The 114,628-nt window shown below is 55.4% G+C and carries 113 protein-coding genes and 1 pseudogene (1 of these 114 running past the window's edge); 50 read left to right on the plus strand and 64 right to left on the minus strand.

Going from position 1 to position 114,628, the window contains the following annotated elements:
• The first annotated feature begins 3 nt into the window (after window positions 1-3).
• The 24 genes from ACOCF6_RS08970 (at window position 4) to ACOCF6_RS09085 (ending at window position 27,158) form a co-directional block, all read left to right on the plus strand.
• Window positions 4-282 carry an endonuclease domain-containing protein gene (locus tag ACOCF6_RS08970; RefSeq protein WP_482460043.1) on the plus strand — a complete coding sequence of 93 codons (279 nt, stop codon included), beginning with the start codon at window positions 4-6 and terminating at the stop codon, window positions 280-282.
• 127 nt (window positions 283-409) lie between these two features.
• Window positions 410-1,291, plus strand: coding sequence for an ABC transporter substrate-binding protein (locus tag ACOCF6_RS08975; protein ID WP_482460044.1), 882 nt, complete (start codon window positions 410-412; stop codon window positions 1,289-1,291).
• The gene (locus ACOCF6_RS08980; RefSeq protein ID WP_482460045.1) at window positions 1,288-3,045 is read left to right on the plus strand and encodes a sensor histidine kinase; all 1,758 of its coding nucleotides are present in this window, start codon (window positions 1,288-1,290) and stop codon (window positions 3,043-3,045) included. Before ACOCF6_RS08975 ends, ACOCF6_RS08980 begins: the two co-directional genes overlap by 4 nt.
• Window positions 3,038-3,493 carry a response regulator gene (locus ACOCF6_RS08985; protein ID WP_482460046.1) on the plus strand — a complete coding sequence of 152 codons (456 nt, stop codon included), beginning with the start codon at window positions 3,038-3,040 and terminating at the stop codon, window positions 3,491-3,493. The genes ACOCF6_RS08980 and ACOCF6_RS08985 overlap by 8 nt, the downstream gene beginning before the upstream one ends.
• Window positions 3,483-4,469: a PAS domain-containing protein gene (locus tag ACOCF6_RS08990; RefSeq protein ID WP_482460047.1), complete on the plus strand. Its 987-nt coding sequence runs from the start codon at window positions 3,483-3,485 to the stop codon at window positions 4,467-4,469. Before ACOCF6_RS08985 ends, ACOCF6_RS08990 begins: the two co-directional genes overlap by 11 nt.
• Entirely contained in the window at window positions 4,459-6,426 is a 1,968-nt protein-coding gene (locus ACOCF6_RS08995; RefSeq protein WP_482460048.1) for a PAS domain S-box protein, read from the plus strand. Before ACOCF6_RS08990 ends, ACOCF6_RS08995 begins: the two co-directional genes overlap by 11 nt.
• Window positions 6,423-7,730, plus strand: coding sequence for a SpoIIE family protein phosphatase (locus tag ACOCF6_RS09000; RefSeq protein WP_482460049.1), 1,308 nt, complete (start codon window positions 6,423-6,425; stop codon window positions 7,728-7,730). The genes ACOCF6_RS08995 and ACOCF6_RS09000 overlap by 4 nt, the downstream gene beginning before the upstream one ends.
• Window positions 7,727-8,830, plus strand: coding sequence for a PAS domain-containing sensor histidine kinase (locus tag ACOCF6_RS09005; RefSeq protein WP_482460050.1), 1,104 nt, complete (start codon window positions 7,727-7,729; stop codon window positions 8,828-8,830). Before ACOCF6_RS09000 ends, ACOCF6_RS09005 begins: the two co-directional genes overlap by 4 nt.
• A 43-nt stretch (window positions 8,831-8,873) precedes the next feature.
• A complete protein-coding gene (locus ACOCF6_RS09010) occupies window positions 8,874-9,794 on the plus strand; it encodes a response regulator (protein WP_482460051.1) in 921 nt (306 codons plus the stop codon).
• A 253-nt stretch (window positions 9,795-10,047) separates the two neighbouring features.
• Window positions 10,048-10,371 carry an STAS domain-containing protein gene (locus tag ACOCF6_RS09015; protein ID WP_482460052.1) on the plus strand — a complete coding sequence of 108 codons (324 nt, stop codon included), beginning with the start codon at window positions 10,048-10,050 and terminating at the stop codon, window positions 10,369-10,371.
• 91 nt (window positions 10,372-10,462) lie between these two features.
• On the plus strand, window positions 10,463-10,642 hold the full coding sequence (locus ACOCF6_RS09020) for an SAP domain-containing protein (protein ID WP_482460053.1): 180 nt from the start codon (window positions 10,463-10,465) through the stop codon (window positions 10,640-10,642).
• 394 nt (window positions 10,643-11,036) lie between these two features.
• The gene (locus ACOCF6_RS09025; RefSeq protein WP_482460054.1) at window positions 11,037-12,728 is read left to right on the plus strand and encodes a methyl-accepting chemotaxis protein; all 1,692 of its coding nucleotides are present in this window, start codon (window positions 11,037-11,039) and stop codon (window positions 12,726-12,728) included.
• An 87-nt stretch (window positions 12,729-12,815) separates the two neighbouring features.
• On the plus strand, window positions 12,816-13,664 hold the full coding sequence (locus tag ACOCF6_RS09030; protein WP_482460055.1) for a CZB domain-containing protein: 849 nt from the start codon (window positions 12,816-12,818) through the stop codon (window positions 13,662-13,664).
• Between the two features lie 417 nt (window positions 13,665-14,081).
• The gene (locus ACOCF6_RS09035; protein WP_482460056.1) at window positions 14,082-14,747 is read left to right on the plus strand and encodes a cobalamin B12-binding domain-containing protein; all 666 of its coding nucleotides are present in this window, start codon (window positions 14,082-14,084) and stop codon (window positions 14,745-14,747) included.
• Entirely contained in the window at window positions 14,744-15,781 is a 1,038-nt protein-coding gene (locus ACOCF6_RS09040) for a uroporphyrinogen decarboxylase family protein (RefSeq protein WP_482460057.1), read from the plus strand. Before ACOCF6_RS09035 ends, ACOCF6_RS09040 begins: the two co-directional genes overlap by 4 nt.
• Window positions 15,778-16,386 (plus strand): DUF1638 domain-containing protein, encoded by a 609-nt coding sequence (locus ACOCF6_RS09045; RefSeq protein WP_482460058.1) that lies wholly within the window; start codon window positions 15,778-15,780, stop codon window positions 16,384-16,386. The genes ACOCF6_RS09040 and ACOCF6_RS09045 overlap by 4 nt, the downstream gene beginning before the upstream one ends.
• Complete coding sequence (locus tag ACOCF6_RS09050) at window positions 16,374-18,344, plus strand: ATP-binding protein (RefSeq protein WP_482460059.1); 1,971 nt, start codon at window positions 16,374-16,376, stop codon at window positions 18,342-18,344. Before ACOCF6_RS09045 ends, ACOCF6_RS09050 begins: the two co-directional genes overlap by 13 nt.
• On the plus strand, window positions 18,341-20,710 hold the full coding sequence (locus ACOCF6_RS09055; protein ID WP_482460060.1) for a sensor histidine kinase: 2,370 nt from the start codon (window positions 18,341-18,343) through the stop codon (window positions 20,708-20,710). Before ACOCF6_RS09050 ends, ACOCF6_RS09055 begins: the two co-directional genes overlap by 4 nt.
• Complete coding sequence (locus tag ACOCF6_RS09060) at window positions 20,682-21,071, plus strand: response regulator (RefSeq protein WP_482460061.1); 390 nt, start codon at window positions 20,682-20,684, stop codon at window positions 21,069-21,071. The genes ACOCF6_RS09055 and ACOCF6_RS09060 overlap by 29 nt, the downstream gene beginning before the upstream one ends.
• 43 nt (window positions 21,072-21,114) lie before the next feature.
• A complete protein-coding gene (locus ACOCF6_RS09065; RefSeq protein WP_482460062.1) occupies window positions 21,115-23,220 on the plus strand; it encodes an ATP-binding response regulator in 2,106 nt (701 codons plus the stop codon).
• Window positions 23,221-23,327: 107 nt separating this feature from the next.
• On the plus strand, window positions 23,328-24,164 hold the full coding sequence (locus tag ACOCF6_RS09070) for a substrate-binding domain-containing protein (protein ID WP_482460063.1): 837 nt from the start codon (window positions 23,328-23,330) through the stop codon (window positions 24,162-24,164).
• 11 nt (window positions 24,165-24,175) lie between these two features.
• On the plus strand, window positions 24,176-25,300 hold the full coding sequence (locus tag ACOCF6_RS09075) for a PAS domain-containing protein (RefSeq protein WP_482460064.1): 1,125 nt from the start codon (window positions 24,176-24,178) through the stop codon (window positions 25,298-25,300).
• A 107-nt stretch (window positions 25,301-25,407) separates the two neighbouring features.
• Window positions 25,408-25,944, plus strand: coding sequence for a V4R domain-containing protein (locus tag ACOCF6_RS09080; protein WP_482460065.1), 537 nt, complete (start codon window positions 25,408-25,410; stop codon window positions 25,942-25,944).
• Window positions 25,941-27,158, plus strand: a complete 1,218-nt coding sequence (locus ACOCF6_RS09085; RefSeq protein WP_482460066.1) for a sensor histidine kinase — start codon at window positions 25,941-25,943, stop codon at window positions 27,156-27,158. The genes ACOCF6_RS09080 and ACOCF6_RS09085 overlap by 4 nt, the downstream gene beginning before the upstream one ends.
• A 154-nt stretch (window positions 27,159-27,312) precedes the next feature.
• On the opposite strand, the gene ACOCF6_RS09090 is transcribed toward ACOCF6_RS09085, so the two are convergent.
• From ACOCF6_RS09090 to ACOCF6_RS09125, 8 genes are all read right to left on the minus strand, one after another.
• Complete coding sequence (locus ACOCF6_RS09090) at window positions 27,313-30,072, minus strand: bifunctional nitrogenase iron-molybdenum cofactor biosynthesis protein NifEN (protein ID WP_482460067.1); 2,760 nt, start codon at window positions 30,070-30,072, stop codon at window positions 27,313-27,315.
• 517 nt (window positions 30,073-30,589) lie between these two features.
• On the minus strand, window positions 30,590-32,059 hold the full coding sequence (gene nifK, locus ACOCF6_RS09095) for a nitrogenase molybdenum-iron protein subunit beta (RefSeq protein WP_482460068.1): 1,470 nt from the start codon (window positions 32,057-32,059) through the stop codon (window positions 30,590-30,592).
• A 193-nt stretch (window positions 32,060-32,252) separates the two neighbouring features.
• Complete coding sequence (nifD, locus tag ACOCF6_RS09100; RefSeq protein ID WP_482460069.1) at window positions 32,253-33,698, minus strand: nitrogenase molybdenum-iron protein alpha chain; 1,446 nt, start codon at window positions 33,696-33,698, stop codon at window positions 32,253-32,255.
• A gap of 115 nt (window positions 33,699-33,813) precedes the next feature.
• The gene (nifH, locus tag ACOCF6_RS09105) at window positions 33,814-34,683 is read right to left on the minus strand and encodes a nitrogenase iron protein (RefSeq protein ID WP_482460070.1); all 870 of its coding nucleotides are present in this window, start codon (window positions 34,681-34,683) and stop codon (window positions 33,814-33,816) included.
• Window positions 34,684-35,034: 351 nt separating this feature from the next.
• Window positions 35,035-36,093: a molybdenum ABC transporter ATP-binding protein gene (gene modC, locus ACOCF6_RS09110; protein WP_482460071.1), complete on the minus strand. Its 1,059-nt coding sequence runs from the start codon at window positions 36,091-36,093 to the stop codon at window positions 35,035-35,037.
• Window position 36,094: 1 nt separating this feature from the next.
• Complete coding sequence (gene modB, locus ACOCF6_RS09115; RefSeq protein ID WP_482460072.1) at window positions 36,095-36,775, minus strand: molybdate ABC transporter permease subunit; 681 nt, start codon at window positions 36,773-36,775, stop codon at window positions 36,095-36,097.
• A gap of 11 nt (window positions 36,776-36,786) precedes the next feature.
• On the minus strand, window positions 36,787-37,536 hold the full coding sequence (gene modA / locus ACOCF6_RS09120) for a molybdate ABC transporter substrate-binding protein (RefSeq protein ID WP_482460073.1): 750 nt from the start codon (window positions 37,534-37,536) through the stop codon (window positions 36,787-36,789).
• Between the two features lie 26 nt (window positions 37,537-37,562).
• Window positions 37,563-38,372, minus strand: coding sequence for a TOBE domain-containing protein (locus ACOCF6_RS09125; protein ID WP_482460074.1), 810 nt, complete (start codon window positions 38,370-38,372; stop codon window positions 37,563-37,565).
• 522 nt (window positions 38,373-38,894) lie between these two features.
• Between ACOCF6_RS09125 and ACOCF6_RS09130 the strand changes: the two genes are divergently transcribed.
• From ACOCF6_RS09130 to ACOCF6_RS09145, 4 genes are all read left to right on the plus strand, one after another.
• On the plus strand, window positions 38,895-40,343 hold the full coding sequence (locus tag ACOCF6_RS09130; protein WP_482460075.1) for a sigma-54-dependent transcriptional regulator: 1,449 nt from the start codon (window positions 38,895-38,897) through the stop codon (window positions 40,341-40,343).
• A gap of 186 nt (window positions 40,344-40,529) precedes the next feature.
• Window positions 40,530-40,736 (plus strand): Os1348 family NHLP clan protein, encoded by a 207-nt coding sequence (locus ACOCF6_RS09135; protein ID WP_482460076.1) that lies wholly within the window; start codon window positions 40,530-40,532, stop codon window positions 40,734-40,736.
• An 18-nt stretch (window positions 40,737-40,754) separates the two neighbouring features.
• Complete coding sequence (locus ACOCF6_RS09140; RefSeq protein ID WP_482460077.1) at window positions 40,755-42,380, plus strand: methyl-accepting chemotaxis protein; 1,626 nt, start codon at window positions 40,755-40,757, stop codon at window positions 42,378-42,380.
• 203 nt (window positions 42,381-42,583) lie between these two features.
• A complete protein-coding gene (locus ACOCF6_RS09145; protein ID WP_482460078.1) occupies window positions 42,584-43,012 on the plus strand; it encodes an FKBP-type peptidyl-prolyl cis-trans isomerase in 429 nt (142 codons plus the stop codon).
• Window positions 43,013-43,033: 21 nt separating this feature from the next.
• Here ACOCF6_RS09145 and ACOCF6_RS09150 read toward each other — a convergent pair whose 3' ends face one another.
• The 7 genes from ACOCF6_RS09150 to ACOCF6_RS09180 are packed head-to-tail and all read right to left on the minus strand — an operon-like array spanning window position 43,034 to window position 47,616.
• Window positions 43,034-43,720 carry a type 1 glutamine amidotransferase gene (locus ACOCF6_RS09150; protein ID WP_482460079.1) on the minus strand — a complete coding sequence of 229 codons (687 nt, stop codon included), beginning with the start codon at window positions 43,718-43,720 and terminating at the stop codon, window positions 43,034-43,036.
• Window positions 43,721-43,743: 23 nt separating this feature from the next.
• The gene (locus ACOCF6_RS09155; RefSeq protein WP_482460080.1) at window positions 43,744-44,184 is read right to left on the minus strand and encodes a macro domain-containing protein; all 441 of its coding nucleotides are present in this window, start codon (window positions 44,182-44,184) and stop codon (window positions 43,744-43,746) included.
• Window positions 44,169-44,459 carry a hypothetical protein gene (locus ACOCF6_RS09160; protein ID WP_482460081.1) on the minus strand — a complete coding sequence of 97 codons (291 nt, stop codon included), beginning with the start codon at window positions 44,457-44,459 and terminating at the stop codon, window positions 44,169-44,171. The genes ACOCF6_RS09155 and ACOCF6_RS09160 overlap by 16 nt, the downstream gene beginning before the upstream one ends.
• A 49-nt stretch (window positions 44,460-44,508) precedes the next feature.
• Window positions 44,509-44,742 carry a hypothetical protein gene (locus ACOCF6_RS09165; RefSeq protein WP_482460082.1) on the minus strand — a complete coding sequence of 78 codons (234 nt, stop codon included), beginning with the start codon at window positions 44,740-44,742 and terminating at the stop codon, window positions 44,509-44,511.
• A 12-nt stretch (window positions 44,743-44,754) separates the two neighbouring features.
• On the minus strand, window positions 44,755-45,900 hold the full coding sequence (nifV, locus tag ACOCF6_RS09170; protein WP_482460083.1) for a homocitrate synthase: 1,146 nt from the start codon (window positions 45,898-45,900) through the stop codon (window positions 44,755-44,757).
• Window positions 45,901-45,925: 25 nt separating this feature from the next.
• The gene (locus tag ACOCF6_RS09175; RefSeq protein ID WP_482460084.1) at window positions 45,926-46,762 is read right to left on the minus strand and encodes a GNAT family N-acetyltransferase; all 837 of its coding nucleotides are present in this window, start codon (window positions 46,760-46,762) and stop codon (window positions 45,926-45,928) included.
• On the minus strand, window positions 46,747-47,616 hold the full coding sequence (locus ACOCF6_RS09180; protein ID WP_482460085.1) for a radical SAM protein: 870 nt from the start codon (window positions 47,614-47,616) through the stop codon (window positions 46,747-46,749). Before ACOCF6_RS09180 ends, ACOCF6_RS09175 begins: the two co-directional genes overlap by 16 nt.
• 297 nt (window positions 47,617-47,913) lie before the next feature.
• On the opposite strand from ACOCF6_RS09180, the gene draG reads away from it, so the two are divergent.
• Window positions 47,914-48,819, plus strand: coding sequence for an ADP-ribosyl-[dinitrogen reductase] hydrolase (gene draG, locus ACOCF6_RS09185; RefSeq protein WP_482460086.1), 906 nt, complete (start codon window positions 47,914-47,916; stop codon window positions 48,817-48,819).
• Here draG and ACOCF6_RS09190 read toward each other — a convergent pair.
• Together ACOCF6_RS09190 and ACOCF6_RS09195 are read right to left on the minus strand one after the other, a co-directional pair.
• A complete protein-coding gene (locus ACOCF6_RS09190) occupies window positions 48,816-49,775 on the minus strand; it encodes a rhomboid family intramembrane serine protease (RefSeq protein WP_482460087.1) in 960 nt (319 codons plus the stop codon). The genes draG and ACOCF6_RS09190 overlap by 4 nt on opposite strands.
• Before the next feature lie 86 nt (window positions 49,776-49,861).
• On the minus strand, window positions 49,862-50,230 hold the full coding sequence (locus ACOCF6_RS09195; RefSeq protein ID WP_482460088.1) for a response regulator: 369 nt from the start codon (window positions 50,228-50,230) through the stop codon (window positions 49,862-49,864).
• A 224-nt stretch (window positions 50,231-50,454) separates the two neighbouring features.
• Between ACOCF6_RS09195 and rbr the strand changes: the two genes are divergently transcribed.
• From rbr to ACOCF6_RS09220, 5 genes are all read left to right on the plus strand, one after another.
• The gene (gene rbr / locus ACOCF6_RS09200; protein ID WP_482460089.1) at window positions 50,455-50,979 is read left to right on the plus strand and encodes a rubrerythrin; all 525 of its coding nucleotides are present in this window, start codon (window positions 50,455-50,457) and stop codon (window positions 50,977-50,979) included.
• Window positions 50,980-51,188: 209 nt separating this feature from the next.
• A complete protein-coding gene (locus tag ACOCF6_RS09205; protein ID WP_482460090.1) occupies window positions 51,189-55,652 on the plus strand; it encodes a PAS domain S-box protein in 4,464 nt (1,487 codons plus the stop codon).
• Window positions 55,649-56,263 carry a response regulator transcription factor gene (locus ACOCF6_RS09210; RefSeq protein ID WP_482460091.1) on the plus strand — a complete coding sequence of 205 codons (615 nt, stop codon included), beginning with the start codon at window positions 55,649-55,651 and terminating at the stop codon, window positions 56,261-56,263. The genes ACOCF6_RS09205 and ACOCF6_RS09210 overlap by 4 nt, the downstream gene beginning before the upstream one ends.
• Before the next feature lie 2 nt (window positions 56,264-56,265).
• Window positions 56,266-57,555 carry a diguanylate cyclase domain-containing protein gene (locus ACOCF6_RS09215; protein WP_482460092.1) on the plus strand — a complete coding sequence of 430 codons (1,290 nt, stop codon included), beginning with the start codon at window positions 56,266-56,268 and terminating at the stop codon, window positions 57,553-57,555.
• On the plus strand, window positions 57,552-58,148 hold the full coding sequence (locus tag ACOCF6_RS09220; protein WP_482460093.1) for a chemotaxis protein CheD: 597 nt from the start codon (window positions 57,552-57,554) through the stop codon (window positions 58,146-58,148). The genes ACOCF6_RS09215 and ACOCF6_RS09220 overlap by 4 nt, the downstream gene beginning before the upstream one ends.
• On the opposite strand, the gene ACOCF6_RS09225 is transcribed toward ACOCF6_RS09220, so the two are convergent.
• A complete protein-coding gene (locus ACOCF6_RS09225) occupies window positions 58,149-58,712 on the minus strand; it encodes an ANTAR domain-containing response regulator (RefSeq protein ID WP_482460094.1) in 564 nt (187 codons plus the stop codon).
• Window positions 58,713-58,860: 148 nt separating this feature from the next.
• On the opposite strand from ACOCF6_RS09225, the gene ACOCF6_RS09230 reads away from it, so the two are divergent.
• On the plus strand, window positions 58,861-61,068 hold the full coding sequence (locus ACOCF6_RS09230; RefSeq protein ID WP_482460095.1) for an ATP-dependent helicase: 2,208 nt from the start codon (window positions 58,861-58,863) through the stop codon (window positions 61,066-61,068).
• Between the two features lie 108 nt (window positions 61,069-61,176).
• Window positions 61,177-61,677 carry a DUF3124 domain-containing protein gene (locus ACOCF6_RS09235; protein ID WP_482460096.1) on the plus strand — a complete coding sequence of 167 codons (501 nt, stop codon included), beginning with the start codon at window positions 61,177-61,179 and terminating at the stop codon, window positions 61,675-61,677.
• Between the two features lie 97 nt (window positions 61,678-61,774).
• On the opposite strand, the gene ACOCF6_RS09240 is transcribed toward ACOCF6_RS09235, so the two are convergent.
• From ACOCF6_RS09240 to ACOCF6_RS09435, 40 genes are all read right to left on the minus strand, one after another.
• On the minus strand, window positions 61,775-63,127 hold the full coding sequence (locus ACOCF6_RS09240) for an MATE family efflux transporter (protein WP_482460097.1): 1,353 nt from the start codon (window positions 63,125-63,127) through the stop codon (window positions 61,775-61,777).
• A 101-nt stretch (window positions 63,128-63,228) separates the two neighbouring features.
• On the minus strand, window positions 63,229-64,140 hold the full coding sequence (flgL, locus tag ACOCF6_RS09245; protein ID WP_482460098.1) for a flagellar hook-associated protein FlgL: 912 nt from the start codon (window positions 64,138-64,140) through the stop codon (window positions 63,229-63,231).
• Between the two features lie 72 nt (window positions 64,141-64,212).
• Window positions 64,213-65,658: a flagellar hook-associated protein FlgK gene (flgK, locus tag ACOCF6_RS09250; protein WP_482460099.1), complete on the minus strand. Its 1,446-nt coding sequence runs from the start codon at window positions 65,656-65,658 to the stop codon at window positions 64,213-64,215.
• A gap of 1 nt (window position 65,659) precedes the next feature.
• A complete protein-coding gene (locus ACOCF6_RS09255) occupies window positions 65,660-66,145 on the minus strand; it encodes a flagellar protein FlgN (RefSeq protein WP_482460100.1) in 486 nt (161 codons plus the stop codon).
• A gap of 35 nt (window positions 66,146-66,180) precedes the next feature.
• Entirely contained in the window at window positions 66,181-66,576 is a 396-nt protein-coding gene (locus ACOCF6_RS09260; protein ID WP_482460101.1) for a rod-binding protein, read from the minus strand.
• A 138-nt stretch (window positions 66,577-66,714) separates the two neighbouring features.
• Window positions 66,715-67,809: a flagellar basal body P-ring protein FlgI gene (locus tag ACOCF6_RS09265; RefSeq protein ID WP_482460102.1), complete on the minus strand. Its 1,095-nt coding sequence runs from the start codon at window positions 67,807-67,809 to the stop codon at window positions 66,715-66,717.
• 13 nt (window positions 67,810-67,822) lie between these two features.
• Window positions 67,823-68,497 (minus strand): flagellar basal body L-ring protein FlgH, encoded by a 675-nt coding sequence (locus ACOCF6_RS09270; RefSeq protein ID WP_482460103.1) that lies wholly within the window; start codon window positions 68,495-68,497, stop codon window positions 67,823-67,825.
• A 289-nt stretch (window positions 68,498-68,786) separates the two neighbouring features.
• Entirely contained in the window at window positions 68,787-69,500 is a 714-nt protein-coding gene (gene flgA / locus ACOCF6_RS09275; RefSeq protein WP_482460104.1) for a flagellar basal body P-ring formation chaperone FlgA, read from the minus strand.
• A gap of 15 nt (window positions 69,501-69,515) precedes the next feature.
• On the minus strand, window positions 69,516-70,304 hold the full coding sequence (flgG, locus tag ACOCF6_RS09280; RefSeq protein WP_482460105.1) for a flagellar basal-body rod protein FlgG: 789 nt from the start codon (window positions 70,302-70,304) through the stop codon (window positions 69,516-69,518).
• A gap of 28 nt (window positions 70,305-70,332) precedes the next feature.
• On the minus strand, window positions 70,333-71,067 hold the full coding sequence (flgF, locus tag ACOCF6_RS09285) for a flagellar basal-body rod protein FlgF (RefSeq protein ID WP_482460106.1): 735 nt from the start codon (window positions 71,065-71,067) through the stop codon (window positions 70,333-70,335).
• 13 nt (window positions 71,068-71,080) lie between these two features.
• Window positions 71,081-71,860, minus strand: coding sequence for a FliA/WhiG family RNA polymerase sigma factor (locus tag ACOCF6_RS09290; protein ID WP_482460107.1), 780 nt, complete (start codon window positions 71,858-71,860; stop codon window positions 71,081-71,083).
• A 5-nt stretch (window positions 71,861-71,865) separates the two neighbouring features.
• Window positions 71,866-72,789 carry a MinD/ParA family protein gene (locus ACOCF6_RS09295; RefSeq protein ID WP_482460108.1) on the minus strand — a complete coding sequence of 308 codons (924 nt, stop codon included), beginning with the start codon at window positions 72,787-72,789 and terminating at the stop codon, window positions 71,866-71,868.
• Window positions 72,786-74,120 (minus strand): flagellar biosynthesis GTPase FlhF, encoded by a 1,335-nt coding sequence (gene flhF / locus ACOCF6_RS09300; protein ID WP_482460109.1) that lies wholly within the window; start codon window positions 74,118-74,120, stop codon window positions 72,786-72,788. The genes ACOCF6_RS09295 and flhF overlap by 4 nt, the downstream gene beginning before the upstream one ends.
• Window positions 74,110-76,194: a flagellar biosynthesis protein FlhA gene (gene flhA / locus ACOCF6_RS09305; RefSeq protein ID WP_482460110.1), complete on the minus strand. Its 2,085-nt coding sequence runs from the start codon at window positions 76,192-76,194 to the stop codon at window positions 74,110-74,112. Before flhA ends, flhF begins: the two co-directional genes overlap by 11 nt.
• Window positions 76,195-76,404: 210 nt before the next feature.
• On the minus strand, window positions 76,405-77,475 hold the full coding sequence (gene flhB / locus ACOCF6_RS09310) for a flagellar biosynthesis protein FlhB (protein ID WP_482463310.1): 1,071 nt from the start codon (window positions 77,473-77,475) through the stop codon (window positions 76,405-76,407).
• A 3-nt stretch (window positions 77,476-77,478) separates the two neighbouring features.
• The gene (gene fliR, locus ACOCF6_RS09315; protein WP_482460111.1) at window positions 77,479-78,273 is read right to left on the minus strand and encodes a flagellar biosynthetic protein FliR; all 795 of its coding nucleotides are present in this window, start codon (window positions 78,271-78,273) and stop codon (window positions 77,479-77,481) included.
• Between the two features lie 4 nt (window positions 78,274-78,277).
• Window positions 78,278-78,547: a flagellar biosynthesis protein FliQ gene (gene fliQ / locus ACOCF6_RS09320; RefSeq protein WP_482460112.1), complete on the minus strand. Its 270-nt coding sequence runs from the start codon at window positions 78,545-78,547 to the stop codon at window positions 78,278-78,280.
• A gap of 16 nt (window positions 78,548-78,563) precedes the next feature.
• Window positions 78,564-79,328 carry a flagellar type III secretion system pore protein FliP gene (fliP, locus tag ACOCF6_RS09325; RefSeq protein WP_482460113.1) on the minus strand — a complete coding sequence of 255 codons (765 nt, stop codon included), beginning with the start codon at window positions 79,326-79,328 and terminating at the stop codon, window positions 78,564-78,566.
• 23 nt (window positions 79,329-79,351) lie between these two features.
• Complete coding sequence (locus ACOCF6_RS09330) at window positions 79,352-79,756, minus strand: FliO/MopB family protein (protein WP_482460114.1); 405 nt, start codon at window positions 79,754-79,756, stop codon at window positions 79,352-79,354.
• A complete protein-coding gene (gene fliN, locus ACOCF6_RS09335; protein ID WP_482463312.1) occupies window positions 79,753-80,034 on the minus strand; it encodes a flagellar motor switch protein FliN in 282 nt (93 codons plus the stop codon). Before fliN ends, ACOCF6_RS09330 begins: the two co-directional genes overlap by 4 nt.
• A gap of 10 nt (window positions 80,035-80,044) precedes the next feature.
• Window positions 80,045-81,031, minus strand: coding sequence for a flagellar motor switch protein FliM (gene fliM / locus ACOCF6_RS09340; RefSeq protein WP_482460115.1), 987 nt, complete (start codon window positions 81,029-81,031; stop codon window positions 80,045-80,047).
• Window positions 81,032-81,051: 20 nt separating this feature from the next.
• Window positions 81,052-81,612 (minus strand): flagellar basal body-associated FliL family protein, encoded by a 561-nt coding sequence (locus tag ACOCF6_RS09345; protein WP_482460116.1) that lies wholly within the window; start codon window positions 81,610-81,612, stop codon window positions 81,052-81,054.
• A gap of 154 nt (window positions 81,613-81,766) precedes the next feature.
• The gene (locus tag ACOCF6_RS09350) at window positions 81,767-82,654 is read right to left on the minus strand and encodes a flagellar hook-basal body protein (protein ID WP_482460117.1); all 888 of its coding nucleotides are present in this window, start codon (window positions 82,652-82,654) and stop codon (window positions 81,767-81,769) included.
• Window positions 82,655-82,754: 100 nt separating this feature from the next.
• Window positions 82,755-83,141: a TIGR02530 family flagellar biosynthesis protein gene (locus tag ACOCF6_RS09355; protein WP_482460118.1), complete on the minus strand. Its 387-nt coding sequence runs from the start codon at window positions 83,139-83,141 to the stop codon at window positions 82,755-82,757.
• Window positions 83,142-83,144: 3 nt separating this feature from the next.
• Window positions 83,145-83,810: a flagellar hook assembly protein FlgD gene (locus tag ACOCF6_RS09360; protein WP_482460119.1), complete on the minus strand. Its 666-nt coding sequence runs from the start codon at window positions 83,808-83,810 to the stop codon at window positions 83,145-83,147.
• A 16-nt stretch (window positions 83,811-83,826) separates the two neighbouring features.
• Complete coding sequence (locus ACOCF6_RS09365; RefSeq protein WP_482460120.1) at window positions 83,827-85,623, minus strand: flagellar hook-length control protein FliK; 1,797 nt, start codon at window positions 85,621-85,623, stop codon at window positions 83,827-83,829.
• A gap of 61 nt (window positions 85,624-85,684) precedes the next feature.
• Complete coding sequence (locus ACOCF6_RS09370) at window positions 85,685-86,245, minus strand: MotE family protein (protein WP_482460121.1); 561 nt, start codon at window positions 86,243-86,245, stop codon at window positions 85,685-85,687.
• Window positions 86,245-86,688 (minus strand): flagellar export protein FliJ, encoded by a 444-nt coding sequence (gene fliJ / locus ACOCF6_RS09375; protein ID WP_482460122.1) that lies wholly within the window; start codon window positions 86,686-86,688, stop codon window positions 86,245-86,247. Before fliJ ends, ACOCF6_RS09370 begins: the two co-directional genes overlap by 1 nt.
• A 31-nt stretch (window positions 86,689-86,719) precedes the next feature.
• Entirely contained in the window at window positions 86,720-88,039 is a 1,320-nt protein-coding gene (gene fliI / locus ACOCF6_RS09380) for a flagellar protein export ATPase FliI (protein ID WP_482460123.1), read from the minus strand.
• An 18-nt stretch (window positions 88,040-88,057) separates the two neighbouring features.
• On the minus strand, window positions 88,058-88,792 hold the full coding sequence (locus ACOCF6_RS09385; RefSeq protein ID WP_482460124.1) for a FliH/SctL family protein: 735 nt from the start codon (window positions 88,790-88,792) through the stop codon (window positions 88,058-88,060).
• On the minus strand, window positions 88,779-89,771 hold the full coding sequence (gene fliG / locus ACOCF6_RS09390; RefSeq protein WP_482460125.1) for a flagellar motor switch protein FliG: 993 nt from the start codon (window positions 89,769-89,771) through the stop codon (window positions 88,779-88,781). Before fliG ends, ACOCF6_RS09385 begins: the two co-directional genes overlap by 14 nt.
• Window positions 89,772-89,809: 38 nt before the next feature.
• Window positions 89,810-91,390 (minus strand): flagellar basal-body MS-ring/collar protein FliF, encoded by a 1,581-nt coding sequence (gene fliF / locus ACOCF6_RS09395; protein ID WP_482460126.1) that lies wholly within the window; start codon window positions 91,388-91,390, stop codon window positions 89,810-89,812.
• Window positions 91,391-91,491: 101 nt separating this feature from the next.
• On the minus strand, window positions 91,492-91,794 hold the full coding sequence (gene fliE, locus ACOCF6_RS09400) for a flagellar hook-basal body complex protein FliE (RefSeq protein WP_482460127.1): 303 nt from the start codon (window positions 91,792-91,794) through the stop codon (window positions 91,492-91,494).
• Between the two features lie 44 nt (window positions 91,795-91,838).
• Complete coding sequence (gene flgC, locus ACOCF6_RS09405; RefSeq protein ID WP_482460128.1) at window positions 91,839-92,276, minus strand: flagellar basal body rod protein FlgC; 438 nt, start codon at window positions 92,274-92,276, stop codon at window positions 91,839-91,841.
• Window positions 92,276-92,698: a flagellar basal body rod protein FlgB gene (gene flgB, locus ACOCF6_RS09410; RefSeq protein ID WP_482460129.1), complete on the minus strand. Its 423-nt coding sequence runs from the start codon at window positions 92,696-92,698 to the stop codon at window positions 92,276-92,278. The genes flgC and flgB overlap by 1 nt, the downstream gene beginning before the upstream one ends.
• 191 nt (window positions 92,699-92,889) lie before the next feature.
• Complete coding sequence (locus ACOCF6_RS09415) at window positions 92,890-95,004, minus strand: tetratricopeptide repeat protein (protein ID WP_482460130.1); 2,115 nt, start codon at window positions 95,002-95,004, stop codon at window positions 92,890-92,892.
• A 28-nt stretch (window positions 95,005-95,032) separates the two neighbouring features.
• Complete coding sequence (locus tag ACOCF6_RS09420) at window positions 95,033-96,112, minus strand: response regulator (protein WP_482460131.1); 1,080 nt, start codon at window positions 96,110-96,112, stop codon at window positions 95,033-95,035.
• Between the two features lie 73 nt (window positions 96,113-96,185).
• The gene (locus ACOCF6_RS09425; RefSeq protein ID WP_482460132.1) at window positions 96,186-96,692 is read right to left on the minus strand and encodes a chemotaxis protein CheX; all 507 of its coding nucleotides are present in this window, start codon (window positions 96,690-96,692) and stop codon (window positions 96,186-96,188) included.
• A complete protein-coding gene (locus ACOCF6_RS09430) occupies window positions 96,689-97,054 on the minus strand; it encodes a response regulator (protein WP_482460133.1) in 366 nt (121 codons plus the stop codon). The genes ACOCF6_RS09425 and ACOCF6_RS09430 overlap by 4 nt, the downstream gene beginning before the upstream one ends.
• 174 nt (window positions 97,055-97,228) lie before the next feature.
• On the minus strand, window positions 97,229-98,638 hold the full coding sequence (locus tag ACOCF6_RS09435; protein WP_482460134.1) for a phosphoglucomutase/phosphomannomutase family protein: 1,410 nt from the start codon (window positions 98,636-98,638) through the stop codon (window positions 97,229-97,231).
• A gap of 140 nt (window positions 98,639-98,778) precedes the next feature.
• On the opposite strand from ACOCF6_RS09435, the gene ACOCF6_RS09440 reads away from it, so the two are divergent.
• The 7 genes and pseudogenes from ACOCF6_RS09440 (at window position 98,779) to ACOCF6_RS09470 (ending at window position 103,994) form a co-directional block, all read left to right on the plus strand.
• Window positions 98,779-100,182 carry an aspartate ammonia-lyase gene (locus tag ACOCF6_RS09440; RefSeq protein ID WP_482460135.1) on the plus strand — a complete coding sequence of 468 codons (1,404 nt, stop codon included), beginning with the start codon at window positions 98,779-98,781 and terminating at the stop codon, window positions 100,180-100,182.
• Between the two features lie 73 nt (window positions 100,183-100,255).
• Window positions 100,256-100,477, plus strand: coding sequence for a NifU family protein (locus tag ACOCF6_RS09445; RefSeq protein WP_482460136.1), 222 nt, complete (start codon window positions 100,256-100,258; stop codon window positions 100,475-100,477).
• A gap of 94 nt (window positions 100,478-100,571) precedes the next feature.
• The gene (locus ACOCF6_RS09450) at window positions 100,572-101,030 is read left to right on the plus strand and encodes a YaiI/YqxD family protein (protein ID WP_482460137.1); all 459 of its coding nucleotides are present in this window, start codon (window positions 100,572-100,574) and stop codon (window positions 101,028-101,030) included.
• A gap of 3 nt (window positions 101,031-101,033) precedes the next feature.
• Entirely contained in the window at window positions 101,034-101,204 is a 171-nt protein-coding gene (locus tag ACOCF6_RS09455; RefSeq protein ID WP_482460138.1) for a hypothetical protein, read from the plus strand.
• Window positions 101,205-101,366: 162 nt separating this feature from the next.
• Window positions 101,367-101,684: pseudogene (locus ACOCF6_RS09460) on the plus strand (peptide chain release factor-like protein); the annotation flags it as partial.
• 1 nt (window position 101,685) lies between these two features.
• Window positions 101,686-102,144 (plus strand): hypothetical protein, encoded by a 459-nt coding sequence (locus ACOCF6_RS09465; RefSeq protein WP_482460139.1) that lies wholly within the window; start codon window positions 101,686-101,688, stop codon window positions 102,142-102,144.
• Window positions 102,135-103,994, plus strand: a complete 1,860-nt coding sequence (locus ACOCF6_RS09470) for a B12-binding domain-containing radical SAM protein (RefSeq protein WP_482460140.1) — start codon at window positions 102,135-102,137, stop codon at window positions 103,992-103,994. The genes ACOCF6_RS09465 and ACOCF6_RS09470 overlap by 10 nt, the downstream gene beginning before the upstream one ends.
• A 64-nt stretch (window positions 103,995-104,058) precedes the next feature.
• Here the strand turns inward: ACOCF6_RS09470 and ACOCF6_RS09475 are convergent, their stop codons facing one another.
• Complete coding sequence (locus ACOCF6_RS09475) at window positions 104,059-104,673, minus strand: hypothetical protein (protein ID WP_482460141.1); 615 nt, start codon at window positions 104,671-104,673, stop codon at window positions 104,059-104,061.
• Between the two features lie 332 nt (window positions 104,674-105,005).
• Between ACOCF6_RS09475 and ACOCF6_RS09480 the strand changes: the two genes are divergently transcribed.
• Window positions 105,006-106,643 (plus strand): ABC-F family ATP-binding cassette domain-containing protein, encoded by a 1,638-nt coding sequence (locus ACOCF6_RS09480; protein ID WP_482460142.1) that lies wholly within the window; start codon window positions 105,006-105,008, stop codon window positions 106,641-106,643.
• 62 nt (window positions 106,644-106,705) lie between these two features.
• Here ACOCF6_RS09480 and ACOCF6_RS09485 read toward each other — a convergent pair whose 3' ends face one another.
• The 4 genes from ACOCF6_RS09485 to ACOCF6_RS09500 form a co-directional block, all read right to left on the minus strand.
• Window positions 106,706-107,176, minus strand: a complete 471-nt coding sequence (locus ACOCF6_RS09485) for a GreA/GreB family elongation factor (RefSeq protein ID WP_482460143.1) — start codon at window positions 107,174-107,176, stop codon at window positions 106,706-106,708.
• The gene (locus ACOCF6_RS09490; RefSeq protein ID WP_482460144.1) at window positions 107,173-107,721 is read right to left on the minus strand and encodes a YaeQ family protein; all 549 of its coding nucleotides are present in this window, start codon (window positions 107,719-107,721) and stop codon (window positions 107,173-107,175) included. Before ACOCF6_RS09490 ends, ACOCF6_RS09485 begins: the two co-directional genes overlap by 4 nt.
• Window positions 107,722-107,808: 87 nt before the next feature.
• Entirely contained in the window at window positions 107,809-108,009 is a 201-nt protein-coding gene (locus ACOCF6_RS09495) for a cold-shock protein (RefSeq protein WP_482460145.1), read from the minus strand.
• Window positions 108,010-108,143: 134 nt separating this feature from the next.
• Window positions 108,144-109,781: an ABC-F family ATP-binding cassette domain-containing protein gene (locus ACOCF6_RS09500; protein WP_482460146.1), complete on the minus strand. Its 1,638-nt coding sequence runs from the start codon at window positions 109,779-109,781 to the stop codon at window positions 108,144-108,146.
• A 148-nt stretch (window positions 109,782-109,929) separates the two neighbouring features.
• Between ACOCF6_RS09500 and ACOCF6_RS09505 the strand changes: the two genes are divergently transcribed.
• Window positions 109,930-110,202 carry a DUF1653 domain-containing protein gene (locus ACOCF6_RS09505; RefSeq protein WP_482460147.1) on the plus strand — a complete coding sequence of 91 codons (273 nt, stop codon included), beginning with the start codon at window positions 109,930-109,932 and terminating at the stop codon, window positions 110,200-110,202.
• Window positions 110,203-110,317: 115 nt separating this feature from the next.
• Window positions 110,318-112,213: an ATP-binding cassette domain-containing protein gene (locus ACOCF6_RS09510; RefSeq protein WP_482460148.1), complete on the plus strand. Its 1,896-nt coding sequence runs from the start codon at window positions 110,318-110,320 to the stop codon at window positions 112,211-112,213.
• Here ACOCF6_RS09510 and ACOCF6_RS09515 read toward each other — a convergent pair.
• Complete coding sequence (locus ACOCF6_RS09515; protein ID WP_482460149.1) at window positions 112,210-112,614, minus strand: CoA-binding protein; 405 nt, start codon at window positions 112,612-112,614, stop codon at window positions 112,210-112,212. The two genes, ACOCF6_RS09510 and ACOCF6_RS09515, sit on opposite strands and share 4 nt — an antisense overlap.
• Window positions 112,615-112,772: 158 nt before the next feature.
• Here ACOCF6_RS09515 and ACOCF6_RS09520 point away from each other — a divergent pair, with 158 nt between their 5' ends.
• The 4 genes from ACOCF6_RS09520 to ACOCF6_RS09535 all read left to right on the plus strand — a co-directional run.
• On the plus strand, window positions 112,773-113,546 hold the full coding sequence (locus ACOCF6_RS09520) for a DUF3553 domain-containing protein (RefSeq protein WP_482460150.1): 774 nt from the start codon (window positions 112,773-112,775) through the stop codon (window positions 113,544-113,546).
• Window positions 113,547-113,638: 92 nt separating this feature from the next.
• Window positions 113,639-114,340 (plus strand): lysophospholipid acyltransferase family protein, encoded by a 702-nt coding sequence (locus ACOCF6_RS09525; protein WP_482460151.1) that lies wholly within the window; start codon window positions 113,639-113,641, stop codon window positions 114,338-114,340.
• A gap of 1 nt (window position 114,341) precedes the next feature.
• Entirely contained in the window at window positions 114,342-114,527 is a 186-nt protein-coding gene (locus tag ACOCF6_RS09530; RefSeq protein WP_482460152.1) for a hypothetical protein, read from the plus strand.
• 2 nt (window positions 114,528-114,529) lie between these two features.
• Window positions 114,530-114,628, plus strand: the beginning of a protein-coding gene (locus tag ACOCF6_RS09535; protein ID WP_482460153.1) for a tetratricopeptide repeat protein. Its footprint extends 303 nt past the window's final position; 99 of the gene's 402 nt are visible here — the first part of the coding sequence; the start codon lies at window positions 114,530-114,532; its stop codon lies beyond the right edge, outside the window.

A 114,628-nucleotide genomic window follows, 5' to 3' on the forward strand; every position in this document is an offset into this window, starting at 1 on the left:
GCCATGAAACCACAACATTCTCTTCAAACATTTGCCAGAGATTTGCGCAATAACAGCACTGACGCAGAACGTCTGCTATGGCGGTCTTTGAGAAGCAGCCAGCTTGAAGGAGTCAAGTTTCGCAGGCAGCAACCTATTGAGTCATACATCGTTGACTTTGTCTATTTCTCACCCAAAATAATCATAGAACTTGACGGTGGCCAGCATGCGGAAAATCAGCAGTACGACGAACAGAGAGATGCTTGTCTGCGAAGAAAAGGTTTTACGATACTGCGATTCTGAAACAATGAGGTTTTTGAAAACATCGATGGGGTGCTTGAAGTCATCAGGCAGTGTTGCCTTGAAGTGACTTCCCCCACCCCCCAACCCCCTCCCGCGAGGGGAGGGGGCGTTTAAACCCGAGGTTATTGTGCCTAAAACAGCTCACCTCATATCGATCCTGTTCCTGATCCTCGTGACCCTCGGTCTGTTTGTCACACAGACCGAGGCGTCAGAGGTCGTTATTATCGGAGATGCCCAACTCAAGCTGGTTGCGGAGGTCGTTTCCGGCATCAGAAAAACGTTGCGAAGCTCGATCAGCATCTACTCTCCAGCAGAAGTAAAAGGGACTCTCCAACGCGTTGTCAGGAATGAACAGCCCAGAGTCGTGATCGCACTTGGGAGGGAAGCTCTCGGCGAAGCGCAGAATCTGCCTGCCGACATTCCGGTTATATACGGCTTTGTTCTTACCCCCCCCGTCAACAGGGCAAACACAACCGGTATCTACATGGCCACACCGGCCAGGGAATACGCCGAACTTCTAGGCAAGCACCTCCATTCCATCAAGAATGTCGCAATTATCGGCAGCAGCGACCAGTTGCGCATCCTGAACGGAAACGTCCTGCCACGCTGGGACGGGTACAGCGTAAAGAACAGTACCGAATTGATCGACCGACTGAAACAGCTCAACAACAAGGATGCAGTCCTGCTCCTGCCGAATGCCTCTCTCCTGACTCCCGCCGCCATAACAGAAACCTATCTCCTCTCATTCAGAAGGGGCATCCCGCTCCTGGGGATTTCGGAAAAGCAGGTGAGAGACGGCGCATTGCTCGCCCTGGTGGCCGATCTGGGCGAAATGGGGAGGCAGATCGGCGAATATGCAACAATCGTTAACAGCGGCACGGGGATCGAGCACCTCCCCCCCGCGCCGGCCAAAAAATTCGAGCTGTACCTGAACAGGGAGACCGCCAGAAAAATGGGCATCCCGATTCCGGATGGGCTGATGAAAGCGGCCAAGAGGGTCTACCCATGAAAATATCCGTCAAGATCAAAGCGCTCATTTTCCTGATCGCGGTCATTGTCTCCGCCTCGCTCGTTTATACCTTTGAATCCATCAGGACCGAGAAGAGAATCATCCGGCAAGAGATCGTCAAAAGAGCGGAAGCGATTACATCGATGGCGACCAAGAACGGCGAATTGCCGATCCTTTCCGGAAGCCCGCATTTGCTGAAGGATATCGTTTCGTTCCTGAAGGCCAGGTCAGATATCTCCTCCGTCACTTTCTACGACAGCAGAATGAAGGAACTGATCCACGATGGCCCTCCGCACTCCGGACCGCAGTCCGGCCTGACACCGAACGTACCGGTTGCCATCGCCGAGGAAAGAGATTTCTTTGTCTTTTATGCCCCCATCTTTGCAGAAAGGTTGTCGAAAGATACGGATATCATTCATGAGTCCGATAGCGACAAGACTATCAGAGAGCATATCGGCTGGGTCAGGCTGGTTTTTTCCAAAGCCTCCATGCGGGATGCCGAGAAACGGATCGTCGAACGGGGTCTGCTGCTGCTCCTCCTCTTTACCACCAGCAGCAGCATAATTGTCTACTTCCTGGTCACCCTGGCGATCCGGCCGCTCACGAGGATCGTGCATGTAGCCAACGGCATCGCCGAAGGAGACTTCAGCCAGGAGCTGGACAAACAGAGACACGATGAAATCGGAGTACTGGCCAATGCCTTTCAGCGGATGAAAGCTACCATTCAGCAGGTGCTGCATGAAACCGACTCGCTTGTGCTGGCGGTCAAGGAAGGGAGACTTGAAAGCCGCGGCAATGCCGAGCTGTTCGATGGGGAATGGCGCAACCTGGTGAACGGCGTCAACATGCTGACCGATGCCTTTGCCACGGGGGCCAAGGAGTTGCAAGCGGCGAAAGACTCTCTGGAAAAACGCGTTGAAGAGCGGACTCTCCAGTTGGCGCAGGCCAACAGAGAACTGCTGGACGAAATCACCGAACGTAAAAGGGCGGAGGAAGATCTCCACAGGTTGAACGAATCGCTGGAACAACGGGTGAACGAGCGTACCGCCCAACTGGAGGCGTCCAACAGGGAGCTGGAGGCGTTTTGCTACTCCGTGTCCCACGACCTGCGAGCGCCGCTCAGGCATATCGACGGCTACGTAGACCTGCTGGTCTCGCGCTGCCGCGCAGGACTGGACGATAAGGGGCTGCACTATATCGACACCATTGCCGCCTCAGCCCACCAGATGGGGTTTCTGATCGACGACCTGCTGCAGTTCTCCCGCACCGGGCGCGCAGAGATGCGCCAGGAAACCATGGACATGAACCAGGCCCTCCAGGATGTGCTCACCCCCTTGCAGGAGAGTTGCGCCGGCCGCACCATCGAATGGGTCATAGAGGAGCTGCCGCCGGTCAGGGGTGACTACGCCCTGCTGCGGCAGGTGTGGGCCAACCTGTTGGGAAATGCCGCCAAATATACCCGGACCCGGGAGACTGCCCGGATAAAGGTCAGCTCCCGTGCGGGAGCAGATGAAATCATCTTCGTGGTCGCGGACAACGGGGTCGGTTTCGACATGCAGTATGCCGGCAAACTCTTCGGCGTCTTCCAGCGCCTGCACTCCCAGGAGGAATTCGAGGGGACCGGCATCGGCCTGGCTACCGTGCAGCGCATCATCACCCGTCATGGGGGCCGGGTCTGGGCCGAGGCCGAGCCGGACCAGGGGGCCACGTTTTATTTCTCGTTGCCATCACCAAAGGAGGCGCACCATGCCTGAACTGAAACCGATCCTGCTGGCGGAAGACAATCCCCGGGATGCCGAACTGACCCTGGAGGCCCTGGCCGAAAACAACCTGGTCAACCGGGTCACCCTGGTCCACGACGGCGTGGAGGTGCTGGAGTACCTGCGCTGCCAGGGTAAATTCACCCAGCGCCAGCCGGGCAATCCGGCGGTGGTGATCCTCGATATCAAGATGCCGCGCATGGACGGCATCGATGTGCTGCGGGCCATCCGCTCGGATCCGGATCTGAGACTGATCCCAGTGGTGATGCTGACCTCCTCGCGGGAGGAACACGACCTGGTCCGGAGCTATGAACTGGGAAGCAATGCCTACGTGGTCAAGCCGCTCAAATTCACGGAGTTTGTCGAGGCGGTCAAGCAGGTCGGGGTTTTCTGGGCCATGCTGAACGAACTGCCGCAAGGGGTACCCCATCATGAGCAATGACAACGACCGACCGCTGCGGATCCTGCACCTGGAGGATTCGTCACAGGATGCGGAGCTTATCCGGGAACGGCTGATTGACGCCGGTTTTCCTCTGCAACTGGACTGGGCGGCCAACGGACAGGATTTCAGCGCATATCTCCAGCACGGAGAGTACGACCTCGTCCTGGCCGACTACCTGGTTCCCGGTCTCGAGGCCCCGGCGGCGCTGGTACTGACGCGATCCATCTGCCCCAGCCTGCCCTTCATCGTTGTTTCCGGCGCCGTCGGCGAGGAAAAGGCCGTGGAGCTCCTCAAACTGGGCGCCACGGACTATGTGCTCAAGGAGCGGTTGGACAAGCTGCCGCTGGCGATACAGCGGGCGCTCGATGAGGTCAGGGATCAGAGGGCGCGCCGGCGAGCCGAGGAAGAGCTGCGCGTAAGCGAGGCGAAGTACCGTCGCATCGTGGACACTGCCACCGAGGGGATCTGGATGTTCGGACCGGAAATTACGACAACCTTCGTCAACGCCCGGATGACTGAAATACTCGGCTATTCCTTTGATGAGATGAGCGGCAGACCGATGACCGAGTTTATGTTCGAGGAGGACTTGCCCGATCATCTGCAGCGAATAGAGCGCCGACGCCGAGGTATTGGTGAACATTACGAACGCCGGTTCCGCCGTGGCGACGGAGAGACTGTCTGGACTCTTGTCTCCGCAGTCCCCATCTTTGACGATGAAGAGCACTTCCAGGGGTCCTTCGGAATGTTCGCTGACATTACCGAAAGAAAACGGGCCGAGGAAGAGTTGCACCAACTAAAGGACGAGCTCGAACTGCGTATAAAACAGCGGACAGCCGAACTGGAAGAGAAAAACGCGGAACTGGAAAAGCTGAACCGGATCTTCGTCGGACGGGAGTTGCGCATGATGGAGTTGAAGGAGCGGATCAAGGAGCTGGAAACCAGATCCGGTGGAAATGGGGGGCAAAATGCCCGATAATAACAGCCTTGAAAGTCACTTCTACCGTGAAAGCGAGGAACGATACCGCTCACTCATCCAGAAGGTGCGGACCGCCATCGTGCTCCATGACGGCCAGGGGCGCATCCTGGACAGTAATCCCCTGGCTCAGGAACTGCTCGGACTTTCCGCGGAACAGCTTGCAGGCCGAACCCTGATCGACCCGGAATGGCACTTTCTGCGCGAAGACGGTTCCGTTTTACCCGTCGACGAATATCCGGCCAGCCTGGTGCTCTCCAGCCGACAGCCGCTCAGGGATTATGTGAGCGGAATCAGCCGCCTGGGCCGGGATGCTGTCACCTGGGTGCTGGTAAATGCCGAGCCCGAATACGCAGATGACGGGGAGATAACACAGGTTATCGTTTCCTTTGTGGACATCACTGACCGGAAACGGGTGGAGGATGCGCTCTACGAAGCCCAACAGGAGTTTCGCGCCCTGATAGAGAACTCACCGGACATTATCGCGCGCTATGACCGGGACTGTCGGCGCACCTACGTCAATCCGACATACCTCCAGGTAGCCGGGCTTTCCGAGCAGGAATTGCTTGCCACCTCACCCGCAGAACGCTCGCCATTACCCGCAGCTAGTGCGGAACTCGTTCAGAAGCTGTTGCGCAGGGTTTTGGAGAGCGGCGTTGCCGAGTTCATTGACATCATCTGGCCAAATGCCGGCAACATCGATTGCTGGTTCAACATTTATGCCTTCCCGGAATTTGACCGCGAAGGACGGGTTGTGAGCGTGATGACCGTTTCCCGCGACATCACCGTCCGCAAACACACTGAAGATGAGCTCACCCGGATGAGCGAGCGTTTGTTCCTGGCAACCAACGCCGCACAAATCGGGATCTGGGACTGGGATATACCGAAAAACGAACTGGCGTGGGACGACTCCATGTATCGTTTGTACGGCATCCAAAAGGGAGACTTCGGCGGTGCATACGACGCCTGGGCACGTACCATCCATCCCCTGGACAGGGAGCATACGGAAGGGGAGATTCAGGCCGCCCTGCGCGGCGAGCGCCAGTATGGGCCGGAGTTCCGCATCATCCGGCCGGATGGCACGGTCCGCTACATCAAGGCGGACTCGCAGACATTCCGGGATGCGGATGGCAAGCCCCTGCGCATGATCGGCACGAACATTGACATCACCGATCGCAAGCGTGCGGAAGCAGAGCGTCTGGCGCATCTCAAGTTCCTTGAAAACCTGGACCGGGTCAACCGGGCTATTCAGGGGGCAAACGATCTTAATCAGATGATGATCGATACGCTGGAGACAGCGCTCTCGATCTTTGAGTGCGACCGGGCCTGGCTCTTCTATCCCTGCGACCCTGATGCGACGTCATTTCGGGTGCCCATGGAAATTACCCGACCTGAATATCCGGGCGCCGGGATCTTGAATGAGGACGTGCCGATGCCGCCGGACATGGCCCTGAACCTGCGGGAAACCCTGGAATCCGGGGGTCCGGTGACGTTTGGCCTTGGCACGGATAGGCCCGTCAACAAGGTGAGCGCCGAGCAATTCGGCGTTCAGTCCATGATGATGGTCGCGCTGCATCCCAAGTCGGGCAAGCCCTGGGCCTTCGGCCTGCACCAATGCTCCCATCCGCGCGTCTGGACCGCGGAAGAACAGCGTCTTTTTCAGGAGATCAGCAGACGGTTGGCCGATACCTTGACCGGCCTGTTGTCTCACCGCGACCTGCAGGAAAGCGAGGAAGCGCTGAAAAAGCTGAATGAAGAGCTTGAACAGAGGGTCAGGGTACGCACCAGGGAACTTGAACGGAGAAATCATGAGCTGGAAGAGATAAACAAGGCCTTTGTCGGACGTGAGCTGCGGATGGTGGAGTTGAAGGAGCGGATCAGGAAACTGGAACACAATCATGACCAACTGCAAGCGGCCCCTGACAAGAGCGTTTCAATGGAGAGCGGAGGAAATAGGTGAACGTTTTGATCGTTGATGACAATGCCGATGACCGGAGAATCCTGCGCTACACCCTGGAACACCATGGCTGCCAGGTTTGCGAGGCAAAGGATGGTCAGGACGGCTTTGAACGGCTTCATGAGTTCAGGCCGGACCTGATCATCTCCGATGCCCTCATGCCGCGCATGGATGGATTCGAGTTTATGCGCATGGTCAAGATGGACCCTGAACTCCGGACCATCCCCTTTGTCTTTCATTCCGCCGTGTACACTGGCCTGAAGGATAAGGAGCTGGCCCTATCCCTCGGCGCGGATGCCTTTATCGCCAAACCGATGGAGCCGGCAGCCATCTGGGAAGAACTGGCCGCCATCCTGCAGCGACGTGCGGCAGACAGGAAAACGCCAGCTGATGCGACCTTAATGGAAGAGGAAAAGGAGTATCTCAGGAAATACAGCAGCGTTGTGGCAGCCAAGCTTGAAGAAAAGGTCCGTGAACTCGAACAGACCCTTCTGGAACGCAACCAGGCTGAAATGGCCTTACATGAAAGCGAAGAGCAGCGTTACCGGCTCCAGGCAGAACTGACCTGCGCTGCGGAGGTGCAGGCACGGCTCCTGCCGGACAGGTATCCTGATCTGCCTGATTTCGAGTTCGCCGCTCGCTGCCTGCCGGCACGACAGGTGGGCGGCGATTTTTATGACTGGATCGAGGTGGCTCCCGGCATTATCGCCATAACGCTTGGCGATGTCATGGGTAACGGCATGAGTGCGGCCATGCTCATGATGACGACCATGGCCGCCATCCATGCCGCCACACTGCAGAATGGACCTGCTGCGGCCGTGCAGTTGGCCGAGCGTGCCATCAGGTCCAACCTGGAACGCTTCGAAAGCTTCGTGACGCTGTTCCATGCCCATCTGAACATACACACCCGTACACTGACATATGTGGACTGCGGGCATGGCTATGTATTCCTGCGACGCTGCGACGGAAGCGTTGAAGGGCTCGCTCCGCGCGGGCTCCCTCTGGGGATACTGGCCGATGAGCAGTATCAGGAAGGGACTCTGACCTTCGAACCCGGAGATGCCCTGGTCCTGCACAGCGACGGGCTGATCGATGACAGGCCGGAACTGGCGCTCAACAGCCGGATACTGTCCGGCCGGCTGGAGGGAGCAACCAGCGCCCGGGAGATGCTGACCCGGCTTCTGGCCCTGGCGGCGCCCGAGCAGCCTTCCTCCGATGACCTGACGGTTCTGATTATAAGGCTGGCACAGGGGGCTGCGGGGGCGCTGAAGGAGATGTACACCGGAGCGGAGGAAAGAGCGAAATGACCGGATGCACGCTGGCAGGGGAAACGTTGGAAGTACAGTACGCGACATTACGCAGCATCATTGACAGCGCCAACGCTCTGATCTTTTCCGTTGACCGCCACTACCGTTACACAAGTTTCAACAAGGGGCACGCCTCTGTCATGAAAGCGCTCTACGGAGCGGAAATCAAACACGGCCACAGCCTGTATGATTATATGACTGTGGCGGAGGATCGGGAGACATCCCGGCGCAACCTTGACAAGGCATTGGCTGGTGAACAACTTGTGGAAGAGGCCTATTCGGGGGATGAACTTCAATCACGGCAATATTTTCAAGTATCACACAGCCCCATAAAGTCTGACACAGGAGAGATCATCGGTGTTGCGGTAATTGCCCAGAATATGACCGAGCGTAAACAGGCCGAACTGGCGCTCCATGACAGGCAGCAACGGCTATCCGAGGTGACGGTGGAGCTTTCACTGGCCGAGGAGCGGGAACGTCGGCGCATCGCAGCCGAACTCCACGACAATATCGGTCAGGATCTTGTTCTTGCCCGGATCAACCTGGGGATGCTTGCAAAGATACCGATGACGGACAAACAAGCCGGCATTCTCGGCAAGACGCGGGAGATGCTGGGCGACATGATCCAGCGCGTGCGCTCTCTGACCCATGTGATCAGTCCCCCGATTCTGGAGATCGGCGGACTGGCGGCAGCCCTGAAGTGGCTGGGAAAACAGATTGAATCAGATTTCAACCTGCTGGTTACCGTCATGGACGATGCCCGTGATAAACCGTTGACGGAAGAGATCCGCTCCGTGCTCTATTTCGCTGTCCGCGAACTGCTTATTAATATCGCCAAACATGCAAAATCGGACAGTGCACGAGTGGCTGTCTACCGTGAAAACAACAGAGTTCTCATCAGGGTCGAAGACGACGGTATCGGGTTCAAGCCGGCTGCCATTGAGGCAAGCTTCGCCAAAGAGGGGGGAGGCTTCGGCCTTTTCAACATACGGCGCAGGATCACCCATCTTGGTGGAACCTTCGAGGCAGAATCCGTTCCAGGAATCGGAACCCGCGTGACCATCGGGGTGCCGTTGGCGGCTATTCAGCCCGAAGGATGAAAATCCGTATCGCCTAAGCACCTGCATAAACGGGAGGTTTGAAATGCAATTAAGGAAAGACCGGCACCTGCCTATTGACGCAGCTGAACTGCGCCGTCAGGCAGAAGAGCACATACTGGAAGCGGAACCCACTTATGCACAGTTTTACCGGGCACAGGAAGACACACTGAATCTCGTCCATGAACTCCAGGTCACCCAGATCGAGCTGGAGATGCAGAACATGGAGCTCCGCCAGACCAGGGATGATGTGGAGAGTGCGCTGTTGACCTATACCAATATGCGCCCCCCCAAACACCTCACGGCCATAAAGGTTCTGCTGGTCGACGACCATAAAATCTTGCGGGACGGCCTGGCGGCTCTCCTGGGCGATGCCGAAGACATCTACATCGTAGCTGAAGCCTCCGACGGCCGGGAAGCCGTAAAAAAAAGCCAGGAGCATGCACCCGACGTTGTGGTGATGGACCTGTCCCTGCCGGGCATGGGTGGTATTGAGTCGACCCGCCGTATCCTGGAAATCAACCCTGACAGCAGGGTCCTGGTGCTTTCCATGCTGTTGGACAGGAACTGTGTCCTCGAAAGCCTGGAGGCGGGCGCCAAGGGGTATCTCGTGAAAGACTGCGCCTCCGAAGAGCTGGTGGTGGCCATCCGGGCAATCTTCGCAGGAAAGCCATATTTTTGCGCCGGCGCAACGGAAATCATGATCAAGGGGTTCGCTCCCCGAACAGCATCTGCCTCCGGGCAGGTCGTTCCAGCGCTTACCAAGCGGGAACAGGAAGTGCTGAAACTTACCGCCAGGGGATATACCACCAAGGAAACCGCCTTTGAGCTCGGAGTAAGTATCAAGATGATCGAGACCCATCGCAAGCACATCAAGCAAAAGCTCGGACTGAAGAACATTGCGCAGCTCATTACCTACGCCGCGCGCAGCGGCCTGATCTCAATTGATGGAACAAATTTCATCTGAGCTTTGGACGCCAACACATAGTCAGACTTTCAATCAAGCCGGATTGTTTCGTCCCTCAAACCCCATCCTTCATCAATTCAACCAGTAAGCCATCAGGTAGGGTTTCCCCTACTCCTTACATGCCGAAAATAGTTTCGTGACAACTCATTTTATTGCGCTAATATTTTTTTCGTTAGATTTATTTATTATTGTGACCAGGTGTCAAGCCGGAGCTGCAGGTAATTGACTGGCTGGCACTCGAAAGGAATAGTATATGAAACCCGCCCCGTCATGTGCCGCAACAACACGTCTAATCGGTGATTGGACCATTGCAGGAGTTGTCCAGCAGGTGACCCGGCTGACTGAATTGGAAATCAGAAACTCCCGACCCGGCGGCAGCGTTGTAATCGATTGCAGCGGTATCGATCAAATCGATCTGAGCGGTTTTCAATTGCTGTATGTCTGGCTTCACTGCATGCAGTTGCGCGGAGTTCGCCCCGAACTGGTCAACATGCCTGAATGGATGCTAGAAGCCCAGCAGCGACAGGGTATCGCACAGGTGTTTGAAAACGAGCTGCAGGAACGGGGCTTTGTTTGAACACTCGTAGCGTTAGACGACAATGACATATATCGATGCGACGGAAAACATACGTAGTTTTCGGAAATTAAACGTCAGGAGGATTGAAATCATGAAACTTGAAGTGATCAAATCAATCGCAGAGTTGTACAGCATCAAGGCCAGCAGGATGAAGAAGTCCGATCTGGTAAAGGCCATCCAGAGGGCCGAGGGAAATGAACCCTGCTTTGAGGCCGGCAAGTCTGCCACCTGCGGTCAAATTGGGTGCAGCTGGCGTGAAATCTGTACGTAAAATGTATTCCGATCAGTCACTAACCATGAAAAAGGCTGTTTATCCACCAGAGGTACCCGGATGCCGACAGGGATGCCTGTCGAGAGCATCTCTGGAACCTCTCTCTGGCCGGCACGTTCGAGGTTATGGGTGGCGTGCAGATTGTGACCGAGATCGCCCTTTAGCTTCAAGCTCCTGTAACAGGTGTATGGCACACACTGATCTGTTTTGAGATCTGTAGTGAAACCCGTGGGGCGGCGTTAGCTCTGACATAAGAGACAGCAAAGACATGGATTTTAAATCCTCGAAGTGAATCAGTCGCGTCATTCACGACGTATAAGATCGAAATAGTGTTTTGGTGCTGTAAATAAATCGTGCTCAGGCCAGAAGTTCAAAACGTTATGGGAGGTCGCACATGTTCAAGGAAATGAAGGTCGGAACTCGGCTGTACCTGTTGATCGGTTTTATGTCGGCTCTGCTCACTGCAATCGGGGCATTAGGTTTGAAAACGGCCAAAGATGCCGATGCCAGCCTGGATACGGTTTACAAGGATCGCGTTGTACCGCTCGAACAGCTGAAATCAATTGCAGACATGTATGCGGTCAACATCGTGGACACTTCTCACAAGGTGCGTAACGGTAATATGGATTGGAAGGAAGGCCTGAAAAATGTCGATCTGGCCATGAAATCTGTCAATGAGAAATGGAAGGCATATCTTGCAACAACCCTGGTAGCGGAAGAGAAAAAGCTGGTAGATGAAATCTCACCGCTCATGAACAAAGCCGATACTGCTGTGACAAAACTCAAGGGACTGCTGCAGAAGGAAGACAGGGACGGATTGGCAAAATTCACCATCTCTGAGCTGTATCCGGTTATTGACCCGGTATCCGACCGCTTCAGCCAACTGGTTGAAGTACAGTTGAAGGTGGCAAAAACCGAATACGACAAAAGCGCCGCCCAATATCTGCGAAACCGTAATATTTCCATATGCGTAATTGCGGTCGGGATACTTTGTTCCCTGTTTTTCGCAACCATGCTGATTCGCAACCTGCTGCGGCAACTGGGGTGCGAACCGGCATATATCGCCGAAATCGCCGGGAAAATTTCCGGAGGGGATCTTACCATGGTGCTTGAATCAGGCAAAACAACGGATACGGGTGCATTTGCCGCCATGAAAGATATGATCGTTAAACTCCGAGCGGTTGTGGGTGATGTGATGAGCGCCACCGACAACGTGGCTTCCGGCAGCCAGCAACTATCGGCCACCGCCCAGCAGATGTCCCAGGGCGCAACCGAACAGGCTGCAAGCGCTGAAGAGATATCATCTTCCATGGAGCAGATGACCTCCAGCATCAGGCAAAACGCCGACAATTCGGGCCAGACGGAAGTGATCGCCGTCAAGAGCGCAGTCGGTGCCAAGGAAGGAGGCAAGTCAGTTGCCGAAACTGTTGTCGCAATGAAGGAAATCGCCACCAGGATCTCCATTATCGAAGAGATCGCTCGCCAGACCAACCTGCTTGCCCTGAATGCAGCCATCGAGGCGGCCCGGGCCGGTGAGCACGGCAAAGGTTTTGCTGTTGTCGCCAGTGAGGTCAGGAAACTGGCAGAGCGCTCACAGACCGCAGCCGGCGAAATTAGCACCCTTTCGTCACGGAGTGTCAAGGTGGCCGAGACCGCCGGAGAGATGCTGGGCAAGATGGTCCCCGACATTCAGCGAACAGCTGAACTGGTCCAGGAGATATCAGCCTCCAGTAAAGAACAGGACAGTGGCGCCGAGCAGATCAGCAAGGCAGTACAACAGTTGGATAGCGTTATCCAGCAGAACGCATCCGCTTCCGAAGAAATGGCCTCCACCTCCGAGGAGCTTGCCAGCCAAGCCGATCTGCTGAAAGACACCATCTCCTTCTTCCGCCTTGACAACAGTGCTTCCCGGCAACCGGTGCGCTCCATTCAAGCTCGGCAGTACAAGCGACAAGCCCCACAAATCGATCGCAAAAGCCGCACCGATTCTATGAATAAACCTGCTGCTGACGGTTGCTATAACATTCCGTTGGGCGAGTTGCTTGGTCCGGAGCATGCAGAAGAGGAATTTGTGAATTGCCCATAGCGCAATGCTTCGTGCACCAGCTGAACAATGTAGGAACATTGCCGTGAGCAGCATTCAAGAATATTCCGAAGTTATAAGGAGCAGATCATGGAGAGCCTGACAGACAACGGGAAAAAGTATGACCCTCGGGAAAGCTATCTGGTCTTTGTTGCAGATGAACGCCTGTTTGCCTTGCCATTTCAGAAAATCATTTCAGTGCTTGATGTTCCTCATGCCACAAAGATGCCTGCGATGTCGGATCAAACCCGTGGGGTGATGGATTTTATGGGTCAACCGATAACAATCTACGACTTTCGGAAGAAAATCGGGGCTGCCAGTGTGCACGATGAAATTGATAAATTCGATGCAATGTTACAGCAACGCAAACAGGATCATTTGAACTGGATTGCAAAGCTGAAAGATGCAATTGACTCCGGTACGGAAATAACGGTTGAAACCAATCCCCACAAATGTGCGTTCGGAAAATGGTATGACTCCTTTCAGACAGATAATCTTGCATTAAAGCGACATCTGGCAAAATTCGATGCGCCTCACCAGCAAATCCACGGTATTGCTACCCGCTCAAAACAGTTTATTGCCGAAGGCAAAAATGAAGCTGCTCAGCGACTTATTCACGAATCGGAACAAGGGGTGTTACGCCAACTTATTACCTTGTTTGATGAGACCAGGAGCGAACTGCAGAAAGCATATACCGAATATGCCATTGTTGTGCATGCTGACGAATCCAGTAAAGTCGCCCTGGCAGTGGACGAGCCGCGTTATTTTGGCATGCTTGACGATATTACCTTTCCGCTACCGAAGCTGATTGACCGGCATGGGATCGGATTTGTGGATGCATATGGCGTTCTCAAGTCCGAAGGCGTTGACGCTGAGATATTGATTGTAGAGCTGGATAAGTTACTTTTAGAGAACAACCACAATATGCTTGAGTCCTGAGTCCCTTGATTGTGTGAAACGGGAGAAAACCAATGCCGGTACGTGGAACTATCTCTATCCTGCTGGTCGAACATGCTGCCGGAAATCTGAATTGGTTACAGCCCTGACCTGCTCAACATCAGAGGTCTCTGTAACAACGGATCTGAAATTCTCATGAAGCCCTTCAGACCTCTTGATTTGGCGAGAAAAGTCAGAGCGCTGCTTGACACCCGCTAAATCGACGTGCCATTGCATTGCTGCAACATAGACTAACGCCTGCATTTTAATAGAAAATGCAGGTTTTTTTGTCGGTCCGGAACAGCAGCCGGCAGAGTTGAGCACGTGAACCAGGAAGCTGACAGGAATGACGAATGGTAACCTTGACATCCGATAATCAAGGGATATGATTTCGTTAATCCGGTACAGTCAGGAGGACACATGCTGGAACAGGTGATGAGTCAGTATAACGAAGCCATCATGGACACCGATCGGGACAAGGCGCTGCTGGTTGTGCGCGATGCCCTGAGTCTGGGTATTTCACCGGAAGAGGTGGTGTTCGAGGTTGTGGTACCGGCCATCGAGCTGATGATGCAGTCGATCAGCGAAAATCAGGGGGTCAGCCTGGCCCAGCACTTCATGGCGGCCCAGATCGCATCGGAGGTGGTCGATGAGATGGTGCCACAATTCAAGCAGGCACCCGACATCATCGGCCGGGTTGTTATCGGAACTGCCCAGGGGGATTTTCACGGCCTCGGCAAACGGATCGTCAGCGGCTGCCTGAAGGCCATGATGATCGAGGTAACCGATCTCGGACTCAACGTGGCGCCGGAGCGCTTCGTTGATGAGGCCGTGGCCCGGGACGCCCAGGTCATCGCCATTTCTTCCATGATGGTTCATACAGCCAAGGGAGAGAACGGCTGCCGCCGGGTGCGCCAGCTCCTGAAAGAGCAGGGACTGGAGACCCGGATCCGGATTGCCGTAGGTGGTGCGCCATACCGCTTCGACCCGGATCTGTACCGGACCGTGGGGGCCGATGCCTGGGCAGAAAACGGCATCCTGGCAAGCAGGATGATCACCGATCTCATCCGGGAGGTGCGACCATGATGACAGGCATGGAGCGACTGGCCGCTGCCATAAACGGTACCCTGGCTGACCGGATTCCGGTTTTCTGCAACCTGCTGGACCAGGGGGCCAGGGAGTTGGGCCTCCCCCTGGAGGAATACTACTCCAGCGGTGAACACGTTGCCGAGGCGCAGCTCAAAATGCGCGCCAGATACGGCTATGACTGTCTCTGGAGCCTTTTTTATGTGGGCAAGGAAGCCGAACTGCTGGGATGCCGCAAGATGATCTTTGCCAAGGACGGCCCACCCAATGTAGGTGAGATGATTATCAAGAACTATGGAGATATCGCCCGGCTGAAGGTCCCGGACGATATCACCTCCCATCCGGCCTTTGCCGAAGAGCTGAAATGCCTGCGGATCCTCAAGGCCGAAGCGGGCGGAAAATATCCGATCTGTGCCTATCTGACCGCCTCCATGACCATGCCGGCCCTGCTGATGGGAATGGAAAAATGGATGCAGATGCTTATGATGGGACCGAATGACCTGCGCGATGAACTGCTGACCAAATGTTCGGATTTTTTCCAGAAACAGGTCGCTGCCTACCGCGCTGCCGGCGCAGACGTCCTGGTGTATTCCAATCCCTTCGGCTCCACCGACTTTATCCCGCGCAGGTTCTTCAACGAGCTTGCGCTCCCCTGGATGGAGCGTGATCTCGGTCCGGGCGGCACAGCCGGTATCGTCTACTACTGCGGCAGCGCCCGCTTCAACAATGTCATCCAGGCGGTCATACATCGCCTGGGGATCGGCGTGTTCTACCTCAGCCCCATGGACGATATTGCCGAGGGGAAACGGCTGGTTGCCGGCCGGGGACTGACCTGCGGCGTGATCAACGACATCATGCTCCTGCATTGGTCAAGGGAGGAGATCAGGGCCGAGGTCAAGCGGATGATCGCGGCCGGCAAACCGGGCGGTAAATTCCTGTTCGGCACTCTGGTCATGCCCTACAACATCCCGGAGGAGAACATCCGGACAATGCTGGAGGCGGCCTACGAATACGGGCGGTTCGATGCGCCATGACCATGCCGCCCTCCCCTGTCCCGCTCCTCCTGGGCTGCGGTATTCTGCGCAACGAAATCCGTTTTCTGATAGAGAAAAATGGCTGGCCGCTTGAAACGCACTTTCTCGATTCAAGCCTGCACATAAACTTTGAAAAACTGTCCCTGGCACTGACGTCCGCCCTCGAGCACCATACCGGGCGTGAGATCATTGTGTTCTATGGGGCCTGCCACCCGCTGATGGAGTCGATCCTCCATGCTGCCGGGACATACCGGACCGTGGGACAGAACTGCGTCGAGATGCTCCTGGGACCGGAGCGCTTCACCCGGGAACTGGAACAGGGGGCCTTCTTTCTTCTGGAAGAGTGGGCGCGGCACTGGGAGCAGATTGTCACCGCCACCTTCGGTTCAAACCGGAAGGTCATCCGGGAGATGTATCAGGGGGACCGGGGCTATCTGCTCTGCGTTTCGACACCCTGTTCCGGAAATTTCTCTGAAGATGCGGAAGCGGCCGGCCGCCTGGTGGGGTTGCCACTGCGCAGAATGGAGGTTTCGCTGGACCACCTGGAAATGGTGCTGCAGGAAGTCATCGACAGAAAAATGCGAGCAGCGACATGCCAGAAATGACAACCATACCCGCCGAGGAACTGGCCCGCCTCAAGGAGCGCGCCCGCAAGCTGGCCCAGGACAAGTCCTACCTGCAGTTGATCATCAACCTGATGAACAAGGTCAGTGCCGCCCAGGGTCTGGAGAACAGGATCGAAACCCTGCTGAACAACATTCTCGATGTTCTCGGCGGCGCCAACATTATTCTCTATTACCTGATCGATGGCGAGCTGCACTACGCGGATATTTTCGGCAAACGGCAGAAGCTTGAGCGCATAAGCGACGAACTGGTGAGAACCGTGCTGGAATCCGGCAAGCCCATGGAGCTTGAACACGCATTCTGCGATACGCAGATGCTGACTCAGGAATTCACCAAGGCCTATACCTGGGTGTTTCCACTTCTGGCAGGCACAGAACGGATCGGTGTCATCAAGCTGGAAAACCTGCAGATCGGCATGAACGACTTGTACGGCACCCTGCCGACCTTCTTCACCTACGTCGCCACAATCCTCAATAACAGCATGGGGGCAGACGCGCTTCGCAAGAGCGAGCGTAAGTTTCACGCCATTTTCGACCAGACATTTCAGTTTATCGGTCTGTTGACGACGGATGGCGTCCTGATTGAAGCGAACAAAAGCTCACTGGAGCTCTCGGGGATCAGTGAAGCGGAGGCACTGAACAGGCCATTCTGGGAAACACCCTGGTGGAAACATTCGCAGGAGGAACAAAAGCTCGTGCAACAGGCGGTACAGAAAGCCGCCCAGGGGGAATTCATCCGTTTCGAGACTACCCATCAAGCAGTTGATGGCACCCTGCGCTATATAGATTTTTCCATAAAACCGGTTCGGGATGAGTCTGGCAAGATCGTGCTGCTGCTTCCAGAAGGTCGCGACATCACCGAGCGCAAACGGGACGAAGAGGCCATCCATATCCAGGCGGTCGAGCTCGAACAGGAGGTCGCCGAGCGGCAGATGGCACAGGAAAGTCTTCAGCTACAGGCCGCCCTGCTGGAAAAAGAGATACAGGAGCGTCGAAAGGCACAGAGCGAACTCGAACAACTGAATGAGAATCTTGAACAGCGTGTTCAGGAGCGGACGACAGAACTGAATGAGAGGAATACCGAGGTGCAGCAGGCCTATGATGACCTGAAAAAGGTCCAGGGGCAGCTCCTCCAGCAGGACAAGATGGCATCCATCGGCCAGCTGGCGGCCGGCGTGGCCCACGAGATCAACAACCCGATGGGCTTCATTATCAGTAACCTGGGGAGTCTGGGCAAGTATGTGGAAAAAATGACCGCCTATCTGGCTTCCGATGAGAAGCTGCTGGCCGGATGCGACCCGGAGATCCGGCAGATGGCGGCCCAGGAGCGGCTGAAGTACAAGATCGACCACATCTGCAGGGATATGCCCGATCTGATAACCGAGTCTTCCGAGGGCGCCCAGCGCGTCCGCCAGATCGTTCAGGACCTCAAGAGCTTCTCCCGGATCGATGGTGCCCAGTTCGTCGCTGCCGATATCAACGAGGGGTTGGAGAGCACCATCTCCATCGCCTGGAACGAGCTCAAGTATAAAGCAACCATTATCAAGGAGTACGGCCAGCTGCCCCTGGTCTGGTGCAACCTGGGCCAGCTCAATCAGGTCTTTTTGAACATCCTGGTCAATGCCGCCCACGCCATCAAGGATCAGGGGGAAATCCGGATTGCAACCAGAGAAGAGGAGGGAGCGGTCCGCATCGTCATCAGCGACACCGGCAGCGGAATACCGCGTGAACATATCAAGCGCATCTTCGACCCCTTCTTCACCACCAAAGAGGTCGGCAAGGGGACCGGACTGGGACTGGCGATCGCCTACGACATCGTCGTCAACAAGCATGGCGGGCTGATCGAGGTTGAGAGCGAAATCGGCACCGGGAGCACCTTCACCATCACCCTGCCGCAAAGCAGAGAACAAATAACGAACAACTCTCAGGGGACTGAATGAAAGAGAGCGTAACCATACCCTCGGGCAGGCTGGTGTATCTAGAGGAACGCGCCAAAAAAATGGCACGGGACAAGTCCTATCTCCAGCTGATCATCCGTCTGATCAACCAGGTGAATGCGGCCTCGGGTCTGGATGATACGGTTGACTGCCTGATGCGCCACATCCTTGATGTTGTGGGGGGGACAACCATCATCCTCTACTACTGGATCGACGACGATATTTTTTCTGCGGACGTCTACGGCAGGAAACAGCAGCTCGCCGCCATCGAAGACGAATTGGTGCAGAAAGTACAGACCAGCCGCGAACCGATCGAGGTAGAAAATCCGTTTGACGATACACAGCTGACAACCCGGGAGTTCACCAATGCCTACACCTGGGTCTATCCGCTCCTGGTGGGGGGAGATCTTGTCGGGGTCCTCAAGATGGAGAACCTCCATCTCGGAATGCACGATTTGTACGAACAGCTGCCGACCTTTTTCAATCATGCCGCCCTGGTACTGAAAAACGAAATCCTCGGGCAGACCAGACTTCAACAGGCCTATGATCAGCTGAGCGTTATAAACGAAAAGCTGGCGATGGAGATCGAGGAGCGCGAGCTGGTCGAGGAGGAATTGCGTCAGGGCAGGAACGAGCTGGAAGAGCGAGTGGCGGAACGGACCTTTGAGCTGCATAGCGCCAACGAGCGGCTGCAGCAGGAGCTGGCGGAACGCGTACGGGTGCAGGAGGAGTTTCAGGACCTGTACAATCAGGCGCCCTGCGGCTACCACACCCTGGACAAGGACGGCACGTTTGTACGGATAAATGATACCGAGCTCCAGTTGCTCGGATATGCGCGGGACGAGATCCTCGGAAGGAAATTCTCAGATTTTATCAAAGAGAATCATCAGCAGACCTTCCAAGACAATTTTCCCCGTTTTATGGCCCAGGGATGGATCAAGGACCTGGAATTCGAGATGCTGCGCAAGGATGGCACAACCATTCCGGTACTCATGAGCGCCACGGCGGTCTACGATGAATCCGGCAACTTCACGATGGGCCGCTCGACCGTGTATGACATCGCCGAGCGGCGCAAGGCACTGCAGCAGGAACACCTGCTGAGCTCCATAGTTCAATCCTCTGACGATGCCATCATCGCCAAGGATTCAAACGGGATCATACTCTCCTGGAACCATGGTGCAGAGCGGATTTACGGCTACAGCCCCGATGAAGCAATCGGACAATCGATTGCCATGGTGTATCCTCCCGACCGGGAACTGGAGCTTGCCAGCATTATGGCGGCGCTCAAGCAGGGTGAACGCATTGAACACTTTGTCACCAAGCGCATGCGCAAGGATGGCCAACAGATATCCATATCACTCAGCATAGCCCCTATCAGAGATGCGGTGGGAAATCTCGTGGGGGCATCGTCCATTGCCCGCAATATCACCAAACAGATACATGGTGAGGAGGAAATCAACCGTCTTAACAAAGAGCTGGAAGAACGGGTGGAGATCAGAACCATTGACCTGGAGTCCAAGCGTTCCGAACTGGAGGAGAGTCAGCGGGCACTGATGAACATCGTGGAGGACCTGAATCTGAAGACCACGGAACTGGAGGATGCAAACTCCAAACTGCTGGAATTGGACCGTCTGAAGTCCATGTTCATTGCATCCATGAGCCACGAGTTGCGGACACCGCTCAACTCGATCATCGGCTTCTCCAGTATTATCCGGGACGGCTGGCTCGGCCCGGTCAATCCGGAGCAGAAGGAAAACCTCGACACCATCCAGCGCGCTGGAAAACATCTGCTCAGCCTGATCAATGACGTGATCGATGTTTCCAAGATCGAGGCAGGCAGGATAGAGGCCCGCTTCGAGGAGTTCGACCTGTACGACCTGTTGACGGAAGCGGTTCAGTATGTAGAAAAGGATATCAAGGAAAAAGGGATGGAGCTTACGCTGCAGCTGGTGCATCAATTGCTCCACACTGATAAGCGCAGGCTTCTGCAATGCATCATCAACCTGTTGAGCAATGCCGTAAAGTTTACGGAACACGGCGGGATCACCGTTTCATGCACCAAAACGGACAAAGACGAAATGGAGGCGCCTCTGAGTGACAACGCCCAGATCAGCATCTCTATCAGTGACACCGGAATCGGCATCGCCATGGCGGATATTCCCACGATATTCGAGCCGTTCGTTCGACTGGATTCCCACCTGAAAACCCTCGCCCCCGGAACCGGACTTGGCCTGTACCTGACCAGGAAACTGATTGTGGAAGTTCTGGGCGGTGATATACTTTGTAGCAGCACTATCGGCAGCGGCAGTACGTTCACGCTGATGATTCCGGAGAGGATCTATGAAAAAGGTACTGGTAGTAGAGGATAACCGGGACAATTTACGGCTGATAACCTATGCGCTGCAGCGCGCCGGCTACGAGGTAGTTTCTGCCGACACGGGAACAAAGGGGGTGGAACTGGCTGCCAGCGAACACCCGACCTTCATCCTCATGGACATCAACCTGCCCGACATCGATGGGCTCGAAGCGACCAGGCGTATTCGCCAGAGCGGCGCAAACGGGGCCATCCCGATCATCGCCATCACTTCCTATGCCATGGCCGGCGACATGGACCTGGTGCTTGATGCGGGATGCACCGGTTACTTCGAAAAGCCGATCGACCCATTGACCATTATCGACAGGATCCATGAACTGCTTGCCAGGGCAGGGGAACCCCCGGCCGAGCTCTGAAACACAGGATTATTGCCTACAAAGCGGGAACCGAGGTACTTCCATGAACGTCTTGATAGTTGAAGACAGCAACAGCGCCCGAAAACTTATGCGCCTGACCTTTGAGCACTTCAACTGCAGCGTCATTGAGGCTGAGGATGGGCAGGAAGGCCTCGACCAGGCCACTCGCCATAAACCGGACATCATCATATCAGACGCACTTATGCCTCGTATGGATGGATTCCAACTACTTCGGGCGCTCAAAGCCAATCCGGATCTCAAAACGATTCCTTTCATCTTCTACTCATCGACATACACCGGCGAAAAAGAGATCGAATTGGCACTTTCCCTCGGGGCGGAGGCCATTGTGGCCAAACCGATCGAGCCCGAGGAACTCTGGAAAAAGACCTGTACGATCATGAAGGAATGGGAAGACCGCCAACAACAACCCGCCCACCCTGCAACTGAAGAGAGTAACGAGCAGTATCTTCGTGAATACAGCCTGATTGTGGCGACCAAACTGGAAGAAAAGGTAAAGGAGCTGGAAGAGGCATTGGCCGAACGGCAACGGGCTGAAAATGCCCTCAAAGAACGGGAGCAGGAACTGGCTACGATCTTCGAGAACGCCCCCTTCGTAATGCTGCTGCTTGACCATGACAGAAAGGTCCACAAGGTAAATGCCCTGGCTGGCACGTTCACCGGAACATCCAGCAGTGACATGATTGATCATCTGAGCGGCGACGCACTGCGCTGCGTCCATTCCCTCGACTCACCGAAAGGGTGCGGCTATGGTACGTACTGTCAGGGGTGTGCCATCCGACGCTCCATCGTCGACACATTTGAAACCGGGCAGAGCTATCACATGGTGGAAACGGTTCTGCCCCTTTCTATCAACGGGACTGAAAAGAACATCACACTACTTTTTTCAACGACACGAGTAATCGTCACCCAGCAAGAGATGGTACTGCTCAGCCTTCAGGACATCAGCGAGCACAAGAGACTGGAAGCGCAGCTGCAGCAGGCACAAAAGATGGAATCGATCGGCACCCTGGCGGGCGGCATTGCCCATGATTTCAACAATATCCTGACGGTTATCTTTGGCTACGGGGATATTACCCTTATGACCATGGCAGCGGACGACCCCCATCGCCAAAGTGTCGAACAGATGCTGGATGCTGCTCACCGGGCCGCCTCACTGGCGCAGGACCTCCTCCTGTTCAGCAGGAAAAAGATCAGTGACAAGAAACATGTGGACTTGAATGAGATCGTGAAGCTGGTCGAAAAGTTCCTGCTGCGGGTCATCGGCGAGGACATTGATTGCACCATTACCCTGGATAACGCAAAATTACCGGTCTTCGCCGATGCGCATCAGCTTGAACAGGTATTGATGAACCTTGCGTCCAATGCACGGGATGCCCTGCAACTGGGCGGTTCCTTATCCATTACAACCGAACGTATCAAGATTGATGAAGCCTTCATTGCGTCGCATGGTTTCGGCAAACCCGGCATGCATGCCCTGCTGACCGTGGCAGATACCGGCACCGGTATGGACAACGAGACTCGCGAGCATATCTTTGATCCGTTTTTTACGACCAAAGAGATCGGCAAAGGGACAGGACTCGGCCTGGCCGTCGTCTACGGGATTATCAAGCAGCATGACGGATACATCATGGTCAGCTCCGAACCCGGCCTTGGAACAACATTCCGGATATACCTGCCATTAACCACATCAGCGGTGGCTGACAGTAAAAAGGAAACCGTGCAGAACTTACAGCTCAATGGGGCTGAGACGATTCTCCTGGCGGAAGATAACGAGACGGTCCGAAACATGGTCCGGTCGCTGCTTGGAAGTTTCGGCTATGAAGTCATTGCAGCGATAGACGGGGAGGATGCCGTAACCAAATTCCGGGAGAACAGGGATCAGATCCAGCTTCTTTTGTTCGATATGGTCATGCCGAAGAAAAGCGGCATGGACGCTTATGATGAGATCAGAACGATTGAGCCGGACATTAAGGTGATTTTTGCCAGCGGCTATGCAACAGACGCCGTCCATCAACGAGCGCTGGTCGACCCGCATGTTATCTTTATTTCCAAACCCTATCTGCCATCCAACCTGCTGTCGATGGTACGAAAATTACTCAATCGCAGCACTGCCCGGGACAGCGAATAATGTCGCGGAATGCCGGCCACTACAGATCAAACCACATCAAGACGCAACATGCAAACATTTAGCGGTATGCCGACCGGTTACTAAAGAGTATGTGAGGAGCAGTGACAATGGTTGCAAACTACTGGTTTTCACTATTGATTTCCGGAGTGGTGTTCCTGGCAGGTGGAGTACTTCCCGCGCCGGTTGCAGCAGAGACCACCCTCAAGATCAGCGGGACCGGCAGCGCTCTGGGCACCATGAAACAACTTGCCGAGGCGTTCCAAAAAACACATCCGGGTGTACGGGTCCAGATCCTGCCAAGCCTGGGCAGCGCGGGTGGAATCAAATCCGCACTGGCTGGAGGTATTGACCTGGCACTTTCCAGCCGGCCCTTGACGAAAGAGGAACAGCAACAGGGGGCGAAACAGGAGGAATATGCCCGGTCCCCGTTTGTTTTTATCACCCATCCCAAGGTCAACAAAAAGGACGTGACCATCCGGGAGCTGGAGGAATTCTATAGCAACCCGACAGCCAGATGGGCCGACGGCAGCCGCATCCGCCTGATCCTGCGTCCTGAAAAGGATATCGACACAACCATCATCCGCAACCTGTCGCTGGGAATGGAACAAGCCGTCAAGAGCGCTCTGGCTCGTCCCGGGATGATTCTGGCAATAACCGATCAGGAGTCCAGCGCTGTTATTGCCAAAACAGCCGGGTCATTGGGTGGCGCCACCCTGGCCGAAATTATCAGTGAAAACAGGGCGGTGAACATCCTCTCCTTCAACGGCGTACATGCTTCTGTCAAGACGATTGCCGACAAGTCCTATCCCCTGGCCAAGTCGTTCTATCTGGTGACAACGTCAAGGGCCACCTCCGAGGTACGGCAGTTCGCTGAATTCATCCGCTCAACAGCCGCCGCCAGGATCCTGACAAAAAACGGGAACCTGCCTGTTACCGTGAAATAGGGAGTCCATGAATGTATGACAAAAAAGGCATAACCAGCACAACCACCTGGATTGCCGGTGTTGTAGCGGTTTCCGTGGCGCTGATTCTGCCGCTTGGTTACTTTGCGGTTTCCTATCAGTACCTTGTGGGCAGCCTGGAGGCAGAAGCGGAAATGACCAGCCACATCGTTACGAATTTGATCAATGCCAACCCGGAACAGTGGCAGTTCGAGCAGATTCGGCTGGAAGAACTGCTGGCCCGCAGGACGTTGGACAAACCTGATGAATCGCGACGTATCCTCGACCGGCAACATAAACTGGTTGCGGAGAACACCGCCGTGTTGAAGCCACCCATGATAACACGCGGCTTCAACCTGATGGACGCAGGGACAACCGTCGGCACGCTCGAAATCACCATGTCCATGTACCCGCTGCTGCTGCGTTCCGGTCTGGCGGCGCTGCTCGGGATTTCCTGCGGACTGGTGATCTTCATTACGCTGCGCATACTGCCGTTACGTGCTGTGGCCCAGGCGGAGAAATCCCTGCGGGAAAGTGAGGAGCGCTACCGCCTGCTGGTGGAAAATGCACCGGATGCCATTCTTGTCTACGGCAATGAACGGATATACTATGCCAATAGCGCCGCGTTCCGTCTGTTCAACGCAGAGAGATCCGAACAACTCGTCGGTCAGCCGTTCATATCACTTATTCACCCCGATAATCGGGAACTGGCCGCAGAACATATTCAGCTGGCAGAGCAGGAGGAGCACTCCAGCACGAATCTGGACCTGCGGTTGACGCGCTTCGATGGGACGCCTATCGACGTATCAGCAGTAGGAATTCGCATTATTTACAAGGGGAAATCGGCCGTACAGGTGATACTCCACGACATAACCGAGCGCAAGCTGTTTCAGGATGAGTTGGCGGACAAGGTTGAACAATTGCAGGCGGCCCTTGACAAGGTGAAGCAGCTTGAAGGGATTATACCAATATGCATGTACTGCAAGAAGATACGCAACGACGAGGAAAGCTGGCAACAACTGGAATCCTACATAACCCAGCATTCCGAGGCGTTTTTCAGCCACGGAATCTGTCCGGAGTGTTTCCAGAAAGCGTACGGCGAGGCCGAGAAAGAACTCGAAAGTATGAGAAAGAGCTGACACGATGGCCACACGCATCAGAATCGGCGTGCGCGCTGTAATCAAGAGAGTCCTTACTCTTCCGCCTGAGCAGGGCCAGTGAATTTCAGCGAGAAAGGAAGCGAATCATGACTGATAACCGCAAATACGCCTTCAATTGGGAGCTGCTCGGAAACATCGACGAAGGTCGACCAAACCTTGGCAACCAGACCCGGCTTGAAGTGTATCGCCTGATGCAGTTCAGTTTCCGGGATGTGCTTGAGCAGAAACTCGGAGCAGATGAGACCGACCGGATTTTCTATGATGCGGGCTACCTGGCCGGCAAGCAGTTTTATACCAATGTCATCGGTCAGCCTGCGGACCTGGATGATTTTGTCAAAAAACTGCAGGCCGCTCTCAAAGACCTGGGCATCGGAATTCTGAGGGTTGAGGAAGCCGATTTGGCGGGCGGCAGACTGGTTCTAACCGTATCTGAAGACCTGGACTGTTCCGGCCTGCCGGAGCTTAATTACGAGATCTGCACCTACGATGAGGGTTTCATTGCAGCACTGCTGGAGTCATTCAGCGGCACCAGTTTCAGCGTCAAGGAAATTGACTGCTGGTGCACCGGCGACCGGACCTGCCGTTTTCTGGCAGAGGCCACGGAGAGTGTGGCCAAGCCATGAGCGCACTGCCCGATATCCTGCAAAAGCTGGCCGCGGGCCAGATTCCGGGAGATGTCCCGGCAGAGTGCGAATGCAGCGACCAGCTTCTGGAGCTGATCGCGTACCTGGCTGAACTGCGACGCTTCGTCTCGGCCCTGTCATCTGGCGATATGAATGCCACCATGCGGCTGCCCGGACCACTTGCCGGCAGCCTCAAAGGACTGCATGCCAACCTGCGGCACCTCACCTGGCAAACCCAGCAGGTAGCAGCTGGCGATTTCAGTCAGCGGGTGGATTTTCTGGGAGCATTCTCAGATGCCTTTAACAGCATGGTCGCTGCGCTGGCTCAGGCCAGAGACGATCTGACGGAACGGAACCTCCAGCTTGCCAGCACCTGTGAAGAACTGAAGTCCACCCAGTCGCAGCTGCTCCAGCAGGAAAAGATGGCCTCCATCGGACAGCTGGCGGCAGGTGTTGCCCACGAGATCAACAACCCGATGGGCTTCATCTCCAGCAACCTCGGGGCTCTGGGAAAATATACCGAGCGCCTGAAAACCTTTGCCGCTGCAGTTGACGAGGCGCTGGCGTCACCCGCCATGCCCGCGGAGTTGCGTGAGCGGTTGACTGCCAGCAGAAAAAGCCTGAAGATCGATTTCATGCTGGAAGATATCCCCAATCTGCTGGCTGAATCTGTCGAAGGAGCCGATCGGGTCAGAAAGATCGTACAGGATCTGAAGGGATTTTCACGGGTGGATGCAGCGGAATATTCTACGGTAGATCTCAACCAGTGCCTGGAAAGCACCATCAATATCATCTGGAACGAACTCAAATACAAGGCGCAGTTGACCCGGGAGTTTGGCGAGGTCCCCTGCGTCACCTGTCGGCCGCAGCAGCTGAACCAGGTTTTCATGAACCTGCTTCAGAATGCTTCCCATGCCGTGGATAACGATGGGGACATCCGCGTGCGCACCTATAACGACGACGGCAACGTATTCGTGGAAATTGCCGATAACGGCTGCGGGATTGCACCGGAACACCTGACCAGGATCTTCGAGCCCTTTTTCACCACCAAACCGGTGGGCAAGGGAACCGGCCTGGGACTATCCATCAGCTATGACATCGTCAAGAAGCATGGCGGCGAGATCGCGGTCACAAGCGAAGTGGGGAAAGGGACAACCTTTCGGGTGAGGATCCCCCTGGAACCTAAAGATTCTGAAGCAACTCCCGCGAATTGAGCCTCTCTGCTAACGCTATATGTGCCGTCTCAGGAGCGTCGTTTTTTTTGTTCTGTCAAGGCTGTCGAGGGATTGCGCGGAGACGTAGCAGCGCTACGTCGCACAAGTGATCCCGAAGACTTACGCAGACAGTGCGAAAAAGCGGCGTTCCTCCTTAGTTATGCGCCAGTTTCTGGGCCTCCTTCGCATTGGCCTGGAACAGGTTGGCGGTCTCGAACACCAGGTTCAGCGTGCCGCGATACCCGACCCAGACCTTTTGATGGGCACCCAGCCGGTCGAAAACCGGCAGCCCGGCCCGCAGATGGGCGCCGATCCCCAGTTTGCCGGCTGCCTGGCGGCCGTTGGAGTTGGCCACCAGCAGATCGGCACCTTTACCGGCTTCTTCCAGATCCTCCAGATCCCCCACAAAGACATTTTCGCAGGGCAGTCCGTCCAGTCCACGGGTGCGGGTAGCCGACAGAGCGGCCTGAATCTGGCACCCCATGCCGGCCAGGAAACGGGTCAAGGTCTTCAGATTGTCCGACTCCAGGGCGATGGCCACCTTCTTGGTGCCGAACTGGTAGTGACTGTCCACCATGGCATCCATCAGGCGCGAGCGCCAGCGGCGATGTTTGTCCGGGATCGGCCGGCCGCTGATGGCGGCCAGAACCTCCATAAAAAGGTCGGTCTCGGCCAGACCGGTTAGGGAGGTGAAGCCGTAGGCCGGGATGCCGAATTTATCCTTCAGCCTGAGTGCTGCCTTGGCCAGGGAATCACCGACATATAACGTCGCAACACTGCGCCCTCCCTTTCTGATATCATCGACAGCGATACCTCCGGTTGACAGAGGCGATACCACATCATCGATATGGCCGTCCATGGCATTGGAGATATCCGGAATCGTCAGCACCGTCAGGCCGAAGGACTCGACCAGCTCTTTCAACTCCTCCACGTCTGCCGGGGTCAGATGCGCTCCGGGTAGCAGGTTAACCTGGCCGGGCATAGTCGCACCGCCCTCCGCCAGGCTGGAAACGATCGCCTCCACCGCAGCAGCGTAGCCCTCCTGCAGAGATCCGCAGTAATCCGGCGTCGAGGCCCAGATGATCGGGACGGGATCATGTTCCGGATGTTCCTCCCGGAACTGCTTGATGGCACTGTTGACATCATCCCCCATGGTTTCGGTCAGGCCGGTGGTCATGACCCCCACCACCTGGGGATGAAACTTCTCGATCACTCGGACGATACCCTTCTTCAGATTGTCCCAGCCGCCGAAGATGGCGGTATCCTCACTCATGGCAGTGGCATTCAGGGCGATGGACTCCTTGTAGTGCCGCGACAGCTGCAGGCGGATGAAGGTCGAGCAGCCCTGGGCGCCATGCAGCAGCCCCAGCATGTTATCGATCCCGAGATAGGCCATGGTGGCGCCCAGGGCCGGGGAGTTCTTCTGGGGATTAACCGTAGCGGCCTTGGTAGAGACCTTGACCCGTGAAGCCGAAATATCCTCGCCAAGATATGTCTCAGCATGACTGGAGGACTCTGCCAGGTCCGCGGCCAGCAGCGCCTCACCCTTCTCCCAGGGAGAGGGCGCATTCAGGGTCGCCCAGATCGGGTTGTTGACCGTCATATCCAGCTGCCGGGAAAAGGTCACCATCCCCTCATAGCCGGCATAGGGATGGGAACGGCCATGGTTAATGTCCATGAAAGGGGTCTTGGTCTTGAGCGCCAGGAACTTGGTCTTGCCGCCGGCCACAATCAGGTCGGGCAGCTTCTCATGCATGACCGCCAGCAGGCCGGCCGTGGAGGTGTCCTCGATGATAGTCGCATCCTTGTGCATCAACCCCTTCATGCGGTAGAAATCCTCCAGGGTCGAATTTTGCGTACCGGCCGCCAGCACCTCGACCCCCAGCTCGGTCAGGGAGTTGACCATCGACCAGGTCTTGACCCCTCCGGTAAACAGTACCGCGGTCTTTCCTTCCAGGCGATGCCGGTAGGGTGCGATGGCAGCCCGGCATTTCCCCTCTTCCTCCTCTATCAGCCGCTCCACCCGGTCCTGCATGACCCGCTTTTCCAGTCCATTGACGATATTGTCCAGTTCGCGGGCGATATCGCGCAGCGCCTTGGCCGTATCGGTCATGCCGTAAAAGGACTCCTCAAGGTAGGGCATGCCGTAGGTTTTCTGCATTTTTTTGGCCAGGTTGGTCAAGGACTTGGAACAGATGATGATATTGAGCTTGGCCCGGTGGGCGTAGCGCAGCTCCTCGAATCGGGCGTCGCCGCTGAAGCAGGACAGGATCTGGATCCCCAGCCGGTCAAAGAGCGGCAGCATGCCCCACAGGTCACCGGCAATGTTGTATTCGCCGATCAGGTTGATCGGGTATTCTCCCAGGACCGGCGGTTCGGTTGTACCGATGACGTACTTGAAGAGGATCTCGCCCGCCAGACGGTTGCCGATGTTCTTGTCGCCGATGAAGCCGGGGGTGTTGACCGGTATGATCGGGATTGCGACTTTTTCTGACGCAGCCGTACAGACCGCCTCCACGTCGTCACCGGTCATGGCGGTCACGCAGGTGGCATAGACGAAGATGGCCCGGGCCTGGTCCTTGTAGCGCTCGGCCAGGTCGAGAATGGCCTTGTAGAGCTTCTTCTCGCCGCCGAAGATGACGTCGTTCTCCAGCATCTCGGTGGTAAAACCGCGCCGGTAGAGTTGCGCATCGGATGAACGGGCCCCGCGGTTGTCCCAGGAGTTGCCGGCGCAGCCGATCGGGCCATGCACTAGGTGGATCACATCGGTGATCGGCATCAACACGACCCGGGCGCCGTCATAGGCGCAGGAACGCTCGGTCCCCTCGCCCGGTTCGGATTTCTTGCAGAACTTGGGCGCGCCCTTGTCGTGTGTTTCACAGTTATCGGTATCGTACCAGTCGGGCTTGGCCATATGGGTATCCTCATCTTACGCTTCAGGTAGTATCGGTTATGAAAAACGGCACCATCCGGATTCATGCAGTATGAATCCGGATGGCGCCGTTGCCACGGAAAACAGGTCTGTTACAGCTATGATAGCATGTGCTGTGCCAAGTCGGACATTACGCTAACAGCCTATATTTACGTACTTTATTTTTTTAAAATATATTATCAACCTCCACAATGCTTAATAAATATGCAATTGTTTTCATTATTGGGATCATTACAGTCTTATGCCAAGCAGATCAAACAAGTGTCCAAAAAAAAGGCACCGGCACATAAAATGGGGCGTTCGAAACAGCACAAGGCCGGAAGAGATGCCCTTCCGGCCTTGTGTATGCGCCAAATCTAAAATGTATTTGTTGTTTTATGGAGTGCGGATTTTTTGTCCTGGCAAGGCTGTCGAGAGAACGGGCGGAGGCGTAGCAGCGCTACGCCGCACAACCGGTCCCGAAGACTTACGCAGCCAGGGCGGAAAAGCCGCGCTCCATCTAGCGCATCAGCTCGAACTGCCGATCCTCGCAGGTCTCATCCTTAATATCGATGAACTTGTTGCAGATCTCGGTCACCATGTTGACGGTGCCCTGATAGCCGATAATCGGGTAACGGTGTTTGTTGACCCGGTCGAAAACCGGGAAGCCGAAGCGGAACAACGGGATCTTGGCGTCGCGGGTGGCAAACTTGCCGTGACTGTCGCCGATGACCGCATCGACCGGATCGGTCATCAGCAGCGAGCGCAGATGCCACAGGTCCTTGTTCATGTAGATCTTGCAATCGTTGCCGTACATGGAACCGTCCAGCAGCGCCTGCAGCTCCTTCTCAACCTTCTTGCTGCCACGGCTGCAGATGATGTGGTGCGGACGGGCGCCCATCTCCAGCAGGAAGGAGACATAGCCCATCAGGTAATCCGGGTCGCCGTAGACGGCAAACTTCTTGCCGTGCATGTACTGGTGCGAATCGGTAATGGCATCCACGGCGCGGCCGCGCTCGTTTTTCAGCGAGGCCGGCACCTCCTTGCCGAACAGCTCGGCGACCTTCATGATGAAGGCATCGGTCTTCTCGATTCCCATCGGCATCGGCATGGAGACATGCTTGCCGGAGTAATTGTCCTTGATCCAGCCGAAGGTCTTGGGTGTGGCATAGGGACCGATGGCGATGGTGGCCTTGCCGTTGATGGAATCGGCCGCATCTTCCAGCTTGGTACCGCCGGCGTAGATATGATACGTGCCGTCTGCGGGTGAATCAAAGGTGTCGGAGATGTCTGCCAAAAAAGTGTAAGGGATGCCGAATTCCTTCAGGATGCGTTTGTACTCGCGGTAGTCACCGGTATTGAAATCGCATCCGGCAATCAGATTCAGCTTGCCGGTGCAGCGCCCCTCGATCTGTTTGCCCTCGGTCAGGGTCTGCAGGACCGACACCAGCATGGAGTCGTAGCCATGGATATGGGTGCCGTTGAAGCTGGGGGTATTGGCATAGGGGATCGGCAGTTCCTTGGGGACAAGATTCTTCTGCTTGGCGTTCTTGAGGAAGGCGGTCAGGTCGTCCCCGATAACCTCCGGCATGCAGGAGGTGAAGACTGCGATCATCTTGGGCTTGTAGATGGCATAGGCATTCTCCAGACCTTCATGGAGGTTGTTCTGTCCGCCGAACACAGCGCCGTCCTCGGTCATGGAGTCGGAGACGGCCGGAGCCGGCTCACGGAAGTGGCGGTTGAGGGTTGAGCGGTAGTAGGAGGCACAGCCCTGAGAACCATGAACGAAGGGGAGTGTCCCTTCAAAACCGTGGGCGGCCAACTGAGCGCCCAGCGGCTGACAAGCGTGGACAGGGTTGATCACCAGCGCCTGACGGGCAAAGTTCTTTTCTTTATATTCTTCGGTATTGATCCACTCTTTGACCCGTTCGATCTCTTCGGGCGGGGTCTCGACGATCTTTTTGACTTCAAGTCCTAGTAAGTTTGACATAAGAAACTCCTTTATCAGCGGCTGGAGACTAATCCGTCACACAGTCCGAATTTGATGTACCTATCGGCGTCCGATTTTGATGCCAGGTCGGTGGCGGGTGAGGATTTCGGCGGAGACGTAGCAGCGCTACGTCGCACAACGATAATCCGAAACCCGCCGCCGAGATGGCGCAAAAGCGGGCGTCGCCACACACCTAGTACGGTGCCTTTACCAGCTTCCAGGTCGGGCTATTGATCGCCATATCCACATCCCGGGCAAACACCTCGAATCCCTTGTAGCCGTGGTAGGGGCCGGAATAGTCCCAGCTGTGCATCTGGCGGAAGGGGATGCCCATCTTCTGGAAGACGTACTTCTCCTTGATACCGGAACCGATCAGGTCCGGCTTGAGGGCATCGGCAAACTTCTCGAACTCGTACTCGGAGGGGTCGTCATAGACCACCGTGGCGTCCGGCATTTCCGGGGCGGTGCGGTCGTAATCGTCGGTGTGGGCAAATTCGTAGCCGGAACCGACGCAGTCCATGCCCAGGTCCTCATAGGCGCCGATGGTGTGGCGCGGACGGAGGCCGCCCACCAGCAGCATGACCTTTTTGCCGTCCAGGCGCGGTTTGTACTCGTCGATGACCGCCTGCATGAGCGGGTCATATTTGGCGATGACCGCCTCGACCTTGTCCTTGATGGTATCATCGAACAGCGCGGCTAGCTGCCTGAGGCTGTTACGGATCTTGGTCGGACCGAAGAAATTGAGTTCGACCCAGGGAGTGCCGTACTTCTCTTCCATGACCTTGCACATGTAGTTCATGGAACGGTAGCAGTGGATCACGTTGAGCTTGACCTGGTGGGTGGCGGCGATCTTCTCCAGCTCGCCGTCGCCGGTCCAGACGGACTTGACGTTGAAACCGCACTCTTCGAGGAGCGGCTTGGTCGACCAGGCATCACCACCGATGTTGTATTCGCCGATCAGGGCGATGTCATAGGGGCTGGCCGGTTCAGCATACTCGCGGGTCCCGATGATATAGTCGCGGATGGTGTCGTTGGAGATATGGTGACCCAGCGACTGGGAAACACCGCGGAAACCCTCGCAGTTGCAGGGGATGATCGGAAGATCCAGATCCTTGGCGGAACTCTTGGCCACGGAGTTGATATCGTCGCCGATCAGGCCGACCGGACACTCGGACAGCACCGAGATGCCCTTGGCCAGCGGGAACAGGTCATGGGCCTCTTCCAGCAGGGTCTTGAGCTTCTTGTCGCCGCCGTAGACGATATCCTTTTCCTGGAAATCGGAGGTAAACTGCATCGGAAAGCTGGTCACGCCGGTGATGCCGCTCATCATGTTGCGGCGTGTGCCCCAGGAGTACCATCCGCAGCCGACCGGGCCGTGGGAAACGTGGACCATGTCGCGGATCGGGCCCCAGACAACACCCTTGGCTCCGGCATAGGCACAGCCACGGGCGCTCATGACGCCCGGAACAGTCTTCTTGTTGGACTTGACGCAGGCGGAACCGGAGCCCTGGTCATTGGCGCCCAGGTGCGGAGCGCGCTTCTTCCTGGCCTTCTCGGGATAAACCGCCAGAGTCTCCGCAATCAGGGCCTCAGTGGATTCCTTGGTGATGCCTTCTATTTTTCGTATCTTGTCTGACATGTATAACCTCACATTTCTGCCACAGAGTTCACAGAGAACTCAGAGAAAATCACCCTTCATGATGTCTGTTTATCTCGGTGCTCTCTGTGTCCTCTGTGGCTAAATAGTTTTGTAATTACGCTGCTGCGGCCTCTGCCACTCCGACAATCGCCTCATCTTCCGCTTCCATGATGCCGAACTTCATCAGCAGTTCTTCCAGCTCTTCCATCTCCAGCGGGGTCGGCACAACCAGCATCTTGTTGTCGGCGATCTTCTGGGCCAGGGTCAGGTATTCCTGTGCCTGGGGATGCTCGGGGGAGTACTCGATGACGGTCATCCTGCGGAGTTCGGCCCTCTGGACCTGATTGTCGCGGGGGACGAAATGGATCATCTGGGTGCCGAGACGGCGAGCCAGCTCTGAAATCAGCTCAAATTCCATGTCCGTCTTTCTGGCGTTGCAGATCAGGCCGGCCAGACGAACCTTGCCGGAGGAAGCGTATTTGAGAATACCTTTGGAGATGTTGTTGGCAGCATACATGGCCATCATCTCGCCGGAGGTGACGATATAGATCTCTTCAGCTTTACCCTCACGGATCGGCATGGCGAATCCGCCGCAGACAACGTCACCGAGAACATCGTAGAACACAAAGTCCAGGTCTGGGGTATAGGCGCCGTTTTCTTCCAGGAAGTTGATGGCAGTGATAACACCACGACCGGCACAACCGACACCCGGCTCAGGTCCGCCGGACTCAACGCACTTGATATCGCCGTAGCCGACCTTCATGACATCTTCCAACTCCAGATCCTCAACAGTACCGAGTTCACGCACCAGGTCCATAACCGTATTCTGTGCCTTGGCATGCAGGATCAGCCGGGTAGAGTCTGCCTTGGGGTCGCAACCTACGATCATGACCTTTTTACCAAGTGAGGCCAGACCAGCTACCGTGTTCTGTGTTGTTGTCGATTTGCCGATGCCGCCTTTTCCGTAAATTGCTATCTGTCTCATGTGATGCTCCTTTCGCCACCAATCTGTGGCCCGTGGGGTTTTAGTAAGTTGGAAAATATTTCTGCGTCTCGTTGCAGAAACTATTTTCGTGAACGAACTATGTTGTTTTTTAGGGGCAAAATAAAAAGGCGCCCCCTTGTTATGGAGGCGCCTTTGCCTGGGTCTTCGTATGGATGCTGCCTTTAAAAATCTATAGTAGCTGGTTGTTCATACCATAGCATTTGCCGTGCCAATAATTTTTTTACTATAAATACATGACGTTACATACATCTGCTTACAAAAGAGGCGAAACAGGAGGGATATTTCAGAAGAGAGATGCGGCAGCCATGCAGGCAGTTGCCGAATATTTAATCAGCCGGGGAGTATGCGGAATGCGGACGCCTTGACAGCGGCATAGACGTCGCTGCCCGGCACAATGTTCAGCTCATTGACCGCATCCTGAACAACCTCGGCAATCAGCGTGTTGCCGGCGCAGTCCAGCTCTATGCCGATCTTCCTGCCTGAGCTGAACAGGGAGCGGACGCTGCACTGCAGCAGGTTGCGGGCGCTGATGGCCTCGGGATGCTGTTTGAAGAGGATGATGTCCTTGGAAGACAGCTCAGCCACGGATTCATCACGGTCCGAAGCGGCCGACAGGAACAGCTGCCCGGCTCCCCAGGGATAGGCAAACAGACCGGCGGATTCGGACGAGCGGCCCAGCTTCAGCAGGTTGATGTAGCCGACCTGGCTGTACCCCATACGGTTGCGGGCCAGCTGTTCGCTGCCGGTCTGCTCGACCATGACACCTTTTTCGAACACCAGGGCGCTATCGGTCATGAGCCGCATCTCGATCAAGGAATGGGAAATAAACAGATAGGGAATGCCGAACTGCTCACTGACACTCCGCAGATAGGGGATAATCTGAAAGCGGAGTACATCATCAAGCGCCGAAAGCGGCTCGTCCATCAGCAGCAGGCGCGGGTTGGCCAGTATGGCACGACCCAGGGCTACGCGCTGCTGCTGACCACCGGAGAGCGTGCCTATGTTTCGATCAAGCAGTTCTTCCAGCTGCAAAACCGGTACGATGCTGTCCAGATGAATCGAGCGATGCGCAGCCAGGCAGCGCGAGTAGCCATAGAGCAGGTTGTTCCTGACATTCAGATGCGGGAACAGGGCGTGCTGCTGGAATACCATGGCGATGCGACGCTGTTCGGGCCTCACGTTGATCTTCCTGGTACTGGAAAAGAGCGTCTCGCCATCCAGAACTATCTCGCCGCTGTCCGGCTTAACCAGCCCCGCCAGCATACTCACAATTGTTGATTTGCCACTCCCCGACACACCAAAGATGCCGACCCGGTCACCGGTCATAGAGACATCGGCAGCCAGCCGAAAACCGGGAAAATTCTTCTGTACGTTCAGAACAAGATTCATATCAGTCTCTTTTCCCTTTGTCCGTGCGCCAGGCGTACAGCGCCAGCAGCACCAAGAATGAGAACACAAGCATGATCGCAGCCATTCGATGCGCCGACCCATACTCCAATGCCTCCACATGGTCGTAAATCTGCACCGAGGCGACCCGGGTGACACCAGGAATGTTGCCGCCGATCATCAGCACCACGCCGAATTCGCCAACGGTGTGGGCGAAGGTCAGGATCGAGGCGGTCATTAAGCCGCGGCGAGAGAGCGGCAGTACCACGGTAAAAAAAGCGTCCAGACGGGAAGCACCAAGGGTGGCGGCGACCTCCAGCGGACGATCGCCAATTGTTTCAAAGGCGTTCTGCAGCGGCTGCACCATGAAGGGAAACGAGTAAAAGACCGATGCCAGCACCAGCCCCCAGAAGGTAAACGGCAGGTTGCCAAGCCCCAGCGCTCTGGTCAGATGGCCGACCGGACCGTTGGGCCCCATGGCCAACAGCAGATAAAAACCGAGCACCGACGGCGGCAATACCAGCGGCAGCGCCACCACGGCACCTATCGGCCCTTTGATCCATGAACGGCTGCGCGCCAGCCACCAGGCGACCGGCGTTCCCACAACCAGAAGGAGTGCGGTTACCACTGTTGCCAGCCGTACGGTCAACCAGATTGCCTGTAGGTCGCTTTGTTCAAGAAACATGGGAGTACCCGTCAGATATCATATCCGTAGGACCGGATGATTTTTTTGGCTTTATCACTTTTCAGGTACATCAGCAATGCTCTGGCAGCGATGTTGTCTTTTCCGGTGGCAAGCAGTACCGCGTCCTGACGGATCGGCGAGTGCAGTAAGGCCGGAACAATCCAAGCCGACCCGCTGCTGATTTTGCCCTCCTTCATAACCTGTGACAAAGCAACAAAGCCGAGTTCTGCATTCCCGGTGCTGACAAACTGGAACGTCTGGGCGATGTTTTCACCCTGGACAAACTTTGTCGAAAGCATTGTGAACAAACCTTGCCTTGTCAGCACTTCTATGGCAGCAGCACCATAGGGCGCCAGCTTGGGACTGGCAATCGCGAGCTTGCCAAATTGACCCTTACGCAGCACCTCACCTTTGGCATCCACAAACCCTGATTTCGGGGACCACAGTACCAGTGTCCCGATCGCATAGGTAAAACGTGTGGCCGGAACAGTCAGGCCATCCTTTTCCAGCTGTGCAGGCTTTTCATCATCCGCGGAGAGAAACAGCTGAAACGGTGCTCCATTCTTGATCTGCGCGTAAAACTTGCCGGAGGCGCCATAGGAGAGCACGGTTTTATGGCCGGTTTCCTTTTCAAAGTCAGCTGCGATCTGTTTCATCGGTGCGGTGAAATTGGCGGCGACCGCAACCGTCACCTCGGCAGCCCAAACAGGGGCAGCCAACAGCAGGGCGCAGACGAACATCAGTAACTTTAAACGCTTCATAGATTGTTTACTCCCGCTGTGAGTTTTTAACTGACGCCGATGATGACGCTGGAGGCCTTGAACAGTGTACAGGCATGTCCGCCGGTTTTCAGACCGAGTGTTTCGGAACTGCCATGGGTTATCACCGCACTGATGATATTCCCGCCACCAATCTCAACATCCACCTCGGTGTTGACCGGCCCTTCGATGATCTTGACGATCGTGCCGCAGAAGATGTTGCGGGCGCTGACCTTGGCGTCGTGCAGGTCAGTACCGATGATGACTGAACTGGCCTTGATGATGGCGAAGGCTTCAGAGCCGACCTTCAACGCCAGGTTATCTATGGCGCCATTGGTGACAACAGCTGTCAAAGGGACACCGCCTTTAAGGGATAGGGTAACTTCGGCATTCACTGCGCCCTTTGTAATGGCAGACACACTGCCTGCGAATGTATTGCGTGCGCTGACTTTCATGGAAATACTCCTTATAAATTTGTACAGGCTGTCGGTATCTCCGAGCCTGTCTTCCAGGTTTTTCAGGAACTTCTGGTGTTCTTCCTGAATGGTTTTGAACTGCACAATAACCTTTTTACCTTCAACGGTCAGGCTGGTTCCGCCGCCGCCCTTGCCGCCGGCCAGGCGATCAACCAGCGGATTTTCCGCCAGGTTGTTAATCAGGTTAATCGTATCCCAGGCGGTTTTGTAGCTGATGCCGACCGCCTTGGCTGCCTTGGTGATCGACCCGAGTTCATCGATCTTTTCCAGCAGATTGATCCTCTCGCCTCCCAGGAATTCACATTGCCGGCGATGCAGCCACAAACTGCCAGAAATGCCGGTATCCGGATTTGTTGTTTTCACGGCCGATCTCCCTATGCGTTCATTGCTTCCATTTTACATAATGCGTGCCAAGTCATACCAGGACAAACCTTCTTACTTTACGGATAGTTGCAACAGCACCAATCTTATCCTTATATTTTTTATTATATAACGGTTGGCCAACAATTAGTCAACTGCTGAAAATGTGGTCAAGCGGATGCGTCAGCGCGACCATGAACCTGATTCCTACTGGGGTACAATTTGTACCCCATTTGAACTACTGGCTCCCGGCGGCAAACGACGCAAGACGAATTGTTCCAACTCAGAAGGAATATCAAACAACAGACAGGAAATCCGGTAGTTAGTGGTGATAATTTCAAGCAACTTGCAGAGAAGAAACCTCTCCGTTTGAAGTAGCGCATTTATGAAATGCTGGTACTATAAATAACCTCGTAGACCGGACACAGCAACAACATTAACAATGAAACATCATTGCGACTGAGCAGGTAAACTGTATAAACGGGACGCCGACTCAACGGCCACATCAACGGAGGCGAATAGCGCATGTCACTGAACAGAAATAACGGCACAAACACTTCCAGCGAAACTCCACTCCCAGAAGCAGCGCCCGGCGAGGCGGCCTTAACCCTCCTGCTCGTAGATGACGACGATAACGTGCTCAATTCGCTGCGCCGCATTTTCATGAATGAGAACTACACCATTCTCACGGCAAACTCGGCCGCCAAGGCGCTCGAAATCATGGAAAATCATTCGGTGCAGCTCATTATCAGCGACCATCGCATGCCGGGGATGACCGGCGCCGAACTGCTCAAGACTGTGCGGGAAAATTATCCCGAAACGATCCGGATCATGCTGACCGGCTTTGCCGATGTGAACTCCATTATGGGAGCGATCGTGGATGGAGCGGTATTCAGGTTCATCACCAAGCCGTGGATAGATGAGGATCTGCGCCTGACCGTCAATCTGGCCATGCAGCAGTACCTGTTGATGCGGGAAAACCGGGAACTCAAGGACATTGTCCACAAGCAGCGGGAGCATTTCCACGAACATTATAATTTCCACAACATCATCACGCAGTCTCCGGCCATGCGACAAGCTCTGGAACTGGCCGCCCGGGTCACGGCGTCACCCAAAACCACCATAAGCCTGACCGGTGAAAGCGGGGCCGGCAAAGAAGTGCTGGCACGGGCGATACATTTCGAGTCCGGCTGTCTGCCCAACAGCTTTGTGGCGGTTAATTGCGCCGCGATACCGGAGTCGCTGCTGGAAAGCGAACTGTTCGGCCATGTGCGCGGGGCCTTCACCGGGGCCGAGCGGGATCGGGAGGGAAAGTTCAGCCTGGCGCGTGGCGGGACAGTGCTCCTGGACGAGATCGGTGACATGCCTCTGCCGCTCCAGGCCAAGCTATTGCGGGTGCTGGAGGAAAGGAGTTACGAAAAGGTAGGGGCCAATACACCCTTGCCTGCTGATTTCCGGATAATCGTAGCAACCCATCGCAATCTGGCCGAGATGGTCAGGCAGGGCACATTCAGGGAAGATCTTTTCCACCGCATCAATGTTGTCCCCATTGCCATCCCCCCCCTTCGGGAGCGAAAAGAAGACATACCTTCCCTGGTAGACTTTTTTCTCGGCATCTTCCGCCAACACCAGGGCAAAGCACTTCCGGGTGTCTCTAAAAAGGCCATGGATCTGCTGGTTTCCTATTCCTGGCCGGGCAATGTCCGCGAACTGCATAACATTATTGAATATGCCGCCATCATGGTCTCCGACGAGCTCATCAGACCCGAACATCTCCGCCTCACTGCCGCCGTGCCGTTAGCGGAAAATGTCGACACACACACCATTGACTTCCTTGTTACCATTTCTCCGGAGGAGCTCTCCCTTGACAGCATAACCGCCAAGATCCTTGATATTGCCCTCCAGCGCTGCAACGGCAATAAATCCCAGGCCGCGGCACTGCTCAAGGTCAACCGTAAGATGTTCTACCGCTAGCCAGACCTGTCCCCCACCGTCACACCTTGTCCCAAACAGGGACACCTTTACACCCTCACAAACTGATAACCTGTCTGAATTACACATGTTTCAGAATTGGCACTATTACTGTAGCTACTATCCCCACAAGCTTCAATCATCAATGCATCGTCCCATTCAGGGACGCAGGGGAAAAGGGGGTACGGTATGTCTCAATTAGAAGTCGAGCGTTTTCTGGGCAGGATCATTACCGATGCGGAGTTCAGGGCAAAGGCCGCAAACTCGCTGGAATATGCCGTTGGCAAGGTGGGGATTGTCCTTTCGGCAGCGGAGATTGCGCTTCTGCGTAACATCGATTTCCCGCAGTTCGGCCTGGTTGCAGAAACCCTTGATGATTCCATCAGGAGAAAATAAACCAAAGGAGCAAGAGCCATGAAAAAGACAAAGGTACGGACCAAGCTGTATTCTGTAGTGGGAGTCATGTCGATTGTTCTGATCATAGTCGGCGTGGTCGGGTTCTTTGTGGCAAAATCAAGCAACAATGGGCTGGACACGGTCTACAATGATCGAGTTGTGCCGCTGGAACAACTCAAGGTCATCTCCGACATGTATGCCGTCAATATCGTCGACACCTCCCACAAGGTGCGCAATGGTGGCCTTAATTGGAGTGAAGGGCGCAAGAACGTGGACGAGGCGCTGAAGACTGTCAGCGATAAGTGGAAGGCATATCTGGCCACCACCCTGGTGCCGGAAGAGAAAAAACTGGTCGATGAGATCACGCCGCTGATGAAAAAGGCGGATGAAGCGGTGGCCAAACTGCGGGGGTTGCTGGCAAAAGAGGATAAGGAAGGGCTCGCCGCCTTTACCATCAGCGAAATGTATCCAGCCATAGACCCGCTGGGGGACAAGATCTCTGCTCTGGTCAATGTCCAGCTGGTAGTAGCTAAAAAGGTTTATGACGATAGCGACTCACTCTACAAAAAGGGTAAAACAGTGAGCATTATCCTGATTATTGCCGGTATGCTCGGTTCGATACTGTATGCGACGTTCATAATCAGGGGGATCATCCGGGAACTTGGCGGCGAACCGGCGGATGTCCGTGAGATTGCCGAGGCGGTTGCCGGAGGCGATCTTACCGTTTTCGTCCGGACGGATGAACAAGATCAAGGAAGCGTCATGCTGGCGATGAAGAATATGACCGGGAACCTGCGCTCCATCATCGGCCAGGTCTCTTCAACTTCGTCCCAGGTGGCCGCAGCCAGCAGCCAGCTCCATTCCACCGCCGAACGGATTGCTACCGGCGCCGAGGAGGTGGCGGCCCAGGCCAGTACCGTTGCCACCGCCGGCGAAGAGATGTCGGCCACATCTGGCGATATCGCCCAGAACTGCCAGGGCGCTGCTGAAGGAGCCCAGCGGGCATCCAAAGCCGCACGGAATGGAGCTGAAGTCGTCGACAAGACGGTTTTTGTCATGGGGCAGATAGCCGAGAAGGTTCAGGTATCGGCCAAAACGGTGGAGAGTCTGGGAGAGCGCAGCGACCAGATCGGCACGATCATCGGCACAATCGAGGACATTGCCGACCAGACAAACCTGTTGGCCTTGAATGCAGCCATTGAGGCGGCCCGTGCCGGTGAGCAGGGGCGGGGCTTTGCGGTTGTTGCCGATGAGGTGCGCGCCCTGGCTGAACGCACGACGAGAGCCACCAAGGAGATCGGCGAGATGATCAAGGCCATCCAGAAGGAGACCAAGGGGGCTGTCGCCGCCATGGAGCAGGGTGTCCAGCAGGTGGCAGCCGGCACCGGCGAAGCGGCCAAATCCGGTGCAGCTTTGCGCGACATCCTGGAACAGATCAATGACGTCGCCATGCAGGTCAACCAAATCGCCACCGCCGCTGAAGAGCAAACAGCCACTACCAGCGAGATCTCCAGCAACATGCAGCAGATCACCGATGTGGTGCAGCAGACCTCCCACGGCGCACAAGAATCGGCCACGGCGGCAGCTCAATTGAGCGGAAATGCCGAAGAGTTGCAGCGCTTGGTGCGGCAGTTCAAATTGTAAATATCATTGACTCGGCCCTGAAAACAGAATCGAGTGCTGGCTGACAGAAGTTCTCGGATGAAGAAAGGGAGAGCCACAGCGGGATTCAATAAAGTGAATGTCGATCAGGAGAATAAAGTATTATCATCAAACATCCAGGTTACTGGTCAAATCCGGCAGCAAAGTTGCAAACAAGTAGTAGATCTGAGAGGGAGATACTACGTATGATTCAAGCAGAGACAGGCAGCACCGTTACTATCAGCTATATCGGCACACTGGATAACGGGCGAATCTTTCACAGCACCGAAGAGCACGGTCCCCAGACCTTTACCATCGGTGCCGGGCAGGTATTTCCTGCTCTGGAGCAGGCCATCATTGGCATGCGGGCCGGAGAGGTGAAGAACATCCTGCTCACAGCCGAAGAGGCCTATGGTCCCCGTCGGAAGGAAAACATCGTCAGCGTGTCCCGGGAGACCTTCCCTGCCGGGAAAGAGATCGCTGTTGGTCAAAAATTAAGCATCGAGTTCAAGGGGGGGGTATCCCGGATCATGATGGTGACAGCGGTGGGTGAAGGCGAAGTGACCCTGGACGGCAATCATCCGTTGGCAGGTTTGGATTTAACCTTTGCACTGAAGGTCGAACAGGTGGGGTAATGGGAGGAGTGAATTAATAATTCATTGCAACCTTGATATCGTCAGAAAATTGTTCACGAGCTGCCGTGCGGTAGCTTGATAGCGCTCAGCTCCGTCCATGAAGGCGTCCACAAGCTCTTCCGCCCGTGCCTGCGTTGAACGATCCCAGGCACACCAGTCACGGATTATGGTTTCCGTCACCTCGGGATGAAACTGCAGTCCCCAGGCAGATGCCCCCACCCGAAAGGCCTGATGGGGACAGACAGCTGAGGTTGCCAGCACTACACCGCCAGCGGGAATATCAAAACTGTCATGGTGCCACTGAAACGTACCAATGCGCTCCGGAAGACCAATGAAAAGCCGATCCTCTTTACCCTCCTGCGTTAGTGAGACATCCAATGTTCCAAGTTCCTCCCAGCGATTGGACACAACCCTGGCACCGAGAGCAGCCGCCAGCAGTTGCCCGCCCAGACAGACGCCTAGATAGGGGATCCGGGCAGCCACGACCGATTGGATCAGGTCTTTCAGATTGCTGAGAAAGGGATTGCGCTGGTCATCATTGGCCCCCATCGCGCCTCCCATGACGATCATAGCCGAGATCTGTCCCGGATCGGGCAGACAGCCATCACAATACGGGTGGTGAACGACAAAGGGAATGGTGAGGTGATCAACTATGTTGCCTGGGGGTACTTCGGGATCATTCTGGATGATATGCAGCATCCTCTTCATAACTGGCCCTGTTTCCGTTCGAATTATCTGGTTGCATCGCATTGACTGATTACAAGAAAACGGCCATCAAAGCAAGCTTCCAGCAAGGGTTTTACATCATTCCACGCCAGACCACCGCCACCGCAACCGGGCCTCGGTACAACAACCTGCCGCCAGCCCGAACAATCCGCCAAATATCGAAGTTCTTGTGCCGAACGGGCAATGATCCGCAAGTCGGGGAGTGACCACGGAGTTTCCTCAACAGGAAACGAAACAATTCCATGCCCCACGTAGAATACATGGTTTCCCTGGTCCGCAAGAAGGCTGCCCAATGTTTTGGCAAGTTCAGGACAACGAAGTGCCGCTTGTTTCGCCACTCCCTTCCCGAAGATTGCCCGGCCGTCGCGAGTCAGCGAGCCGTTGGTCGTGATAGCAATAACACCGGTTGCGGCGTATTCCCAGATATCCCCTACTGTTTCAAGCATTCCACAGCTGAGCCACGCAAATAATCGAACACTTCTCCTCGGGTTGTTATGAAACTCGGCATAACGTTGAGGATATCCTCCACCAGATGCAGCACCTCTCCATCATTGCTCTTCAACTCGTTCATGACGGCTGACAGCAACGGCAGGATCTCGTAGAGATCATGGCGGTTGAACGGCGCGGGGTCGGGCAGGCCAACAAACTTTGGCTCATCCCGATTGGCAACATCACGGGGATATCTGAATTTGAGATCTGAGGCTTTGATTATAACGGGCATAACTACCTCCAAAAGAGCGTCCTCCGTGGTGGATGCATTGATTTTAAGCTCAATGCCCGCCGCAACCGCTGCCGCAACCGCCACCACAGCCGGGTTTGACAATATCCGCTGCCTTGGGCTTGTCACACAGCTTCAGCGAAGAACGGTCCACGTACCAGGCCTCATCCTCAACCTTGCCCTGCAGTTCGTTTTTCTTGAGCATCATCAGCACCCGCATCTCGGTTGTTTCCAGAAGCAGCGCTGCCTCGGCAATCGGTACGAAATTCGTTCCTGCTTCACACATGATGTTTCCTCCTCAGGCGGCTTTAGGCAGTGATTCATTTTCCAGATAGATGCCCATCAATTCACAGTTGGTCAGGTCACGTTTCCGTTTGCACGACATGGCGCGCGTCCGTTCAAGCAGCGGTTCGGCATGGGTGCGGTCGACCGAGATTCCCATGCTGCGATAGCGTTCGATCAGGCCGCCGGTACCGGAATGTTTTCCCACCACGATGCTACGGGTCATGCCCACCTCGGCCGGATCGTACCCTTCATAATTGCTGGGGTTTTTTATAATCCCATCGGCATGCAGACCGGACTCATGGGAATAGACCCGTTCGCCGACCACCGGCTTGGAAACCGACAGCGGACGGTGGGATGCCTTGGCGACAAACAGCGACATCTCGCGGAAACGGTGGGTATCGATGCCGGTTTCAATACCGCAGGCATGTTTGAGTCCCATGACCACCTCCTCCAGCGCGGCGTTGCCAGCGCGCTCCCCCAGGCCGTTGACCGTGGTGTTGACAAAACGCGCCCCGGCACGGATACCGGCGATGGCATTGGCCGTGGCCATGCCCAGGTCGTTGTGGGTGTGGACCTCGATATCAACCTCGGGCACCGCCTGCCTCAGAAAGGCCACCTTGTCGAACATGCTGAAGGGGTCCATAATCCCCAGCGTATCGCAGAAACGGAAACGATCGCCCCCCAGGGCGCGGGTAATCTCCATCAACTCCACCAGGAAAGTCAGATCGGCCCGACTGGCATCCTCGCCGCCCACCGAGACGTAAAGATCATGCTGCTTGGCAAAACCCAGGGCCACCTTCAGCTGCTCCTTGACCGCTTCACGGTCTTTGCGCAGCTTATGGACGATCATCTGGTCGGACACCGACAGCGAGATGTCGACCGCCTGCACGCCACAGTCCATACTAGCCTTGATTTCAGGCACCAGCGCCCGGTTCCAGGTAATCAGGCGGGCGTTCAACCCCAGATCTACCAGGGTACGGATGGAATCCTGCTCCTCCTTGCCCATGGCAGGAATGCCGCATTCGATCTCCCCCACGCCGATGGAGTCCAGCATGCGGGCAATGGCGGTTTTTTCGCGTTTGGAGAAGACCACCCCGGCGGTCTGTTCGCCGTCACGCAGGGTGGTATCGTCAATGATAATGTTCTGGTGTACGGTCATATTGTCCTCCTCTTGACCTTCGATGCTATCCGCAGCTTCCCATGGTTGCCAGCCCGTAAATCTGCTCCGGCCGGTAATCCGGCCTCTTTCCCGCATACATAAGAGAATTACTGCCGGCAATTCTCATGTTTCTGCGGTTGAAGAGCCGCAGTGCCGATCGGTTCGATACCGGGGCATCCAGCAGCAGCTTTGTTCCTTTAGCGACCCTTCCGGCAGCAGCATCAAACAAGTGCTCCGCACTGCCGGCATCGATTGATGAAAACGGCCCGAACTGCACGGTATCGCGGCACGGCTGCAGCACGATGAAACCTGAATCATCCTGCAGCAGTCTGCCGCGACCTGCCGTTGCTTGAAGCAGTGTTGAACGGCGATCACCCCAGACGTGGGCGTCCAGATCATATGACGCAACGCTCAAACCTGCCTGTTCCTGCGTCCCGCACGGGGCTGCGTGGCGTTGGCGACCTGTCCCGACCCAGCGGATAATCGTGTCAATGCGGGTAAACCCATGCTTTTCATAGAGCGACTGGCCCGATTTGGAGGCGGTCAGCCAGATTGTTTCCACACCTGCTGCCCGCAACGTCTCCAGAACCCTGGCAAACAGTCTTTCGCCGATCCCCTGCCCGCGATACTCTGCTGAAACGATCAGATTGCCGATCCAGCCGCTGCCTTCATGACGCAGTGCAGTCACAAAACCTGTTGTTTGTCCGTTATCACCGCGAGCCGCGAAGCATCCCTGCGGAAATCCGGACAGCAGGAACTGAAACTCCCACGGTTCCGCCACCCAGTTTTCCGCTGCAGCCAGCTTCAGGAAGGGCTCAATATCATCCGCGCGAAACGGCTCGATCGTCATGCTGTCGGACAAGCGGCTTCTGCAATGGTCATATTGAGATCCTGGCCGATCAGCCCGACCGCATCGGCCCGACACTGCTTGCAGTGGGCGAACTGGCCGATAATGCCCTCATTGGCCTTGCGCAGTTCTGCTACCCGCTCCTCGCTGGGGGGTATGATGTGCGCCAGATCTGACTGGGGAATGATCGGCATGATATTCATGACGAAGGCACCTAACTCCTTGACCCGTTTGGCGATCAGCGGCAGCTGGTCGTCATTGACGCCCGGCACCAGGACCGAGTTGACCTTGATGGTCAGCCCCAGTTCACCGGCCCGCTTGAGACCCTCGAACTGGTTGGCAATCAGGATTTTGGCACCTTCCACACCGGTGTAGTGCCGGCCGTGATAGATGACATGACGGTAGATCCGGGCACCGATTTCCGGGTCAATGGCGTTTATGGTAACGGTCAGGCTGTGCAGTCCCAGTTCATACAGGCGATCGATGGATTCCGGCAGCAGCAGGCCGTTGGTGCTCATGCAGAGCATCAGCTGCGGGAACTCTTCCTTGACCATGCGGAAGGTTTCAAAGGTCTCCTCGTTAGCCAGCGGGTCACCGGGACCGGCAATACCGACGACCTTGATGATCGGCCCCAGCACCGGACTGGCCATCACCTCGCGTACCTTGGCAATTGCCTCCTGCGGCGTCAGCAGCCGGCTGGTAACACCGGGTCGGGATTCGTTGGCACAGTCGTGCTTGCGGGAACAGTAGCCGCATTTGATATTGCATTGGGGGGCCACGGCCAGATGCATACGGCCATTCTTGTGGTGATTGCCGCCAAAGCAGGGATGACCCTGGATCTTGTTCTTCATCTCACATGCAGTTGCCATGTTATCTACCTCCCAAAAATGAAAAACGCCCACGGGAATAAATCCCACGGGCGTCGTTGCCTTTGCAGTAAGGGTAACAGCATAGAGCGTGCCAGCCTTGATTCAATTAAACACTGAGGCACTGAGACACAGAGAAACAGGGCTTTTGAAGTGGTATCCGGCAAGCGAAAGTTTACGTTCTATCTCGTACCATAACGTGGATCTGCATGTTAATTGTGCAGATGATCTGGATTATGAATTGCATACCCTCTGTGTCTCAGTGTCTCTGTGTTAAATGGATTTACAGGAAAGGTTCCAATGTTCAATCAGTACAACCCCGAAGAAATCTACGACAGAGCCCGCGCCGCCTTCATCGGCATGGCGATCGGCGATGCCCTGGGTGCCACGGTCGAGTTTATGACCGCCTCGGAAATTGCCTCAAAATACGGCACATTCCGGGATATTGTAGGCGGCGGCTGGCTGCGTCTGAAACCGGGACAGGTGACTGACGATACCGAGATGGCGCTCTGCATCGCCCGGGCAATCGTAAAAAACCAGACCTGGTCGCTGGAGGCGGTGGCCGAAAATTTTTCCGCCTGGCTCAAATCCCGCCCAATAGATTGCGGCGATACCTGCCGCAAGGGGATCCGTGCCTATATGCTGCATGGCCAGCTGGAATCACCGCCCAACGAATGGGATGCCGGAAACGGGGCCGCCATGCGCATCTTGCCGGCGGTACTCTATTCACTCCCCGACGAAGAACTGCTCAAAAAATACACTATCGAGCAGGCCCACATCACCCATAACAACCCGGTCTCGGATGCCGCCTGCCTGTGTCTGGGACGGCTGCTGCACCTGGCGATCTGCGGCGCCGAAAAAAGCCGCTTGCGCCGCCAGGTTGACGGGCTGACCATCCGGTTCCCCACCTTTGTATTCGAACCGTATCGCGGACTGGCCACCGGCTATGTGGTGGATACCATGCAGACCGTATTTCACTGGTTTTTCAGAGGGAAGAGCTTTGAGGAATGCCTGGTAGGCACGGTCAATCAGGGAGGTGATGCCGATACGACCGGTGCCATCTGCGGGATGCTGGCGGGGGCCTACTATGGAATGGAGGGCATACCGAAACGCTGGATAAAGAAGCTGGATGTCAAGGTACTGGCCGAAATCGAGACCATGGTTGCGCGACTGATTGCTACCAGTCCGGTGGGGAGGACATTCTAGAATATATCATTATTAAGCACAGCCGCCCACCAGGCTGCCGCCACCACAGCAAAGCTGGACAGCGCCAGCAGGGCATTCAACAGCCATCCGGGGCGTCCATACCGGCCTATCAGATATTCGGTTATCAGCCCCAGACAACCACCATAGACAAAACCGAACAGGTGCGCACCCAGATCCGTATTCTTGCCCTCGGTACCGAGCAGCGCCAGCAGCGCCAGGGCTGCAGCGACCGGCAGCATCCAGCGTATGCGGAGATTGCGCCGATAGCGCACCAGGCTGATTGCCGCCAGGATACCGACCGCGCCGAACACGGCGGTGGATGCACCGACCGAACTATGGTTGGCGGATTGCACAAAGGCATTCACCAGATTACCGAGGGCACCGGCCCCCAGCAGTAGGCTCCAGGCCAGGCCCGAGCCGAGTTCCCGGCAGAGAAAGACAATAAATATCCCGCCGATAGCCAGATTGCTGGACAAATGTGCCCAGTCGGCATGAAGGGTCAGGGCCGTGATAACCCGCCACCACTGTCCGTCCAGAATTTTTGCTGCCTGGGCATTCCCGATGGCGACCCAATCGGGCATGGAGATTCCGGTCAGGGTGACATCGAGCTGGGTAATATTGTGAAATGTCGCCAAAAGAATCAGGATCGAGAGGGTTGCCAGGGTATTCTCAGTCAGGGGATGGTGCGGGGGATCAGGCCGTGGCCAGTTGCGATTCAGCTCTTCAAAGCGGCGCAGCTCGTACACGGCTGCCGCATACTGTTCGGGCGGCACCAGCAGGCGCCAGCCGGTCTGACTGTCAATCTGGCAGGGAATCGAACGGGAATCCAGCGTCAACGCCCAAAGACGGATGCGCTGGCTTGTTGCGGCAGTATTGGGATGACGCGTCACCTCCTCCGGCGGTATTTCCAGCCAGGGGATCTCGGCAGCCACATTGACAGGTTGATGTGAATCCATGCCCATCACTATAATCACTGCGGTACCATTATGCCAGTGCTGCAGACAACTAATTCGCAGATTGGTATATCTGTTTTCAACCGGCCCTACCCCAGGACCTCGGCAATAGCGGCATCGATAATCGCAAGATTGAGGGGTTTTTCCAGGAGCTTGTCGACCTTCAGGCTCTGGGCCACGCGCAGCAGATAATCACTGTCCAGTTTTCCCGAACCTCCCGACATGGCGATAATGCGGGGTGATTGGGGGCGCGTGCGCAGGGCACCGATCAGTTCGTAGCCGTCCATGTCCGGCATGAGAATGTCGGTAATAACAAGATCAATCGGCTGATGTTCGACAATTTCGATGGCACTCTTGCCGTTTCCGGCCGAGAATACCTGGTGCCCCCTGATTGTCAGCATACGCTCCAAGACCCCTCTCAGGTGAATATCATCGTCTACAATTAATATGTTCGACATATCATTTCTCCGGCTAACATCAACCCTGGTGATCGTGAAGACCGTCTCCGTACCTTTTTAAATTATACCTGATAACCAGGCCAACTCAAGGAACAGCTCTAATTATATTTCGAAGCGCCCCTAGCAATTGATTAAGCTTCAGGCCGAAGAGCCGACCTTTACAAAACATGCCGCTGTCAGCTATGATGTTCAGAAATTTAACCATCAACAGGAGGAATACCTACATGGCCGACATCAAGGGGACGAAAACTGAACAGAACCTGAAGGACGCGTTTGCCGGGGAATCCCAGGCCCGCAACAAATACACCTACTTCGCATCAGTAGCTAAAAAGGAAGGCTATGAAAAAATAGCCGCCATCTTCCTGGAAACGGCCGAAAATGAAAAAGAGCATGCCAAGCTTCATTTTCAACTCCTCTCGGGCGTCGGGACAACCGCCGACAACCTGAGGGCTGCAGCCGCCGGTGAAACGGAAGAGTACACCGATATGTACCCGCGCATGGCACGCGAAGCAAAAGCAGAAGGCTTCGCAGAGATCGCCTTTTTGTTTGAATCCATCGGCAAAATCGAGAAACATCACCAGGAACGCTATAGCAAACTGCTGGCAGAGCTGGAAGCCGGATCGGTGTTCTCCAAGAGCGAGAAGGTCACCTGGAAATGCATGAACTGCGGCCACATCCATGAAGGGACAGAAGCCCTCAAAATCTGCCCGGTCTGCAAGCATCCCCAGGCCTATTTCGAGATGATTTGACCTGATCCCGCTGACGCTGACATCCAGAGGGGCGCTTCCCGCGATTGGAAAGTGCCTCTTTGACGTTCCGGGCCGGAATCAAGGCTTCCGCGCTGCCATCTTCGCCAGAACAAGGACATTCAAACTTTGCAATATTACCGGTTGCAAACCCGTAAAATGACGATACACTAACAAGTGTTTTTTAATGTGCCGAGTATTCAGGGGTCGCCATGCCAGCAGCACCGACAACCAACTCCGCAATACCCAACAAATACGGCATTCCCCTCCTCCTGGCCTTGATCACCGCCGGGCTGGCCGGCAACTATTTCAAATTTCCGATCTTCCTCAATATCGACTTCCTTTTCGGCAGCATCTTTGCCATGCTGGCACTGCAGTTCTTCGGCCTGCGCCGGGGCATTCCAGCGGCTGCCATCATTGCCGGCTATACCTGGATCCTCTGGAACCATCCCTACGCCATCATCATCCTGACCGCAGAAGTCGCAATTGTCGGCTGGCTGATGGGACGCCGCAAGATCGGGATGGTTCTGGCTGATACGCTCTTCTGGCTGATTATTGGCATGCCACTGGTCTACATTTTCTATCACCTCGTCATGCATGTTCCCTTCAGCAACACCAACATTACAATGATCAAACAGGCGATGAACGGTATCGCCAACACCCTGGTAGCACGCCTGATTTTTACCGGTTATGCACTCCGCTCACGCTCGACGCTGACGTCGTACAGTGAGATTGTGTACAACCTGCTGACTTTTTTCGTATTGTGCCCAACCCTGCTCATGCTGGCAGTTGGAAGCAGGACCGATTTCAACAACACTGACCTCTCTATCCGTAATGCATTGATCGATGACAGCCAGCGTATCAGCCTGCGTCTGCAAACCTGGGTGATCAACAGAAAAAGCGCCATTATCAATCTGGCAGAGCTGGCGGCTTCAAAATCTCCGCAGCAGATGCAGCCCTATCTGGAGACGGTAAAGAAGTCGGATGTCAATTTTCTGCGGGTTGTCTTGCTGGACAGAGAAGCCACCGTCACCGCCCATTTCCCCCTGCTCGACGATCTGGGCCAAAGGAATATCGGTAAAAATTTTGCTGACCGGCCTTTCATCCCGACGCTCAAACAGACGCTCAAACCATTGCTCTCGGAAGTTGTCCTATCCAGGATCGGCACTCCCAAGCCCGTCGTTTTGATTCTTGTTCCGGTGGTTATTCAGGAAGGATACGGCGGCTACGTCGCCGGGGTGCTGAGCCTGGATCAGATTCGGGAACACCTCATCAAGAGCACGGAGAAAAATTCCATGCTCTACACGCTTCTGGATAAAAACCACAACGTCATTATGTCCAACCGCACCGATCAAAAGGTTATGACTCCCTTTGTGCGCGGCATCGGGACAATCAAACATCTTGATGCAGGGGTCAGTCAGTGGTTGCCGAAGATGCCTCCCAGCACCCCTATTTCCGAACGCTGGAGAAAATCGTTCTACATCGTTGAGACTACAATCGGTGACCTGGCAGAATGGAAGCTGATTCTGGAGCAGCCTGTGGCGCCATTCCAGAAATCGCTCTACGATCAATATACCGGCAAGCTGACCCTGCTGTTCCTTATTTTACTCGGGACGCTGACACTGGCTGAGTATATAAGCCGCAAGATAGTTGGTACGCTGGGGCAACTCAGCACATTGACTCACGAACTACCGGCCAAACTGGCAACTGATGATGCACAAATTCATTGGCCGGAAAGCGGAATCAAAGAGGCTAACCATCTGATCAACAATTTCAAGGAGATGGCAAATTCTCTCTCAGATCAACTCATCGAGACCAGACATATCAACGAATCACTGGAACAACGGGTAGAGGAACGGACGCAACAGGTTATACAGTTGACCAACGAGCAGAGGATCATTTTAAGCACCATGCCGATAGGCGCATGTTTTCTCAAGGACCGAAAGGTACAACTGGCCAATCCGGCCTTTGATAAAATTCTCGGATATGAAGTCGGAGAAACGGAGGGAATGAATACAACCGCCTTTTATGCCGACAGTGACACCTACGAGCGTATTGGAAAAGAGGGCTACGATACACTTTCCAATAACAGAGTCTTTACAACCGTTGTTGAGATGAAAAAGAAAGACGGTTCTCTCATCTGGTGCAACATGGTGAGCCAGCATGTTAATTCGCACATGCCAGAGGAAGGCTCCATCTGGATGATCCAGGACATTACCGAACGAAAACAGGCCGATGAAGCGTTGAAGGAAAGCGAGAAGCGCTACAGGTCCTTGTTCAGTCAGGCAGGAGAAGGGATCTTTATCTTGTCTCTTACCGGTGAACTGATTGAGATCAACGAGTCATTTGCCCGGATGCACGGTTACAACGTACAGGAAATGAACGGTATGGGCCTGAAAGACCTGGATACACCGGAGTGCTCCAATTTGGCGCCCGAAAGGATGCAACGAATATTGACCGGCGAATCACTGACCTTCGAGGTGCAGCACTACCACAAGGATGGCCATGTGTTCCCGCTGGAGGTGTCGGCCAGTCTGATCACATTCGGTGGTGGGACCTATATTCAGTGCCTGCACCGCGACATCTCTGAACGCAAGATTGCAGAGGAGAAACTGAGAAATTCCGAAGCATTGTACCACTCCCTGGTCGAAACATCGCAGGATCTGATCTGGCAATGTGACGTAGAGGGGAGATACACCTTCCTCAACCTTGCCTGGGAGCAGGTCTTCGGCTATGAACTTGAAGAGATGCTCGGCAGGAAATTCAGCGACTTCCAGACTCCGGAACAGGCTGCACGTGACCTGATCGAATTCAACCGGATATGGGAAGGCAATTCGATCAGTGGATATGAAACCACCTATATCGGTAAGTCCGGCAATGAAATCCACCTGGTGTTCAATGCCCTCTTTATGAGCGATGACCAGGGTAACATCATCGGCGCGAGTGGCACGGCCTATGACATCACACAGCGCACGCTGATGGAACTGGAATTACTCAAGTCCAAAAATGAAGCCGAAGCCGCCAACACAACCAAGAGCCAGTTCCTGGCCAACATGAGCCACGAGATCCGCACCCCCATGAACGGCGTCATCGGACTGACCGATCTTCTGCTGAATACGGAATTGACGGAGGAGCAACGAAAATATGCCGAACTGATCAAACTGTCCGGCAGAAATCTGATGCAGTTGATCAGCGGCATCCTCGATTTCTCCAAAATCGAGGCACACATGATTGAGTTTGAATCCAGAGACTTTGATCTGCAGGCTGAGATATCCGACGCTTTATACCTCTTTTCCCACAACGCTCGGGAAAAAGGGCTGGAGCTGGACATGGTGATTGATCCTGATGTTCCGTTGCTGTTAACAGGTGATGCAGGTCGCCTGCGCCAGATATTTAACAACCTGGTCGGCAACGCCATCAAATTTACTGCCAACGGCTCAGTTTCGGTGCACATCAGCAAGGTATCCGAAAATGTCCAACTGACAACCCTGCGCTTCGAGATCCGCGACAGCGGCATCGGCATTGCAGCAGACAAACAGGAAATGATTTTTGAGCTGTTCACCCAGGCAGACAGTTCCACCACCCGAAATTACGGCGGTTCGGGTCTTGGTCTGGCCATCTCGCGTCAGCTTGCGGAGTTGATGGGCGGCAGCGTTGGCGTAGAAAGCCGGGAAGGGGAAGGGGCAACGTTCTGGTTTACTGTGGTGATGGAGAAGCAGGCCCTGGCCGCAGAACTGCTCCCGTCCTTCAGGCCCCGGAGGGTCTTTCACGGGAAAGACCGGGGAGATGATGCGGTTGATCTGGAAGATTCGGCGCTGGGCACAAACCGCACCAATCCCCCTCCTGACCTCCCCGTTATGCCTGCAAGGGTACTTGAAAGGGACGGAAGTAATAAAACCCGCCTGCTCCTGGTAGAGGATGACCAGACCAATCAGCTTGTGACCAGGGCAATCCTCGTAAAATTCGGTTATCAGGTGGATGTGGCCAACAATGGCTGCGAGGCTCTGAAGTTACTGGAGAACAACGACTATGCTCTGGTGTTGATGGACTGCATGATGCCGAAGATGAGCGGTTATGACGCAACAGTCGCCATCCGGGATCCGGGTTCGGCCGTAAAAAATCATGCCATACCGGTGATTGCGATCACAGCAAAAGCCATGCAGGAAGACCAGGATTGTTGCCTCGCGGCCGGGATGAATGATTACCTGTCCAAACCCCTTGAACTTGAAAAGCTCATGGCAATGCTTGAAAAATGGACGACCGGCGGTTCTGCGGGGGCAACAACTGATTTTGACGTACCAGCAAGCGAAGCAAATGCTGAAATTTTTGACAGGGCGGCGTTTGTAAGGCGAAATATGGGTGATCTTGAACTTTCCCATGATGTGGCCGGCATGTTTGTTAATCATCGCCAGGAATATATTCAGGCCATTCGCTCTGCACTGGCAGCAGGGGATGCGGTTGGACTTTCCCAGTCGGCACATAAACTGAAAGGGGCGGCGGCCAACATCTCCTTGATGCTGCTGTCTGAAACAGCCCGTTTGATTGAATCCTGTGCCGAAGACGATAACCTGGAAAAAGCGGCAGAGCTGCTGACGGATCTGGATCAGCGTTTTGAACAGGCAGAAGCCGCTATTCGGGAACTGCTTATTACACCGTACGAGAAGGCCACGACATGAATGTCCTGATCGCCGAGGATGATGCCCCGACACGCCTGATGCTGCAATCCCTGCTGACCAAATGGGGCTATGACGTCATCACGGCATGTGACGGTGATGAAGCCTGGCGGCTTCTGGGCGAACAGGATCATCCGCAGCTGGTGATTCTCGACTGGATGATGCCAGGCATGGAAGGACCTGATATTGTGCAACGACTGCGCAGGCGAGAACCTGACAATCCGTATTATGCCATCATCATTACCTCTCGCAGCGACAAGGATTCTGCGGCGAGTGCCCTTAACGCCGGTGCTGACGATTTTGTCGGGAAACCCTTTGATAATGACGAACTGCGTGCAAGGATAGCGGTCGGGTACCGGATGAATGCTTTGCAGAAAACCCTTTCAGACAATATCCTGGCATTGCGCCGTACCCTGGATCGGGTAAAGCAGCTGGAGGGAATAATTCCGATCTGCGCGTACTGTAAAAAGATCAGGGATGATCAGGATGACTGGAATCAGTTGGAACAGTATATCAGCGACCATTCCGAGGCCAGGTTCAGCCATGGCATCTGTCCGCACTGCGCTGAAGAACAGCTGGAACGATTCAGAAATTCGGGTGAATTATCAGGGTAATTATGCCGCCTGCCATGCTCAACATAAACCTTCACGGGCTTGATCTGCTTATAGTTGAAGACGATGATGTATCAGCACTCCTGATTTCTCGCGTGCTTTCCAGGTACGGTGCCAGGGTCGAGATTGCAGCAGACGGCAGTGAAGGTCTTCAGAAATTTCAGGAGCAGCGCTTTCCAATCATCATAACCGATATCAATATGCCCGGTATGAGCGGTCTGGAACTGGTCAGCCGGATAAAAGTGCTTGACCCGGATACCCAGATCATCGCAACATCTGCAAATCGTGACTCCGATTGTCTTGCCTCGGCACTCGAGCTTGGTTTCAGTGAATATCTTTTCAAACCCATCGAAGTGGAGAAACTGCTCCTGGGGGTACAGAGGTGCCGTGACATCGCTGCAGTCAAGCAACAGCTGTACAACGAACGGGAAAAGTTCCGAACTGTTGTCGAGTCAATGGCTGAAGCTATTACCGTCAAGGATCTTGACTTCCGGATTCTCTATCAAAACAGGGCCATGACAGAGATGCTCGGCGACTGGACCGGATCGGCCTGCTATAAATTTTTCGGACGTGACGAACCCTGCCAGGATTGTCCTACTGTCCAGACTGTAAAGGATGGACAACCCCATACATCCTGCCGGAGTTTTCAACTCGGTGACAAAATGCTGCACATCGAGAGCAACGCTTCTTTGCTGCGGGATTCACGCGGTATCGTCACAGGAACTGTCGAGATCATTCGTGATGTCAGCGAGCGCATCAAAAACGAGCAGACCATCCGTGATCTGGCCTTCCTGGATCCGCTCACCGGGCTGGCTAACCGACGTCTGTTCGAGGATCGTCTGGAGCAGGCCATTGCCAAGTCCCGACGTTACGACATGCAGTTTGGCCTGTTGACACTGGATCTGGACTATTTCAAGGAAATTAATGACACCTTCGGTCATGAAGCCGGGGATCAGGTGCTGCAGGAAGCCGCCGAAAGAATCAGGGCCTGCTGCAAAAGGGACCTTGATACCATCAGCCGCCTGGGGGGTGATGAATTCTGTATCATCTTTACCGACTGCGAAGGCAAGGAACTGCTGACCGTGATTGCAGAGCAGCTGCTGGATCAGTTCTCACGGCCGTTTCAGCTCACGGACACTCAGGTAGTTGTAACAACCAGTATCGGCATCAGCATGTTTCCTGATAACGGTTCGCTGACGAAAGAACTGGAGATCGCCTCCGACAGGGCCATGTATGCCGCCAAGAAAGCCGGAAGAAATACCTACAGGTTCAGCCTGCCTGAAAACCAGGTATGAGAATCGAAACCTACCAGAACTGCGAACGGGTAACCATTGATCCCGGTGAATATTATTCCACCGGTAATCCGGCCGTCATATCGACCCTGCTCGGCTCCTGCATCGCCGCCTGTCTGTATGATCGACAAAACAAGCTGATCGGTATGAATCATTTCATGCTCAGCAATACCCGCTACTCTCGGGACATGCCGATCCATGTCTCCGAGGCCGGCCGCTACGGCATCCATGCCATGGAACTGCTGATCAACGACATGATGGCCAAGGGGGCCAACCGTCGACAGCTGCGGGCAAAGATTTTCGGTGGGGCAACCCTCATGTACCGGGAGACAGAAAGCAGCAATTTTTTCTGTGTAGGGCAGGTCAACTGCAATTTCATCCGCGAGTTCCTGCAAAACGAAGGCATTCCCCTTGATGCGGAGGATCTGGGAGGAGATTTCGGCAGGGTCATCCATTTTTCCAATGGCGACTTTTCAGTCCATCGCAGAAAAATCAGTGCCGGCCGCAGCAGCAAGATTGCCCTGCGCGACCGGGACTGCTGGCAAGCTGCAATTGAGAGGCAGCAGAAAGCCCTGCCAACCATCGATCTGTGGTAATCAGCCCTTCAAAATCCCGTCCGCCACCTGGCGCAGAGACTTGCGCTTGTCCATGGCGATCTTCTGCATGGCGCGATAGGCGTCGGCCTCTGAGATCCGCCCCTGTTCCATCAGCATGCCCTTGGCCTTTTCGATGACCTTGCGATTCTCGATGGTCTCCTTGAGATCCTCGACCTTTTCCTTGAGATCCTCAACCTGTCCGGTATGCGCCAGCGCCATTTCTATGGCAGGCAGCAGGTCCTGTTCCCGCAACGGCTTGGTTAAAAATGCGGCAATTCCGCTCTCTGCTGCCCGTTTCGCAGTCTGGGCATCATACGAGTTCGTCAGCAGCAGGATCGGGATTTTGAGTTTCTTCCTGATCTCGGTCGCAGCGGTTATGCCATCCATTTCCGGCATGGTAATATCCAGGATCGCCATGTCGGGAAAACTCGCCAAGGCCATTTCCACGGCCCTTTTGCCGTCACCGCACTCCAATACATCGTCGAAGCCGATATCCTTCAGCATCGCCTTCAGGTTCATTCTGATGACAGGCTCATCGTCGCATATCAGTATGGTTTTCCCCATAATACGTCTCCCTTCGATTGAGGCTGCACACTGGTAGAAGCATCAGTCATGCCAGCATGACCGAAGCCTGGAACATTCGCGCCATTTACAGCCAGATCCACCCCTTTTACCCTTGACGCTATCACCCCGAACGTCTAAAACTGAACCTATGGATTTCACAAAACATCTCAACCCGCCCCAGAAGGAAGCCGTGCTGCACAGCGAGGGACCGCTGCTGATCCTGGCCGGCGCCGGCTCGGGCAAGACCCGCGTCATTACCCACCGCATCGCCCACCTGATCCATAACTGCGGTGTGCGCCCCTGGAATATCCTGGCGGTCACCTTTACCAACAAGGCCTCCCGGGAGATGGCAGAACGGGTACAGCGCCTGCTGGGGGGGGGCGACTCCCCGCTGATCGCCACCTTCCATGCCGCCTGCGGCCGCATCCTGCGCCGCGACATCCACCACCTGGGATACCAGTCCTCCTTCGCCATCTATGACGACCGCGATTCCGAACGCCTCCTGAAGGATGTCCTCAAAGAGCAGAATCTGGACGAAAAAAAGTTTTCCCCAAAGGCCGTCGGGGCAAAGATCGATGACTATAAAAACCGGGGATTATTTCCAGAGGATATCGACTCGGTCGCAACCGGCGACATCTACAATGCCAAGATCGTCCAGATCTATGCCGTCTACCAGGATCGATTGAAGAAGTGCAATGCCCTGGATTTCGGCGACATGATGATCCAGACCGTCCGTCTGCTGTCGGATTTTCCGGAGGTGCGCCGCCAATACCAGGAACGTTTCCAGTATATCCTGGTGGACGAATACCAGGACACTAACCCGGTACAGTACAACCTGATCCGACTGCTGGCCGGCGAGCGCCGGAACCTGTGCGTGGTGGGGGACGACGACCAGTCGATCTATTCCTGGCGCGGTGCCGACATCCGCAACATCCTGGAATTTGAAAAGGACTTCCCCGGTGTCCGTGTGGTCCGGCTGGAGCAGAATTACCGCTCCACCGCCACCATCCTCAAGGCGGCCGGCGAGGTAGTCAAGCAGAACTACGGCCGCAAGGGCAAGGCCCTCTGGACCGATAACCCGGCCGGCGAAAAGATCCGCTACGAGCGGGTCGAATCGGACCGCGAGGAGGCGCGCTTCGTCTGCCGCGAGATCGGACGACTGCGGGCCGGCGGGGTACCTTTGGAGGAGATGGCGGTTTTCTACCGCACTAACGCCCAGTCGCGCCTGGTTGAGGAATCCTTGGTGGGCGACGCACTCCCCTACCACATCGTCGGCGGCGTCCGCTTTTACGCCCGTATGGAGGTCAAGGACATCCTGGCCTATCTGCGCGTACTGGACAACCCGGCCGACGAGGTCTCACTAAAGCGGATCATCAATGTTCCGGCGCGCGGCATCGGCCACACCACGATTGACAGGATCTCGGAACTGGCCAGCCGGCAAGGTATCACCTTCAGCGAGGCCATGAACCAGGCCGCAGGCAGCGGCTTCCTGACAGCCAGTCCGCGCGCCAAGGTGGCATCTTTTTCTGCCATGCTGGATGATTTCCGGCAACAGTCCGGCCGACTTGAGTTGCCGCAGCTGGCCCAGACCGTTATGCAGGAGAGCGGCTACCTGGCGCGCCTGAAGGAAAGCCGAGACCCGGAGGATGCCGAGCGGCTGGAAAACCTGGAACAGCTCCTGGCAGGCATGGAGGAGTTTGTCGAAAAGAATCCGGAGGCGGGTTTGTCGGAATTCCTGGAGCAGGTCTCGCTGGTCTCTGACCTGGAGCAGGGGGAGAGCGGCAAACCGTCCGTTACCTTGATGACCCTGCATGCAGCCAAAGGGCTGGAGTTCAAGGCGGTCTTCATGATCGGCATGGAGGAGCGGCTCTTCCCCCACGTCCGTGCCCTGGATGATCTGGACGGCATGGAGGAGGAGCGCCGGCTGTGTTACGTCGGCATGACCCGTGCCCGGGAGCGGCTCTACCTGCTCAACGCCCGCAGACGCTACCTGTTCGGCCAGGAGCAGATCAACCTGCCGTCGCGCTTTTTGAAGGATATTCCGGGAGAGCTGATTGAGGACAGCGGCGGCACATTGTCCCAACAGGGCGAGCCCTCCCGTGTCTACGCAACCCCCTACCCGTCACACAATCTGGCCTCCATCAGCCACTCCTTCTCCAACGAGATCGAGATCGTCCCGGAACCACCCGAAGAGCATGGCGACGTCTTCCTCGGCATGAAGGTGCGCCACGCCAAGTTCGGTGTCGGCACCATCCGCAAGCTCGAAGGAGAAGGTGAGGGGCAGAAGGCCATCGTCTGGTTCTCGGTCGGGCCGAAGAAACTGCTGCTGCGTTTTGCAGGTCTGGAGCGGGCCTGACGGCTTGCAGCCACCACCCCGCTTGCCGAACCTGTCAGGAGCACCGCTCCCACTGTGCACATGGCATGGAGTTCTGTCCGATTCATACAATGCTGGAAAGGAGAACATATGTGGAATCAGGAAAAATGTCTTGGGGCACTCCTGGCGGCCGTACTTTGGCTGTGCGTAGTTTTATTGCCCACACACAGCTGGGCTTCGACGGCTGACATCAGGCTTGCGAAGAAACAGACCGTGTATGTGCCGGTCTACTCCAATATATTCAGCGGTCCCCGCAAACGGGCACTTCAGCTGGAGGCCAACCTGAGCATCCGGAGCACGGACCCGACGGTTTCACTGCGGATTACCGCTATCGACTACTACGATACCGCAGGAAAACTGGTCCGGCGCTATCTGGAACGTCCGCGGATACTGGGAGCGCTGGCCTCGACCGATGTCCACATCGAGGAACGGGATGTCAGCGGCGGCTTCGGCGCAAACTTCATCGTCAGATGGGAGGCCGACAGGATCATCAATGCCCCGATAATCGAGTGCGTCATGATTGGCACCACCGGTGGGCAGGGCATCTCCTTCGTCAGCCCGGGACAGGAGATCAGGGAAGGGGCGCCGTAAGGGATCCCGCCAGATCCGCCGCCAACAGGCAGTTGCCCGGGAACGTGGACATCCTGAGGGTTCTCGATCAGAACCTGTGGTGTCCCGCCCGGTACTGTCACACTACCACGCTGTGCAAATCCCTGCGCCGGTAGCGCCAGGCAAAGGCCGCACCCCGGAAATACCAGTCGATCAGAAACACCCCCCACACCGCATACAATGAGAGATGCAGCCAACTGGCCGCTGCCCACGACAACGCCACCCGAATTCCCCACATGGCTACCAGCGTCACGATGAACACGTAGAAGGTATCACCCGTCCCCCGCAGACTGCCGGCATAGACGAACGATACGGCCAGCGGAATCTGGGCAAAGGCGACCAACTGCAGAAAGACACTCCCCTTCTCGATAACATCCGGATCATGGGTAAACAAACCGATCAGGAAATGCGGCACACACAGAAAGATCAGGGCCATGGCAGACATCACCAGCACAGCCAGACGCAATGCTTCCCTGTGGCTGATGCGAGCCCGGCGGATCTTGCCGGCACCCAGGGACTGGCCCATCAGGGTCGCGGCCGCAATCCCCATGCCGGCCCCCGGCATAAAGGAGAGCGATTCGATGGAGAGCCCGATCTGGTGGGCGGCATAGGCGCTGGTACCATAGCCGATGATGAAGCTTGAGTAGAACAACTGGCCGCTCTGCTGGGCGATCCTCTCCAGAGCCACCGGCCAGCCGATGCGCCAGATCCGGCCGAAGATCGGAAGATCAGGGCGGCTGAAGGTGATATACCCCTTCCGCAGGGCCTGGATCAGCAGGTAGGCACAACCGACGAATTCTGACGTATTGATGGCAATGGCCGCCCCCTTGACCCCCAGGGGCGGCAGGCCGAATTTCCCGTAAATCAGCGGCCAGGCGATGAGCACGTGCAGGATATTGACCAGGATAATGGCCTCCATCGGTGTGCGGGTATTGCCGGTGCCATGCATGACCGCTGAAAGAACATTCAGACCGGTGGTCCAGATCATCCAGAGGAATACCAGGCGGGTATACTCGGCAGCCAGGGCCTGCACATCGGCCGAGGCTCCCATCATCCGGGCAACATCCCCGCCCCAGACCGATCCGATAGTCGTACAGACCGTTGTCAGCAGCAAACAGGCCAGGCAGGCCACAAAGGCCGCCCGACCGGCATCTTCATGCCGCCCCGCACCGGTCAGATGCGCAATCACCACTGTTGTTCCGGTAGCAAGCCCCCAGAAAACGGTCATGGCGACAAACATCAGCAATTGACCGAGTCCGGTGGCCGCAATGGCGGCAGCGCCCAGACCTCCGGTCAGGAAGATATCTACAATGGAGACCAGACGCTGGAACAGGGATGAGAGTAGTACCGGCATGGAGAGACGGAATACATCGCGGCGGATGGAGACAGGTTTGCGGGATGTAACAGTTAGGTTGGAAAAGGAAAACAGCATGGATTCTTTATAAGACCGGACTGCAGGGAGGTCAATGCTTTTACAATAACAGGGCGGGACCGACTGGTCCCGCCTTGGTGCTCTGCTCGTTGCAATTACGCTTACATGAAATCCAGCAGCGACATCTGCACCAGTTTGGCTGTCGCCGACAGGGAGGCATCAAAGGCATTTTTCTCGGTATTGAGCTGCACCCCGACCTTGATCATATCCACGTTCTGAATATTGCCAACGATACTGCTGAGTGTATTTTTATTGGTCTCATTCAGCTTGGCCATGTTTTCAACCCTGGTCATGCGGGACAGGTTTGTGTTGATGGCGCTGAATATCTGCTTGGTAGCCGGGTTCAGCAACTGGGAAGCTGCGGCCAACGCAACCGGATCACTCGGGTTTAACGGATTACTGTCTCCGACCGCAGCCATCAGGTCATCGTACATCTGGAGTATGTTTGTATTGGGAGGGGTTGTTGACGTCAGAAAGCTGTCACCGGTCAGGCTGATGGGCTGGGTCGTTCCCTGGGCGATTTCGATCGTGCGTTCAGTGCTGTCGCCGGCATAGGTGTTGGTTGGGTCATTCTGCGTGTATGGCGGCACAAGGTTATCGGCTCCACCGAAGATATACTGGTCGCCGTACTGGGTATTGGCCATGTCGATGATCTGTTTCTTCAGATCGTTAAGCTGGTCATGGATATTCTGGCGGTCATTGGGGTCGGAACTGCCGCTGGTGAAGCTGTTCATGAGCGCTTTGGTCTGGGTGAGAATGTCGTTCATGGCGGTCAAGGCTGTATTGTTGATCTGCATCCACGACTTGGCCTTGATGTTATTGGCGCTGAACTGTTCATAGGCCTTGAGCTTGTCGCCTATATCAAGCAGGGTTCGGCTGGAGATCGGGTCATCGCTGGGCCTGTTGATATTCTGACCGGAGGTGATTGTTTCCTGCAGCCGGTCGAGCCGGTTGCGCCCCTGCTGTATGTTGTAAATCGAGTTATCTGCCGACATGTTCGCGGTTACACGCATGATGTTCTCCTAAGACCTGTAATCTGAACGGTGCTTTATTCAGCAGGAAACAGCGCCGTATTTTGTGCTGAACTAACGTATCATCCCGATAAGCGTATCCAGCATCTCCGTTGCAGTGGAGATGAGTTTGGCCGAGGCCTGGTATGAGCGTTGATATTTGACCAGATTGGTCAATTCCTCGTCCAGCGACACCCCGGAATTCGACTCCCGCAGTGAGGACAACTGTTTGGTAAAGGCCTCATCCTGGGATACTGTCGTTTTGCTTGATTTTACATCCAGACCGACCGTGCTGACGAAACTGCTGTAAAAACTGTTGAAGCTGGCATTAGGGGTCGCGGGAGGTGCGGGGGTGGTGGTGGCGCCGGATAATTGTGCAATTGCAAGCGCATTGGAATTGTCTCCAGGAAGTACCGCACTTCCCGACGCTGCAATCGTGCCCGTGGTCAGGCCTGCAGCCAGAGCAAAGTTTGCGGCAGAACCGGCGACCGTCCCCGAGGGCTCAAAAAAGTTCTGGCCGGACCCGCCGGTAGGGGAATTCCCCGTAACGTGCAAGGCATTAACGGCCGTTGTGATCGAATACGCCAGTGTATCTACCTGGGCCAGATATCCGGGAATGATCGTGTCGCGCAACTGGAGTGTGGCCCACAGCTGGCCGCCGTCAGGGGCAGTGTACAATGGCGGTGCGGCCAAAGGGTCAACCGCTACGGTCGCGCCGGCCACATCAGTGATGGTCACGGTTGTGGTCGTGGCGGGTGGCGCCTTGACCGCATCCAGACTTCCGGCATTTATTCCCTGAACGAGATAATTGGGCGGGGCAGCTCCGTTTGTCAGGAAGACATCGGTCGTGCCGTCCTGGTTTTCCTGGAATCTGATGCCAATTTGCTTGGACAGGTCCCGTACCAGTTGATCCCGTTGATCGCGCATCTCATTGGCGTTGCCGGCAACCAGCTCCGTCTGCTTGATCTGTCCGTTAAGCTGGGCAATATTGTTCAGCGTGGCATTGATGCTGTCCGTCAAAGGGACAAGGGCGGCGTCCTGACTGGCGATGGTATTAGTCAGGTTCTGGCTGATGGATTTGAAATTGTCGGCCAGAATATTTGCATTGCTGATGACCGTCTGTCGTTCTGCCGTTCCTGTGGGATTGACCGTCAAATCCTGCCAGGCACTGAAATATTTGGAAATCGCCGACCCGAGACCGTCATTGGAGATCTCGTTGAAAACCGGTTCGACCTGCTGCAGGACAGTGGACTTGGTCGTATCATAGCCTTGGGTCGTCTGGGCATTGACAATCTGCTGCTGCAGCAGTCCGTCATAGTAGCGCTCGACCGTGGCTATCCTCACGCCGGTACCCAGCGGAAAGCCGTTGGCTGTCGTCGGAGGGGCATTTTCCAGAATGACGCGCTGGCGCGAGTATCCGGGGGTATTTACATTGGCGATATTTTCACCGGTTACCTCTGTGGCAACCCGGTAAATGGTGAGGCCGTTCCTGCCGATCTCCATGGCTGCGCCCAGTCCCATATCATGCCTCCCTGTTTATCAGAACAGCACCGGCCGGGCGCTGCTGGTAGCTGCCGGATGCGCCGTAGGTACTGGTTTGATTGATTATGCGTGCCAGAAAATCAAGCGTATTACCTAATGAAGCCGCAAAACGCTCCGCAATCTCGCTGTTGAGGGTCAGCAATTCCTTGATCTGTGCGGCGATTATATTCAACTCGGCCTGGAACCGCGCAACATCCCGATTACCCTTCTGGCTGAGACTGACAGCCAGATCGCCTAAGGTCGCCTTGGATGAAAGCCCTTCGCGTACAGCAACTTCCTGGATAGCGCTGCGAAGTAGTGCTGCATGTGCCTCGACACGAACGGACAGGTTCTCTTTCAGTTCATTTATCTCGGACATTGCATCCAGATGAACGTCGGAAAGCTCGCTGGTTTCCCGTTTCAGCAGGTCACGGAGTTCTTCCAGCAATTTTTGCTGTTGCTCAAGAGCAACCATAAGATTTTTCATTTTTCACCCAATCCACACGACGTTACGGTCAGATTCTATTCCTTCGTATCAATCGTCCGTATGTTTTTTCTGTTTTCCTGTCGGATGATCTCTTTTTCGATCTGCTTCGCCAAGCCGAAACCGCCTCGTTTGGCACTTGCGGCAACGTATTCCTGATCAAGAATGGATCGGTAGACATCTTCTCCATGCCCGCCACCGGTGAGCTTGTCTTTTCCGACGGTCTCGCGCATGGATTTCATCATCATGCCGATAAAGAGTCCCTCAAAATCCTGAGAGATCTTTTTTGCCTGCTGACGCTGCTTCTCGCTCAGACCAGTTGCACCGGCACTCTGTCGCTGCAACTGGCGGGCCTTGGCGGCCGCTTCATCTCCAACTGCCGGTATGCTCTGGGTCATTGCGATATCCATGGCACGTACTTTCTTATCGCCCATTCGGGCTTATTCTTGAATGATTAGACCAGCCCTGACAAAAACTTCAAAATTACTTCTAACTTACTAGCCCTGCTACGCAGGATAAGTGCGTTAACGAAGCATTTTCTGATTAAAACCTCAGAAAATGCTTCTAACTTACTAAATAATAGTCAATTCGGCCTGCAGCGCCCCGGCAGCCTTGACCGCCTGCAGGATACTGATCAGGTCGCGCGGCGTTACACCCAGCGCATTGAGTGCCCGGACAACATCGCCGATGCTGGAGCCTTCCGGCATAACCGTAAGGCGGGGGGCATCCTCTTTCACCTTCAGTTCGGTCCGGGGAACAACCACTGTTTCGCCGGTTCTGCTGAGCGGCGCCGGTTGTGATACCTGCGGGGTCTCCCTGACCACCAGCGAAAGGTTGCCGTGTGAAACCGCTACGGTTGATATGCGCACATTTTCACCCATTACAATGGTGCCGGTACGCTCATTCAGTACAACGCGGGCCTGGTTATCCGACTTGACCTCCAGCGTTTCCAGCGCCGCCACGAACTCGACCGTGCGGTTGGCGTACGATTCCGGTATCTGCAGTACCACCGAACCGGGATCACTGTTGCTTGCCACGGCTGCATTGAACTTCGCGTTGATGACGGCCGCAATGCGGGTAGCGGTGGTAAAATCGGCCTGGTTCAGATTAAGCCGCAGGATGGATTTTCCTGCCAGCGTGTTGGGCAGTTCACGTTCAACCAGAGCAGCAGCGGGGATCCGTCCGGCGGTGGGATGATTCTTCTGGGCAGTGGCCCCCTGACCGGCAAAAGCAAAGGAATTGGTCAGTACCGAACCTTGTGCCACTGCGTACACCTGGTTATCGGCACCCTTGAGGGGCGTCATGATCAGCGTGCCGCCGGCAACGCTTTTGGCATCCCCCAGTGATGACACCGTTACATCCAGCTTGTTACCCTGCTTGGCAAAAGGCGGCAGTGTGGCCGTGACCATAACTGCGGCGACGTTTTTGACCTTTATCAGGTTGACATTAACGGTGACGCCCATCCGTTCCAGCATGGTAACGATTGACTGCAGCTGGACACGGGCCTGGTCACTGTCCCCCGTGCCGTTCAGTCCCACAACCAGCCCGTATCCCACAAGCTGGTTATCACGCACCCCTTCGAAAGCGGCAAGGTCTTTGATTCGGGTTGCATGTGCGCTGGTATTCAACAGCAGCAGCAACAGCAGGGAAATGATGTATCTGTTCATAGTAAGTTCTCCGCTAGAATGGCCAAACCTTGTCAACTATGTTCATCAGCCATCCCGGGCTCTGACGGTCGGAGATGATGCCCTTGCCGGTGTAGGTAATCCTGGCATCGGCTACAAAGCTGGAATTGACGATATTATCCGCCCCGATATCGGAAGGACGGACGGTTCCCTCGACAATGATGATCTGGTCCTCGTTGTTGACCTTGACATTGCGACGCCCCTCGACCATCAGGTTGCCGTTGGGCAGCACATCGATGACCTTGGCCGAGATAGTGGCGTTCAGCGTTTCCTGGCGGGATGTCGAACCGGCGCCTTCGTATTTGGAAGCAACGCTGGCGTTGATCAGTTTGCTCAAGTCGCCGAAGTTTTTCAAAACACCTGTTTCCAGCCCCATAAAGTTCGGTACGCCGGCATTGACTGTCGTTGCACGTGAGGTGCCGGTTTTAGCCGCCTTGGATGCACTGGCGTTTTCAACTATCAGGATGGTGACGATATCACCCTTGCGGCGGGCCTTGAAATCCTCGGTGAGACCGGTTGAACCGGCCTGCCAGATCGAACCATTTGAATAATCGGCGGGCGCTTTGTGCAGTTGCTGATCAAAACTGGGCGTCTTGACTTCAGTAGTCTGCGTAATGCATCCGCCCAGAACCAAACCTGTCAGAACTATCAAATAGTACACATATTTCATGATTTACTTCCTCATTCCTAACTTCACCTAACATGCCAGCCCTGCTTCGCAGGAAACAATTTCTACCTTCTAGCCCTGCTTCGCAGGATAAGTGCGCTCACGAAAATATTTCTGCAAAAGACGCAGCAATAATTTCTACCTTCTAGCCCTGCTTCGCAGGATAAGTGCGCTCACGAAATTATTTCTGCAAAAGACGCAGCAATAATTTCTACCTTCTAGCCCTGCTTCGCAGGATAAGTGCGCTCACGAAATTATTTCTGCAAAAGACGCAGCAATAATTTCTACCGCACTAAAATGCGACCATGACCGTTGTGGCGTCAACAACCCGAGCCGGGAATTCCTTGAGTGAATTCATGTTCTGGACGTTGATCATATCACCTTCAGCACCGGCACTCTTGGCCTTGCCGGTTAATGTCACGCGGATGCGCTCATTTTCCGCCACGATGGTAACGATCTGCCCGGATTTGATCAGTGCCACCTTTTCGAGTTGTTCCGGCTTGAAGGGGCTATTCGGACGGATGGTGCTGCGTGCCTTTTTCCCCACCACGTCTGAAAGGTTGCCCAGGTAATGCCCCTGGGAAGCGGACACATCCAGTTTCTTAAGGGCCACATCTCCGGCAGTGATAACTGTGCCATGATCAATCTGACGGGCTGCAACAGCCATTTCCGCCAGTGCCTCTACCTCAACCCGCCCGGGGATGTTGCGCAGCACCCGCTCGTTCTGCCGTACAATCACGGCCAGACTGGTACTGCCCCATCCTTCCCACTGCTGGGGTGCGACTATTTCGTACTCCAGTCGGCCTTCCGGCAAGACAGCCGAGCCACTGTTGACAGTAAGCCGCTTGATACGAATCTCATAACCCAGACCGGCTGTTTTCTGCTGAACGTACGTCTCAACCGCCGCACGAATCTCGGCCTCCCGCATTTGGGCAGGCCGGTTCTGCGCCCCCAGCAACAGCGGAAACAGCAGCATACACATGATGAATACAAAAAAACGGTGCATAGCGACCTTGCCGGCCTATCGTTTCAGGTTGTTGGCCGTCTGCAGCATCTCGTCCGATGCGGTAACGGCCTTGGAGTTGATTTCATAGGCCCTTTGACCGACGATCATGTTGACCATTTCCTCAGCAACGTTGACATTGCTCATCTCCAGCATGCCCTGGGCCAGAGAACCGAGTCCGTTTTGCGTCGGGGTGCCGGTCGTAGCGGTTCCGGAAGCATCGGTCGGAATAAACAGGTTCTTGCCCTGGGCCGAAAGCCCGGACGGATTGGCAAAAGATGCCAGCTGAATGTTGCCCACGCTGGTCGTGGTATTCTGTCCAGCCTGCTGAACCGATACGGTACCATCATTACCGATGTTGACCTTGGTAGCATTGCTCGGGATGACGATCTCCGGAAGCAGGGGATAGCCGTCCGGGGTCACCATCCGCCCGGTACTGTCCTTTTTGAAAGCCCCTGAGCGACTGTAACCGGTAGTTCCATCGGGAAGCTGAATCTGGTAGAAACCGTCGCCTTCAATGGCCACATCCAGTTCATTGCCGGTCTGGGTAAAATCGCCTGCGGTAAACAGCTTGGTGACCGATGCCAGACGTGAACCGAGACCGATCTGGATGCCTGTGGGAACCTGTGTCGAGTTGGTTGAAGGCGCCCCGCTGCTTTTCAGGTTCTGATACATCAGGTCCTGAAAATCCGCCCGGCTTTTTTTGAAGCCGGAGGTATTGACGTTAGCCAGGTTATGGGCGACCACATCAATGCTTTTTTGTTGCGCCTGCATCCCTGAGGCTGCTGTCCAAAGTGCTCGTATCATGGTGTACTCCTTTTACTATGTTTGACTGTTATAACCGACCCAGCTCATTGGCTGCCTTGCTGGTCATGTCATTAAAACTCAGGATCGTACGCTGGCAGGCGTCATAATAGCGGCTGTTTTCGATCATCTGCACCATCTCGGTGATCGTCTCAACATTGGACCCCTCCAGATGCGCCTGCCGAAGTCCGCCGGTGGCCGGCTGCGGTACTGTTGCGGCATCCGTCGGTACGAACAGGGCACTGCCGGTTTTGGTCAATGCATACGGTTTAGGGAAATCAACCATGCTGATGGTACCTGATTCAATGCCGTCAACGGTCACGACCCCTTTGGCATCGATCTCGATCCTGCTTCCGCTGACACTGATCGGACCACCCTGCCCCTGCACGGGAAAACCATCGACCGTTACCAGGGAACCATCGGCAGACACGCGAAAGTTCCCCTGCCGGGTGTAGGCCGGACCATCGGGTGTAGCAACCACAAAGAAGCCATCACCATCGATCGCCATATCAAACGGGTTTCCGGTCTGTGCCACCGGACCGGCAGCATAATCAATGAAAATATTGTCCTTCTGCAGGATCGGGTCGGCTGTGGTGGACTGCGGCACCCTGGGAGGAGTCGTGGCACTCGCCAGCAAGCCCTCGAAGGTCACTTTATCTTTCTTGAACCCGGGGGTATTGACGTTAGCCAGATTATTGCTGATTATATCCATACGTTTCATGGCTGCCAGATTGCCTGAAAGTGCCGAATACATACCGCTGTTCATGATGGGTACCCCTCTAGTTTTTGTGCAGTTTGAGTCTGCCCCTCAGCCTGACCATGGCCTGGCTGAGGAGTTGTGAAATCCGTGACTCCGTCAATCCGAGCACTTCACCGATTTCCTTGAGATTAAAATCCTCGCTGTAATACAGCGTTACCGCCAAACGTTCCTTTTCCGGCAGGGTTTCGATGGCCCGCCCCAGGGCCTCGACCAGCTGCATCTTCATCACCTGCTGCTGCGGGCTCATTGCCTCGCTCTCGCTCAGCACCTCCGCAAGACAGAGCGGTGAACCTTCGGCGTCCTCCCAGCTGTCATCAATACTGATGAAGGTAAAGACATGCACGTCATCCAGGATGGCATAATACTCGTCAATCCCGATCTTCAGTGCGTCGGCCACCTCCTGGCAGCTGGGATTGCGGCCCAACTGGTGCTCCAGGTGAAGCACCTCCCGTTCGAGACGTTTGTATTTCTCGCGCATCGAACGACTGAGGACATCATAGGAGCGGAGCTCGTCAATAATGGCGCCGCGGACATGCTGTTCCGCAAAGGTTTTAAAGAGCGCGCCCCGATCGGGGTCAAAACGATCAGCTGCATTTATCAGGCCAACCGTTGCGGCACTGATCAGATCCTGCGGATCAAGATGAGGCGGGAGTTGCGGAACGATCCGACCAACCAGGTATTTGACCAGCGGCATATGCTCCACAATCATGGCATCGCGTTTAGCCGAGTCCCCTGCTCGGCGCATGGCATCGCGACGTGCAGAATCCTTTACCCTGCGATCAGGAAGGCGTTCGGACATGTGGTCTATCCCCCTGCCGGGTGGTCAAGAAAGCGGCGGAAGAAAAACTGTATATTGCCCTTCAATCTGGTCTTGCGGGTGTTTTCGATCACCCGCTTGGCCAAGGTGGCAAAACAGGTGGCCGCTTCGGAATCGGGAAAGAGTTCGGTGACAGCCTTCTGGCGCTTGACCGCTTCAACCACCTTATCGTCCTTGACCACGCAGCCCAGGTAATCCAGGGATATGTCCAGAAAACGACCGGCAACATTTGCCAGCTTGCGGAAAACCTCCAGGGCATCTTCACTGTCCTTGGCCATATTGACCAGCACCTTGAAATGATGTTCGGAATAGCGCGTTGCCAGGAGCTTGATCAGCGCATACACATCGGTGATAGAGGTTGGTTCCGGGGTCACCACTACGATGATCTCCTGGGCGGCCACGGTAAAATAGGTTACGTTTTCAGAGATGCCCGCTTCCGTATCCACGATCATGATGTCGAACTGCTCTTCCAGCATATCCAGTTCATCCAGCAGCTTGAGCTTTTCGTGCTGACCGAGACTGGTAAACTCCTGGACTCCGGAGCCGGCCGGAATGATCTTGATGCCGGCCGGGCCGTCGATCAGGATTTCTGAGAGACTCTTCTCACCGTTCAGCACATGGTTCAGGTTGTAGACCGGCGACAGCCCCAAGAGCACATCCAGGTTTCCCAGCCCAAGATCGGCGTCGATCAGCAGCACCTTCTTTCCTTGAGCCGACAGGGCAATCGCCAGATTGGAGACCACATTGCTTTTTCCCACACCCCCCTTGCCGCTCGTAACGGAAATGACACGGATGCCCTGCTGATCAGAAAGCCCTCCCTGGGCATTTTCAGCCTGATGATGCATCTTGGCGTCCCGTGCCATCTGTCGCAGGGTATCCGCCTGATCTCCCGTTCCCTTTACCGCACTCATTCAGATGCCTCCCGCAGAATCATGTCCGCCAACTTGGCCGACGTAGCCACCTCGATATCCTCGGGCACCCGCTGACCAGTCGTAAAATAGGCTATCTGCAGGTTATCCTTCATCAACAGATTGACCATGTTTCCGAAACTTTCACATTCATCTATTTTGGTGAAAACAACCTTGCTGATCGGGAAGATACGGAAGCGGCTGAGAATTTCCTCCAATTCGCGATCCTTGGTCGTGGCCGAAAGGCAGAGATAGACTTCGATCGGAATTTTGTTGTCGAGGAAATTTTTCATTTCATCGAGCTTTTCCTTGTCCTTGTGACTGCGACCAGCCGTATCGATGAAAATCAGATCGCAGGCCGAGTGTTTTTCCACCGCCTTTTCCAGCTCCTTGGGCGTGGAGGCCACCTCCAGCGGAATCCCCATGATCCGGGAATAGGTTTTCAGCTGCTCTACCGCACCGACGCGGAAGATATCCATGGTAATCAGCGCCACCTTGTTGCCGCGATTGAGGGCATACATGGCGGCCAGCTTGGCGGTAGTCGTCGTCTTGCCGACCCCGGTCGGACCAACCAGGGCAACTATCCGGGGTGAATTCTTCCGCAGTTTGAGCGTGCCGGCAAATTTGATCAACTTGCCCAGCGTTTCTCCCAGACGGCTCTTGAGCGTCTGATTGCCCCCCTCGACCGGCAGGGTGGTAAGGGTATCAAGTATTTTCCGGATCAGCTCGGTGGATACGCCGCTCTTGACCAATTCCTGGGCCAGCGGCGAATCTTCCGGCAACAGCTCCTCTCCGGTCTGGCCCTGCAGAGAGGTACTATCGGCAGCATTGGGCCACTGCACCGTCCGCACGCCCCCCTCCTGGCTCTTGGCCAGCGTATTGAGCAGCAGCTTTTTGATCTCCTCCAGATCCGCCCGCGGTATATTTTTCAGACTGAATCCGGTCTCCTGGCTGTTGGCCGCCTTTTCTTCATCGTCCGGTTTTTCTTCCCGGCGCATCTCCTCTTCCCGCCGGGAAAGCGCCTCAACTTTTTCCCGCAAATCCTTGAGCTCCCGGGCCAGAGGCGCCAGCATGGAACTCTCCATCTCCTCCTTGGCCGTCTTCTCACGTTCCGGACGCTCACGATAGGGAGCTGGCGGGACAGCGACCGGCGCCGGTGACCGGACCGGGTCAATGGCTGCCGTCACCCGGTAAACCGGTTTACTGAAAAAACCGAGAATGCCTCCGGTTTTTTCCTTTTTTGTCGAAAGTATCATGGCGTCCGGCCCGAGTTCGGCCTTTACCATGCGCAAGGCCTCAGCCATGCTTGCTGCCTGAAAGGTTTTAACCAGCATTGATGCTTACCACCCCTAGTGACTGGATTTTGACATTCTGTGGAATTTCATTGTGCGACAGGACCGCCATATGCGGCACGAAACGCTCGATCAGCTTGCGGACATGCCGGCGGATAGAAGGTGAGGCCAGCAACACCGGCTGGGCACCACTCACGTTGAAACGATCGGCCATGGAGCGGATCATGGTGATAATCTGCTGGGCGGTATTGGGTTCAATGGCCAGAAAGCTGCCCTGGTCCGAGGGCTGGATCGCTTCGGCGATGACGTCCTCGATCTCCCGGTCCAGGGTCACCAGGCAGAGGGTATCGTCCTCCAGCTTGTACTGGTCGACGATGAAACGCCCCAAGCCCTGACGGACAAACTCTGTCAGTACATCCGGATCTTTGCTGAGTGAGGCATAATCCGCCATGGTTTCCAGAATGGTGCGCATGTCGCGGATGGAAACCCCTTCCTTGAGCAGGTTCTTGACGACCCGCAATACCGTCCCGAGATTAAGCAGGTTCGGGATAAGCTCTTCGACCACCTTGGGTGCGCTGACGGCAACATTGTCCAGCAGCTGCTGCATCTCCTGGCGCCCCACCAGCTCGTGGGAATAGCGCTTGATCACCTCGCTGATATGGGTGGCAATCACCGTCGTGCTGTCGACCACCGTATAGCCGTTAACCTGTGCCTGATCGCGATCGTTTGCCCCGATCCAGACCGCCGGCAGTCCGAAAACCGGCTCTTTAGTAGCTGTACCCGGCAAGCGGAAGGTTACCGCACCAGAATCCATGGCCAGATACTGGCCGGTCAGCTCGCTCCCGCCCACGCGGGCTCCCCGGATCAGAAGGTTGTATTCGTAAGGTTTGAGCTGCAGATTATCGTGAATGTGAATCGGCGGGACGATGAAACCCATTTTCTGGGCAAACTGACGGCGGATCGAACGGATCCTCTCCAACAGCTCGCCATTCTGGGAGGCATCCACCATCGGCACCAATCCGTAGCCCACCTCCAATTCCAATACATCCAGCGGCCGGATAGAGGAAGCACCGTCAAGCGATTCCTCTCCGGCGCCTGCTTCAGGCTGGGCCAACTCTTCTACAACCTCTGTCTTCTCCCGGGCCATTTTGGCCATCAGAAACGCCACTCCGGAGAGCAGGAAAAAGGCAAAATGAGGCAGACCGGGTATCATGGCGAACACGAACAGAACCCCGGAGGACACATAAAAGGCCTTGGGGTAATTCATAAACTGTCCGGTGATGGCGTTACCGAAATTATCGTCATCGGCGGAACGGGTTACGATGATGCCTGCAGCAACAGAGATGATCAGGGCCGGCAGCTGTGCCACCAGCCCCTCGCCGATGGTCAGCAGGGTGTAGTTGGTCAGTGCGGCCTGAATCGGCATGCCCTGCTGAAAAATACCGATGATCAGGCCGCCGAATATATTGACCATCACGATCAGGATACCGGCCACGGCATCCCCGCGGACGAACTTGCTGGCACCGTCCATGGAACCGTAGAAATCGGCTTCGCGAGATATCTTGATACGACGGGACCGGGCCTCTTTTTCGGTGATCATGCCGGCCGACAGATCCGCGTCAATAGCCATCTGTTTACCCGGCATGGCATCCAGGGTAAAGCGGGCCTGAACCTCGGCCACACGCCCCGCGCCCTTGGTGATGACGACAAAATTGATGATCACCAGGATCAGGAACAGCACCGCTCCGACGACATAGTTGCCGCCGACGACGAACGAGCCGAAGGCCTTGATGACGGCGCCCGCCGCCTCGACCCCCTCGCTGCCATGCATCAGGATCAAACGGGTGGAAGCAATGTTGAGCGCCAGGCGGAAAAGGGTCGTTACCAGAAGGATCGACGGGAATACTGAAAAATCGAGCGGGTGGACTGTGTAGAGGCAGACCAGCAGAATAGCCAGTGATATGGTCAGGTTGGCGGCCAGAAAGACATCCAGCAGGAACGCCGGGAGCGGCACGATCATCAGAGCCAGCACACCGATAAGTGCTACAGCGACATAAATGTCCGAGTTTTTTCTTATACCGCCCAACTTTATCGCTTCAACCGTACCGTTAGCCATGGGAATCCTGCGTAGCGCCGCACTTTCCGGGTTTCATGCAAATCAGCAGAAAGTATGCATTTTTCATGCCGCGAGGACTCATTGGCGTTACACGAGGTGACCCTTCGCAAACAGCCGCCAGCAGTGCTTTGACAGCCCCTTGGCCACCTCGATTTTGAACAAGGGAGTACGTGCCGGAGTCAAACTATTGAATCGAGTCAGACTATTGACTCACACCTTGCCCTTTAAGCGGTATACGTAGGCCAGAATCTCGGCCACTGCGGCATACAGCGATTCGGGAATCGCTTCATTCTCCGCGACCTGTTCATACAGTTCTCGCGCAAGAAAGCGGTTTTCCACCATGGTGATGCTGTGCTCCTGGGCAATCTTCTTGATGGCCTGAGCCATGACATCAGCCCCTTTGGCGATCACCACCGGAGCGGCCATCCGTTGCCGGTCGTATTTGAGCGCAATGGCATAATGGGTCGGATTGGTTATAACCACATCTGCGGTGGGGATGATCTTGGTCATCCGGCGGCGAGCCGTCTGGAACTGCATCTTCTTGATCCGCCCCTTTATCTCGGGGTTTTCCTGCTCCTTGCCCTCGTCCTTGACCTCCTGCTTGGTCATCTTCAGGTTGTCGATATATTGCCACTTGACATACATCAGGTCGAGAATCGAGATAATCAGCATGATGCCGCAGGTATGCATAACAATTTTGAAAGCGACATGCCCCATATAGGCGATGATCGTCTCTACATCGGCCTCGGCCAGGAAGGTAAGGTTCTGCGCTTCGTCGCGCAGTACCCGGTAGGCAATGAAACCGATAACGAGCAGCTTGAGAAACGATTTGAGCAACTCGACCAGGGCTGTCTTGTTGAAGAGACGGCCAAATCCGCTCACCGGATTCAGCTTGTTAAATTTAACACTGAGCCGTTCCCACCTGAACTCGAAGCGGCCGCCGTCCTGGACCACATTTGATACAATGGAGGTAAGAATGATCGTCACTACCAGCGGCGCCAGCACAACCACGATCAGCAGAAATGTTTTGAGAACCAGCAGGTAGACGTTCTTTTCCGTCATCTCGAAACTTCCGACCGAGCCCAGAATCTCCGCGCTCTGCTTTGTGATGCTGGCTGTCATGAAGCTGCCGAAGACATACAGACAGATCATGCCGGCCAGGAGCGTGAAGGTCGAGGTCATCAGGACACTCGTGGGTGGTGCGCCCTCCTCCCGTGCCTTCTCAAGCCGTTTGCCGGTGGGCTGTTCGGTTTTTGAATGTTTATCCGCTCCGTCGGCCAGGCGTCATCCCCCCTTTGACATCAACCTGAACAGGGTTTCAATCTGCCCGTTGACGGATCCGAACGCGGTCGTGAGTACGTGGAAAAAGATCGTCAGCGTCAGGCCCAGCACAATAAAACCAATGCCGATGTTAAGCGGCATACTCACCATGAAAATGTTCATCTGCGGAAATGCGCGGGCCATGATGCCGAGTGTGACACTGGTAAGCAGCAGGGCGACCATGACCGGCGCAGCCAGCCGGATACCCAGAATAAAGATATCTGCCGTGCCTTTGACGAGGAAGGAGATGATTTCGGCATTGAGATGCCAGCCACCCAGCGGGATGATGCGGAAACTGTCGACGATTGTACGGATGAACAGGTGGTGGATATTCATGGAGAGGAACATCAGGGTTGCCAACAGGGTCTGCATGACGGACATGATCTGGGTCTGGGTGCCCTGGCTCGGATCAATGATCGATGAAATGGTGAAACCCATCTGCATGCCGATGATCTGGCCACTGAACTCCACTGCTGAAAAGATGATGCGGGTAATGAACCCCAGGGTGATGCCCACCATGAGCTCGCGCATCACCAGCAGCGCCAGAGTGAAAGCATCGGTCGGCACCTGCGGGGCGGTGATGCTGAGAACAGGAAAGCAAACCAGGGTGACCATCATGATGATAATCACCTTGATATTCAGCGGTACGGTGCGCCCCCCGAAAACCGGTATTGCAGAAAAAATGCCCGCCACGCGGCTGAGAACCAGTGCAAAAAAGATCACCTCCCGCGGGGAAGGGAAAGGCAGCAGCGGAAACATGCGATCAGCGTCTCATGATGGCGATGAAGGAATAGATCTCCCGGGTGAAGTCGCTCATGTAGGTCATCATCCAGGGAAAAAAGATGATCATGGCAACCATGACGGCAATGATCTTGGGAGCGAAGGCCAGGGTCGCCTCGTTGATGGATGTTACCGCCTGGAACACGCTGATCAGCAGACCCACCACCAGACTGAATATCAGCAGCGGAGCCGCCAGCAGAAGCGTCGCTTCGAAACTGCGGCGTGCAAGTTGTACTACCAGTTCTGGAGTCATACGGTACCTCTGGTTGTCATCCGAAGCTCTTGACAAGGGAGCTGATCACCAGCCCCCAGCCATCAACCAGGACAAACAACAGGATCTTGAAGGGGAGCGAGATCATGACCGGCGGCAGCATCATCATGCCCATGGACATGAGTACCGATGCGACCACCATATCAACAACAATAAAGGGAATATAGATCAGAAAGCCGATCTGAAAAGCGGTGCGCAGCTCCGAGATCATAAAGGCCGGGATGATGGTCAGCGTCGGGATATCATTGGCATTCTTGGGCCGCGGTAGCTTGGAGAGACTGACAAACAGCGCCAGATCCTTTTCCCGGGTCTGGGAAAGCATGAACTTCCGTAGCGGCTGCACTGCCCGCTCCATGGCCAGCTCCTGGGAGATCTGCTGGGCCTTCCAGGGCTGGTAGGCCTCCTTGTTGATCTGGTTCCAGACCGGATTCATGATGAAGAAGGTCAGAAACATCGAAAGCCCCAGGATGATCTGGTTGGAGGGCGCCTGCTGAGTGCCCATGGCCGTGCGCAGGAATGAGAGCACCACCACGATGCGGGTGAACGAGGTGGTCATGATCAGCAGTCCCGGTGCCAGTGACAGAATCGTCAGCATCAGGAAAATCTGGATGGTCACTGCAACGTCATTCGGCTTGGTCGACGATCCCACGCCGAAATTGAATGAGGGGATGGCAACCGGTTCGGCCTGGGCCGATGCGGCAACCAGCACCAGCACAAGCGGCAGCAGCCAGAACAATAACCTGTGACGGATCATAAAACGCATAACAGACCTTTCATCAGCAAACTTCAGCGGGAAAACAAACCGAGAAATCCGCGGCGCTCTTCATCGCAATCCTCAACTATCTCTATTTCTTCGAGCATGTCGATCTGTTTGATCAGTGTCAGGTTTTCGCCTGAACTGGAGAGCAGCAGGTATTCACCACCGACTTCGACTAGCAGCAGGCTTTTCTTTGGCGCTATATAGCGTGTTTCTACCAGACGGATATGTTTCGAAACAAATCGGTTGGCAGGAAGCACCTTGAAAATTTTACCTGAGAAATGTCGTGTTAGGAGTATCAGACCGATGACAATCGCCAGTGCGGCAAACATCTGGAGTAGACTGGAGAGAAAACTGAAATCCTGGCTGGTGTTCCCTTCGGCACAGGCGATGGACGGCAGTAGCAGGAGCAGTACGGAGACCGCACCCTTCACAGGATCTTCTCCACCCGCTCGTTGGGACTCACAATATCAACCAGACGTACACCGAACTTTTCGTTGACCACCACCGCCTCGCCCCGCGCCACCAGCTTTGAGTTGACAAAGATGTCAAGCGGTTCACCGGCCAGCTTGCTCAGTTCGATCACGGCACCCTGGTTGAGCTGCAGAATATCCTTGACCAACAACTTGGTGCGTCCCAACTCGACAGTTACCTGCAAGGGTATATCAAGTATGAATTCGAGATTTTTTTTATCAGGTTCCTGCTCGACCATATCAGGCTTGTCAATCACCGCTGCCCCCTTTAGCGCTAAAATTACTGATCTGTATCGCTTTATTGCCGTGATGGATACCCGGAACCCCCAGGTACTTGGGGACACCTTCAACCTTGATGGTCATCTCGCTTGAGCAGGCTTTGTCGAGCATGATCGTGTCACCCGGCGCCAGATCCAGCAATTCTCGCAGGGATATGCCGGCATTGCCCATTTCAACCGAAATATTGAGCGGCGCTTCCAGTAACCCCGCCGATAACCGGTACGACCACTGCGGGTCGATGGCCATCAAGTCAAACTGCATACCCGCTTTGAGTTTGTCCCGGATCGGGTCAATCGTCATATAGGGGATCGCAAACACCACATTGCCCGAGATCTCTTCGATCTGAATCTTGAGCGACATGGTGACAATCTGGTATTCAGGCGGAACAATATTCACCAGGCGCGGGTTCATCTCCATGCGCAGCAGGTTCATATGTGTGGCATACAACGGCGCCCAGGCCTTCTCCAGATCCTGAAGCATGTCCTTGACGATCTTCTCGACCAGCCGCAGCTCGATCGATGTAAACAGCCGGTTTGCCATGGATACCTTTGACGAACCGGTGCCGCCCAGCAGGCTGTCCACCAGTGCAAGTACCAGGGTGCTGTCAAAGGAGATCAGGGCTGCGCCCTTGAGCGGCTCGATCTTGAAGATGGCCATACAGACCGGGGAGGGCAGCGTCTGGAGAAAATCATCGAATTTATACGACCGGGCCCCGACCTTCTTGATTTCCACTACCTTCCGCAGGCGATTGGACAGGTTGACCCGACTGTAGCGGATAAAGCTGTCGTAAATGATATCAAGATTCGGAACAAACCCTTTATGGGCCTCGGTGTTGAAGAGATCGTAGGCAACTACCATACCCTCGGTCTTGGACAGTTCCTTTTCAGGTTCTATCCGGCCGTCGAAGACCGCATTGAGAAGCGCTTCGATCTCTGCTTTGGTGAGAATCTTTTCCATATCAGCCTGGGGTGCACACGCTATTGAACAACAAAATCGGTGAAATATATTTTGGCAATCTTGCCGGGAGGTATGATCTTGTTAATCGATGACAGGATCTCATCCTTTAACTGGTTTTTGCCCTGGATATCCTGAATGTCCTGCAGGGTCTTGGTGCTCAAAAGGACCAGGATCGCGTCACGAATCGGCGCCAAGCGACTGTCCAATTCTGCCTTGATCCCAACTCCCGCCATTTCCAGTTCAACCTTGACCTTCAGATACCGCAACTCCTGACCATCATAGATATTGACGATAAAAGGCTCCAGCGGAAAAATATTCGCTGCACCAACTGCGGCGCCCGGAGCCCCGCCTTCAGCTTTTGGCGCTGCAGCACCGTGAGCGCCGCCTTCAGCCTTGGCTTCGGTCGTTGCTTCAGCCCCCTCTTTTTTCTCCGCTTTCTTGCCACCCTTGCCCATCATCATAAAGACAACAGCCAGGATTGCGGCCACACCTACGGCAGCGCCGATGATTATAAACAGCTTCTTCTTGCTGCCGCCCCCAGCTTCGGGTTGTTCGGCTGCCGCCTGCTCGTCCTTGGCCATGTCATTCCTCCGCATGGAAACTGATTTCAATGAATGGATTAGTAACGCATTATTTAGAACTATTTTACCGTTATTGCAACCAATTAAACGGCTGCGGAGGCGTATCCGCACAGCGTGGATACGCCTCCGTTCCGATATTACATGTCAGCGAGGATTAGCGTTTGAGATTCAGAACCTCCTGGGTCATCTCATCGGCCGTAGTAATGGTCTTGGAGTTGGCGGAATAAGCCCGCTGCGTCAGGATCATCTTGACGAACTGCCCGGCCATATCCACGTTGCTCTGCTCCAGTGAGTTGGAATATATCTTTTCGGTAGTGCCATTGGCTGCATTTGTTGCATAGGTGAAGGCTGCGGTTGAGATGCCTGTTTCTGGAGTATACTGGAACAACGTTCCGCCGATTTTATCCAGGGCACCCGGATTGGGGGGATTGATCACCGCAATCTTGAATGGCGCAGCAGGAACTCCACCCGATGTCACGATACCAGCCCCTGTTCCGTTGTAATAGTACGGAGTTCCAAGCGCATCCACATAGGTGATCAACCCGGTACTGTCGATTTTGGTGATCTTGGCGAAATCACCGGCAACCGGGGTACCGCCTACGGGTGTGGACTGAAAAAGGATCGGGTCTCCATTTGTGTCCAACACCTGATACCCGTCAGGATTGACCAGATGGGAGCTGCCATCGACCCTGAAAGCGCCGGCACGGGTCAGATACGAGCCGGATTGGGCGGCAATGTTTGCATTGCCACCCGGCCTGCCCAACGCAAAGAAACTGTTGCCCTGCAGGGCAAGGTCTGAAACAAGCTCGGTGGTTTCAAACGAACCCTGCCCAAAGACGTTATCAACCTTCTGGATCTGAACACCGCGACCGATCTGGGAACTGTTGCCGATGTTGGTCGAGAGCATGTCGGAAAAAAGCATGCGGCCGCTTTTGAAACCGATCGTGTTGACGTTGGCGAGGTTGTTGCCGATAACGTTGATACCTTCAGCGTTGGCCAGCAGGCCGGTGACACCGGTAAACATTGCAGATGTGATACTCATGGTAATGCCTCCTTGTACGAGTGAGAGAGTTGTGTGTGAAACGCGTCAATCGATCGGCGTTTCGAGGGCTTCCTCTCGGAGGACCAGCCCTTTTTCATGTTCAGATAATTACGGCAGAATCGATATTGGTAAACACATTGCCCTGCATCTGGGCCCGATCCATGGCAGTCACCACGGTCCGGTTCTTGATACTGACCACCAGGGCCGCATCACCCACCATCACCAGCGATTCTTTGCCACCCTTCTGGGCAACGCTGTTGACTGCTCCTTCCAGTCTGGCAAGGTCGTTGGTAGACAGGTTTATATTGCGTGCCTTGAGCCTGTCCTGGGCGTGCTGTGAAAACTTCACCCCTTGGGACGGGAGTTTTTGATCCAGTACCTGGGCAAAGGGAGACTCGGATACCGGTCTTGTGGCCGGTTTTTGCGGAATCGGCCGGTCCGTTCTGGACGGCTGTACGGGGTTGGGAATTAAAATAGGATCGATCATCCGTCAAGCCCCCAATACGCTGATAAGATCCGCCAACGCGACTGATGTTTCACCGATCGTCAACATCGGTATGCCGTTGGCAAAGGTGACCCCATCAATGCGCCCCGTGGTGTAGGTGGTTGCAGCCATGGCGCTTCCGTTGGCTGAAATTGCGTCTACCTTGAAACGGTAGGCCCCGGCCGGGAGCAGAGCACCGTTGTTGTCGCGGCCATCCCAGGCAAAGGTGGAATCTCCTGCTGTTTGCGCCCCGAGCGCAACGGTTCTGACGGTGTTTCCAGCTGCATCAGAAATAGTGACGGTTCCAGAAGTTGCCGCCTCTGTAAGTCCATACTGCAATGAAACCGGTGTCGCACCGCCAAACGTGACGGCATTTCCATATGCCTTAACGTCCTTGCCGATGAACGAAACAGAATTCATTGTGATTGAGTTATTCTGGGCCGCCAGCAAGTTACTGAGGGTTGTGTTGGTGTTATATGACTGTTCGACCAGTGAAAGCTGGGAAAGCTGGTCCAGCATCGCGCTGGGATCCTGAGGTTTCAGAGGGTCCTGGTATTGCAGCTGGGCAATGAACAGCTTCATGAAATCATCCTTGTTCATTCCCACCGATTTTTTCATGGCAGCGGCTGCTGCAGTTGTGTCGGTTGTTGATGTTACGCCTGATGTTACCATCTGCATCACCTCGCTTTCAGAAATGAAGATCAACCATCGTGTGTTCTGATTTCAGCTGATATGCGGCGAGAGCGGGTTCCACCTGTTGTGCCACACGATAGCCACCGTCCGGCATCCAGGCGTTGTTCTGTCTCTGCTGGGCAAGCTCGCGCCAGTCTCCCTGGCCGCGACCGTTATCAGTTGAGCCATGGCCGCCCGTTGTTACCTCAAACGACTCCATTTTGATATTCTGCCGGGATAGCGACTCTTTGAGTGCGTCCGTATGTTGCATGAGGGAGTCGCGCACCATCCTGTTCTCGGCGACAATCTCAACCTTCAATCGCTGCCCATCAAGGTTCAGGTTCACCTTCAATTCACCCAGATGTTCCGGGGATAGCCTGAGCACGATCTGTTCGCTGCCCGGCTTTGTATCGTGATTCACGAAACGTTCTTTTACCTGCTGTACAACCGGTTCGGGTGATAATGCCGCCCGGGAAGCTTCATTCAGTGTTGCCCCGGAAACGGTGTTTATTGCTGGAGCGCTTTCCGATTTTAGCTGCTGGTGAAGCGCATGCGACGGGAAGCTTCCGTTCATGCCGCGGTCAGGTGTAGCATTTTCTTCGCTGCTGAAGAGTTGTTCTCCAGAAATCTCTGCAGTACTGATTTTCGCAGCAGCAACCTGTTCGACCTTTGATGTTGTCACCGTTTCACGGACATCGGAACTCACCGCGGCCTCCGTTTTACCATCGGCAACAACTGCTGCTGCCGGTGCCAAGAGCGAGGCGAGAGGAATGCCCGATCGCACCTTGGCGGGCTGTTCCGGCAGTCCTGACGTATCCGGAAGCAGTGCCGGTGCCTTGATGTTTTCATCTTCCTGCGCCTGAATCTGCATCGGCCTTGTGGCTGTCAGGGTTGGTGGTACTGTTCCCGGACGGCTTTGAATCTCCGGTTTCTCCGACTGAAACAGTCTGATTTCCGTTCCATCGCTATTACCAGTGACCGCTATTGCATGTTGAAGGTCTGGCGTTGCCACTGCATCCGGCTTGTCACCAGCTTCAGGCAGGTGCAGTATCAACGTCTCTTGCTGCCTTTGCATTTCAGGGGCAATCCGCACAGAATCCCGCACCTGCACAGCAACTCCAGCTACGCGCCTGTCACCTTCTGTGACTGCTGTACCAGTCTGAGCTGCTGAAACTGCAACCTTATTTCCGGCTGGCGGATTGAACATCGATGATGTTCCGGCTGTTACAATCGTTGTCTCCGGTACCCGGGGGAGGGCCGCTGCTGCGACCTGCGCGACGGGGGCATCTCTTCTGATCTGCGCCGGAACAGTACTGTCTAGCGCTGTCATGTTACTGCTGATTGTGTGCGGTCTCTCTTGCGGACATTCTATCCGGCTTCCTGTTGTGGCGACTGTCTCCGGCATTCTGCCGTTCAGCTGGGCCAGCAGCAGGGCAAGCTGGGACCCGTTCACATCCGGCATCACATTCTGTGATTCGGTACCGGTACTCTCCTGAAGAGGGTATGTATCGGGGACTTCTTCGGCTGCATCAGCCTGAACTGGTGTCACCTGCTGTTCGTTACTGTCTGAGGTTGTCAATAAGGCCGTCATGGCGTCACTGCTCATTTCCGGCACGACCATCTGCCCAAATGCCCTCAGGGGCACTGCATTGCCCACTGTTGCAGCCTTGATCTTCTGCATCGACATACCCTGCAACAGCCCTTCAAAAGCACCTCCGCCCTGATCAGTCGCGACAACGGCCTCTCCGGTCTGGGGTGCGGACACAGCAACCGGCATCTGTGGCGTTACTGCTATCATCTGTCCTGTTTCCATTTTTTTCACCTCCTTTCATCTGAATTTTTATGGACATGGACATCCTGCTGTCCATAAATGGCTACACACCTTTAAGATTTATATTGATCCATTTCAGCACCCTGGGTTGATTGAGAAACGGGACCAGCTTAATGACGGTCTTCGTATCCATCTGATCAAGCACGGAAATAGCCACATTCTCTTCCAGTTTATCGATCATTTGGCCGGCCTGTTCCGGTCGCATTTTTTTAAAGATGGCAATCATCTTTTTACGCTTTTCGTCCAGGGCCTTTTTTTTGGTTTTGAGCGTATCATCAAGCTGCTTTTTGCCCTCTTCCATGGACTTTATCTGCGCATCAAGCCTGCTGCTCAACTTTTTCAATTCCTGTTCTTTAGCTGCCAGGGCCGCTTCCTTCTCTGAAAGCTGCTGACGACGGGCATCCTGCAGGGCCTTTTCTTCGCGCGCCGCCTGGGACGCATTCGGAGGTTGCTGCGCGGCCTCCTTGACCCGTTCCGGAGACGGCTTGGCTGCAGCGCTCTCGCTTTCCGCCTCAGCACGTGACAGTACCTGAGGCAATGCCCCCATAGCCAGGCAGCACACGAAAACTGCCGCCTTAGTCAGATTATTGACCTTACGTCCCATCAGGAAGGCCCACTCTTCTTCTGAATGGATATTTCGTCTAAAAATGCCCGTTCTTTCTGTGCCATTTCCAGTTTGAACTCCCGCGCCTTCTTTTCCTTCAGAGATTCCAGGACCTTTTTATCACGCGTGGCATCCAGCAGGTCATCGCGTCTGTCACTCATCACATTGCCCAGCTGATCGATGCGCTCTTTCTGGTTTTTTATATCTTCGCGTTTGCGGGCAAAAAAATCCGCATACCTGCGCATTTCCTCGACATTGTTCAGTTCTTTCTGGCGAGTGCAGAATTCCTTTGTCAACTCATCAACATGGGATTCATGCTGGCTGAGCACATCATTGGCATGTTCAAGCTCCAGCTTGGCGCTGACAAAATCCAGCTTGCGGACCTTTTCTATCTCTTTACGATAATTGAGCACCTGTTCCAGTTCAAATTTCTTGCCCGCCACAAATGCTCACCTCCTCGTGATGCCGCCTGTGTCACTCCTCAAACATCCCTTTCAACCCCTGTACTGAATCGGTCAAGCTGACCGGGTCATGGATGGACTGCTTGAGATACGACTGCATGCCTTCATTCTTGGAAATTGCATAATCTATACCGGGATTGCTGCCGGCCTTGTAGGCCCCGATATTAATGAGATCTTCAGACTGGCGGTACACCGCCAATGACTCTTTGAACCGGCCGGCAAACTTCTGATGTTCAGACGAGGTAACATCCGTCATGACCCTGCTTGCGCTTGCCAGTACATCGATGGGAGGGTAGATATTCCGTGCGGCCAGTTCTCTTGAGAGGACGATATGCCCATCCAGAATGCTTCGCATGGCATCGGAGATCGGCTCGTTGAAATCATCCCCTTCGACCAGCACAGTATAAAGGCCGGTAATGCTCCCCTCCGAGAAATTCCCGCTCCGCTCCAGAAGCTTGGGGAGCGCAGCAAACACAGAGGGCGTGTAGCCTTTTGTGGTAGGCGGTTCGCCGATGGCAAGCCCGACTTCGCGCATGGCCATGGCAAAACGGGTCGCCGAGTCCATCATCAGCAGCACCTTCTTGCCCTGTTTTTGAAAATATTCGGCAATCGTGGTCGCAATATAGGCGCCCCGCATCCGCACCAGCGGTGGCTGGTCGGATGTGGCCACAACAACCACGGATTTCTGCAAGCCCTGTTCCTGAAGGTCCTTTTCGATGAACTCGCGCAGTTCGCGGCCACGCTCGCCGATCAGGGCAATGACGTTGACGTCCGCCTCGGTATAGCGGGCGATCATGCCCAGCAGCGTGGATTTTCCGACACCGGAACCGGCCATGATGCCGACTCGCTGCCCCTGGCCACAGGTCAATAACCCGTTGATGCTGCGGATTCCGAGGTCAAGCGGCTTGCGAATGGGAGGGCGCGACATCGGATTGACCGGTGCTGCGTAAATCGGATACTCTTCTTCAACCCGCAACGGCCCCTTGTCGTCAATCGGGTTGCCCAGGCCATCGATAACCCGTCCCAGCATCAGCGGGCCGACACCCATCGAGGCCTTGTCGCGCCTGACCGAGATCAGGCTGTCAAGGCCGACTCCACGCAGCTCTCCGAGCGGCATCAGCAGCGTTTTGTTATTGCGGAAACCGACTACCTCGGCCGGGATCGGATCACCTTCCTTGGGCTTGATCTCGCAAATGGCCCCGACTGACGTATCGGGGCAATAGCCTTCAATAACCAGACCGACTACCTGCGTAACCTTGCCATGCAGCCGGACCGGCTTGGCCTTGGCAACAGCGGTACGATACTTGTCAAACCTGAATGACGAATTAGGCATGGGACACCTTTACCGGCGTCAGCTGCCGACATCCGGAGACATGCAGCGTTCCTCAAGCATCCGGCGGTAGATCTCGTCCAGCTGGGCATCAATACTCGCATTGATGGTGCCCATATCCGTATCGATCATGCAGCAGCCGGAAAGCACCGTTGGATCGGCCTTAAGACTCATCCTGTCGCTGATCAGCTCCTTGCTCAGGACATCATCCCGTCCGGTGGTAATCAGGGCATAATCGTCCGGGTTCAGGCGGACCGTAATTTCATCCCGCTCAGAAAGTCCGGCAATGGCGTTCTGAACAACTTTCGACAAAATGCCGCGATCCTGTGAGACCTCCTTCAGGATGACCTTGCGGGCCACCATGATAACAAGCTTGAGGAGTTCATCCTCCGATTCCCGCAGGACTTTATCCCGTAAGTTATGGATCCCTTCGCTGGCAGTCCTCAGTGCCTTGAAGACATTCAACAGGCCGCGCTCCGCAAGATTTTTCCCTTCAGCAAGTCCCTTCTCGAACGCTTCATGCAACAATCGGTTAAACTCATCTTCGCTCATCGCAACACTATCCGGCTCGGGAACACCTTTCTGGGCGACTGCCGCGACACCCCGCAACTCCGATGTGTCAAACAGGCCGAGCGGTACAAATCCGCCTCCGGCACCCTGGTCGCCCGGCGCCTGGCCGATCGGTCGAAAGTTGAATGACGGCATGCTGTCAGTCGTGCCATCGGTCTGGAATTTGATGATCCTAGACGAGGACATCGTCTCCCCCGCGCCCGGCAAGGACAATCTTGCCTTCTTCTTCCATCTTTCGAACAATCTTGATGATCTCGCTCTGGGCCTTCTCAACATCAGAAAGCCGGACCGGTCCCATGACCTCCAGGTCTTCCTTGATCATTTCAGCAGCACGGCTGGAGATATTTTTGAATATCTTGTCCTTGACCTCATCCGCTGAGGTTTTCATGGCCAGGGTCAGGGTATCGTTGGAGACCTCGCGCATGACAGACTGAATGCTGCGATCGTCCAGACTGAAGACATCCTCAAAGGTAAAAAGATGTTTACGGATGATCTCAGCCAGCGGGGGACTGATCACATCCAGCTTGTCGAGGATCTGCTTCTCCTTGCTGCGGTCAAAGTGGTTGAACATATCGACCACCTTTTCAATGCCCCCGACCTTGTAGCGCTGGGTTCCTCCCATAGAACTGATTTCGCGCTTCATCACCTCGTCGATTTCCTGGAGGATCTCCGGGGACACCTGCTCAACATCAGCAATGCGCAGCACTACCTCGGCCTGCAGTTCCTGAGGCAGCAGACTGATGATCTCGCTGGTCTGTTTTGATTTCAATTTTGCCAGGATAACGGCAATGGTCTGGGGGTGTTCCTGTGAAAGGAAGTTGGCAATACTCTTGGAATCCATATTGGCCAGGATATCGACCAGGTCACCATAACTGGAGGCCGCCAACTCCTCCATCAGCATGGCGGCCTTGTCCGGACCAAGGGCCTTTTCAAGAATCTTGCGCACAAACTCATCACCCTGTGAGAAGATGCCCGATTCAGGATTGACAACCGTCGTGTAATCCTCAACAACCTGCATAATAGTCTCACGGGTAACATGACCGAGAGTACCCATGCTTTTACTGATCTTCTTGATTTCATTATCATCCATATGCTCAAAAACCTTGGCGGTGACTTCATTTCCAAGGTAGAGCAACAGGATTGCAGCTTTATCTGTACCGGTCATATGATCCCTGTTATCCATCCATCAGTCCGCAGACTGGATTATTTATCTTCCCCGATCCAGTTCTGGAGGATCTGGGCCACCTGGTAGGGGTCTTTCTTGGCCTGGTCGATCAGGCTTTTTTGTTCTGACATCTGCATTGAAATCTGTGCCCGATCAGACGAACTTATTTTATCGCCGCCCTCACGCAGCGGTTCGAAACTCTCCAGCATCGCCGGACGCATGCTTCTGAGAGAAGCTAGCAACGGGCGGATGATAAACAGAATCAGTGCCAGGAAACCTAGCCCGATTATCAGATTCTTGAAAAGCGACATAAAGAACGGATTGGACCACCAGCTCGGTGTATCCAGTGTACCAACCTCACCCGTATCCTGAAAGGGAATATTCTGGACACTCAGCTGGTCACCTCGTTCGCTATTGAAACCAACCGCACTCTTGACCAGCGTTTCAATCTTTTGCAGTTCGTCAGGGGAGCGCGGGACGTATTTGGCTTTGGCAACCTGCCCTTCCTTTACGGCAGCAGGCGTGTCATACTTGCCGTCAACCAGCACCGCCACCGAAATCTTGCTCAGTGCGCCAACCGGCTCGATAATCTTGGCCGTTGAACGACTGACTTCGTAGTTGAGCGTTTCATCATTTTTTGAACCACCGCCGGATGAAGCCTGAGTACTGGGAGCCGCCTTGCCCAGGTTAGTCTGTACACCGGGGACACCAGCGCCGGAACTGCTGGAAGCACCTTTTTCCTCTGTGCGCTGCTCGCTCCTGACCGCAATGCTTTCAGGGTCAAACTTTTCCTCTACCCGCTCAACCTGCTTGAAATCGAAGGAGGCTGTCACCCGGGCCACTGATTTTCCACCACCCACAATGCGGTCCAGGAGTGACTGGATACGCTCCTCCACATTTTTCTCGTAGGTCCGCTGGGTTTCCTGCATGGCCGATGTCATGCGGGCGGTTGGGTCGCTGCTGCCCCCCTTGCTGAGAATCTTGCCGCGACTGTCAAGGATGGTGACATGCTCGGGATCCATACCTTCTATTGATGAAGATACCAGGTGCACAACCCCCTGAACCTCATTGTCCCGCAAGCCGCGATTTGATTTCATCTTCAGTACGATTGATGCAGTGGGAGGCTTTTCACTTTCTTTGAACAGCGATTTTTCGGGAATTACCAGATGGACCCGGGCCTGTTCAACACCGGTGATCTGTGAAATTGTCCGGGACAGTTCGCCCTGCAGGGCGCGCTGGTAGTTAAGCTTCTGCACAAACTCGGTCATGCCGAAATTTTTGCGATCAAAGATTTCAAACCCTACGCCGCCACCCTGCGGCAGCCCCTCCGAGGCCATCGTGAGGCGCAATTCGTAGACCTTGTCGGACGGTACCAGGATACCCTTGCCATCGGCGGTTATCTGATAAGGTGTTTTCGCATCCTTCAGTTTTTTTACAATTTCACCCGCATCTTCGGCCGTAAGGTTGGTAAAAAGCGGCCGGTAATCAGTGCGGTTGGCAACGAATATCAGAATTGAAAAGGCAATCGCCGCCAAAAACACCACACTGGCTATCAGCATGCGTTTGCCGGCGGAAAGTGCCATAAACGGTTCTATGAGTCGTGTTATTCCTTCTGGCATCGTAGCTGGGAACATCCTTTCTGCTGTGATACTGCAGGTAAACCGGAACCGATGATCAGCACCGGTACATTGTCATTCATACCATGAACAGCACAACAACCCTACACCTGCATGCGCATGACTTCCTGATATGCCTCCAGGGCCTTGTTGCGCACCGAGGACATGAACTGAAAGGAAATGCTGGCTTTTTCCATGGAGATCATCACTTCATGGAGATTTTTGTTCTCTCCGCTGGCAAGCCCCTGAATGGCCTTATCCGACTGGGTCTGTAGATCATTCACCTTTGATACCAGCTCGCTGAAAAACTTGCCGGCACCATCAGCCGGATTTGTAGCCCTGGCAGTTCCCACCTCGGGGAAGGCCTTGCCTATTCCGATTCCACTTTCAATACCCTTTATATCCACGTTGCAAACCTCTCTTTCGCTCGTTACAGACCAGCAACTTCAAATTATCTGCTGATTTCCAGTGTCTTGAGTGCCATACTTTTTGCAGCCTGAACCGCCGTTACATTGGCCTCATAGGCGCGACTGGCAGTCAGCATGTCGGTCATCTCCTCAATCACATTTACATTGGGCATAGCCACGTAGCCCTGCGGATCAGCGTCAGGGTGGCTGGGATCATACTGGATCCGCGGTGGGTTTTGATCCTCCACGATCCGGGAGATCTGCACCTGGCGAACCTGCTGGCCAGTGGCGCCATCCAGCGTCCTGCGGAAGGAATTCTCCAGAGGAGTTGCCGCAAATACGGCGTCCTTGCGTTTGTAAGGTCCACCTTCCGGGGTACGGGTGGTGTTGGCATTGGCAAGATTACTGGAGATCAGGTTCATCCGTGTTCTCTCGGCAGAAAGTGCCGAGGCACTCACGTTCATTGCGCTAAAGAAGTCCATTATTTACCTTCCCTCAGGGCGGTCTTGATTCCCTCGAATTTTTTTGCAAGGATCTGTACCGATGCATTGTACATGATCTGATTTTCCATCATGCGGCCCATCTCATTTTCAAACTCGACCGCGTTGCCATCCTTGCCGGGTGTCTTGGCCGGGGTCTCAACGACATGCCCGGTCACCGACTGGAGCCTGTTGCCAGCCCCCTTCAGCGGCAGATGGCGGCTGTTGGTAACAGCTGGGGACCCCTTGCTTCCGCCCTTGAGTGCGCCCTGCAACTCATCTTCAAACGCGAGCGACTTGGGGACATAATTGGGTGTCTCGGCATTTGCTATGTTAGAAGCAATCAGGTTCTGGTGCCTGGCACGCAGATCAATATTCTTGCCCAGAAGCTCTATGGTTGTATTGAAAAGGCCATCCAACTCCATGATACACCTCCTTGTGGCGACCATTACTTGCAATATATGTGCCTTGGTCGCAATCGTCGCACTGCGCCCTGCCTATCTCTATAACTCCGCGCTCTACAGCCTTTGCGCCAGAATATATCCTCTGCCGGCAGCTGCTGTTCGTGTCGTTTTTTTGACTATGTCGTTTTTTTGACAGGATTGAGATCGGAAGGTCAGCGGGAGTTGTTCATATCCAGTGAATCAAGTGCCTGTTGGGCAAGCCTCTGCCAGTCAGGGTCTTTACCCTTCGTGACAACCTGCTCGAAATACGTGCGCGCCAGCTGCTTTTTGCCTTCAAGCAGATTTATTTCACCGGCCTTAAATATAAATTCTTCGCTGCGAGGGTTGTTGGGGAGTTTGAGAACGGCATCAAGCTGGCGCAAAGCACCCTTGCGGTCCCCGGTCAACTCCCGGGACGAAACGGCTACAAAATACGCGTCAGGCAGGAGGCGTGCTCCGGCGGTTCCGGCCGACGCCAGATACAGGTCAATTGCCTTTGCAGCCGGGGTATATTCCTTCAACGACCACAGCGATCGACCGAGATAATAATAACTCTCAGGCTTCTGGGCGCGTTCTCCCCTGTTGAGCAGCCAGGAAAGGGTATCTTTCACTTCGCGGTACTTGCTCTCCGCGAAGGACAACCCGCCCAAACGCTCCATTATCAATCGTACCCGCGGGTTGGATGGGTATTTCCGCACAAACGTGCGCAGCGCTCTTTCCGCCTGGGCAACGTCACCGATCAACTCGGCATTGGTGGCAATTTCCTCGTACATGTACGGCACGTTGGACGTGGCCCATTGTCGATCAACCAGGTAATTGAACAGCTTGATCAGCTCAATCGGCCGGCCGGAGTCAGCATAGGCGGCCGCAACCTTCTCGACAAATCCGGGCAGCTCAACGCAGGCTGCAAGGTACTCCTGATGTTCCTCGACAAAACGGATCAGCGCCGCCTGGTCCTTATCCCATTGCCTCTCATGAAACACCTGGCCTACCAGGACCTCCCGCATTACCCTGACAACAGTCGCATAGACCCCGCGGGGGAATTTACGCTGGAAACCGGTCAACGCCTGTAACGCCCCGACCGCCTCGCCATGCAGCGACTCCAACAGAACATGCTTGAAATATGACTCCTCGCGCAGATCAAAGTCGCCGCCCAGAAGCGCAATTTCCTGGTAGGAATCACTCAGGGCATGATAGTTCAGGGAATCTACCTGAAGAAAGGACCGGTCATTCAGCCTGAGCTGGGCCATGAGACTGGCCTTGTTGTCTTTGAAATTTTCTGCGACGGTTCGATACAGCGCCAACGATTCCTGGTCATGGCCCTGACGGGCCAGTATGTCTCCCAGGCGCACCAACAGGGTCGGGGCATATTTTTTATCCGCCAATCGCCCGATCAGGTTTGCCAGGAGCACCCTTCCGGCAGCCAGGTCACCACTGCGAACGATACTGTCGCCATAATAGAATGTAACACTGGGGTTGTAGTTCAGGTAGGCCGGCCAGATCTTTTCAGCCTCACGGAAAGCGATCAGGGCCTGAGGGTATTTCTGTAATTTGTACCATGTTTCGCCCAATCGATAGAGGGCCAGCGATCGAATCGCGGCCGGACGTGTCGTAAACGGAGAAAACGCCTCCTCAGCTTCGGTAAGTTGCCCCTTATACAGGGCAGCTTCGGCAGCCATGAACATCTGCTGGTCGGCATCGCTCAGAATACTTTTGAGGATCTGCCGGTCTGTCGGCTGGAACGGGATATCCGTCTTGAGTGGCGGATCGAAATCACGGACAAGTTTTTCCACCCCGCTCCATATTTTCTCGCGACCGATAACAGTGGGACGCAGCGGGGCGGGGGCAAACTTCACCCCCACATCCAGAGTCAGTGAACTGGCGCCGACGGTGTATAGTTCGCGCCAGCCGGCACCCTTGGCCGTCTGGAATGTTACCAGGAGCGTTTCGCCCCGCCTCGAAAAAACAAGTCCGCCGATATTGGTGTCAGAGTAGCGACGATACTTTTTGAATAGCATCCCGTCGGCATCCTCAATGCTAATTCGCAGGCGGTTGCCGGTCAAGGCGGTTATTTTGTAAGCGGGAATATTTTCCAGGCCGAGAACGATGCGGGTGTACCCTTTTTTGGGACGTATATCGACACGCTGCACCCGATTGGAGATGGAGGCCTGCACCGTTGGGGGCAGCATGAACAGCACAGACAAAGACCCTGCCAAAATGACTATCAGCAGGGTCTTTGCCCGTATTGTGCGTTTCGATTCAGCACATATGAGATTCCATCGGTGCATACCGTTTCCCCTGGTCATTGCCGGTCCGTCATGGCGGCGGCAGCTTGCAGAACCGGCGCACCTTGGCAGCCAGTTCCTCTTCACCGCAAGGCTTGATGATAATCTCCCTGGCACCATATTTCAAGGCCTTCAACACGGCAGTCCGCGTCCAGCGATGGGCACTCATGATGATGGGGGGTGGCGCATCCTGGCGGATGGCGTTGATCTTGATGCAGACCGCCAGTTCACGGTCATCGGCATCCATTGATCCAATCAGCACCAGGCGCACGTTACGACCGGAAAAAAGCTCCTTGAGGTCGGCATTGAGCGTTCCCTCCATAACCTGATAGCCGGTAAACGCCACCGCCTCAACCATCAGCTGACGATCAACATCATCGTCTTCCAGCACAACGATACTGTCCACACCCGCATCGTTCGACGTTGCCTCTGACGGCGCCGCCGATGGTTCACCTGCTGTTGCTGTGCCAACACCTGATTCAGGGGCTGTTTCGGAAACGTCCCCCGCACTGCTTTCCTCCGCCAGCACCTCGGCCGGCGGGTCAAACTGATTGCCCAGATCAACCGGGATAAGCACATCCAGATGGTTCAATTCCTGGCCGGGCATCTCCAGCTTGGAACGGAACATGAGGTAATCGCCCTCGGGTAGCGGCTCATCCTCGCTCAGCTGATCAACATCGGGGATGAATTTCTTGGGGGAGAGGAGCTTCAGGTGCACCTTGCTGGCAAGACTGCCCTGAAAAACGGTGTTGAACGACCCGTTGATCATGTTGGCGATCTCGGAGAAGGCATCTATATCGTCATTCTCGATGATACAAAGCCGCTTTTTCTCCTGAATACGGGCCGGCGGGATCCCCAGGAGAATACTGCTCATGACGATAGCGTCCCTGAGCGAGAATACCAGGTAGAACTGACCGACGTACGATTCGCGGGAATCGACGCCGATCACGAAACAGGCATCGTCGAGGCAGCCGAAATATGATGTTTTGCTGGTGGAGAGTGAGTCGGAGAGGGCAATGGTAAGTTCCTGCCCCAGAAGCATACCGCTCTCTTCGCCGGCCTGCTTCAGGGCGGACCCCAACATCTCATGTAATGTGTTGTATCCATCCATCGGTAACAGTCTTCCGGTTCGGAATCAGCCGCAACGTTACATGTGCAACGTCATCAACTGTAGTACGTGTGCGCTAGTCTTCCTTCTTGAGAACAAGCCCAACAAGAAATTTTTCATCGTCGATTCTGAAGGGGATGACAACACAGTCACTGTCCGAAAGGGAATTGACGGTATAATCCTCGCCCGAAATGACGGTCGGAATGGAGAGCTTCACATCCAGCCCCCCCTTGGAAAGCACCTGCTTGACACTCCCGCCAAGCATATTGGAAATCTCGCCGATGGCGTCATTGAGATCTTCATTTACCTCGTCGCATTCCATCCCCAGCATGTTGGATGTGATCTTCATGGCCAGACCGACCGGGCAGTGTATGGAAATCACGCCCGAATAGGTGCCGGCGAATCCCACCATGCCTGTAATGCTGCATTTGAAACGCTTGACCGGCTCCTGCATGGGGTAATCATCGGTCGGGTCCATCATGACCATCGTGGTAAAGACTTCTTTGGTGGCATCAATAACGTACTTGGCAAGCTGCTCTTCGCTGAACGCAGTCGCAGCGGCTATGGCCGCATTGAGGCTCACAACAGACCTCCCAGCTTCTCCTGCAGCTGGTCGGGGGTAAAGGGTTTTTTGATGCTGTCACTGGCTCCGCTCGCCATGGCGTCCTTGATGATTTCCTCGCCGCCTTCCGTGGTGATCATGACTACCGGCGTGGTATTGCCATTGGCCCTGACCGCCTTTATAAACTCAAGTCCATCCATATTCGGCATATTGATATCGGACAGGATCAGGTGGATTGTCTTTCCCGAAGCAATCACACCCAACCCTTCAATACCATCACCGGCCTCGAAGATCTCATCAACCGGCAGACCTGCCTGCCTGAGTGATCGGGAAATGATCTTGCGCATGGTGGATGAATCATCAACGATAAGAATGTTTGCCATAGCGGAATCCTCCTCTTTCATGTGTCCCATAAGGGGGTATGTATACCAAAATACTAGTGATGATTAATGCTAGCGACGATTAATACCATAAAACGGGTAAAAATCATCTCTTTTTTATCGGAACCCGGCGCATGAAAACGGTGATTCGGGCATGATCCATTCCATACAAAAAACTTATATACCGGCAATCACACCGGCGGCGCGCAACAGACGATCCACCTGTTCTGCCGAAGCAGCTTCGCTGTAAAGACGGAGTACCGGCTCGGTGCCGGATGGGCGGATCAGCAGCCAGTCACCATGCTCGAACATAAATTTGAATCCGTCACTGAAGTTGGTCCCGGTCACCTTACGGCCGTCGATCTCCGCAGGCGGCTGCGACCGCAAGCGGGCAATCAGCTGTTCCTTGGCGCTGTCTTCAATGCGCCGGTCGATGCGGCGATAAAAGAAATGGCCGATATCATCCATGGTTTCATTGAGCAGCTGCCGCAACCCCTTGCCACTGACCGCCATGGCCTCCAGCAGCAGCAGCCCCATCAGGATGCCGTCCCGCTCGGGAATATGCCCCTTGACCCCCAGCCCCCCCGACTCCTCGCCACCCATGAGGATATCCTCGGACAGCATCAGCTCGCAGATGTGCTTGAAGCCGATGGGGGTCTCAAACAGCGGCAGTCCGAATTTTTCCGCCAGCAGATCGATCATGCGGGTGGTGGAAACGGTCTTGACCACCCCGCCCCGCAGGTGTTTATGTTCAATCAGGTGACGCAGGATAACGGTGAAGATACAATGGGAGGAGAAAAACTCTCCGGTTTCATCCACGGCGCCGATCCGGTCGGCATCACCATCCAGAGCCAGACCGACCTTGTATTTTCCCGTTTTCAGCAGGGCGGACAGCTCCGCGAGATTCTCACCGATCGGTTCGGGCGGGACTCCGCCGAAGGAGGGGTTTTCACCATTGTGTATCTCAGCGATACCGCTCAACAGGCGCGGGATGAAACCGCTGCCAGCCCCGTACATCGGATCGACCACAGCCGCGATGCCCGCCTTGGCAATCAGATTCAGATCAACGTAGCGGTTGATCTGATGAAAATAATTCTCGCAGGGATCGAACAATCGTATCAACCCTTTGCGCTGCGCCTCTTCAAAAGGCAGATCCACCACCCGGCGGCCATTGGCCACGTTATAGGCAACGATCTCTTCCAGAATTTTTGTGGTTGACGGCCGCGCCGAACCGCCATACGACTCCTTGACCTTGAAGCCGTTGTATTCCGGCGGATTGTGACTGGCGGTGATCATCACCCCGGCCCCGGCCCCCATCTCATGCACCGCCCAGGAAACCGCCGGTGTCGGGGCATAACCATCCGTCAGACAGACGTGGATAGCATTGCCGGCAGCCACCTCAGCCACACGCCGGGCAAAATCGCGGGACATAAAACGCCGGTCGTAACCAATCACCAGAATTTTATCACCCAGCCCCTCACGGTTGAGGTAATCCATGGTGGCCTGTGCCACCAGGGAAAGATTGTCAAAGGTAAAATCGCGGGCAATCACGCCACGCCAACCGTCAGTACCAAACTTTATCTGCATTGAGCCCTCCCTGAATTAATCATTGCATTCTGAATGATATGCTTTTTGCCGACACGATAGTATGCTAAAAACAAGCCGAAACAATAGCAACAATATTGGCCGTTCACAATCAATTTTCCCGATTCCTGTCAGGAGGAACTATGTCCATCCGCATTGAAAAAGATTCCCTTGGTGAAATGGCCGTTCCGGCAGCAGCCTACTTCGGTGCCCAGACAGCCAGAGCCGTACAAAATTTCCCCATCTCCGGGCTCAAGCCCCATCCGGCCTTTGTCTGGGCCGTTGTGATCATAAAAAAATGTGCCGCCCGCTCGAATATGGCAACCGGTCGTTTGCCGGACGAGATCGGCAACGCCATCGTAGCGGCAGCCGATGAGGTGTTGGCCGGCGGGCTGGCTGATCAGTTCGTGGTGGATCCCTTCCAGGCCGGGGCCGGCACCTCCCACAACATGAACGTCAATGAGGTTCTGGCCAACCGCGCCCTGGAGCTGCTGGGCCGGCAGCGGGGCGATTTCAGCACCCTGCACCCCAACGACCACGTCAACATGGCCCAGTCCACCAACGATGTCATCCCGACCGCCATACGCCTGGCCTCGCTGGAGCTGCTCGACCCGCTGCTGGAGATCCTGGAAGGGCTGGAGTCGGCCCTGGCTGACAAGGGTGCCGAATTCAATCATATCCTGAAATCAGGACGCACCCACCTGCAGGATGCCGTTCCGATCCGCCTGGGACAGGAATTCAACGCCTATGCAACAGCGATTCGCAGAAATCGCGCGGGTTTGGAGTCATGCATTCCGGACCTGTTGGAACTGGGCATCGGCGGCACCGCCGTCGGGACCGGCCTGAACGCCGAACCGGCTTACATCACCGCCATCATCGATGAACTGGCGCTTGCGACCGGCTTCCCTGTGACCGCCAGCGCGGACCTGTTCGAGTCCATGCAGAACATGGACCCCTTCCTGGCGCTCTCTGCTGCCTTGCGACGGACAGCGGTCACGCTCGGGCGCATCGCCAATGACCTGCGTCTGCTGTCATCCGGGCCGCGCACCGGCCTGGACGAAATCCGCCTGCCGGCGGTCCAGCCCGGTTCATCGATCATGCCGGGCAAGATCAACCCCTCCATGTGCGAGATGACCAACATGGTCTGCTATCAGGTCATGGGGTGCGATCAGGCCGTCATGCTGGCGGCCCAGGCCGGCCAGCTGGAGCTGAACGTGATGATGCCGCTGATTGCCTATAACCTGCTGTTTTCCATGGAACTGCTCAAGAATTGCGTGCAGAAATTCATTGATTCATGTATTACTGGAATTGTAGCTAATGAAGAACGCTGCCGGCGCTATCTGGAGGATTCCCTGGGGCTGGTGACGGTCCTGGCCCCCTCCATCGGCTACAATGCAGCGGCCGATGTAGCCAAGGAATCGGTCGCCAGCGGGCGTTCGATCCGCGAGATCGTACTGGCACGGGGCTTGATGCCCGCAGCGCAGCTGGAAGAGGCCATGCGGCCGGAGCACCTGACCCAGCCCGGACTGCCGCTGGGAGAACAATGATCCATCATCACAAATGACACGGGAAGATCCGTTTTTTGCGGTGACCATATAACCCTTCAAAGGAGAATCAATCATGAAAGAAGAAGTACTGAGAGTTCTTGAGCAGGTGCGTCCCGGCCTGCAGGCCGATGGCGGCGATGTTGAACTGGTGGAAGTGACCGAGGACGGCATCGTCAAGGTTCGCCTGAAAGGTGCCTGCGGCAGCTGCCCCATGTCCACCATGACCCTCAAGATGGGTATCGAACGGGCCATGAAAGAGCAGATTCCGGGCATCAAGGAAGTCGTCGGGGTTTAGTAAGTTATAGTTACAGATAGAACGAAAACCCCGCCGGACTTTTTCCTGCGGGGTTTTCTCATGTTTGACCGCTGTTGAGAGGAACGTTGCACTCATGAAAATCTGGATCGACGCCGATGCCTGTCCCAGGGTGATCAAGGAGATCGTCTTCCGGGCCTCCGAACGCCTGGAAATACCGGTCTGCCTCGTGGCCAACACCGGATTGGCCAAGCATCACTCGCGGCTGATCACCTCGGTCGTGGTGGCCGACGGTTTTGACGTGGCAGATGATTACATCGCAGAACAGGCAACGCCCCAGGATCTGGTGATTACCGCCGATATACCACTGGCGGCCCGCATCGTTGAAAAGGGGGCGCTGGGTCTCGATCCGCGCGGCGAGCTGTATAGCGAGGAAAATGTCGGAGAGCGGCTCTCCATGCGCGACCTGATGCAGGAACTGCGCGGGGCGGGGATGATCCAGGGGGGGCCGGGCCAGTTCAGCAACACCGATCGGCAGCGCTTCGCCTCATCCCTGGACCGCGTGCTGACGCGGATGCTGAAAGGCGGGCGCTAGTTCATGAAGAAACTGCTCAACTGGGGGACAGTCGGCCTGTTGACTTCGGCACTCCTCGATCCGGTTATCTACTCCATGCTCGACCTGCCGATCCCCTGGTTCCGGGATCTGTTGATGCTGGCAGGCGGCGTGGGCTGTTTCTATCTGCTGATCAGGTTCCGTGATGATTTTTAGTAAGTTAGAAGTTATATTTTCGCTTTTAGTGCGATAGAAATTTTGTGGAAAATTTCGTGATCGCACGTATTCCGTTTTTTGGGGCGGGCAAGAAAATAACTTCGTTAACGCACTTATCCTGTTTATCAGGGTTAAGAACAGGGAAGCCAAGCTCTTATGACGGTTGAGATTCGTGATTCAGACATCCGGTTCGAGTTCTACCGCGCCTCCGGTCCGGGGGGCCAGCATCGCAATACCACCGACTCGGCGGTACGCATCCGCCACCTGCCGACCGGCATCGTAGCCCAGGCATCCGAGAGTCGTTCCCAATTGCAGAACCGCGAAAAGGCCATGGAGCGTTTGCAGGCAGCCCTGGCACGACGCGAACGCAAAGAAAAGAAACGCATCGCCACCAAGGTGCCAAGACGGGCCAAGGAACAGCGGCTGACCGAGAAAAAGATTATGTCGCAACGTAAAAAGCTGCGGGCAACGGTGGACTGATATGCTCTCTACATCCAACCTGACCATCCAATGGGCAAAACCGGACATCACCGCCGAAGAGTGGGAGTTTGACCGTCACCCCGACAAGCAGGACTTCTACCTGCGCCACGCCATTGACTGGGAACATATCCTGGCGGGCTTTGATGCCGGACAGCTGGCGGCCTATCCCCGTTCGGAACTGATCGCTGGGGTACCGGTGGCGCTCTCCTACAGTAGCTATGACGACTATGCCCGCTATCTGGCCAAGGCCAAACGCGGCTATCGCCGGAATTACTCCCTGATGGAGGATGCACTGCAGCGCCTGGGGACACTGACACTCCCGGCGCCGATCATCCTGCAGTGCGGAGACGAAGCACTACTGTTCTCCGGTTACCGGCGGCTCTGCCTGGCCTGGAACTACGGGATGACCCCTTGCGTCTGGCTGCTGCCCCTCACGGGAAAGGCTCAGTCATGCGCATAACCCTGGTTGCTGTTCACCCCTATCCATCCCCCCAGGCAGTACCGCTGGCCAATGCCTGCCTACAGAGTTACCTGGCCGCAGTTGCACTGGATTGTACAGTCGAGATAAATCGGGCGGATTTTTTCCTGCAGCAGGAGAACAGTTCCTGTGTGGCCGGGATCGTGAAGCATAGACCCGCTGCGGTCGGCTTCTCGCTGTATGTCTGGAATCGCAGTGTGTGCCTTGAACTAGCTGATGAACTGCGGCGGTGTCTGCCGGGGATCATTATTTTCGCCGGCGGACCGGAGGCGACCGCCGACCCGGCTGGCGTGCTCTCGGGGACCAGCTTTGATTTCCTGATCTCCGGTGAGGGCGAGGGACCGTTTGCCGCTGCCTGCGCACGGCTTGCGGAAGGTGGCACGGTCAGTGACATCCCAGGAATTGCCACCAGGTCGGGCGCCGGCATCGCTCTGGTCCCGGCGATACCGATTGCCACCCTGGATGACATCCCCTCCCCCTGGCTGAACAAGATACTCGACGCCGGTCACTACCCCGGCATCCTCTGGCAACTGTCGCGCGGCTGCGGCTTTTCCTGTGATTTCTGCTTCGACTCCCGCGATCGCCACGGTGTACGCCGTTTTTCCCTGGCACGGGTCGAAGCGGAACTGCGCTACTTCGCCACAGCCGGAATCAACCAGGTATTCGTGCTGGATTCCACCTTCAACCAGGATCTGCAGCGAGCCAAAAAGGTGCTGCGACTGATCAAACGGATCGCACCCCACATCCATTTCCACTTCGAGGTGCGCAGCGAGTTTATCGACCGCGAGCTGGCGGAGCTCTTCGCCGGGATCACCTGTTCACTGCAGATCGGCCTGCAGAGCGCCGATCCGCAGGTACTGAAGTCCGTCGGCCGCAGCTTTCAGCGGGCAGATTTCGTCAGTCGCACCATGCTATTGAACGAAACCGGCGCAGTATTCGGTTTTGATCTGATGTACGGCTTGCCGGGCGACAATCTGGCCGGCTTCCGCGACAGCCTGGATTTTGCCCTGGGGCTCTACCCCAACCACCTGGACATCTTCCCCCTGGCGATCCTGCCCGGCACGTCTCTGGCAGCGCGCGCGGATGCCATCGGCCTGAAGCATCTCCCTGCCCCGCCCTATACGCTGATCTCCTCTCCAACCTTCAGCAGTGAGGAGATGCTGCTGGCACAGAAACTGGCACTGGCCTGCGATGTCTTCTACACCCGCGGCCGGGCTGTAGCCTGGTTCAACGGCGTGCTTGACCCGCTCGGCCTGAGACCATCCGAATTCCTGCAACGGTTCGGGGAATGGCTGCACGGACAACAGGGCGACGGCGTCTCTGAAAACGACCTTTCAGACCACCGGATCTGGGAACTGCAGCGGGCGTTCCTGACCGGTACATTCTCCGCCAAAAAGCTGAAACGCTTTCTGCCAGCGGTGCTCGATCTGGTTGACTACCACTATCACTACGCAGCAGCCCTGCTGAGCCCGCCGCAGGAGACACCCGGACAGATCCCGGCTGCGCAGGAGCTCCTGGAACGGCCGCTGCGCCGGGCAGCGGCCGTCCGGCTGGCAGCTTTCCACTATGAGATTCTGGAGATTCTGGAGGCAGGGGCCGCAGATGTGCGGGGCTTCACTGACCAGCTGCGGAGAACCGGGTCGTGGGCTGTCATTTATCCGACAACGGAGGGAGTCTGCACGGAATCCGTCAGTGAAATGTACTTCAAACTGCTGGAACAACTCGATGGTTCGAACCCGGCAACCCAGGTGATCACCCGGCTCAACATCCCAACCAGCGAGGCACGGGAGTTTCTGGCGTTTGCGCTGCAGGAAGGCATCGTTACAGCCTGACCTGCGTATTCCAAAAGAAAACGGGGGAAGCTGTTTCAGCCTCCCCTGTCAGATGTATGTTTAGTTAATCCCGACCATGTTTTCGGTCCTGCCTGTCTTCCTTGCGCTCCTCCTTGTCACGCCTGCGCTCATCCTTCCATTCCTGCTTGTCACGCCGGCGGTCATCTTTCAATTCCTGCTTGTCATACCTGCGGTCTTCTATTCGTTCCTGGCGGTCATGGCGGCGGTCATCTCTCACGTCTTCCCGGCGCTCAAGTTCGGGTCGGTAATAGCGGCCGCGGTAGTGATCCCGGTCATGGCGGTAGACGCGATACTCACGGTCGCGGTATGAACGGATCTGCTCAATGCGATGCTTGCGGATGCCCGGCGGCAGCTGGCGGTAGGGGACTTCAACCCAGGGTCCGTTGTGGTGACGGGCACGATGCCAGCTGTTGCCATAGTACAGGTAGTAGTAATCCGAGAAGAAGAGGATGTCATAGGGCGTATCCACGCCTACATAAAAACCCAGGCTCGAAGGCGCAAGAAATTGCGGCGGGGCCTGGAAAAGCACGGCCGGAGGAGCGGAGACGACCACCCGGGGGACCGGCACACCCACACTTACATTTACATTCACCTCGGCCTGGGCAGACGTTGCTGCCGTGACAACAGTTATCAATAGTGCCAACACAGTTTTCTTCATAGCAAACTCCTTTCAGGTTTTTGAAACAGTATACCACAGAAGAGCAATTACAGTGCCGACATGACCCGGTCGGCCACAACCCACCCGCAGAGACCTGAGACAATGGTGTGAGCGCAATTCGACCACCCGAACATGCATGACCGCCCGGAGTGCAGCCACCTGATTTGAGGCAGTCGCGGCTCATTACGGTCAGTCGAATCGGTCCTACCTGCCCGAATCTGCGAATAAAAATATTGCCGACGCAGGGTGGTTAGTGCTATAAATATACATCACCTGAACCGCAGGGATTGCCCCTGTGGTTTTTTATTTGTCTGAAAGGAAGATATCACCACATGATCTCTGCATCCAACGTTTCCCTCTCTTACGGCAAGAGGATCCTCTTCAAGGACGTCAATATCAAGTTCACCCCCGGCAACTGCTACGGCCTGATCGGCGCCAACGGCGCCGGCAAATCAACCTTTCTCAAGATTCTGGCCGGGGAGATCGAGGCTGACAAGGGGGAAATCGTCCTGGGACCACGGGAACGCATGGCGGTCCTCCGGCAGGACCAGTTCGCCTTTGACGAGGAGACCGTCTTCAATACCGTCATCATGGGACACGAGAAGCTTTACAAGGTCATGGTCGAGCGCGATGCCATTTACGCCAAACCTGATTTTTCTGAAGCAGACGGTACCCGTTCGGCTGAATTGGAGTCGGAATTTGCCGAGATGAACGGCTACGAGGCTGAATCCGAGGCTGCGGTACTGCTCAATGGCCTGGGCATCCCCGAAGAACTGCGCTACAAAACGATGAAGGAGCTGGAGGGGGGCGACAAGGTGCGGGTGCTGCTGGCCCAGGCGCTGTTCGGCAACCCGGACGTGCTGCTGCTGGACGAACCGACCAACAACCTGGACCTCAAATCGATCTCCTGGCTGGAGGATTTCCTGTACCGCTTCACCAATACCGTCATCGTCGTATCCCATGACCGCCACTTCCTCAATCAGGTCTGTACCCATACGGCTGATATCGACTTCGGCCGGATCACGGTCTACGTCGGCAACTACGATTTCTGGTACCATGCCAGCCAGCTGAACCTGAAGCAGAAGCAGAATGAAAACCGCAAGGTGTCCGAAAAGGCCGAAGAATTGAAGGCCTTCATCCAGCGTTTCTCTTCCAACGCCTCCAAGGCCAAGCAGGCTACCTCGCGCAAGAAGCTGCTGGACAAGCTGACCCTGGAAGATATGCCGACCTCCTCACGCAAATATCCGCATGTGGTCTTCAAACCGGAACGCCCCTGCGGCGATATCATCCTGGAGATACAGGGACTTACCAAGGAGATCGACGGGGTCAAGGTACTGGACAATCTTGATCTGGTTGTCCGCAAGAACGACAAGATCGCCTTTGTCGGCGGCAATACCCTGGCCCGCACGACACTGTTCCAGATACTGGCCGGAGAACTGGAGCCGGACAGCGGCAGCTTCCGCTGGGGCGTCACGATAACAACGGCCTATTTCCCCAAGGAAAACAGTTCCTTCTTTGATAATGACCTGAACCTGATTGAGTGGCTGGGACAGTTTTCACCCCCGACCGAGGGTGAGACCTTTGCCCGCGGATTTCTGGGCCGGATGCTGTTTTCCGGCGATGAAGCCACCAAGAAATGCGCGGTACTCTCGGGCGGCGAGAAGGTGCGCTGCATGCTGTCCCGCATGATGCTGGCCGGTGCCAACACCCTGATACTGGACGAGCCGACCAACCACCTGGACCTGGAATCGATTACCGCCCTCAATGACGGTTTGATCGCCTACACGGAGGTGATACTGTTCGCCTCGCACGACCACGAATTCGTATCCACCATTGCCAACCGGATCATCGAGATCACTCCTGGCGGGGTCATCGACCGGGTGATGGGCTTTGAAGAGTATCTGGAAAATGCCGATGTGAACCGGGAACGGGACGAGATGTATCACGGGCATGCGGATTTGAATCTGTAGCAGGGCTGTTAGACTACAAGAAACAGACAGCGCCATTTTCCTTGAGGAAATGGCGCTTTTTTTTATGGGCGCGTGGCGCTGATGGAGGTGATGTAGACCGTCAGGTCGCCGTTGGGGCGCTTGATAAAAACCTCGTCATCCAGTTTTTTGTGCAGCAGCGCCTGGCCGACCGGTGAATCGATGCTGATCCTGCCTTCGGTGACATCGATCTCATCCGGACCTACCAGCTGGTAGCAGCGTGCATCGCCGGCAGCATCCTCATAGCCGACCCAACAGCCGAATGTAACCAGGGTCGGATTGGCAGGCGGTACGGCCACCTTGAGCACCTTGAGCCTGGCGCCCAGATGCTTGAGCTTGCTGTCAATCTCCCGCAGGCGCTTCTTACCGTAGATGTACTCCGCATTTTCGGAGCGATCCCCCTCGGCGGCAGCATCGGAAACGCCCTGGCATACCTTGGGCCGCTCCACCCGCCACAGGTAGTGGTACTCGTCTTCAAGCTTTTTCAAACCTGCTGCAGATATCAGATTGGTCATGGCGTTCCAGTCCCCATCACAGGGGTCACGGCAGACTCCAGTGTTTCGCCGTCAATTTCAAGATAGAGCAAGCCTTCGGTAACCGTCAGCGACCAGGCAATGGAGCGCTGCAGACGCTCTGAGAGGCGCTTCAGAAATGCATGTTCCAGTGTAACAATCGTCAAGTTGGACATTCCGCTCAACTTCGGCAGATGCTGTTTCTCCCAGATTGTCAGAGATGACCCGAAGGCACACAGGACAACCTGTTCGGAATGTCGGCAGGCCTTGACCAGACGTTCGGCATCGGGAAGCCCGACCTCGATCCAGAGTTTGACGCGACCGTCCGGCCCCTTGAGCCAGAGATCCGGTTCCTCTCCCGCTCCAACACCCTTGGTAAAGGTCAGTTCCGGTTCGAAGTACAGTGCATAGGCCAGCATGCGGGCCAGCAGACGCTCTTCCGTTTCCGACGGGTGCTGGGCCACGGTGATCTGCAAGGACTCATATAACCCACGGTCGATATCTGACAGCTGAATGCCGGCCCGGTAGATAGTTGATGGCTTGGCCATGACTGCTACATCCTTTTGTTCTGGTCTGGACAACAAAAAGGCCCCGGATTTCTCCGGGGCCTTTCCATACGTAAACGCGGTCAGATATTACGAACGAACCACGTTTGCAGCCTGCAGGCCTTTGGGGCCTTTGACCAATTCAAAGGTTACGCTATCGCCTTCAGCGAGGGATTTAAATCCGTCTCCCGCGATTGCGGAGAAGTGAACGAATACATCATCGCCACCTTCCTGCTCAAGAAACCCAAACCCCTTGCTGTCATTAAACCATTTTACAGTTCCGTTTACCATGTTCTTCTTTCTCCTGATACTTCTCTTTAAGTTTGTCCGGGAATATCCGAGGACGTTTCTATAAACTATCAGCTTTGTGGTAACAATGTCAAACTAATTAATTGCACATGAAATAATTATTTTTTTGTACACCGTCAGGGATTGGGCATCTCCTCGCCATGGACCTTGTGCAGATAGTACTCGTAGCTGCCATCGTAGACCCGCATCTCGCCATGATCGATCTCGAAAACCCGGTCCACCAGCAGGCGCAGGAAATGCCGGTCATGGCTGACCAGCACCACTGTCCCGGCGAAATTTTTCAGGGCATCCAGCAGCATCTCGCGCGAGCGGATGTCGAGGTGGTTGGTCGGTTCATCCAGAATCAGAAAGTTGATCGGCCGCGCCAGCAGCGTTGCAAGAACAACACGGCTCTTCTCGCCGCCGGACAGGTTTTCAACACGCTTCTCCACACTGTCACCGGAGAAGAGGAAGGCCCCCAGCAGATTGCGGATGGTCCCGATGGTTGCCAGCGGCATGGCATCCTGCAGCGTTTCAAAGACGGTCTTGCGCGGGTCGAGCACCTCCAGGGCATGCTGACTGAAGTAGCCGGCCTCTACGTTGGCACCCAGATAAAAGCTGCCGGTCGTGGGCTCGGTCTGTCCGGCCAGAATCTTGAGCAGGGTCGACTTTCCGGCCCCGTTGACTCCTACCACGGCGATCTTGTTGTGGCGGCGGATCATGCCTGAAACGCCGCTGAACACCGGGTGCTGGCGGCCATCAGGAGTTTCCCAGACCTTGCCCAGATTTTCCATGACCACTACATCGTCACCGCTGCGGGGTGGTTCATTGAATTCAAAGCGCACCGTGCGTTCTTCGGGAGGGATCTCGATCCGGTCAATCTTGTCGATCTTCTTGACCCGGGACTGCACCTGGGCCGCATGGGAGGCGCGGGCCGCAAAGCGGGCAATGAACTCCTCTTCCTTGGCCAGCATATCCTGCTGGCGCTTATGGCTGGCCAGCAACTGGTCGCGACGGATATCGCGCTCACGCTCGTAGAAATCGTAGTTGCCGCTATAGGTAGTGACCGTCTTGTTGGCCACCTCAATGATGCGGGTAACGATGCGGTTCATGAAATCCCGGTCGTGGCTGGTCATCAGCAGTGCGCCGTCGAATTCATTTGCCAGCCACTCCTCCAGCCAGATGATCGACTCCACATCCAGATGGTTGGTAGGTTCGTCCAGCAGCAGTACATCCGGCTTGAGGGTCAGTATCTTGGCCAGGGCGATACGCATCTTCCAACCGCCGCTGAAGGATTCCACCGGATGACCGTAGCGGTCCGGTCCGATCCCCAGGCCGGTCAGCACCGTCTGAGCGCGGGTGTCCAGATCATAGCCGCCGCGATGCTCGTACTCCTCCTGGGCAGCACCGTAGCGCTCCAGCAGGGCCGCCATGGCATCGTCATCCATCGGGTCGCACATGGCTGTTTCCATCATCTGCAGCTGTTCCGCCAGCTGCACGGTGGCGGCCGAACCGGCCATAACCTCGTCCAGGGCCGACCGGCCGGACATATCGCCTACATCCTGGGAAAAATAGCCGATCGTGGTGCGTTTGGCGCAGGTTATTTCGCCGCCGTCAGGCTCCTCTTCTCCGGTAATGATGCGGAAGATGGTGGTCTTGCCGGCACCGTTGGGACCGACCAGGCCGCTGCGTGAGCCGGGCAGAATCTGGAAACTGGCTTCACGGAACAGGACCTGCGAACCGTGCTGTCTGGTTATGTTGGAAAGATGAATCATGCTCTGTAACACCCCACTGTCTGAGATCAACTGAATTTGATAACATGCTGTTTGCACGGTGGCAATCAATATTTTAATCTTCATTGGTTGACGCAGGTCGCAAAAAAGGTGATTATGCTGTTCAGACGAACATCCGGAGCATAAATTCATGATCAGCCGACCTCACAGAGAATCATCCGGGGAGACCGCATCGGCCTCGGACGCCACTCCGCTCCGCCCCGGCCGCTACCGGCACTACAAGGGCAACCTCTACGAGGTGATCGAAACCGCCCGCCATAGCGAGACGAAAGAGTTGCTGGTCGTCTACCGCTGTCTGTATGGCGACCACTCACTGTGGGTCCGGCCTCTGGCGATGTTTACAGAAGAGGTACTGGTGGATGGACGGCCCGTGCCGAGATTCGAGCGAACGGAAGAGCTGTAACCGTTCGCTGTACGCAGCGATGCATTCAAGTCCGTGAACCAGGCCTTTGGCAGCAACCGGCTCAACCCCTGCACCTAACGTGTCCCCCCAACATCAACAGCCTCATGAGGTAACCGTGGCACTTATATCGCTTCGCAACATAACCCTGGCCTTCGGAGGGCCGGCACTCTTCGACGGTATCAATCTGCAGATCGAGCAGGGTGACCGTCTGTGCCTCCTGGGACGCAACGGCAGCGGCAAATCAACCCTGCTGAAACTGATCGGCGGAGAACTGGCCCCGGAGGGCGGCGAGATTCAGCGTCAACAGGGGCTCAAGGTGGCCACGGTCTCACAGGAAGTCCCGGTGGGGCTGACCGGCAGCGTTTTCGATGTGGTCGCTTCCGGCATGGGCAATGCCGCCGAGCTGCTGGCCGAGTACCACCACGTCAGCCACGCGCTGGCCGTGGATGACAGCACGGCGCTGCTTGATCGACTGGAGGCCCTGCAGCACGAGCTGGAAAACTGTGACGGCTGGAGCCTGCACCAGGAAGTCGAGCGGGTACTGGATCGCCTGCAGCTGGATCCCGAGGCCGAGTTCACCTCCCTGTCGGGCGGCACCAAGCGCCGTGCTCTGCTGGCCCGCGCCCTGGTGTCAACACCCGACATCCTGATCCTGGACGAACCGACCAATCACCTGGATATCGACACCATCCTCTGGCTGGAGGAGTTTCTGGCCAAATCCGTCAAGACCGTGTTGTTCGTGACCCATGACCGCGCCTTCGCCCGGCGCCTGGCCAACCGCGTGGCCGAACTGGACCGCGGCAGGATCTATGCCTTTTCCTGCGGCTACGATGAATTCGTCGAGCGGCGCGAGGCGCTGCTGGAAGCGGAGATCTCCCGCCAGGCGCTCTTTGACAAGAAGCTGGCCCAGGAGGAGGTCTGGGTGCGCCAGGGCATCAAGGCCCGCCGGACCCGCAACGAAGGGCGGGTGCGGGCGCTGAAGAAACTGCGGGAGGAATCCCGTCAGCGACGTGAACTGCAGGGCACCGTCAAGATTCAACTGCAGCTGGCGGATCGTTCCGGTGCGCTGGTTGCCGAGGCGTCCGGCGTTACCTTCGCCTACGACGGCCGGCCGATCATCAAGGGATTTTCCACCACCATCATGCGCGGCGACCGGATCGGGATCATCGGACCGAACGGTTCCGGCAAGACCACCCTGCTGAAGATGCTGCTGGGTGAACTGGCGCCGCAACAGGGGGAAATCAAACTGGGCAGCCGCCGCGAGGTGATCTATTTCGACCAGATGCGCGAACAGCTGGATCTGGACAAAAGTGTTCAGGAGAACGTCGGGGAAGGCAATGACACCCTGATCATCAACGGCCAGTCCCGGCATATCATCGGCTATTTGCAGGATTTCCTCTTTTCCCCGGAACGGGCCCGCAGCCCGGTCAGCATTCTGTCAGGCGGAGAGCGCAATCGGCTGCTGCTGGCCAAACTGTTTACCAAACCCTCCAATGTCCTGGTCATGGACGAACCGACCAATGACCTGGATGTGGAAACGCTGGATCTGCTGGAGGATCTGCTGCTGGAATACCCCGGCACACTGCTGCTGGTCAGCCATGATCGTGAGTTCCTCAACAATGTGGTAACCAGCACGCTGGCGGTCGGAGTGGATGGCGTGGTGCGGGAATCGGTGGGGGGGTACGACGACTGGCTGCGTCAGGCCGCTGTCGAGGCTGCTCCGGTTGTGACCTCTTCCGCTGCGGCGCCGGAAAAAACACGGCCGCCAAAGGAGCGGCCGCGCAAGATGAGCTTCAATGAACAGCGCGAACTGGAGGCACTGCCGGAGAAAATTGCAGCCCTGGAGCAGGAGCAGGCAACCCTGCATGCCACCATGGCCGACCCGGAGTTTTACAAGCGCGCTGCGGCCGGAGTGGCGCAGGTCAACTCCCGACTGGCAGAGCTGGAGCTGGAGCTGACGAGCGCCTACCTGCGCTGGGAGGAGCTGGAATCCCTGAAAACCCCCGGCTAGTGGTCGTGGTATCCCAGCACCACCAGCAGGCAGCTGCCGTCAGCGATGACATTGACCCCTTTTTCCCGGCACAGCGCGACGGCGGCCGGGCTTTCAGCGCCGGGCTGCATCCAGATATTGCGAATGCCACGGGCGATGGCCTTGGGCACGAGCTGTTCCGTCACCGCCGGCGGGGTGATCATGGAAAGGCTGGTGACATCCGCCGGCAGTTCATCGACGGATGCTACGCAGTCAATCCCCTCGATCTGTGTCTCGTTGGGATTGACCGGAACGGCCCGCTTACCGTGCTGAAGGTAGCAGCGCAGTACGCGGTTGCCGAACTTCTGCCGGTTGGCAGAGGCGCCGGCAACCCCGAAGGCCGCAGCTGAGAGAAACTGGTTGATCTGTTCTTGTACTGGCATGAAATCCTCCCTGTTTTATCTGTTATGACCTGAGTATAGTCCAAATCAGGTATGCTTGCCACTGTCTGCATGAGTATCAGAAGTCCGAAGGTCCTATTACCCGCGCAACCCGCGAGATTCTGCTTCCGCGTTTTTTAGCGGAAGATCGAGGTATGAGTATGAAATTGAAACCAGGAGTTATAGTAAGCCACAGCTCGGCCCCGCAGTGGGGTTCCGGCAAGGTGTTGGAGGTTGCCGCCGATAAGGTTACTATTATCTTCAGTGATGGTGAAATCCGTAAAATCAAGGAATCCCACATGGACTCCCTGCAGCCGGCCGACCCGGAATCCTATCAGGAACCGGTCAAGAAGGCCGCGCGGGCGCGTACCGCCGGCACGTCTGTCAAGTCATCGAAATCGAAAACTTCGAGCCAGGGAATTCCCAGGGTAATTTCCGGAGAGTTCGACTTTACCTATCCCAAACATCTGCGCAAACAGTTTGCACATGATACCCGCGGGCAGATTGAGTCATGGCAGCGGGAGTATCCGTTTTTGTTCGACGTGCGAGATGCATCCCTGGCATCCAGTTATCAAGGGCGGGGCTTGAGCCCGCATTTTCTGGAGTGGTACGCGGCCATAAAAATGTACGAGACATTCGGATACCACAGTCTCAATAAAAATTATGAATGCCCCGACCATGCCGCCAAACAGGGATTATTGAGGAGACTGGCATCTGAAGAGGCCTTCCACTTTATTGTCAATCCGCACCCGGTTTATGGCGCAGGTCTCTGTCCCGAGCTTCTGTTGTTTAAACCGGATCTATCGGACTGGAGTTTCTGTACGGTAACAGGCCCCAAGGACTCGCTGAAAGCGGAGCAGGCGCGCTATTGGCAGGAACTGATTGCTGTCACGGGCAAAAAGATTGTGCAGGTCTGCCTGAAAGAAACTACCTGATCCCCAAGGCACTGCACCGCTTTCAGAAATTCAATTTGACTCACCCAGTGAAAGAACGTAAATTATACCGATTTTATCAGGAGTCGTGAAGCGTGCGTGCGTATCTTTACCTGTTTGTGTTCATCCCTGTCACAGGTCTGTTTGCCTTGAGTGCGAGTATATGCACCCTGTTCGATCCCAGCGGCAGGTCCTACGCCTTTCATGCCCGCCTGTGGGCACGCTTTGGGCTGGCCCTTAACAATACACACGTCGAACTGCTGGGCACAGAGCATCTGCCGGATGGCCCCTTCATTCTGATGAGCAACCATCAGAGTAATTTTGACATCCTGGCGCTGATCGCCACCATACCTCGGCGGGTCTACTGGATCGCCAAAAAGGAACTGTTCGATATCCCGGTGTTCGGTCCTTCCATGCGCCGCGGCGGGTACATTCCGCTGGATCGATCAGATGGCCGCAAGGCCCTCAAAAGCATGGAAAACGCCGCCGCCATCATCCGCCAGGGCAGCAGTGTGGTCATGTTTCCGGAAGGGACCCGCTCACGGGACGGTCAACTGCTCCCCTTCAAGCGTGGGGGATTCATGCTGGCGGTCCGGGCCGGAGTACCGGTCATCCCCGCCACGATCAACGGCAGCGGCCGGGTAAACCCCGGGGGGCGGATCAAGCTGAACAGCGGCAGGATAACACTTACCCTGCACCCCCGGGTGATTGTCCCGGAAGGCCTGAAAAAGGCCCAGGCCGAGGAGTGGCTGATGGAGAAGGTACGAAACGTTATAACCACCGGCCTGGAGAACTGACATGTACGCAGGCTTTAAATTCATTCCCTTGATTCTTGGCGGCCTGGCAGCGATTGCTTGGGGTCTGCCGGCAGCCCACCGGCTGCGCATCCCCTTCGGGATCGCTGCTGCACTGGCTGTACTGGCGGGTGTTATTGCGATGGTACTGGGCATCCTGCTGATGATAATCCCGAATTTTTTCAGGTGAATATGACGGATCGAATTACAACCATACTGGTAAATGCTGCGGTCATCGTCGTGGTCTGCCTGCTGCTCTTTTTTGCCGGCACCTGGTGGCGCATGCAGGCC

The organism is Geobacter psychrophilus (assembly GCF_056821595.1).

Excerpts from the sequence above, each read along its gene's own strand:
- flhA (WP_482460110.1), bottom strand. The coding sequence starts at position 76,194 with ATGGCTAACGGTACGGTTGAAGCGATAAAGTTGGGCGGTATAAGAAAA.
- ACOCF6_RS09385 (WP_482460124.1), bottom strand. The coding sequence starts at position 88,792 with ATGTCCTCGTCTAGGATCATCAAATTCCAGACCGATGGCACGACTGAC.
- ACOCF6_RS09035 (WP_482460056.1), top strand. The coding sequence starts at position 14,082 with ATGCTGGAACAGGTGATGAGTCAGTATAACGAAGCCATCATGGACACC.
- ACOCF6_RS09465 (WP_482460139.1), top strand. The coding sequence starts at position 101,686 with ATGCTCTCTACATCCAACCTGACCATCCAATGGGCAAAACCGGACATC.
- flgK (WP_482460099.1), bottom strand. The coding sequence starts at position 65,658 with ATGGGACTGGGCGCAGCCATGGAGATCGGCAGGAACGGCCTCACCATT.
- ACOCF6_RS09445 (WP_482460136.1), top strand. The coding sequence starts at position 100,256 with ATGAAAGAAGAAGTACTGAGAGTTCTTGAGCAGGTGCGTCCCGGCCTG.
- ACOCF6_RS09055 (WP_482460060.1), top strand. The coding sequence starts at position 18,341 with ATGAAAGAGAGCGTAACCATACCCTCGGGCAGGCTGGTGTATCTAGAG.
- nifV (WP_482460083.1), bottom strand. The coding sequence starts at position 45,900 with ATGACCGTACACCAGAACATTATCATTGACGATACCACCCTGCGTGAC.
- ACOCF6_RS09500 (WP_482460146.1), bottom strand. The coding sequence starts at position 109,781 with ATGATTCATCTTTCCAACATAACCAGACAGCACGGTTCGCAGGTCCTG.
- ACOCF6_RS09480 (WP_482460142.1), top strand. The coding sequence starts at position 105,006 with ATGATCTCTGCATCCAACGTTTCCCTCTCTTACGGCAAGAGGATCCTC.
- ACOCF6_RS09260 (WP_482460101.1), bottom strand. The coding sequence starts at position 66,576 with ATGGGCGATAAGAAAGTACGTGCCATGGATATCGCAATGACCCAGAGC.
- ACOCF6_RS09205 (WP_482460090.1), top strand. The coding sequence starts at position 51,189 with ATGCCAGCAGCACCGACAACCAACTCCGCAATACCCAACAAATACGGC.
- ACOCF6_RS09490 (WP_482460144.1), bottom strand. The coding sequence starts at position 107,721 with ATGGCCAAGCCATCAACTATCTACCGGGCCGGCATTCAGCTGTCAGAT.
- ACOCF6_RS09450 (WP_482460137.1), top strand. The coding sequence starts at position 100,572 with ATGAAAATCTGGATCGACGCCGATGCCTGTCCCAGGGTGATCAAGGAG.
- ACOCF6_RS09150 (WP_482460079.1), bottom strand. The coding sequence starts at position 43,720 with ATGAAGAGGATGCTGCATATCATCCAGAATGATCCCGAAGTACCCCCA.
- flgL (WP_482460098.1), bottom strand. The coding sequence starts at position 64,140 with ATGCGTGTAACCGCGAACATGTCGGCAGATAACTCGATTTACAACATA.
- ACOCF6_RS09265 (WP_482460102.1), bottom strand. The coding sequence starts at position 67,809 with ATGAACAGATACATCATTTCCCTGCTGTTGCTGCTGCTGTTGAATACC.
- nifH (WP_482460070.1), bottom strand. The coding sequence starts at position 34,683 with ATGAGACAGATAGCAATTTACGGAAAAGGCGGCATCGGCAAATCGACA.
- draG (WP_482460086.1), top strand. The coding sequence starts at position 47,914 with ATGTTCAATCAGTACAACCCCGAAGAAATCTACGACAGAGCCCGCGCC.
- ACOCF6_RS09430 (WP_482460133.1), bottom strand. The coding sequence starts at position 97,054 with ATGGCAAACATTCTTATCGTTGATGATTCATCCACCATGCGCAAGATC.
- ACOCF6_RS09145 (WP_482460078.1), top strand. The coding sequence starts at position 42,584 with ATGATTCAAGCAGAGACAGGCAGCACCGTTACTATCAGCTATATCGGC.
- ACOCF6_RS09085 (WP_482460066.1), top strand. The coding sequence starts at position 25,941 with ATGAGCGCACTGCCCGATATCCTGCAAAAGCTGGCCGCGGGCCAGATT.
- fliF (WP_482460126.1), bottom strand. The coding sequence starts at position 91,390 with ATGCCAGAAGGAATAACACGACTCATAGAACCGTTTATGGCACTTTCC.
- ACOCF6_RS09195 (WP_482460088.1), bottom strand. The coding sequence starts at position 50,230 with ATGTCGAACATATTAATTGTAGACGATGATATTCACCTGAGAGGGGTC.
- ACOCF6_RS09040 (WP_482460057.1), top strand. The coding sequence starts at position 14,744 with ATGATGACAGGCATGGAGCGACTGGCCGCTGCCATAAACGGTACCCTG.
- flgB (WP_482460129.1), bottom strand. The coding sequence starts at position 92,698 with ATGGAGTTGGATGGCCTTTTCAATACAACCATAGAGCTTCTGGGCAAG.
- nifK (WP_482460068.1), bottom strand. The coding sequence starts at position 32,059 with ATGTCAAACTTACTAGGACTTGAAGTCAAAAAGATCGTCGAGACCCCG.
- fliN (WP_482463312.1), bottom strand. The coding sequence starts at position 80,034 with ATGGTCGAGCAGGAACCTGATAAAAAAAATCTCGAATTCATACTTGAT.
- fliI (WP_482460123.1), bottom strand. The coding sequence starts at position 88,039 with ATGCCTAATTCGTCATTCAGGTTTGACAAGTATCGTACCGCTGTTGCC.
- ACOCF6_RS09360 (WP_482460119.1), bottom strand. The coding sequence starts at position 83,810 with ATGGTAACATCAGGCGTAACATCAACAACCGACACAACTGCAGCAGCC.
- modC (WP_482460071.1), bottom strand. The coding sequence starts at position 36,093 with ATGAATCTTGTTCTGAACGTACAGAAGAATTTTCCCGGTTTTCGGCTG.
- ACOCF6_RS09060 (WP_482460061.1), top strand. The coding sequence starts at position 20,682 with ATGAAAAAGGTACTGGTAGTAGAGGATAACCGGGACAATTTACGGCTG.
- ACOCF6_RS09020 (WP_482460053.1), top strand. The coding sequence starts at position 10,463 with ATGAAACTTGAAGTGATCAAATCAATCGCAGAGTTGTACAGCATCAAG.
- ACOCF6_RS09295 (WP_482460108.1), bottom strand. The coding sequence starts at position 72,789 with ATGAGTGCGGTAAAGGGAACGGGAGATCAGGCGGATACCCTGCGACAG.
- ACOCF6_RS09415 (WP_482460130.1), bottom strand. The coding sequence starts at position 95,004 with ATGCACCGATGGAATCTCATATGTGCTGAATCGAAACGCACAATACGG.
- fliQ (WP_482460112.1), bottom strand. The coding sequence starts at position 78,547 with ATGACTCCAGAACTGGTAGTACAACTTGCACGCCGCAGTTTCGAAGCG.
- modB (WP_482460072.1), bottom strand. The coding sequence starts at position 36,775 with ATGTTTCTTGAACAAAGCGACCTACAGGCAATCTGGTTGACCGTACGG.
- ACOCF6_RS09135 (WP_482460076.1), top strand. The coding sequence starts at position 40,530 with ATGTCTCAATTAGAAGTCGAGCGTTTTCTGGGCAGGATCATTACCGAT.
- ACOCF6_RS09005 (WP_482460050.1), top strand. The coding sequence starts at position 7,727 with ATGACCGGATGCACGCTGGCAGGGGAAACGTTGGAAGTACAGTACGCG.
- ACOCF6_RS09225 (WP_482460094.1), bottom strand. The coding sequence starts at position 58,712 with ATGGGGAAAACCATACTGATATGCGACGATGAGCCTGTCATCAGAATG.
- ACOCF6_RS09030 (WP_482460055.1), top strand. The coding sequence starts at position 12,816 with ATGGAGAGCCTGACAGACAACGGGAAAAAGTATGACCCTCGGGAAAGC.
- ACOCF6_RS09070 (WP_482460063.1), top strand. The coding sequence starts at position 23,328 with ATGGTTGCAAACTACTGGTTTTCACTATTGATTTCCGGAGTGGTGTTC.
- ACOCF6_RS09025 (WP_482460054.1), top strand. The coding sequence starts at position 11,037 with ATGTTCAAGGAAATGAAGGTCGGAACTCGGCTGTACCTGTTGATCGGT.
- ACOCF6_RS09010 (WP_482460051.1), top strand. The coding sequence starts at position 8,874 with ATGCAATTAAGGAAAGACCGGCACCTGCCTATTGACGCAGCTGAACTG.
- ACOCF6_RS09470 (WP_482460140.1), top strand. The coding sequence starts at position 102,135 with ATGCGCATAACCCTGGTTGCTGTTCACCCCTATCCATCCCCCCAGGCA.
- ACOCF6_RS09515 (WP_482460149.1), bottom strand. The coding sequence starts at position 112,614 with ATGCCAGTACAAGAACAGATCAACCAGTTTCTCTCAGCTGCGGCCTTC.
- ACOCF6_RS09495 (WP_482460145.1), bottom strand. The coding sequence starts at position 108,009 with ATGGTAAACGGAACTGTAAAATGGTTTAATGACAGCAAGGGGTTTGGG.
- ACOCF6_RS09355 (WP_482460118.1), bottom strand. The coding sequence starts at position 83,141 with ATGATCGATCCTATTTTAATTCCCAACCCCGTACAGCCGTCCAGAACG.
- ACOCF6_RS08985 (WP_482460046.1), top strand. The coding sequence starts at position 3,038 with ATGCCTGAACTGAAACCGATCCTGCTGGCGGAAGACAATCCCCGGGAT.
- ACOCF6_RS09455 (WP_482460138.1), top strand. The coding sequence starts at position 101,034 with ATGAAGAAACTGCTCAACTGGGGGACAGTCGGCCTGTTGACTTCGGCA.
- ACOCF6_RS09075 (WP_482460064.1), top strand. The coding sequence starts at position 24,176 with ATGTATGACAAAAAAGGCATAACCAGCACAACCACCTGGATTGCCGGT.
- flgG (WP_482460105.1), bottom strand. The coding sequence starts at position 70,304 with ATGATACGAGCACTTTGGACAGCAGCCTCAGGGATGCAGGCGCAACAA.
- ACOCF6_RS09240 (WP_482460097.1), bottom strand. The coding sequence starts at position 63,127 with ATGCTGTTTTCCTTTTCCAACCTAACTGTTACATCCCGCAAACCTGTC.
- modA (WP_482460073.1), bottom strand. The coding sequence starts at position 37,536 with ATGAAGCGTTTAAAGTTACTGATGTTCGTCTGCGCCCTGCTGTTGGCT.
- ACOCF6_RS09350 (WP_482460117.1), bottom strand. The coding sequence starts at position 82,654 with ATGAGTATCACATCTGCAATGTTTACCGGTGTCACCGGCCTGCTGGCC.
- ACOCF6_RS09130 (WP_482460075.1), top strand. The coding sequence starts at position 38,895 with ATGTCACTGAACAGAAATAACGGCACAAACACTTCCAGCGAAACTCCA.
- ACOCF6_RS09485 (WP_482460143.1), bottom strand. The coding sequence starts at position 107,176 with ATGACCAATCTGATATCTGCAGCAGGTTTGAAAAAGCTTGAAGACGAG.
- ACOCF6_RS09530 (WP_482460152.1), top strand. The coding sequence starts at position 114,342 with ATGTACGCAGGCTTTAAATTCATTCCCTTGATTCTTGGCGGCCTGGCA.
- ACOCF6_RS09165 (WP_482460082.1), bottom strand. The coding sequence starts at position 44,742 with ATGTGTGAAGCAGGAACGAATTTCGTACCGATTGCCGAGGCAGCGCTG.
- ACOCF6_RS09155 (WP_482460080.1), bottom strand. The coding sequence starts at position 44,184 with ATGCTTGAAACAGTAGGGGATATCTGGGAATACGCCGCAACCGGTGTT.
- ACOCF6_RS09505 (WP_482460147.1), top strand. The coding sequence starts at position 109,930 with ATGATCAGCCGACCTCACAGAGAATCATCCGGGGAGACCGCATCGGCC.
- fliR (WP_482460111.1), bottom strand. The coding sequence starts at position 78,273 with ATGTTTCCGCTGCTGCCTTTCCCTTCCCCGCGGGAGGTGATCTTTTTT.
- ACOCF6_RS09045 (WP_482460058.1), top strand. The coding sequence starts at position 15,778 with ATGACCATGCCGCCCTCCCCTGTCCCGCTCCTCCTGGGCTGCGGTATT.
- ACOCF6_RS09230 (WP_482460095.1), top strand. The coding sequence starts at position 58,861 with ATGGATTTCACAAAACATCTCAACCCGCCCCAGAAGGAAGCCGTGCTG.
- ACOCF6_RS09365 (WP_482460120.1), bottom strand. The coding sequence starts at position 85,623 with ATGGAAACAGGACAGATGATAGCAGTAACGCCACAGATGCCGGTTGCT.
- ACOCF6_RS09090 (WP_482460067.1), bottom strand. The coding sequence starts at position 30,072 with ATGGCCAAGCCCGACTGGTACGATACCGATAACTGTGAAACACACGAC.
- ACOCF6_RS09220 (WP_482460093.1), top strand. The coding sequence starts at position 57,552 with ATGAGAATCGAAACCTACCAGAACTGCGAACGGGTAACCATTGATCCC.
- ACOCF6_RS09435 (WP_482460134.1), bottom strand. The coding sequence starts at position 98,638 with ATGCAGATAAAGTTTGGTACTGACGGTTGGCGTGGCGTGATTGCCCGC.
- ACOCF6_RS09345 (WP_482460116.1), bottom strand. The coding sequence starts at position 81,612 with ATGGCCAAGGACGAGCAGGCGGCAGCCGAACAACCCGAAGCTGGGGGC.
- ACOCF6_RS09440 (WP_482460135.1), top strand. The coding sequence starts at position 98,779 with ATGTCCATCCGCATTGAAAAAGATTCCCTTGGTGAAATGGCCGTTCCG.
- ACOCF6_RS09270 (WP_482460103.1), bottom strand. The coding sequence starts at position 68,497 with ATGAAATATGTGTACTATTTGATAGTTCTGACAGGTTTGGTTCTGGGC.
- fliM (WP_482460115.1), bottom strand. The coding sequence starts at position 81,031 with ATGGAAAAGATTCTCACCAAAGCAGAGATCGAAGCGCTTCTCAATGCG.
- ACOCF6_RS08980 (WP_482460045.1), top strand. The coding sequence starts at position 1,288 with ATGAAAATATCCGTCAAGATCAAAGCGCTCATTTTCCTGATCGCGGTC.
- ACOCF6_RS09140 (WP_482460077.1), top strand. The coding sequence starts at position 40,755 with ATGAAAAAGACAAAGGTACGGACCAAGCTGTATTCTGTAGTGGGAGTC.
- rbr (WP_482460089.1), top strand. The coding sequence starts at position 50,455 with ATGGCCGACATCAAGGGGACGAAAACTGAACAGAACCTGAAGGACGCG.
- ACOCF6_RS09080 (WP_482460065.1), top strand. The coding sequence starts at position 25,408 with ATGACTGATAACCGCAAATACGCCTTCAATTGGGAGCTGCTCGGAAAC.
- ACOCF6_RS09215 (WP_482460092.1), top strand. The coding sequence starts at position 56,266 with ATGCCGCCTGCCATGCTCAACATAAACCTTCACGGGCTTGATCTGCTT.
- fliG (WP_482460125.1), bottom strand. The coding sequence starts at position 89,771 with ATGACCGGTACAGATAAAGCTGCAATCCTGTTGCTCTACCTTGGAAAT.
- flgA (WP_482460104.1), bottom strand. The coding sequence starts at position 69,500 with ATGCACCGTTTTTTTGTATTCATCATGTGTATGCTGCTGTTTCCGCTG.
- ACOCF6_RS09290 (WP_482460107.1), bottom strand. The coding sequence starts at position 71,860 with ATGTCCGAACGCCTTCCTGATCGCAGGGTAAAGGATTCTGCACGTCGC.
- ACOCF6_RS08995 (WP_482460048.1), top strand. The coding sequence starts at position 4,459 with ATGCCCGATAATAACAGCCTTGAAAGTCACTTCTACCGTGAAAGCGAG.
- ACOCF6_RS09420 (WP_482460131.1), bottom strand. The coding sequence starts at position 96,112 with ATGGATGGATACAACACATTACATGAGATGTTGGGGTCCGCCCTGAAG.
- flgC (WP_482460128.1), bottom strand. The coding sequence starts at position 92,276 with ATGGACTTCTTTAGCGCAATGAACGTGAGTGCCTCGGCACTTTCTGCC.
- ACOCF6_RS09160 (WP_482460081.1), bottom strand. The coding sequence starts at position 44,459 with ATGCCCGTTATAATCAAAGCCTCAGATCTCAAATTCAGATATCCCCGT.
- flhF (WP_482460109.1), bottom strand. The coding sequence starts at position 74,120 with ATGCTGGTTAAAACCTTTCAGGCAGCAAGCATGGCTGAGGCCTTGCGC.
- flgF (WP_482460106.1), bottom strand. The coding sequence starts at position 71,067 with ATGAACAGCGGTATGTATTCGGCACTTTCAGGCAATCTGGCAGCCATG.
- ACOCF6_RS09210 (WP_482460091.1), top strand. The coding sequence starts at position 55,649 with ATGAATGTCCTGATCGCCGAGGATGATGCCCCGACACGCCTGATGCTG.
- ACOCF6_RS09520 (WP_482460150.1), top strand. The coding sequence starts at position 112,773 with ATGAAATTGAAACCAGGAGTTATAGTAAGCCACAGCTCGGCCCCGCAG.
- ACOCF6_RS09015 (WP_482460052.1), top strand. The coding sequence starts at position 10,048 with ATGAAACCCGCCCCGTCATGTGCCGCAACAACACGTCTAATCGGTGAT.
- ACOCF6_RS08990 (WP_482460047.1), top strand. The coding sequence starts at position 3,483 with ATGAGCAATGACAACGACCGACCGCTGCGGATCCTGCACCTGGAGGAT.
- fliP (WP_482460113.1), bottom strand. The coding sequence starts at position 79,328 with ATGCGTTTTATGATCCGTCACAGGTTATTGTTCTGGCTGCTGCCGCTT.
- ACOCF6_RS08970 (WP_482460043.1), top strand. The coding sequence starts at position 4 with ATGAAACCACAACATTCTCTTCAAACATTTGCCAGAGATTTGCGCAAT.
- ACOCF6_RS09190 (WP_482460087.1), bottom strand. The coding sequence starts at position 49,775 with ATGGATTCACATCAACCTGTCAATGTGGCTGCCGAGATCCCCTGGCTG.
- ACOCF6_RS09180 (WP_482460085.1), bottom strand. The coding sequence starts at position 47,616 with ATGGCAACTGCATGTGAGATGAAGAACAAGATCCAGGGTCATCCCTGC.
- ACOCF6_RS09255 (WP_482460100.1), bottom strand. The coding sequence starts at position 66,145 with ATGAAAAATCTTATGGTTGCTCTTGAGCAACAGCAAAAATTGCTGGAA.
- ACOCF6_RS09235 (WP_482460096.1), top strand. The coding sequence starts at position 61,177 with ATGTGGAATCAGGAAAAATGTCTTGGGGCACTCCTGGCGGCCGTACTT.
- ACOCF6_RS09475 (WP_482460141.1), bottom strand. The coding sequence starts at position 104,673 with ATGAAGAAAACTGTGTTGGCACTATTGATAACTGTTGTCACGGCAGCA.
- nifD (WP_482460069.1), bottom strand. The coding sequence starts at position 33,698 with ATGTCAGACAAGATACGAAAAATAGAAGGCATCACCAAGGAATCCACT.
- ACOCF6_RS09370 (WP_482460121.1), bottom strand. The coding sequence starts at position 86,245 with ATGGGACGTAAGGTCAATAATCTGACTAAGGCGGCAGTTTTCGTGTGC.
- ACOCF6_RS09050 (WP_482460059.1), top strand. The coding sequence starts at position 16,374 with ATGCCAGAAATGACAACCATACCCGCCGAGGAACTGGCCCGCCTCAAG.
- ACOCF6_RS09065 (WP_482460062.1), top strand. The coding sequence starts at position 21,115 with ATGAACGTCTTGATAGTTGAAGACAGCAACAGCGCCCGAAAACTTATG.